The organism is Actinomycetospora termitidis (assembly GCF_030286555.1).
In the GTDB taxonomy this organism is placed as follows: Bacteria; Actinomycetota; Actinomycetes; order Mycobacteriales; family Pseudonocardiaceae; genus Actinomycetospora; species Actinomycetospora termitidis.
Map to the genome: position 1 here is coordinate 170,323 of NZ_JASVWF010000006.1, position 114,525 is coordinate 284,847.

Sequence of the window (114,525 nt, forward strand, 5' to 3'; positions counted from 1 at the left end):
TCCGCCAGACCGTCCCCGATGTCGGTCGCCGCCCGCTCGAGCGCCTCGGTGTCCAACGCTCCGTCCTCCGCCGACGGCGTCCCGACGCACACCAGCGTGAGGTCGCTGGCGGCGACCGCAGCGACGGTGTCGACGGTCAGCCGTAGGCGCCCGGAGCCGAGCGCCTGCGCGGCGAGCGCTGCGAAGCCCGGCTCGGCGACCTTGGGGATTCCGGCGGCGAAAGCAGCGAGCGTCGCCACGTCGGCGTCGGCGCCGACGACCGTGTGGCCCAGCTCGGCCAGGCACACGGCGGTGGTGCTGCCGACGTATCCGAGACCGAGGACACACACCTTCATGTGAGGGGTCTCGAATCGCGGTTACCAGACGTTAGTGGTGAGCCCTTCGGTGGTGCACTGTTCACTCGATCGGCCCAACGCACTTCGGCCTGGAGCACCCAGCTCTCGTCGTCGCGGGCCTCGGGTAGCGGATCGGGACGACGCAGACCGGTCCGTCGCGCGACGGTGCGGACCAGTTCTGCGAGCAGCGGGCCGGCAGCGGCCCGCCTGCGCAGGCTCCGTGCCGCAAGCGGCACGAAGACCGACCACCGTCGGAGCCGCAGGGCCATGATCGCGAGGGTGGCGGACCACGTCGGGTCGACGACGACCGGCGGCACCTCCGGGTGGTGCGCGGTCTTGGCCTCGAGCAGGTGCAGTTCGCGCAGGGTGCGGGCCGGATCGTGGATGAGGCTGTCGGAGTGCACCAGGTATGCCACGAGGTGGCGGGGGACGGAGACGACCGGCGAGCGGGCCGCGAGGCGCAGCCAGAGGTCCCAGTCCGAGAGGGACTGGAACCGCTCGTCGAATCCGCCGACGGCGCGGACGAGATCGGTGGCGGCGAGAACGCCGGACCCACCTCCGGGAATGACGTTGCGCCGCGCGAGATCGGTCAGGACGTCGCCGGTCGCCGGCGGATCCACCCGCCGCAGGATCGTGCCGGTCGGGTTCACGTGGGCGGCACCCACGCACGCCCACCGTGCGGTCTCCTCCGCAGCCAGCGCGTCGAGCTGCGCGGCGAGCTTGTCCGGGGCCCAGACGTCGTCGTCGTCGCAGAACGCGACCCACGGGGTCGTCACGATCGCGACGCCGGTGTTCCGGGCCGCGTTGACCCTCCGGGCCTGCTCGTGGCGCAGGACCGTGACGCGCGGATCGTCGAGGGTCCGCAGCGCCTCGGAGGTACCGTCGCGCGAACCGTCGTCGACCACGACGACACCGACGTCGCAGTCGCGCTGGGCGAGCACGCTCGCCACCGTCCTGAGGACCAGGTCCCGCCGCGCGTGCGTCGGGATCACCACTGTCACCGCGCGGGACGCCGACACGTTCATCGTCGCGGACGCTAACGTTCGGTCCAGCAAGGGCGTGGCGAGCGGAGTACTGCATCGCCTGCTGTCGGTACGGCATCACCCCTGCGTGATCGGAGGTCCGGTGCGCGAGCTGCTGACCGACGTGCAGTACCGGGTGCGGGGGGCCCATCCGCTCCGCCCCGGCATGCGGTCCGCGCTGCGGAGGGCCGAGCGCGCGGACCCCCGCGAGCTCCGGCGGATGCAGGAACGGCGGCTGCGCCTGCTCGTGCGCTGGGCCGCGGCGCGGACGCCGTACTACCGGCGGTGGTTCGCCGACGCCGGCCTCGACCCGCGCGACGTCCGGACCCTCGACGACCTCGCGGCACTGCCGACGATCGGACGGGACAACGTCGCCGCGGACCCGACCGCGTTCCTGGCCTACCCGCGGCGCCTCGCCTGGCCGGCGCGCTCGAGCGGGACCTCGGGCACCGTCGTGACCGTCTACCGCAGCCCCGGGTCCGCGGTCTACGAACGCTGCGCGCTGGAGCGGCAGTGGAGTTGGTTCGGCGTCCCGCCCCGCGCGCCTCGGGTGGTGCTGCGCGGCTCGACGGTCGCCGGTCCCCACGGCATCACGCGGATCCGACCGGCCACCGGCGAGCTGCTGGTCTCCAGCTTCCACCTGACCGCAGAGCACCTCCCGGAGATCCTCGCGGCGGTGCGGGCCCACGCGCCGGTCGCGGTGGAGGGGTGGCCGTCGAGCCTGACGCTGTTCGCCACGCTGCTGCGCGACGCCGGGGAGCCGCTGCGGGTGCGCGCGGTGATCACGTCCTCCGAGGTGATCGGAGCGGCGGCCGCCCGCACGCTGGAGGAGGTGTTCGGCGGCCCGGTCGTCGACCACTACGGCCAGACCGAGCGCGTGGCCCTCGCCGGCAACTGCCCGTGCGGGGGCCTGCACGCCTTCGGTGACTACGGCATCGTCGAGACCCTCCCGGTGCCCGACGCACCGCAGCGACGCGAGATCGTCGGGACCCCGCTGCACAACTGGGCGTTCCCGCTGCTGCGCTACCGCACCGGCGACGAGGTCGTCGGCGAGCCGGATCCCGCGCCCTGCCCCTGCGGACGGTCCTTCCCCCTGCTCGGTGCCGTCGACGGACGGGTCGAGGACGCCTTCACCGCTGCCGACGGACGTCCGATCCCGCTGCCGCACACATTGGTGAAGAACCTGACGGGGCTGCGCGAGGTGCAGGTCGCCCAGCACGCACCGGGACGATTCGAGGTCCGCGTGGTGCCCGGGCACGGCTACGACCGGGAGGCCGTCGCCGCGGCGGTCCGCGCGACCGTGCACCGGGTGGTCGGGCCGGGTCAGACGGTGGAGGTCCGGGAGACGGAGCGGATCCCGCGGTCGGCGAGCGGCAAGCTCAGACCCGCGATCGTGCTCGGGGAATGAGCCGGTCCGTGCGTGGCGCGACGATCTCCCGGTAGAGCGCGGCGAGGCGGTGCGCGACGGACTCCGGATCGTGGCGCTCCGCCACGCGCGCCCGCCCGGCGGCGCCCATCGTCGCCCTCCTCGTCGGGTCGGCGAGCAGGGCCGTGAGCGCGTCGCGCAGAGCCTCCGTGTCCCCCGGGGGCACGAGCAGCCCGGTCCGCCCGTCCTCCACGAGTTCCGCGAGACCTCCGGCCGTGGAGGCCACGACGGGGAGACCCGCGGCCATCGCCTCCAGGACCGCCATCGGCTGGCCCTCGGCCCACGACGGCAGGACCAGGACCGCCGATCGTGCGAGCAACTCGGGGACCCGCTCGGGGGGCTGCCAGTCCAGGACCTCGACGGTGTCCTCGATCCCGGCCGCGACCACGGCCCGGCGCACCGCCTCGACGTCCCCGTCACCGGCCAGGAGCAGACGGGCCCCGGCCCTCCGGGCCCCCAATCCGGCCCACGCCTCGACCAGGTCGAACGTGCCCTTCGCGGCGCTCAACCGGCCGAGGTGCAGGACCTGGGGCGGGTCGGGGGGGTCGTGTGGCGCGGTGGCGAGGATCGGGACCGGGTTCCGGACGACGACGATGCGTGCGAGCGGGGCGATCCGGACGAGCCGACTCCGCCAGGTGTCGTTGAGCGCGATCACGGCGTCGGCGCGCTGAAGGGTCGCCCGGATCCACCCCCGCACCGCGGCGCTCCGGGCGTCGTGCCACTCCGTGAACGCGCCGCCGTGCATGTGCACCACGGTGGCGGCTCCCGCCCGCGAGGCCAGGTGCACCAGGAGTGCCTTGCGGAGGAAGCTGCCCCGGGAGGCGGTGTGGACGTGCAGCACCGGGAGACGCCGACGGACGAGGAGGCCGACGACGGTCGTCGTCGCGCCCGCGAAGGCCCGGAGGCGGCGCGCGAGGGACCCGTCGACGTGGCTCTCCACGTGCCGGACGCCGCCGTCGGCGAACAGCGACGTCCCGACCATCGTCGAGACGTAGCTGGCGATGCCGCCGCGGGTCCGACGGCTCGTCGACACCCAGACGACCGGTGCGGTCTCGGCGGAGCCGGGCCGGTGGTCCCGGCCCAGGGCGGTGCGGAGTTCTGCGACCGTCGTGGGTGCGAGGAGCCGCAGGAGCAGCATGTAGAGCAGCGTGAAGCCGATCGCCTCGGCGAGGAGGACCGCGATGGCCGGCGCGGTCGCCCACGACGCGCTGTGCACCAGGCCGTGCTCGACCCCGGCGAGGACGGCCGTTGCCGGCACGGCGGCGAGCAGCGGCGGGCCGATGGCCCGCCCCAGGTCCGCGCGGGAGAGCCCGACGAGGCGCCGGGCCGCGTCCAGCGCGAGGCCCCCGGTGACCAGCCGCTCGACCGAGACCGCCAGACCGACCCCCGCGAGGCCGAGCCAGGACACCCCGGCGATCACGAGGCCGATCCCGAGGACGAGGCCACTCGCGGTGAGCAGGTGGACGGGGCGGGTGTGCCCGGCGCCCTTGAGGGCGCCGGTGGCCAGGGCGGTCAGCGCCATCCCCGGGCCCCAGCCGGCCATGGACTCCAGGACCACGCCCGCCCCCTGCCACTGCGGACCGAGGAGCACGACGACCGTCGGAGCGCCGAGTGCGAGGACGAGTCCCGCCGTCGGGACCACCGCGCACCAGAGCAGGCGCAACGCCCGGGCGAACGCGACGCGGAAGCGGTCGGCGTCGGCGGCGATCCGGGCGAACGCCGGGAAGAGCACGTAGTCGCCGACCTCGAGCACCGCGCGGCTCGGCAGCTCGGCCACCCGGCGGCCGTAGCGGTAGAGCGCGAGAGGTCCTGTCCCGAGCCAGCGGCCCACGACGGCGGCCTCGACCAGCGTCCGGGCGCGTTCGCCCACCGAGGAGAGCACGAGCGGCGCGGAGAACGTGGCCATCTCCCGCCACACCCGCCACGACGGACGCGCGGTCGGTCGCCAGCCGGCCAGAGCCCACGTCGAGACGAGGAGCGCCAGATTCGAGCAGTACAGCCCGACGACCATGCTCCAGGGCCCGAACCCGAGCATCGCCAGGACGACGGCGGGCACGACGAAGCCGAGCGCCATCGCCGGATCGCAGACCAGGCGGCGGCGGAAGGCGAACCGTCGTTGCAGCAGGGCGTCGGGCACCGTCGACAGCGCCTGGAGCAGCGGAGCGCCGGCCGACGCGGCGCAGATCGCCCCGGCGAGCGGGTCGTCGAAGAACGCGGCGAGCAGGGGCGCCGCCGCGAGGGTCGCCAGTCCGGTCGCGAGTCCGCCGGTCATGGAGGCCCAGAAGGCGGTCGCGGCGGTGGTCTCCAGGCCGTCCTCGTCGCGCTGGATCACCGCGCCCCGCATGCCACCCTCGGCGACCCCGAACAGGAACACCGTCAGCGCCGTCCCGGCGGCGTACACGCCGATGGCTGCGGGCCCGAGCAGGCGGGCGAGGATCAGGGTCTGGGCCAGCGACAGCAGCTGGACCCCGAGCAGTGCAGCCCCGGAGATGGCCGCGCCCCGGCGCAGGGTGCCGGACAGGCCCGGGGCGGTCATGCCGGGTCGAGGTCGACGGACTCCCGGCGCGGCCCCGCGGTGCCCTGCCACGTCACCTCGACGTGGTTGCCGCGGACCTCGAGGGTCGGAAGCCCCGGGTCGGGGGCGTCGCCCGGGGCGAGCAGCGTCGCGATGGCGGTCGTCGCGCCGTCGAGACCCCGAGTCGTGCCGACTCCGCCGACGAGCCACGAGGGCTCCCGGGACTCCAGCCGCGTCGACCACCACCCCGTGCCGCTCGCCTCGTCCCCGCGGACGGTGGTGGTGCTCCAGGGGATCGTGGCGGCGTGTCGGATGCGCAGGGCGTCCGTGTCGATGTCGATGCCGTCCTCGCGCGGTGTGGCGGGGAGGTCCGGCGGGAGCGGCCAGGCGGTGCGGTACTCGTGGGGGCCTTCCCCGACGAGGAGGTCGACGATCAGGACGACGGCGTCGTCGGGCCGGGCGACCACCCGGCGGCGATGGGTGACCGGCCGGTCCAGGCGCCGGTAGCCGTCGTGCTGGGCATCGACGACGCCGGCGGCGAGGTCGACCTCGCGGACCATGACCCGTGCGTGTCGGGTCCACAGGAACGGACCGCCCATCACCGACTGGTCGGTGCCGTCCACGGTCACCGTCGCGTGCGAGGCGGTCCCGCGCGCGGCGGTACGCCACGCGGGATGGCCGTAGTAGCTCGCCGTCCCGGGATCGCCGATGAACTCCCGCCCGCCGCGGGCGAGGGTGATCCCCAGTGCGTCGGCGTGCCCGTGCGCGGCGAGTGTCCCGTGACCGAGGGGGCCGACGTCGATCGTCAGTCGGCGGTCCCCGGCCCGCAGGACGACGAGGCCGCCGTGGGGTGCGTGGTGGTTGCCGGGAGGTCCGCTGCTCGGTGGTGCGGTGGGGCCTGCGGCGCGCAGCGCGTACCAGCGAGCGGTCGTGTCGGGGCGCCCGGACCTCGCCGCCCCTGCATGGCCGGTCAGCGCGGCGACCCCGGCCAGGTGGGCCCGGACGGTCCGCAGCGGACCCGCATCGAGGCGCAGGGCGTGGCCCTCGTCGTCGTCCCCGATGCGGGGCACGGGGTCGTCGTCGCCGACGAGCGCGACGAGGTGGTCCGCGCTCCGGCGCAGGGCGGCCGCGAGGACGTCGGTGGCCGGGTCGTCGTCACGCGCGACCCGGAGCGCGACGAGCACCACGGCCAGGAGGTCCGCGGTGAACACCTGGTAGGCGACGGCCTGCTCGCACCCGGCACCGTCGGGAAGGATCTGCCGGTCGGCCTCGCGGGCGAGTTCGTCGAGGGCCCGGCGACGTCGGCGTCCGGGCTCGGCGAGCTCGGGGAACGCCGTGCCGACGACCACGAGTCCCGCGAGCTCGCCGACGAGGTGGTTGTTGGCCGAGCTGTGCAGGGAGCGGTCGCGCCAGCAGCGCCGCGCGGCCGCGTCGAGCATCCGCACCGCCCGGCCGAATCGCTCCGGGGTCAGTGCCGGGCTGGTCCGCAGCCCCTGCAGGGCCGTCACGACCGACACGGCGCGGACCCCGCACTCGAACGCTCCGCGCCAGCCGATGCCGACGTCGGGCGGGTTGTCGACGACCCACGAGTCCAGCTGGGCGAGGGCCTCCTCGGCGTAGCGGTGCTCACCGGTGTGCAGCCAGGCCTGGGCGAGCCACGGGAGGTGCTGCAGCCGGTGCAGCTCCCAGATCCACTTGGGATCGCCCGGAGCCGTGCGGTGGTCGATCGAGCGGGCCGGGCGCCGCGGCCACCGCATGTCCCCGACCGGATCGAGAGCCCAGTCGATCGGGCCGTCGTAGACGGCCTCGTCGTGGGCGAAGAAGGTGAAGCGGTGATCTACGGCGCGGTCGGCGGCGTCGCGGACGGCCTCGATCCCGGCGGGATCGGCGGTGGCGACGAGAGCGGCACCGGCGGCGTCGAGTAGTCCCGGACGTTCGCGGAACGCGTCGAGCCGGGCCGTCCAGCTCATGGCCGGGCCCGTGAACAGGTCGGCATCGGATGGTTCGCGGGGAGCCGGACGTGCGGCTCGCGCCGTGCGGCTCAGGACCTCCCGCAGTCCCATCGCACGCGCCCGGTCGACGTACCACCCGATGCGGCCTGCCCGCGATGCCGTCGCCACGAGCTTCACCACCTCGATCGGGTTCCGAGCATGACAGCCGCCACGCTGTCCCTCCCGCTACGAATCCCTCTTCCGAGTGCCGGTGTTACGGATCGGGCCCTCTCGGCCGGAATCCTCGTCGCGACATGGCTCGGACGAACAGCGGCGTCAGGCACCGTCGTTGAGCTCGGCGGGGTTCACCGCGCCGCGTTGCAAGGCCTGGTTGGCGAGCTCCACGCGGCGGCGGGTGTTGCCGGGGTCGAGCTCGAACTTGTCGTAGAGGCGCAGCAGGTGTTGCTTCACGGCTGCTTCCGTGACGACGAGTGCCGCGGCGATGTCGCGTGCGGTGGCGGGCTCGCGGAAGACCGCCTCGGAGAACAGCGGCCGGCAGAGCGCCCGGAGCACGTCCCGCTCACGTCGGGTGAGCTCCGGGGCGCGCTGAGGTGCGGTCGTGCGGTCGGCGGCCCGGGCGGTGTTTGCGCCGCGGTAGGTCAGTCGGGTGGCCCCGACGATGATGATGTCGCCGTGCCGCAGCGCTCGCTCCGCGTGCAGGCGCTCTCCGGCGACGACCGTGCCGTTGGTGCTGCCCAGATCGCGGATGGCCCAGCTGCTGCCGTAGGCCTGCATCACCGCGTGGAGCGAGGACACATGGCCGTCGTGGGCGAGCACGACGGCGTTGCCCTCGGCGCGGCCGATGGTCATGGTCGCTCCGACGAGGAGGACGACGTCGGTGCCGCCCGGCCGCGCCACCTCGAGGAAGCTCGTCGATCCGACGTCGGCTCCGGAATGCTCGGTCACTGATCCCCCCTGCTGCGGACGATCCAGACCTGCTTACTCAAGGTGACGACAGCCCGCGTTTCCGGCCAATGTTGTATCACTCGGACGTAAGGGTCCGACATAGTTGCTGCGAAGCGTGACGATGCACCGGTGGCGACGTGGGGGAGCGATGATCCGGTTCAACGACGGCGTGCGCTGGCGCGTCAGCAAGCGAGGTCTGGTCCTCGTCCCACCCGATGCGGACGCGATGTTGCTCGAGCATCCCGGAGCGGCGCCGCTCGCCGACCTGCTCGTCGCCGGTGACACGCGGGACCGCCTCATCGGGGCCCTGGACGGCGCCGCGCGGACCGGCACGGAGACCCCGGTCCCCGGGACCGAGCTCATCGATCAGATGCTGGACGCCGGCGTCATCGCCGACGACGCCGTCGACGAGCAGCCCGACCTCGACGGGAGCGAGGAGCCCGTCGCCCCGGCACGCCGCTGGACGCTCAACCGCTCCGGGCTCGAGTTCGCCGGGATCGAGGTGCCGGCGCGCTTCCTCGACCGGTATCTCGTTCCTGTCCTGATCAGTCGCGTCGGGTTGGGTGTGCTGGGCGCGGTCGTGCTCGCCGGGGTCGTCGCGCTCGTCGCCGGGCGTCCGGCCGGGCCGACCGTGAGCTCGCACCCGGCCGTGGACGGGCTCCTCGGGTTCCTCGTGGTCCTGGTGCTCGCGGCCGCCCACGAGCTGGCCCACGCGGTGGCGCTCGTGCACTACGGGGGAACGCCGCGACGCGCCGGCATCGGGTTCTACTGGGGGTCGGTCTGCTACTACGTCGACTCCACCGACGCGGTCACCCTGCCCCGCCGCGCACGGGTGATCCAGGCCCTCGCCGGGCTGGCCGTCGACGTCGTGGCGATCAGCATCCTCGCGATCACCGCGCACCTCTCCGGCAGCGTGCTGATCACCGCGGTGTTCTGGCGGCTCGCTGTGGTCGGTCTGGTCGACCTGCTCACCAACGCCGCTCCCATCCTCGAGCTCGACGGTCACTGGGCCCTCGCCGACTACCTCGACGAGCCCGATCTCGCCCCGCGGGCCCGCGCCGCGTTCGCCGACCGCCTCCGCCGGCGCCCGAGCCCTCGCTGGCTCGCCCTCTACGGGGGGCTCTCCCTGGCAGGCGGCGTGGTGCTGCTCGTCGGGGGCGCGTTCGTCTGGTGGTACGCGGCGGGTGACCTCGTGGTCGCCCTGTTCGCCGGCAACGTCGTCGACATCCTGGTCGGGCTCTACGTCGTCGTCCCGTTCGCGCTCGGGCTGCTCGCCAGCCTGGTGGGCCTCGCCGTCGAGACCCTGCGTCGTGGCGACCCCCCTGCGAGTGCAGCCCGAGGCGCCGTCACCGCCGCGTAGTGCCGCTCTTGACGGAGCAGAGGCGTCACTCGAACCGGTGAGATGACTGCCTGCGGTGGAACGCTCCGTCGATCGACTCCGAGGTGCATGACGACAGCACCGGCTCGGGGGGACGAGATGCAGCCACAGCCGCCGTACGGGTACCGGCACCAGCCGTTCCACCCGCCGTCGTACCCGGAGCCCGAGCACGGGTCCGGCGCCTTCCGCTACGTGGCGCTGGCGTGCGCGACGGTGGTGGCGATCGGCGCGCTGGTGCTCGCGGGGATGGTCCTGATCCCGCGGGACGCGGCGCCGGTGGTGGTGGCGGGCAGCTCGCCGGTGATCGCTCCCGTCTCGTCCGGGAGCACCATGACCGTCCCCGCCGGTGGCTACGCGTGCGGATTGACGGGCTCGGGGCACGCCGTGGTCGTGGAGAACGGGACGGTGCCCTGCGACCACGCGGTCGAGGTGGCGGCGATGTGGCTCTCGACCGGCACGACCCCGGGCGGCGGCCTCGGGTCCGCTGGAACCATGTACTCCTGGACCTGCTCTCCGAGGGGCGACGGCGGCGGCCGTTGCACCTCGAAGATGGGCAGCCACCTCGCGATCGGCGCGTGAGATGGCCGCGTGCGAGGACGCTCCGACCGTCCGGCTGACGATCCCGTCCCGACGGCGGGGTGTGGTCGCGTGGCGCGTGTCGGTGGCGGTGTGCGTTTCGCTGGTCGTACTGACGGCGGCTGGAGTGGGCGGGTTGTGGTGGTCCCGGGTGCAACCGGCTCCCATTGTGGCGTCCGCGCCGACGAGCACACCGGTCGCGCCCGTTGCTGCGGCTGCGGCACCGACGACGACCTCCACCACTCGGACGCGGACGTCGACGAGCGCGCCGGCATCGTCGTCGCCGGCCGCCTACGCGGGGGAGTGGCAGTCGCACGGCTTCTCGGTCACCTTCGACGCCTCCGGTCGCGGGAAGGCCGACTTCCGCACCTACGTGTGGTGCAGCCAGCCTGAGCCGGGCGTGCCGTGTGAGGACCCGGACAACCTGACCGACGCCGGTCACGCGGTGGTGCAGCTGCAGCCGGGCTCGTCGGGAGCCCTGCGGATGCGGATCGTCTCGAGCAACGACCAGCCCGACTGGCCGACCGGAAAGACCTTCACCCTCACCCCGTTGAAGCGCGGGGTGCTGCAGGTCGAAGGCTCGGACGGACCGTGGGGCCTGTGCAAGCCGCCGGCGAGCGACGCGATCTGCGGGGCCTGAGCCACGGGGCGTCGGGCGCGTCGACCAGGTCCAAAGCGCAGTCGGTGTGCAGACGTTGCCTAGATCATGCAGGCATGAGTACCTCCATCACCGTCCGAGACGTTCCCGACGAGGTCCGGGACGAGGAGGCTGCTCGGGCCGCTTCCTGGGCAGCTCTGCCGTGGTCGATGAGCCGGCGTGGTCGACGAATCGCCGATCGTCGGGTTGCGTTGCGCTAGAACAGCAGGCCCTCGCTGGGATCGCTGGCGGCGCGCACTGCGCTCACGAAGATGGTGCACTCGGGGAGCCACAGGAAGATGATCCCGCCGACCGTCGCCACTGCTGCGGCAATGTTCACGAGGTTTCGGATGCTCAGACCGGCTGCGAACGCCAGCCACACCGAGAACGTGACCATGAGTGCTGCCGCCCACGTCACGTAGATGCGGGTGGCCGGGCGTCCGCGCATGGCGCGATGAGCCAGGAACGCCACGAAGAAGGGGTAGAGGCCGACGATCCCGAAGTTGCCGTACAGCACGACGAGTAGGCAGCCGAGGGCGAGGCCGCCGGACATCAGCAGTAGTCCTGCGGACGTGTACGACGCAGGGCGGGTGCAGCCGCGCGGTGGCTCCCGGAAGACGCGATCTGCGGCGGTGACGATGTCAGGCACGGTGGTGACTCCTTCGAATCGTCAGGACGACACGAACTTCTCGGAGGCCGATGCGATCGCGTCGGCCTGACGGCAGAGCTCGTCGTAGGGGGCGCTCCCCTCGACCTGGACCGAGATGTACTCCGTCGGCCGATTGGCTCCGCCGCTGTAGGAGGGGCGGTGCTCGAGGCTGACCCGGCAGGCGGTCGGGTTGTAGTAGCCGGCGATGGACCGGGTGAAGGCGGCCTTCCCGCCGATCGTGCTGGGCGTGCCGTAGTTGCTGATGCCGCCGTTCGGCTCGACCCCGAGGGTCACCGCCACGTAGGGAACTCCCTTCTGGCGGAGCCCGATGAAGCACGCCGAGCCGTTGAGGTAGCTCGATCGCTGGGTGGCGAGCATGCCCGGGATCTGCGCCGGGGAGTCGCCGGGGACATCGCAGGCCTGCTGGCGGGCGAGGGAGATGTCGTCCATCCACCCCGGCCGGTAGCTGATCCCGTTCTCGTTCAGTCGATCGACCACCACCGCCAGGACGGCCTCGTTGGTCGGACACGGATCGGACCCGGCGCGGGAGTTGGCGTACCGGGTGTTGACCGCGATCAGATTGTTGTCGGCGAGGACGACGTCGCTGCTGCAGCCCCGGGGGTTGTGCCCCTCACGGGCGAGGGTCACCTCCCCGAGCTGCTGCACCGGCCCTCGTGCCCCCTCGGCGACCGTGTTCCCGAAGTGCACGTCGTTGTAGATGCGCTGCCCGTCCGGCAGGTCGATGGTCAGACGGCACTCGTAGATCGAGCCGCCCGGCCCGATCCGTGCGCGGCCGAGGCCGGCCACGGCCTCGGTGTCGAGCAGAGCGCACGGGTCGGCGGCCCGGACGTCTCCGGTCAACCGCACGGCTCCGACGCTCTCGGGGAGAGCCGGGATGCCGGAGGCGGAACCGGAGGGCAGGAACACGACGACGCCCACCACGAGTGCGGCCACGACGAGGAGAGACGCGGCGGCGAGTAACGCGCGCCGTCCGAAGCGGCTCTTCTTCTCCGGCGGTGGTGGTACCTCGTCCTTCGGGGGCTTCGTGGGCTCGCTGAGGCGGCGCACGAAGTCGTCGAGCAGCCGGTGGGCGTCCGCGGCCGTCGGTCGGGTGCGCGGGTCGAGTTCGAGGAAGTGCATGAGCAGGCCGCTGAACGGACCGGCCTGGCGCGGCGGCGTCGGCGACTCGTGCGCCACCCTCATCAGCGTCTGCAGCGTGTTCTCGCCCTCGTCGAAAGGGGTCCTCCCCTCGACGAGCCTGTAGAGGGTCGCTCCGAGGGAGAACACGTCCGAGGCGGGCGTCGCGGCGTGTCCTCGGGCGACCTCGGGAGCCATGTAGGCGGGGGTCCCGGAGATGACGTTCGCCTGGGTCACGGGGTGCTCGCCCTCGGCGTGGGCGATGCCGAAGTCGGTCAGCTTGACCTCGCCGTCGGCGCTCCCGAGCAGCACGTTGCCGGGCTTGACGTCGCGGTGCACGATGCCCCGCTCGTGGGCGGCGTCGAGGGCCAGGGCGACCTCCGCCCCGATCCGAGCGGCCTCGGTGACCTCGAGGAGCCGGCCCTCGCTCGTGCGCTGCGCGAGGCTCTCGGACGGGAGGTACTCGAGCACGAGCCAGATGTCGCCCGCGACCTCCTGGACGTCGTAGATCGTGATGATGTGCGGGTGGTCGCTGAGCTTGGCGGCGGTGCGCGCCTCCCGCAGCGTCCGCCGGCGGTCCTCGTCGGCGGCCTCGTCGTCGTCCCGGAATCGCACGTGCTTGAGGGCGACGACCCGGTCGAGGGTGAGGTCCGAGGCTTCCCAGACGATCCCCATCCCGCCATGGCTGATGTAGCGCACGAGCTCATAGCGACCGAGCAGCTGGTCGCCGATGCTGTAACCACCCTTGGTGGTGATCATGCCTGGGGCTCCGGGGTCGTGAGGGGTCATCGGTCGAGCAGACGCAGGTCGGGTGGGACGAGACTCGTCGAGACGAGCAGCTCGAGGAGCAGGTTGTGGTTGATCGCGTTGCCTGCCGGCTCACCGACCTCGTCGCGGGTCAGCCCCACGACGCCGGCCCTCGTGAGGCGTTCCCGGACGCGGGCGACGTCGTGCTCGGCCTTCTTGGTCGTCCAGCCGTAGTCCGGGTCGAGGTCCTCGAGCAGCAGGTACGTGTCCTTCCAGGTGTTCGGCTGCGGGTGGGGCTCGTGGCGCAGGTACCGCTCCCCGAGCGCCGTCAGGAGGAGCCGTTCGTGCTCCGAGAGCTCCCAGGTGGTGGGCCGACGCGTGGGGTCGTCGACCTTCGCCTTCTCCCCGCGGGGTGGCCGGGTGGCGACCCGGAGCTCCAGCAGGTGCTCGCGCTTCGCCTCGGTGCGGATGAACAGCGGGGTGTAGCTCGAGCCCAGCGGCTCCTCGTGGCCGGAGAGCAGCAACCGCGAGCCCGGGAAGCGGATGGGGACGACGCCCGTGTTGCGCAGCGACCATCCCTGCGGGCTCCACGACAGCAGGCCGTGCCGTCGGCTGATCCCCGGGTCGTCGGCGCCGAGGCAGACGTGGACCTCCGGCTCGTTGCGGCCGAAGAGCACCTCGAAGCGCGTCTCGGGATCGACCCGGATGCCCCCGCGATCCCCGAGGACGAACAACGTGCCCTCAGGTGACTCGGGGATGCCCCGGGCGAGGCTGTGGGTCTCCGGCGGCAGCAGCTCGACACCGCTGCGACGTGGGGCGGGTGGTCGGGTGGAGCGGGCCATGGTTCTTGCTCCTCTCAGGCCGGCGCCGGGAGACGGGCCTCGGTCGCCGCAGCGACCGGTGTCGCGGTGCTGCACGGGTCGCCGGACGCGCCGAACACCGTGAGCTGGGCGATCTCGGCTCTGGCCCGCCCGGAACTCCCGATGTAGCTGCGTTGGATGAAGGTCACTCGGCAGGAGGCCGAGCGGCCGTCGGATGCGGGGGTCGGCGTCACGACGGCCGAGTGTCGGCCGATCCGGGTCGGTGTCCCGGGCAACGGGGACGTCCGATCGAAGCTGAGGTTCGCGTACGGCGCGTTGGTGAGCGCGAAGTTGTACCCGACCGAACAGCCCCAACCCTCGAACCACGGGACGCGCCGGGTCGGGTCGAGGCCCGGGACCTGAGCCAGCGCGGCCGACTCGAGCAGCCCGCAGGCGTCCAGCGAGCCGAGCTGCAGTGCCGGGTCGAGCGGGCGCCGGGCGGTGCTGCGCCCGACGAGGACCGGGATCGCCGTGGAGGTGCCCGCGTCGGCGAGCGCGCAGGGATCGACGCCGGACGCCGCGGTGACGGCCCGCGTCTCCACCTCGACGATCAGGCCGTCGGGCAGGGCGAGCAGGCGGCGGCAGCGATCCGCGGTGGAGGCCGGGAGGCGGGTGACGGCGACGTCCCCGACCTGCTCGGTCGGCGTGGTCCTGACGAATTCCCCGGCCGTGTAGAACCCGACGCTGGTCAGGTAGGACCCGCCCTGTGCCGTGGCCGTGAGCACCGCGCAGGAGCCGAACGGTCCGAAGTCCTCGAACAGGGTCGGCGTGCCGAAGCCGGCGAAGGAGCCGGTGGAGAGCAGGCTGCACGGGTTGGCGGTCCGCCGGTCGCCGACCGCCGAGGGCGGCGCGACGGACGCGGGAGCGGGTGGGTTCGTGGGCGTGCCGGCGCCCGGCGCGGCGATCGCGTCGGCCCGGCGCGGCCCCGTGCCACCGATCCCGGCGACGAGCAGTCCGCCGACGAGCAGAAGGGCCACGACGATCGCTGCGGCAGCGACGAGACCGCGGTGTCCGGCGACCCAGTCGCGGCCGCGGGTCCGGGGCGTCCGGGTGGTCCTCTCCCCGCCCGTTCGCTCGTCGGTCGACCGCTCCTCGGTCGGTGCGACCGGCCCGCCCGGAAGCGACGCGACCGGCAGGTGGTCGGGGGAGGGTCCGGGCCACCGGGGCGGCTGCCCCATCCCAGGAGGTGGACCCTGCTGAGCAGGGCGGCCTGCGGACCACGGAGGCCCGACGTACGCCGCGGGAGGAGCCGGCGCGGTCCGCTTCGTCGTCTCGTCCTCGCCCTCCGGCAGGGATTCGTGCGGGTCGACGCGGACCGTCCTGGCCTCCGTCGCGGAGGGCGGGTTCGCGACCGGCAACGAGGTCGGCTGGCTCTCGAGGACGTCGCTGAGGCGCCTGCGGAGCTCTCCGGCGCTGATCTCCCCGTCCGCGGCGAGATTCATTACCGCGGTCAGGGCTTCGAGGTGCCGGACGTCGTGCTCGTCGGAGGGAGCAGCGTCGGGCCCCGTGGGTGCGACAGCCTCGCGGAGCAGGGCACCGATCGCGCGCACGTCGTCGGTCCCGAGGGCGTCCTCGTCGCCGAAGTCGTCGTCGCCGGGGTCGGCGGGATCGCCGGTCGTGGCCGACGACAGGTCCCCGGTGGCCGCAACGCCCAGGAGGGAGGCGGACCCGTCGTCGTCGATCGCGATGAGCGCCGATCGGATGTTGCGGTGCTCGAGCCCCGCCTCGTGCAGATCGGCCAGACCGGCGGCGGCATCGCGGCCCCACCGGGCGAGACGTGTCGGGGTCGGCGTCCCCGGCTCGGCCAGGATCTCGTGCAGTGTCCGGCTGCCGGGCCGTGTCCGAGCGGCCACCCAGAGTCCGGAGTCGTCCGCGATGACGTCGAGGACCCGGCGCAGGTGCGGACTGCGCAGACCGATCGCGGTGCGGACCTCGCGTCCCACCACCCGACGCGTGGCGGCCGCCTCGGCGCCCGGGCCCGCCGAGTCCGGCACCAGGGCGAGCAGGACGTCCTCGTCCTCGTCCGACCACTCGTCCCGCGCGAGCCAGACCGGGCGATCGGCCGTACCGGCGAGTTTCCGGTCCAATCGGTACCGATTGCCGAGGACCCGCCCCGCGTCGATGCTCATCATCGTCCCCCCGGACCCGGGTCGAATTCCGGATCTCCTGCCGCGAGTGTTCGCGGACACGGATGGGCGCGTTACACGATAGGTGGATTTCTGGGTGGTCATGACCGCTCGCAGCTGTTTCGTCACCTGGAGTCAGTTCGTCGGACCGTGATCAGTTCGGCACGGAGGAATCGGACACGGGCGACTCCTTGGTGTTGCCGTGCGCCACCTCGTGGAGCGTGAGCGTGATCTTCGTGTACGTCGTTCCCTTCGACGTCCGCTTGGACGTGAAGCCTGCCTTGCGGTCGAAGTGACCGGCCGAGCTCGTCCCGTCGAATCGTCCGGTGACGGAATTCCAGTTTCGGCCGCGCTCGCTGAAGACGTCGAAGTCGCCATTCGGCACCTTCGTCGCGGTGGCCTTCTCCCCGGCCCGCACGTACATGACGAGGACCGCCCGGGCGCCGTCGGACAGGGTGATCACGGCGTCGGAGCCGTTACCGGAGTTGTCTACCGTGAACTGACCGCTGCCGGAGCCTCGCTTGGTGAACACGGCGCCGTTGCGCGGGCGCCCCGGCTCGGCGGCCGCCGTCGGCGCCGAGGTGGCGACGAGGACGGTCGCGGCGGAAGGCTGCGGGAGGGACGGCGGCGCGGCGTGTGCGGTGGCGGGGAGGCCGAAGCCGGCGAGGAGCGCGGCGGCGAGCACGCCGGTGGCGACGGAGGTGCGCCCGCCCGCTCGGCGGGGAGGGGCGGTGGTCGGAGCGGAGGTGCTGACGGTGGTGGCGTCCATGGAGGAATTCCTACCGAGGTGACGCCGGGAGCCCTCCCGGATGATCTTGGTCATGGTTGTGGAGGCGGCACGCGCCGTCCTCGCGGGCACTGGGGGCTCTCTGATGGGTGATCACATCGGCGGACGACGACACGACGCCGTGGCGGCGGCACTGGGCAACGCCACGCTTCTCGGCGTCGGATATCTGCTCGTGGGGAGGCCGAGGCTGGCGGCCGGTACGACGGCGATCACCGCTGTGCTCCTGGGCGTGCTCGGAGCGAGCGGATGGGTCGCCGTTCTCGTCCTGCTGGTCCTCTGGTGGGCCGTGCTCGTCGTGCACGGCTTCGTCATCGCCGGCGGACGCGACTCGGCCAGGATTCGGCGACACCGCGTGATCGCCGTCATCGTCGCCGTCCTCGTCGTGGCCGTGTTCGCCGCACTGACGATCCGGGCCGGATCGGTGACGAGCACGGTCGAGGAGGCCCGGGCACGCGGCGACTGTCCCGCTGCCACGGCCGCTCAGGGCGGACTCTGGTTCGGCCCCCGGGTGGTCGCCGCGCCGGCGGCCACCCGGGGTGACGAGACCGTGCACGTGTGCGAGGAGTTGGCCTCTGCCCGTAGGGAGCTGGACCGGGCGGCGGGTGGAGACCTCGCGGCGCTCGCGTCGCCCAGTCACGGTGGGACAAGGTGCTCCGCGTTCACGCAGGTCACGAGCGCATGGTCGAGGTGATGCTCCGGGAGTTCATCGCAGCGTCGACCCGGTCGCCGTCGTGCCGCACCGCGGACGTGGCGCGGTGGTTCGATCCGGCCCGGCTCCTCCACCCCGCGACGCGCCCCGCCGTCGCCGCGGCTACCGCGTTCCTGCCGACGGCGGTGGTGTCCTGCGGCGACGAGTTCCGGAGCCGCGCGGACTGGGGCGGTGCGACGGCTCGCTATGTGCAGGCGCTGGCCCTCCGCCCGGAGGCCGCCGTGGTGCAGCGTGCCCAGCTGGGGCTCGCAGCGGCCGCCGCGGGTCAGGCGGAGTCGGACACCCGGGCACGGCTCGCGGCGTACTGCACGAGCCCGTTCGCCTATCCGGCAGCGCCGGCACCAGGCCCCTCGGGCCGCGTGTTCGTGGACGAAGCGACGTACGGCCGCTTCGCCTATGCGCTGCCACTGACTCAGGAGCAGCGCGCCACGGAGGCGGCGAGCGCCTCGGTGGTGGTCTGCATCGGCGGGACCGAGCGGGGCGGAGCCGACCAGACGTGCACCTACGTCGGGTCGGGCGGCCGGAACCAGGTGTCGTTCTTCCGCACCGCCATACCGGTACGTGCCTATGAGACTCGCACCGGGCGGGTCCTGCTCGACCGGCGTGTCGAGGTCGGCGATGCCGTGTGCCCGCCGAGCATCACCTACACCTCGTACGGGCCGTTCGGCGGGCCGCCGGACCAGGACATCCCCGTGTCGGAAGCCGATCTCGGGTCTGCGCTGCGTGATGTGGTGTCGCAGGTGCTGCGCGGCTGACGGAACACCGGTACCCACGCCTCCAGGCACGAAGCGCGCTCTCTCGCGGCCAGATGTCGAGGCAGGAACGCTCTCAGGACGGGATGACGTCGAGGAAACGATCGAGACCGTGGAAGTCAGCAGGGTTGCGGGTGAGGAGCGGCATGGCGTGGGCCCCGGCGGTGGCAGCGATCTGGAGGTCCATCCGTCGCGGGCGAGGATTCCGGCCCGACCGGCGCACGGTGGCAGCGAGCGTGCCGTAGAGCCGGGCGGCCGACAGATCGAAGGGCAGGACCGGGATGTCACGCAGGATTGCGTAGAAGCGGTCGGTGCGGGCCTGGCGCTCCACGAGGTCGTCGATGTCGAGCCCGAAGGCGAGTTCTGCGACGGTCACGGCACTGATCGAGGGAAGGGCGTCCGCCAGCTCTCCGAGGTCGAAGGTCTCGAGGTCGATCACGACCGAGGTGTCGAGCAGGGCCCGCTGGTCGCCGGTCACCCCGTGACCGGATCGTCGTTCCCGAAGGTCTCGTCGGCGGTGGCGCGCTCCGAGCGCCACCCCTCGACGTCGACCGGGGCCAGCTGCCTGAAGATCGCCTGGAGCTCACCGATGTTCGGGCGGCTGGTCTCCTGGGATCGGGCGTGCGGGACGAGATCGGCGACGGGACGGCCGTTGCGAGTCACGACGAAGCTCTCGCCCTGCTCGACGCGTCGCATGATCCTCCCGCTGTCGTTCCGTAGCTCTCTCTGGCCGATAGCGTCGCTCACGCGGCCAACGTAGCACCGCGTCGCTGATGTGCTACGGGCCCGAGGACCCCGTCGTCGGGACCATCCCGACGACGGGTCCGACCGGTCGTCAGCTCACGGCTGCGCCGGGGTCTGCGTACCGCCGGAGCCGTCGGAGCCGCGTGTCCCGCCCGAGCCGGCGTTGCCGCCCGAACCGCCACTGCCGGTCGAGACCGCTCCACCGCTGGTCGCGTCGCCTCCACGGCCACCGTCGCCGCCGTCGTTCGCACCGGACGAGCTCGTACCGCCGTCTCCGCCGCGACCGCCGTCGCCGGCGGTGACGGGTCCGGTCGAGCTGTCGGAACGGCCGCCCGCGCCGCCTGACCCACCGTTGTTGCCGCCCGATCCGCCGGTTCCACCGGCCCCACCCGAACCGCCGTCGCCCGCGGTCGCCGACCCGTCGACGGTGTTGGCGGGCCCGCCCGGCCCGCCCTGACCGCCGACGGCGACGCCGTCCGAGCTCAGTCCGCCCGCGCCCCCGCTCCCGCCGTTGCCCGCGAGCGCGGTGCCGCCGGAACCGATGGCGTAGGCCGTGCCACCCGGACCGCCCCGGCCACCGGTCTGCGCACCGCTCCCGGCACCTCCGCTGCCGCCGTCGCCACCGGCCCCGCCGACGGCGACGCCGGACTCGGTCACGGCGAATCCGCCACCTCCGCCGCCACCGGCCGTACCACCGGCACCGCCCACGGCGCCCGAGGCGCCGTCACCGCCGCGTCCACCGGTAGCGCGTCCGTCGACGGTCTGGACGAAGCCACCCTCGCCGCCGAAGCCGCCCCGGCTCTCCAGGGTTCCGCCGCTCCCGGCCAGACCGCCCCGGCCGCCGTCACCTCCGGTCGCGGTCCCACCGGACGCGGTCGCTCGCGCGTCGCCGCCGGAGCCGGCGTCTCCGCCGAAGTTGTTCCCACCCGACCCGGTGCCACCGTTCCCGCCGTCGCCACCGCGCCCGCCGATCGCGACACCGGACTGCGTGACGGCGGCGCCGCCGAAGCCGCCGGACGCAACGTAGTTGTTCCCGGCCGCTCCCGTGCCGGCGTCGCCGCTCCGGCCACCCGCGCCGCCGGTGGCGGTCCCCGACGTCGAGGACGCCGCTCCGCCCTGCCCTCCGAAGCCGGCGATCTGGAAACCGCCCGCGCCGGTGCCGCCGTCGCCGCCGCGTCCGGCGGCGCCCCCCAGTGCCGAGCCGCCCTCGGTCACGGCGGCGCCGCCGAGTCCGCCGGTCCCGCCGCTGTTGCCCAGGGAGCCGTCCGCGTCGCCGCCGGCGCCCGCGGCGCCACCCGCTCCACCGACGGCCCGCCCGTCGTCGCTGCTCGCCGCACCGCCGGTACCGCCCTCACCGCCGCTGTTGCCGTCGCCGGCCGTCCCGCCACGGCCTCCGGCGCCACCGAGGCCGCCGGTGGCGGTCCCCAGATCGGCGATGGCCTCTCCGCCGGTCCCGCCGACTCCGCCCCAGTTCGTCCCGAGCGGATCGCTTCCGCCTGCAGCCCCGGTACCACCGGCGCCGCCGGTCGCGACCGCGCCGGTCCCGTAGGCCGTCGCGGCGCCACCCGTGCCGCCACTGGCCCCCCGTGCGATGCCGGCCAGGTCCCGGTCGAACGCGCCGAACCCGTCGCCCCCGCGGCCTCCGGTCGCCGTCGCGAGGCCGTCCGCGCCGCGCGTACTCCCGGCGCCCCCGGTCCCCGGGATCGCTGTCGCCGAGCCGCCGTTCGCCCCGTTCGCGGGGCCGGACACCGGGATGCCGGGGATCAGGCCGCCGGAGCCCTGTCCACCGGTCGCCGTGGCGCTGCCTCCCGCACCGCCCACGCCCTGGCGCGCCGGGCCGCCGTTGACCCGCGCCGAGCCACCGGCGCCGCCGTTGCCGCCGACGGCCACGGCGTTTCCGCCGGTCGTCTCGATGATCCAGCCACCGCCGATGGGGGCGGGCACCACGCGACCGCCCGGCTCGCCGGTCGCGACGGCGTTTCCTCCGCGACCTCCGGCGGCGACGCCGGTGCACGTGCCGTAGCAGATGGCCGTTCCACCGTTGCCGCCGTTGCCGGCCCGAGCGGTCGACCCACTCGCGTCGCCGCCGCGACCCCCGGTCGCGATGTTGGTGCACTGGCCGAGGCAGTAGGCGGTGCCGCCGTTGCCTCCGGCCTCGCCCGCGCGGCCGTCGGCGCCGGTCGCCACGTTGGTGCACCGGCCGATGCAGTAGCCGGTGCCGGCCCGACCGCCGTTCACGCCGGGCCGACCGACGGCCACGTCGGTGCAGACGCCGGCGCAGAACTCCGTGTTGGTCCCGGCGTTGTAGGCACGGATGTAGCCCGGGCCGTAGGTGATCTTGTAGTTCTTCGGGTTGAAGGACGCCGCCCAGCCGGCGGCCCGGACCTGCTGGGTGAACCCGGCGAGGCGTGCGGCATTGGTTGTCGTGGGGCCGCTCGTCGGAGCGCTCGTGGCGTGCACGGTGCCGGTCCGGTCGACCGCGACCGTGGAGGGCGCGATGAGGAGCGGCGTGGTCCTGGTCGCGGTCCAGGCGCCGGAGCGGCCCGCGACGATCGTCGTGATCGAGCGGCCGGTCTGGTTCGCGGTGTAGACGGTGCTCGTCGCGGGGTCGACCGTGACCGACACCGGTCCCGCCCCCGTCGGGACGCTGCCCCGGGCGGCGTATCCACCCGGAACCGGGGCGAAGACCAGGAGTCGGTTGCCCGTCGGGTCGGCCTGGAACACCGTGCCGGTCCGCGGGTCCACGGCCACGGCGGTCTGGGGGCTGACGACGCTTGCGCCGGTCGACGGTGTGCTCGCCGACGGAGCGGACTTCGGAGCCGGAATGCTGCGGGCCGGCGTGGCCTGCGCGGTCGGGGCCATACCGGCCACGAGGACCGCGGCGGCAAGGGCCCCCAGCGTCCCGGTCCCCACGGTGCGGGTGGTCCTGCTCGTTCTCACGTGTCCTCCGGCGGCGTCGACAGACCCTTTCCGGACGGATGATCGATCACTCTTCGTGAGAGTGTGACGCGGTAAACGGGTGAATCGACGCAACTCGGACGAGACAACTACAAGGAGTGAGAAACCTTGTCGGTGCGACGACGAACCGCATCGTCATGAACGATGAGGTCGCTGGTTCCCGCGGCCGCTTCGTGTGGTGGCCTGGAGCCGAGGCCGTCCGCCCGATCCGCTACCTGGACGCCGAGCTCCACCCCGAGTGTCACGCCGACGTCGCCCCGTGTGTGCCTCGCTCCGGCGTCGCTCAGGTCTCCTGTCAGGCGTCGTCTATCGGAAGCCAGGTGCGACGGAATCCGAAGTACGGCCCGCTCGAACCGTACCGTCGCGTACTCGGGACGAGGACGGCTCGGCCCCTCCGCTGCTCCTCTCGCGCGTGCGCTCGGAGCTCTTCCATGACGGCGGACTCCTGCACATCCAATGCTTCGAACTCGGCGTCGATGGCCTCCGGAGGTAGGTGCACGCCGGCGCCGTGCGTCGCGTCGTACTCGTCGCCGAGCGCCACGGTGAACCGTCGATCGATGTCGGCGAGTTCGTCGAGCAGCTGCTGACGTCGGTCCACGGGCTCGGTCATCGGAGTCGGTCGTGCCAGTCCGGCCGCGGATGCCGCCGGGGGTGGATCGGGTCGTTCTCGTGGAGGGTTCGAGCCACATCCGTGCCCGTGAGCCCCTCGTCCTCGAGACTTCTCGCCAGTCCACGCAGGATGAGGTTCAGCTCGTGTCGAGAGTGGCCGAGCATGTGGTTCAGGAGCCGTCGGAGCTCGGCCTCCGGCTCGAGATGGGTCTTGCGCAGGATACGGAGGCAGCGTCGGACGTCCCAGGTCATGGAGGCGATCAGGGCGTCGACCCCGGGTCGACGCTCGGGAGTCCGAAGGGCGACCCGTCGGCGTTCGTTCCGAGCGCGCTCTCGACGGTCTCGTTCCTCCTGCTCGGCGCGCGACCGCAGTCTCTCCTCGTGCCGTCTGCGCATGTCGTCGACCGTCCGGGTCCAGCCGGCGTCCTGCTCGAGCTTCCGCGTCAGGGACGTGAACACGTCGCCGGCAGGTACCCCCGCGAGGTGTCGGGCGTGGGCCACGAGCAACTCGCGCAACTCCTGCTGCGGCTGCGAGTGATTCCGGCGCAACACCGTGATGCACCGGCGGGCCAACTCAGGGTGGTCGGCGATGATGGCGCCGGCGGTGGTCGACGTGATCGACGGAGAGGGGGACGGGCGATGCGGCGGCTGGGCCCCGAGCAGCCGGGCACCGTCCAGTCCGTCGCTCCAGCTCACGGCGCTGTGCATGGGCATCGGGCGCTCCTATTCTTTGATCGGTTGATCATAAATCTATGAGGGCGTTGATCGCAATGGGCGAGTGGCCGTCCATCACCTCGACCAAGCGGCTGGCGGCGTTCAACGCCGCCCGGGTACTCGAGGCGCTGTACGCAACGGGTCCGTCGAGCGCCCTGGACGTGGCCGCCCGGACCGGACTGTCGCGCCCTGCCACGGACAAGGCACTGCACGGGCTGGTGAAGAGCGAGCTCGTGCAGCAGTACAACGCCCCCCGTGACACTCCCGGACGTCCGACCGCCATCTACGAGTTCGATCGCGGGCGCGGAGCCGTCGTCGCGGTGGACATCGGCCCCCACACCGCTCGCGCCCGGGTCGATCCCCTCACCGGCCCCGCCCTCGGGCAGCGACACGAGGTGGTTCACGTCCGACTCGGCATGACCCGGTCGACGCCGACCCCCGAACGCCTCGGACTGGTGGACGAGGTCGTCACGGAAGCGCTGGCAGCAGCGGACACTCGTCGTGAGCAGGTCTGGGCGATCGTCGCGGCGACCCCGGGCATCATCGACGACACCGGTTCGATCACCCGGTGCGAGGTGATCGACAGCTGGCACGCCGACGTTCTCCGGACCCATCTCACGACACGGTTCCCGCAGGCGACGATCGTGGTGGAGAACGACGTGAACGCCGCCGCCGTCGCCGAGTACGTGCACGGCGGCGCGGCGGGCCGCGACGAGGTCGCCGTCGTGCACGCGGGGGCCCGCGTCGGGATGGGGCTCCTCCGAGGCGGTGAGCTCTACCGCGGTGCCCATGGGCAGGCCGGGGAGTTCGCCCACGTGCAGGGGACGCCGTGGCGGAAGGCGAACGACGCGCTGCTCACAGCGGGCACGCCGGTCGGCCCGGAACGGCTCGACCACGTCGCCGGGGCGCTCGCCGTAGCGCTGCGCGAACTCGTCTTCGCTGTCGATCCCGAGCTGGTGGTGCTCGCAGGGCCGCTCGCCCGGACGGGCGAGGGCCTGCTCGAGGCCGTTCGCCGGCACGTACCCGAAGGCTTCCCGACGCTGCCGGACCTGGCTCTCTCTCCGGTCGGCCCCGCCGACGTCCTGCTCGGAACTGCTGAGTTGGCCCGTCGGCGTGCGATGGAACGGATCCTCCGCGAGGTCGCGGAGCGTCTGTGACATGCCGACGCGAGGGGACTGCAGCGCAGATCGTCGCTCACGCGCTGGTCCCCGGACGGCTCAGTGGCATCACTCTTACGGTCGGTGCCGGTCAACGTCCTGTCACGCGATCCTGAGAGTCGCTCCCGGTAGGAAAGATGCGCGGGGGCAGTGGCATGGCAACGACGGCAGGGTCGACGTGCTCGAGGTGCGGGCAGCAGAACGTCGCGCGTGCCGGCCCGTGCGGGACCTGCGGGAACCCGCTCGACCTGGGTGCGCAGTCCGGTCCGTTCGCCGCACCCGGAACCATCCCGCACCCGCGCACCGGCGACTGGTCCGAACGTCCCGGTGAGACGACCCGGCTGCTCGGGGCCACCGTCCACCTCGACGCCGATCTCGCCGAGTCCCTCATCGACGAGTTCCTCGTCGAGCCGCGACGGTGCATCCCGCGTTCGCCCGGCGTGGACGCCGCGTCGGTCCTCGGTGACGCGGCCGCGTCGCACCGACGTCGTCAGTGGCGCGACGGGGTCCTCGCGATCCTGGCTCTGGTCGTCCTCGTCGCCGAACCCCTGTTCGCGCTCGCCTGGCTGCTCGTGGGCGCGGTGGTGCGGGCCGGGAGTGGGCCGGGAGACGGTCGTCGGTCGAGGGCCTGGACCGCCGTCGTCATGCTGGTCGTGCTCGCGCTGCTCCTGCTCGGCATTCTCCTCGTCGGGCCGGTCCGGATCTACAACCGGCTGCTCCGGACCGCCGATGCACCGTCCACCGTGTTCGCGCTGGTGCCGTCCATCAACGTCACGATCGTGCTCGCGGTCCTCGTCGTGGCGGCGGTGATCGTCGGTGACCGGCTGCTCGTCGCGGCGCTCGTCCGCAACCTCTTCGCCCCGCACCGGTTCCACCACGAGCCCCTGTCCGACGACGGGTCGCTCGCCGTCCTGCGCACCATGGGCCGGAACCGCTTCCGGACGCCGCTGCAGCGCACCCGGGCGGCGGAGGCTCACGGCGCGTCGGGCGGATTGGCGGACGTCGTCGTGTTCCGTGGGCCGGACCCCTTCGTCGGGGCGGGCCCGGTCGTGGAGCGGCACGCGTTCGTGGTCCCGCTCGAACCCGAGGACGGGGCACGCCCGTCGGCGGTCCGGGAGAAGGAGTTGCACGACGCCATCTCCGAGGGGATGTCGACGCTCCGCCGCCCGTCGTCGCTGTCCCCGCACCGACGGCTGCGCGACCTGCGCTCCCACGAACAGGTCCTCGTGTCCGCGGGCTACCTCGTCGCGAACCCCGGCTCCGACGACGGCCGGATGTACCTGCCGGGCGGCACCGGGTCACCGCCGTTGGCCCGGATCGCCGTCGAGGCCGCCCGCCACGGAGCCGAGGACCCGCGCGAGTGGGCCCGCTACTACCGGTGCCACTACGTCGAGAGCTGGGAACGGGACCTGACGGTCTCCTGCTACGTCACCCTCGGAACCGACGGGCACCTGCTCTACCTGGAGTGGGTCACCTGTGCGTTGAACCCGCTCGAGGCGGCGTACCGGACGGTCGACGACCCACACGCCCTCCGGTCGTCCGCGTGGCGGGAGGGCCTGCTCGACGTCGTTCGTTTCCCGACGAGCCTGCCGTCGCGGCTCCGGCGCGTCTTCCGGTCGTTCCGCCCGATCAGGACGGCCGGCAACCGGCTGGTGCCGGCACAGTTCGGTGCCCGGGTGAGTCTGCGGGAACTCGCGGCGAGCGGCTCGAGCGGCGACTACTTCCACCGCTCCGACGTACAGCGCTACGCGAGCCTGTTCGACCGCACCGTGCTGGAGGCCGTCCGCACCTATCTGTCGGCGCACGGCCTGAAGATCGCGAACTTCGACGCGGTGGCCAATTCCGTCATCAACATCGAGTCGGTCAACAACTCGGTGTTCGCGGCCGGAGCGGGAGCCCGCGCGGAAGGCAGTACGTCCAGTAGTTCCGCGTCGTCGGGGAGGGGCAAGGCGTGACCGGGGACCAGATCAACATCGGTGGCGTGAGCGGGAGCGTGTTCGCGGCGGGCCGGGGAAGCCGTGCCCAGGGCACCGTCTCGAACGGACCGCCACCCGACCTGGAGGTCGTCCGAGCCGAGCTGATCCGGCTCGTCGAGGAGCTCCGAGGTGCGGGACGACCCGAGGCGCTGCGCCACGCGGAGAACCTCCAGGAGGCCGTCGCGGACGAGGCACCGCAGGCGGTGGAGCGCAGCTGGACGAAGCTGCGGGCCGCCCTGGGGAGCCTGGCCGTGTCGGCGAACCTCGCGCAGATCGGCCAGTTCGTGCAGGCCTTCGTGGCGTGAGAGGCCCCTCGGATGCTGACCGCATGTCGGAGCAGATGACCCTGCGCCTCGACGATCGACTCGCTGCAGAGGCGCGGGAGGCAGCCGCCGAGGACGGGACGTCGGTGTCGGACTGGGTGCGGGCTGCCATTCGGTACCAACTCGCGCTGAAGACCGCCCTGCGGGCGCGAGCCGAGGAGGACCGGCGCGGGACGCTGTAATCCGCGGAGCAGGAGGACGCCCTGCTCGACGCGCGGGCTCGCGACGCCGCATCTGCGTTCGACCGGGACCGCTGAACGTGGCGCTTCCCGCGGTCCGATTCGGCCAGGTCTGGGAGTCCCGGCGCGAAGCGATCGAACCGATGAGGTATCTGGTGGTGTCCTCGGACGCCTACAACACGGCCTTCGCAGACCGCCGGGTGATCGCGGTCGAGGTGGACGCGGCCGGCGTCTGCGAGGGCGTCTACCGGGAATCGATCGTCGACGCCGGGATGGCGCACCTGGACCGACTGACGTGGGTGTCGACGCGCCGACTCGAGGAACTCGTCGCGGAGCTGCACCCGACGCGTCACGCTGACGTCGCGCAGCGGGTGCGTGATCTCATCGGAGTCCTCTGACCTGCCCCCCGGTCGGTACGTGATGGGAGGCGTGCGCTGCTGCGGCGTCGGGGCGTGATCCGCTGGCGGGACTGCGCTCGACTCAGTCGAGGAGAGCGAGGAACTGCGCGGTGCTGAGACCCGCCTGACGGAGGACCGACGCCAGTGTGCCGCGGGCGATCTCCCGATGGAGCGGCACGATGACGACACGACCGTCGGGGTGGCGGAGCTTCAGGTGGCTGCCGCGCGTGGAGCGCTCCTCGAAGCCCGCAGCCGTCAACGCTCGCACGACCTCCTTGCCGGAGACCTGGGGGAGCGTGGGACTCACGCCGGGATGCGGATCTCGATGGGGGTGACCAGCGGGTGCTCGAAGGGGACGGGAGCGGCGTCGTCCTCGAAGTACAGCTCCAGGGCTTCCCGGAGGTTCGCGAGGGCCTCCTCGACGGACGTCCCCTGGCTGGTGACCTCGACCTCCAGGCAGCGCGCCACGTACCAGTCTCCGTCCCGGCTGACGGCCGCAGTCATCGTTCGCGCGGTGTCCATGACCCGAGTCTGACAGGTCCGGCGGTACTGAACTCAGTTGTCCTCGCGACGCGAGAGCCCGCCGCTCTCGGGCCAGCGCGCCGGGCAGACAGACGATCTCCGGGTCCGGCAGCCCGTCGACGAGGCGACGCAGCCACGGCGCTCCCAGCCGCTTCTCGGGGTCGCTCGGCGTCCTCCCGCGGATCGGGAAGGGCACGGCGTTCCAGTGCGTGTGCTGCGTGCCATGCGGGACGCCACCAGGGGCCGAGTCGAAGAAGCCGGTGGCGGATCCGAGTCGTGATGACTCGGATCCGATCGCGCTCGGCCGGTCGACGACTCGTGCCGAAGGCGGGTTACGGAGCCGCGGGGACGTCGCGATGGCTGCGGCGTGGGGCGAGGGGACGACCCAGCCGCACTACCGCTGAGGTCCGGGCCCGAGCTCGGCCGCGGCGCGGTCGGCCATCGCCGCCTCGCCCAGGGCGTTGGGGTGCACGACGACCGGGTTGGTGCCGAGCAGGCCCGGCTCCACCCAGCGTGTCCCGATCGGCCGGCAGGCGTCGTGTCCTTGCGAGGCCTCGGTGACGTCGATGTAGGTGACGTCGGTGGCCTCGGCCGCGCGGCGGACCGCGTCGTTGAGGGTGGCCTGGATGCCGTTGATGTAGGGCACGTCGCCGACCGCGACCGGCATGATCGGGTAGCAGCCCCGCTCCTCGGGAAGGATCTGCAGGTAGCCCGCGATCCCGATACGCGCGTTCGGGGCAGCAGCCTTGACCGTCTCGAGCGTCCTGACGAGGTCGGGATAGGTGACGTTCTCGATGGTGTCGGTGAACCGGTCGCCGTTCTGCTGTTCGCAGGGGTTGCCGGTGCCGGCGGTCACCGCCGCGGCGGTGGCGCAGGCGACGATCGTGCCGATGAAGACGCCGCTGTCGTTGCCGCCGATGGTGAGGGTGACGACGTCGGTCTCGTCGGACAGGGCCTGCACCTGCGGCGCGACCCCGGGGTACTGCGGCTCGGTGAAGTGCCGGGTCTCCGCGGCGCCGCAGGAGACGTCGGTCAGCGCGTAGTCCCACCGGTCCGCGAGCAGGTGGCCCCAGTTGCGCAGGGACTGCAGGCACTGCGGCGGGGCGCCGGGCGCCGGGGGTAGGACACCGCTGGCCGCGCTGTAGCTGTCGCCCATGTTCACGTACTGGACGACGCCGTCCCCGTCGCCAGGGGTGCCGGTGCCCGGTACGTGGTGGCCGTCGTTGGCCAGCGCGGCGGGCGTGCCGAGCGCCAGGAGCCCCACGACCGCGATCGCGGCGACGAGCAGCCGCCGTCCGGTACCGACCGAATTCATACTTCTCCCCACGACGCCGAGCTGTGACCCGGACAACGACGAGGTCGTGGCGAGGTCACGCGAACGGGTGAGGAGGTCGAGCGAAGATGAGCACGACGCGAGGGCTGCGGGCGTGGCGGGTGCTGAGCGCGGTGGCGCTGCTCGCGGTCGGGGCGATCCACCTCTACCTCGTCGCGACCAGCACCGGCGGGCTGATGGGCGTGCTGTTCACGCTGCAGGGGATCGGAGCGCTGGTGCTCGCGGGCGCGATGCTGGCGCTGCGTGGCCGACTGTTCCCACTCGTGACGGTGCTGAGCCTGCTGTTCATGGCCGGGTCGTGGCTGGCGCTGGTGCTGGCGCTGACGGTCGGCCTCTTCGGGCTCCGCTCGAGCCTGTCCTACGACCTGGCCCCGACCTCGCTGGTGGTGGAGACGCTGGGCACGGTGGTGCTCGCGGTGACGACGGCGAAGGTCGCACGAAGCCGCCGCATGTGATCCGTCATCCGGCGGGTCGGTCCAGCGCGTCTGCGAGGCGCACGACCGCGCCGACGACGGCCGGCCCGTGGCCGAGGACGGCGTCGTTGTGGTCGGCGCCGGGGACGGCGACGACGTCGGCGCCGGCGGCGTCGGCGACCGCCCGGCTCAGTGCGGGCGGGATGATCCGGTCGCCCTCGCCGAGCACCACCGTCGTCGGGACGTCGGCGCGGGCAACGAGGTCGGCGACCGGGAATCGGTCGGCCAGCAGCAGCCGCACCGGCACGACGGGGTAGAGCCGCTCGGCGACGGCGGCCAGGTCGGTGAAGGGCGAGCGCAGCACCATCCCACCGACCGGGACCTCGGTGGCGAGGCGCGCGGTGACCCCGGCTCCGAGGCTCTCCCCGAGCAGGATGGTGCGCTGCGGCAGGACGGCGCGCTTCGTGACGAGGTGCTGGTGGGCCGCCCGGGCGTCCGCGGCCAGACCCTCTTCGCTCGGCGAGCCCGTGCTGTCGCCGTAGCCGCGGTAGTCGAACAGGAGGACGTCCAGCCCCTCGGCGCGCAGTGCGGCGGCGAGCGGTGCACGCAGGGACCGGTCGCCGGCGTTGCCGTTGGCGACCAGCACCGTCACCTCCCGCCGCGGTCCCTCGGCGGGCACGAACCACGCCCCGAGCGCCGTCCCGTCAGCGGTCTCGAGCACGACGTCGCGGGCCCCGGGCAGCACGGTCGCGGCGGCGGGGACGGGGCCGATTTCGGGCAGGTAGATGAGGCGCCGCTGACCGAGCCAGAGCCCGGCGTTGAGCAGCAGGACGACGGCGCCCATCGTCCCGGCGATGACGAACACGCGACGCAGTACGCCGCGCCGGGCCTGCAGTTCAGGCGCCCTTCTGCATCCACGAGGACGCCTCGATCGTCAGGGCCTCGAGGTCGTCGCGGACCGAGCGCATGAGGCGCAGTACCCAGGTCTCATCGACCACGGAGGACGCTCTCGAGGAACTCCCGGTGGGCGCGCTCGAATCGCGGCCGTTCGTCGAACCAGATCTTGCGGGTGGTGGCCACCCACTCGACCCGCGCCGGCGGGTCGTCGTCGAAGAGCAGCAGACCTCGGTGCGCGACGCGCCCGCGCAGTTCGAGAGGTGCCGTGTCGAGTACCAGGAGGTCCACCGACGGCGGGAGGGCGACCTCGAACGACGCCGGCGCCGACTCGCCCCACCACGCCGCCACGTCGACGTCGGAGTCGACCCGATGCGTGCCCAGCGCGCGACTCCCGTGCAGGAACCCGAACCGGGCTCCCGCGTCCCGCAGGGTCGCGATCACCCGTTCTCCCAGCTCGTCCGGCACGTCTCCGATCACGACGACGAGTCTGGCATGGCCTTCGGGATGGCTCGACCGTCGCGGCCACCCGCACTGAACCGAGTCCGCCGGACACGGATGCGCAGTGGTCCTTCGCTCGTCAGCCGACTGGCGTGGTGTCGGGATCGGGTGCCGACGTCTGTTGCGGCACGCGGGTCGAGTCCGACGAGTCCGGCCTCGGCGTCATGGTGGCCTGTCCCGTGCCGTTCCCGATCGTGGCCGGCGGCACCGCAACGGCCGGAGCCTGCGCCGACGGCGCGACGGCGCTTCCCGGCGCCACGGGAGCCGCACCGGCCGGCACCGGGGCGGCGACGGCTCCCGGTGCGGTGGTGGTCCGCGGGCGCGCAGGGATGCTCGGCGACCCCGCGGCCTTCGTGTCGGTCGAGCCGCCGAGGGACGTCCCGGGAGGGGGTGGCAGGTCGGGGTTCGTCGGGTCGGACAGCGCCAGGAGCGGGGCATCGACGGTCGAGTCGGCACAGCTCGGGATGGACTGCCGGTCGGGGACGCGGACGTAGAGCATCGAGACGAACAGGCCGTCGGTGGTCTTGAGCCAGGTCGCGGTGTGCACCGTGCCCTTGGCGACCTCGTCGCCGGTCTGCCCGCATGACACGGCCAGGCGCGAGCCGCGGGCGGCCGTGTCCCGGGCGTTGGCGGGGTCGACCTGGGTGGCCGACCGCAGGTAGACGCCGGCAGCTCCGACGTCGTAGACGATCCCGGTCCAGGTCATCGGGGCGACGCTCGCCGTCGCGGTCGCGCGGGACCCGGAGGCCCACCACATCACCGTGCTGAACAGCAGGAACACCTGGACCAGCGCGAGGACGCCGATGAGCGACCAGCGTCCGGCGGGCGTCGCGACGGCCTTCCGGGCGCGTCGCAAGCCGGTGGCCAGATGCACCTTCATCGCCACGGACTCGCCGTCGAAGGGCGGCTGTTCGCCGGAGGGGTGCTGCTGGGCCGGCCGGCCCTGGGAGTTCAGCAGCGGGGAGCGGCGCGCGGGCCCGCTCGGCGGGCCGATCATCGGGCCCATCGGCGGTGGCCCGGACCGGGGCGGGGGCAGGAACGGTGCGCCCTGCGGTGCCCGGGCCTGCAGGTCCGCGAACCCCAGCAGGTCGGTGGCGGGCTCTGCCTGCTCCTCGCCGGCCCTGGTCATGCTCGTCCCCCTCACGACGACCTCGCTCGAGAGACCGTCGGAGGGAGATCGGGGCGGAGCTCGCAACAGTTACGTGCTCTCGCCGTGTTCTGTCCGAGACCGGCTACTGCGCGATGATGTCGAAGGTGACTCGGTCGTCGTCGACCGTGGTCACCGACGCGCGGAGCTGCTGGGTCCGCCCACCGTTGGTCGCGGTGCAGACGACCGAGGCGCCGACCTCCGCGGGGAGCGGGTCGGGACACGACACCTGGCTCGCGGCCAGACCCGACTGCGCGACGATCTGCGCCTCGACGGTCGAGGCCGGCACGGCCGGCGTGCGCAGGAGCAGGATCGCGACGACGACGCCCAGGGCCACCAACGTCGCTCCGACCGCGATCGCGATCCGGCGGGGACGCCACGACGCGCGGGGCCGGGCCACGCTGCCGGTGGCGTCCGCACCGGACTCGAGCGGCTCGCCGTCGGGAGCGGGTCGGGAGGCCGGGGTGACCGGACGCAGCGGGACCGGACGTGGCGGTGGAGGCGTCCGCGGCGGCTGCGGTCGTGGGGGAGCGGGCGCGTAGGTGCGGGCCTCGGTCAGCGACTCGGCCGCCTTCGCGTCCTGCCGCACGACCTCCGCGGCGGCCGCGGCGAGAGCGCCCGTCGTCGGGAAGCGCGCGGCCGGGTCCTTCGCGAGCGCGGTGAGGACGACGTCGTCGAGACCGGTCGGCAGCGGGGCGAGCGACGACGGCCGGGGCGGGGCGTCGTGCACGTGGCCGATCATCACGGCGGTGCGCTCGCCGACGAACGGCGGACGACCGGTCAGGGCCTCGAACAGCACGCAACCGAGGGCGTAGACGTCGAGGCGCTCGTCGAACGGTTCGCCACGCAACTGCTCCGGAGCCATGTAGGCAGGCGTGCCGAGAGCGGTGCCGCTGGCCGTCAGTCGGGGCTGCTCGACGGCCTCCCGGACGTGGACGATGCCGAAGTCGGTGAGGTAGACGAAGTCGCGCGCGGTGAGCAGGACGTTCGAGGGTTTGACGTCGCGGTGCACGATCCCGGCCTGGTGGGCGGCGTCGAGGGCGTCGGCGACCTGCTCGACCACGTGCACGGCACGCGCGGCGCCGAGGGCGCCCTCGGCGTGGATGAGCGCGCCGAGATCCCGGCCGCGGACCAGGCGCATGTCGATGTACATGCGGTCGTCGATGACGCCGAAGTCGTGGATCGGGACGACGTGCGGGGAATCGAGCCGGGCGGCGATCCGCGACTCGCGACGGAAGCGTTCGCGGACGTCGGGGTCGTCCTGGTCGTCGGAGTGCAGTCGCTTGAGGGCGACGGTGCGCTCACGTCGGGTGTCGTAGGCCTCGTGGACCTCGCTCATGCCGCCCTTGCCGAGTCGGGAGCCGACCCGGTACGGCCCGAACAGATCCCCCGCCATCCACGCCCCATGTCGATCCACGCCCCCGCGCCGGGTCGAGCATAGATCGGCGTCCCGGTGGAGCCGTGTCCTCCTCGTCGGCGCCGCCGAACGGTGGGATCGCTCGGATACGGCGGTACGTTTGCTCGATGGGTGGGACGTACGCGGTGTCGATGGGCGACCGTGGTCGCCTCGTCGTACCCGCGGAACTGCGCGAGCACCTGGGGCTGGTCTCCGGCTCGCCACTCCTGCTCGTCGAGACCGACGCCGGCATCGTGCTGACGACCCGCGAGCACGCGCGTGATCTGGTGCGTCGGCAGTTGCAGGGCGGCGACCTCGTCGACGAGTTGGTGGGCGAACGGCGGGCAGCGGCAGCCGACGACGAGCGGTGAGCCGGTGACGGCGGAGGACGCCGAGTCCGCCGCTCTGCTCTGGCGGACCGGCCTCGGGTTGTCCCTGGCCGACCGCTTGTGCCTGGCGACCGCGGAACGGCTGGACGCGACCGTCTGGACCGCCGACGCGGCATGGGGGAGCGAGGGTCGAGTGCGGCAGGTGCGCTTAGCGTCGACACACTGGCCCCGTGCGGACGGTGAGGCTGAAGGTCCGGTTGCGCGACGTCGAGCCGCCGGTCGAGCGCGTCGTGGACGTCCCGGCGGCTCTGACGCTGCCGGAACTGCACCAGGTGCTGCAGGCGGCGATGGGCTGGGTGAACGTCCATCTGCACGCGTTCGAGGGCGCGGGTGGTCGCTACTCGACGCCCGACGAGGACAAGCCGGACGACGAGCTCTACGAGACCAGCGTGCCGATGCGAGTCCTCGGCGAGCGGTTCTCGTACGAGTACGACTTCGGCGATGGATGGGTCCACGACGTCGAGCTCCTCGGCTCCGGAGGTGACGAGCCGGGCTGCGTGGACGGCAGTGGGAGCTGCCCGCTCGAGGACTGCGGTGGACCCCATGGCTACGAGCGGCTCCGCGCGGCGCTCGCCGATCCGGGCCATCCCGACCACGACGACATGCTCCGCTGGACGGCTGGGGGCGTGCCGGAGTTCGACCTCGCCGCTACCGACCGGTTGGTCCGCCACGTGGTCGGCTCGGTCCCGCCGGGCGTGCGTCTGCTGCTGGAGGTTCTCGACGACGGGGTCGAGCTCACCCCGGGCGGGCGACTGCCCCGCAAGGTCGTCCGCGCGATCCAGGAGCACCGTCCGGAGTGGGCGTTCTCCGAGAAGCCGGCGAGCATCGAGGAGGACCTCATGCCGCTCGCCGCGCTGCACGACGTGCTGCGGCAGGCGAAGGTCCTCCGCGTCCGTCGCGGTGTGGTGGCGCCGATCAAGGCGGCCTCGGACGACCTCGAGGTGCTGCGACGGCTGCGGTCGTGGTTCGGGCCGGACGGCGGGTTCCTGGACCGGCTGGCGGTGATGGTGGTGGCGGTCGTCCTCAGCGGGAGTCCGGTCGAGGAGGACGAGCTTGCGCGTCGGGTCGCGGACATGCTGGGAGACCGGTGGATGATCGGCGGACACCCACTGACCGTCGCGGACGTCGACCACGAGATCGGCCGCCTCGTCCCGGTCCTGGAGGGTCTCGACCAGGTCGTCGTCGACCGCCGCCGGTGGAGTGCGGGCGCGGCGGCTGCCGATCTGCTGCCGACGGCCGCGGTGATGGCGGCCGCGATGGGCGAAGGGTCGACCCAGCCGCACTACCGGTGAGCCAGAGCATGAGCTCACCAAGAGGTCGGCACAGCTGCCACCCTGGAGCCGTGGAATCGGTGGGACTGCCTGAACTTCGGCAGAACGCCTCGGAGATCGTGCGGCGCGTGGAGGCGGGGGAGCGGATCGAGGTGACGGTGTCGGGGCGTATACGTGCGGTGCTGGTGCCGGCCGAGTCACGACGGTGGCGCTCCTGGGACGACGTCGCGGCCGCCCTCGACGGGCCGGCCGATCCCGACCGGAGCGCCGAGCGCGACCTCATCGACCATGAACTCTGCGACCCCTGGGCCGCCGGGTGACTGCTGTCCTGGACCAGCTCGATGTCCCTCCACGGTCGTGCGTGGCGCACGCGTTCGTTGCGTGGCGAACCGCTGGTCCGCGACCGAGTCGGCGGGACTCGGACATTCCCATCCCGGGTCGTGGCGTAGACGTCGCAGGGACGCCGGTACCCGCCTCGGCGGACGGGCACCGGCGTCGGTGCCTCTAGGCGGGCGGCGCCTCCGCGTCCTGCGGGGCATTGCCGCCCGTCGCGCCGTCCGTGCCCTGGATGTTGGTGCTCCCGCCGGAGGCGGAACCGCCTTCCCCGCCCCGGCCGGGCGAGCCATTCCCGGCGCCGTCCCCGCCGTTGCCCCCGTCGCCACCGTCACCGGCGTTGGCGATGACATCGTCCGTCGAGGTGGCGTCACCGCCGTTCCCACCGCGACCACCGGTGCCGACGGCCCCGTCGTTCACGGCGCTGTCGCCGCCGTCCCCGCCGTCGCCGGAGATGGCCACGCCGCCCGTCGCGGAGCCCGCCGACCCGCCCCGACCGCCCTGAGCTTTCGAAGAGCCCCCGATGGCGGTGGCGTCACCGCCTGAACCACCGTTGCCGGTCTCTGCGTAGGCCGTCGTGGTCGCGTTGCGGGAGGACCCACCGGCACCGCCGATCGCGGACGCCCCGCTGCCTTCGACCAGGGCGCTCCCGCCGTCGCCCCCGTTTCCAGTTCCGGCGGCATCCGGTGCGCCACGCACGGCCCCACTCGCGCCGCCGGCGCCACCGAGGGCGACGCCTCCCGAACCAGCCGTGCGCGCGCTCCCGCCGTCGCCGCCGTCTCCTGTGCGCACGAGGAGGTCCGCGGCGCCGGCACTCCCGTCCGCCCCGCGGCCGCCGGCGCCGCCCACGGCGACCGGGTTCCGACCGGCGGCGTAGGCCTGCCCGCCCTCACCGCCGGCCTGGGGATCGAGGGTGTCCGGCACCAGAACCCCGTCAGCCCCTCGTCCCCCGAGCGCGAACGCCGTGCCGTCCCACCCGGCCGCCGGGGTGCACGTCAACGGCACGCAACGCGCCGTGCCCGCGCTCCCACCGGAGCCGCCGCCCGCCTGCCCGGCGCCGCCGCCCCCCGGCACGGCGAGCTCGCCCGGGAGCGCCGTCGGCACGGCGCCGTCGCCGCCGAAGGCCTTCGCGGAGCCACCGTCGCCACCGTCGGCGACCCCGGCGCATCGGCCGTAGCACGTGCCGGTCCCGCCGCTCCCGCCGTTGCCGCCGGACGCGCTCGCGAGTTGGCCGTCCCCGAACACTGCGTCGCCGTCCGCTCCGAGGGCGACCGCCCGGCCGCCGGCACCGCCGTTCGCAACGTTCGTGCAGAGGCCGAGGCAGTAGCCGGTGCCGCCGTTCCCGCCGTCCGAGCCCGTGGAGAAGGGGCCGGTCGTACCGTCCGCGCCGCGGCCACCCGACGCGACGTTCGTGCAGTGGCCGATGCAGTACCCGGTTCCGCCGTTCCCGCCCGGCTGCCCGTTGACCCCTGCCGTACCGACCGCGACGTTCTTGCACTCCCCGGCGCAGAACTCGGTGTTCGTCGCCGCGTTCGTGGCGCGGACGTAGCCGGGTCCGTAGGTGACCGTGTAGTCCTTCGGGCTGAAGCTCGCCGACCAGCCCGCGGCCCGGGCGATCGCGGTGAACCCCGCGAGGACCACCTTGGAGGCGGCCGGGCTCGCGGTGCGCGGGCCGGGGGAGGGCTTCGTGCTCTTCGGGGCCGGACCCGTCGTCATGATCGAGCTCGTGGCGGCCTGCGGGGCGACCGGCCCGGCTTCGGGGGCGCTGGTCGCGTGGACGGTGCCAGTGCGGTCGACGACCACCGTCGACGGGGCGATCATCAGCGGGGTCGTGCGCGTGGCGGCGAAGCCGGTGGCCGTGCGGGTGATCGTGGTGACCGAGCGGCCGGCCTGGTTCGCGGTGTAGACGTTCCCGGAGCCCGGGTCGACGACGACCGAGATCGGGCCGGCGCCGGTGGGGATGCTCCCGGTCGGGACGTAGCCGCGGGGACCGGGCGCGAAGGTCAGGACCCGGTTGCCGCGCGGGTCGGCCTGGAAGACGGTGCCGGTGCGGGCGTCGACCGCGACGGCGGTGCTCGGGACGAGGACCGGCGCGGCGCCGACACTCGGGCCCGCGGGCACCGTTGCCGGTGACGGCGTGGGTGCGGCCTGCGCGGTGGGCGTCATGCCCGCGACGAGGACGGCGGCGGCGGCAACGCCGAGCGCTCCGCCGCCGAACCGGCGACGGCGAGCACGGTTGAAAACGGTCACGGTTCCCCCAGGGGTCTCGGGTGCGAGGCCTCGGTGTCGTCCGGAGCTCCACCCCGATGGCGCCTTGAGGACGCGAGACAGCATTACCGTGACGTGGATCACCTGACGGCGAGAAGAACGTTCCGTACTCGAACTGTGCAGCATTCAGGTGAACAAAGCACGAGTAGGCGAACGATGTCGCTCTGCGTGTTACGTGCCGCGCGATCCGTTGATCCGTCGGAGCGACCAGGCGAGGTTCAGGAGGTCGAGAACCGCCGCCGACGCACCGAGAGGATCACGCCGTCGCGCTCCTCGACCACCTCGTGGGTGGTTCCCGGCGGCATCGGGTCGGCGCCGCGCGGGGCGACCTCGCCGCGGGCGACGAGGTCGTCGATGAAGCGACGGCGAGCGGCCTCGTCGTCGGGCTGGTCCGGGGTGCTCGGCGGCATCCCGTGGACGCTACCGAGCACCCCGTCGTCGTCAACGGGCGTCGAAGCCGCAGTGGAAGGCGGTCCGGCGCAGTTCGAGCCCCGCGGGCGTGCTGACGAGCTCGTGCGAGGTGAACGCCCGGGCCGCGATCGGGGCCGACCCGACGTCGGCACCGTCGGGTGCGATCCGCCCCTGTCGCAGCAGGTCCTCGACGAAGGACGCCGCGTGGTCCTCCGCGGGGGGCGCCGTCGCGTCCCCGATGTCGGCCATCCCGCTGGCCACGCCGAGACGGCGCGGCTGCGAGGCGGCACGGACGACGAGGTCCTCGGGCAGCCCGTAGGAGGATCCGCGCAGGGACACCCGCGCGGGCGGCGTCTCGTCCTCCGGCGTCGCGACCTCGGCGGTCGCGAGCGCCCGGCCGGTCCCGACCTCGGCCGCGGAGTGCACCGACAGCACGCCGGTCCCGACGAAGGCCCGCACGATGACCTTCTGATAGCGGCCGCCGAAGAGGTCGGCGTCCGCGGCGACCATGCTCGCGGCGACCTGCGCGAAGAAGCCGGGCACCACCCGCGCCCGGATCGCTCCCTCGACGAGCAGCTTCCCGGCGTCCTGCGAGGCCTGGAGCAGCCCGTCGGAGTCCTGGGTCTGCTTCGCGAACACCCCCGCGAGGACCTTGAAGAAGCCCGCCGTGAAGACCCGCGAGAAGCTGTGCGGCTCCGAGGACAGCGAGCAGGCCGGCGCGCGCGGAGGCAGCTCGGCCGGCGGCGTGTAGTAGAACGAGTTGACCGCCTGCCGCAGGCAGTCGTCGGCGACGCCGTCCGGGCTCAGCTGTCGGATCGCCCATCCCAGGCTCTCGGCGAGTCGCGAGAGTCGGGACGCGGTCGAGAGCCGTCCGCCGGTCTCGGCGAGCACGGCGTCGCGCAGGGACTCCATCTGCAGGTTCGCGAGGATCGCGCTGCAGTCGCCGAAGGACTCGTGGAAGGCCGACGTCTCCGCGCTCGCCACCTCGAACAGCTCCGGCTTCACCGCGTCGAGGACGGCGTGCCCGAGCTCGTGGCAGACGACGTCCGGGCTCTCGCCCGAGAACACCGAGGTGCCGCGGACTTGGCCGTGGAAGAAGTGCAGGCCGTTGCGGTCGTAGAACGCGTTGAGGTCGTCACCCTCGTCGGCGACCGCGACGAGCTTCGGGCCGTTGTCGGGCTGCCACGTCGTCCCGCGCGGCACCAGCCCGCTCCAGAACCGCGCACCGCGGGCGAGCGCGTCGGCCAGGGTCCAGTACCGGAACTCCGCGCTGCCCGGTTCGTACGTGTCCGGTGCGGGCGAGTCACCGGCGACGCGGACCGGGAGCCCGGGCGGGTCCAGATCGGGCAGGTCGTGGGTGACCGGCTCGTGAGCGGGCGGGAGGGGCTCGTGGACGGCATCGATGGGGTCGTCCTCCCAGACGGCCACCGTGGTCGAGGACATGCTGTTCTCCGTTCGTGGTGGATGAGCGGGTGGCGCGCCGACTCAGGCCGGGAACCATTCCTTGACGATGCGGTCGCCCTTGGTGCCGGTGATCCGGCAGCCGGTGTTGGGCACGCCGTTCGGACCGGCGACGTGGTCGGCGCACACGTGCTCGCCGGAGATGCCGGACCACAGGCCGAACACGCCGGCTCCGCTGTCGCCGCCCTTGGTGTAGGCGTTGTAGCGGAGCTGGTCGGCGGTCACGGTGACGACGGGTGCGGTGGCCGCCCACAACTGCTGGCCACCCTTGTCGCCGGGGTAGCCGGCCACGGTGATCTGGTGGTTCTGCAGATTGCCGTCGCCGGTCCAGATCAGGCCCATCCAGCCGGTGCGGTTCCCCAGGTCCTGGTTGAGCACGAGCATGCCCATGTCCCAGTCCCGGTTCCCGTTCGTGGTCCAGCCGGTGAACGAGAACATCCGCGTCGCCCAGGCGACGCCGTAGGGCGTGGTGCCGTCGTTCTGCGCGGCGTTGACCTGGATCGAGGTCGCCCAGCCGCCATTGGCCTTCGAGTAGACGACGTGGCCGGCGGTGATGGCGTGGTGCCGGTTCACCATCGTCGCGCTACCGATGTACCGGTTCCCGTCCGGGTAGGTGATGATCAGGTGCGCGTGCACCGACCACGGCCACGACGTGGTGTTCGTGATCCGCACGCGGTTGTCCACCCCGGCGGCGACCTCGAACGGCGAGGCCTCGACGACGCGGGTCTCGCTGCCGACGTCGGTGATCCGGTACCGCGTGGGATGACCCGGCTCCTCCACCAGGTGGTAGGAGAGGCCCGGGTCGATGTAGGTCGACGGTGTGCGGGCGTCGGGCCCGGTCGGTGGGCGCATCGGTTCCGTGGGCAGGCTGCCCTCGGACGCCCAGGTGTCCTCACCGACGGAGTCGGTGGCCAGGACGGGACTGCTGAGTTCGCTGATGACGGGCGCCGATTCCTCGGTCGCCATGGAGATGGTCTCGGACACGGTGGTGCTCGCTTCCTCGAGATGGTCAGTGACGCCCCTCGTCCTCGGACGGGGGCGGGGTGTCGACGACCCGGTAGCGGCCGTCGGGCTCGCGCTCGAGGACCGGGCCGTCGCCCGTCCCCGTGGCGGGAGGTCCGGGCGGCGGGTCCGGACGGGACGTGGTTGTGGTGCTCTCGTCGTCGGGGGCGGTCGCCGTGAACCCCCGGGCGCGCTCGACTGCGACCACGCCCTGCACGGCCTCGAGCCCGGGCAGCTCCTCCTCGGAGCAGGCGCCCGTGATCACTCCGACGATCGGCCGGACGCCGTCGACGTGCATCCCACGGTCGGTCAGCGCGGCCGCGACCGCACGGATGCTCGGCAGGTGGGCGTCGTCGACGGTGACGGTCACGTCGATCATGGGGGAGCCGGATCAGGCCGGAGCCTGGACGAGGCCCGCCCCGACGTCGGACGACGGCAGCGGGAGTCGCGTGGCGTGCTGGGTCAGGTCGGACCACAGCGCCCGACCGGTGTGACCGGTGGCCTCGCTCCACAGCGCGGCGACGCCGGAGACGTGGGGTGTGGCCATGCTGGTGCCGGAGATCGTGTTGTAGCGCTTCGGCATCGGCCAGGACGAGTAGACGTTGCGGCCCGGGCCGGCGATGTCGATCTGCCCGCCTGCCACGGGATTGCTTCCGGACGAGTAGAAAGAGATGCCGAGGTCGGCATCGAGCGACGCGACCGCCATGATCGACGGGCTGTTCGCGGGAATGCCTACGAACGCAGGATCCCCCGGGCGGTTCGCGGCGTTGCCCGCCGCCGCGATGATCAGCGAACCGGCGGCCAGCGCACGGCGCCCCACGTTCTCGTAGGCCTGCGACACCTCACGGACGTCGGCGCCCAACGACATCGAGATGATCGTCGCGCCCTGGGTGATCGCCCATTCGATACCCGCCAGGATGCCCTGGTCGTTGCCGCTGCCAGCGTTGTTCAGGACCTTCCCGGCCAGGATTCGCACGCCCGGGGCGACGCCGTAGCGCCGGGAACCCGCGGGCGCACTCGGCCCGCTGGACGTCCCGATGCAGTGGGTGCCGTGTCCGTTCCCGTCCTGCACGGCCTGTCCGGTCACGAACGATTTCGTGATCGGTGCACGCCCGGCGAAGTCGGGGTGGTCGAGATCGAATCCGGTGTCGAGGACGGCGATCGTGATGCCCTGACCGGTGCGCTTCGTCCGGGTCACGCAGACGGCCTGGAGGCCCCACGTGTATTGATTGTTGTCCTGGAATACCGCGGTCGCCGCCGGAAGCGCCGGCGCGCTCGCCGCACCGACGGCGGACAGCCGTGCCGCGAGATCGGCTGCGCCGTGCGCATAGCCCGCCGTGTAGGACTCCGTGAGGGTGTCGGTGAGCGCATGCAGGACGCGTTCCGGCTCGACCGCCAGCACGCGGGGTTCGGACGCCGACTGCAGCGTCTCCACCTGTCCGGGCTCGGCGGAGACCACGGCGATCCCGAGCTGCGAGAACAGGACCGCCTGCGCGTCCTCGACCTGCGACGGCTCGACGGCGGACGCGGCGAAGTCGGTCGACCGGGCCACGTTCGAGAGCCCCACCTCCCGCAGCGCGCTCACGTGCTGGCCGGGCTCGACGTCGTCGGCGAAGGTCACCACGAATCGTCCCGTGGTCTGCACATCGCCCGTTCTGCTCGTCGTTCCTGTGTCGATCATGATCTCTCCCCGTCGTGGAAGTGGTGGCGCCGAAAGGTGCTCGCCGCGACGTGAATCCGCCAGATCGGTCCACTCATTCGGAAGACACGCGGCGCCGACTTCTCACTCGGACGACGGCGCACACGCTCGACGGGATGCGCCCGATGTCCGTTCCCGCCCCCGAGCCCTTTCCGGGGCGATGTCGATGAAAGCAGCGCGTAAGAGCGGAGCGATGTTCTCGGCGGCATCGGGACGAGTCGAGGAGGTTCGGTGCGGGAGCCGGGAGTCGGATGTCGACCGCGACGCTCACACTCCGGGTGGCGTCGTGAGCGGACTGTGTCCGCTGGGACCTCTCGCCACCGGTCGTCACGAATCGTGACTGCGGTCTGGCCTCCCGCGGGTTCCAGTACTCCGATCGACCTATTAGCGTCCGAGGTCCGGGAACACGTTCCGCGACCGGGGGTGCCGATGGTCGAGTGCGGGCCCATCCGGCTGCTCGGCGGCCTCGGGGTCGAGGACGGGGTCGCCCTGCGCACCCCGCCGGGCACCGGGCTGCAGGTGCTCCTCGCCCTGCTCGCCACCTCGCCCGGCACACCGGTCGAACGGGACCTGCTGTGTACGGAGCTGTGGTCCGACGCCGCGATGCCCCGCAACCCCGCGGCCAGCCTGCACACCCGGATGACTCGCCTGCGGGACTGGCTCGGCATCCCGCGCGACGGCCTGGTCTCGGCGACCGGCGCATACACGCTGCAGATCGACCCGGCGACGGTCGACCTGACGAGGTTCCACCGCGCCGCGGACGCCGCCCTCGGCGCCGTCGGGCCGCACACCGTCGACGTGGCCGACGAGGCCCTCGCCGTCTGGGGTGGGTGCCCGTGGCCGGGTCTGTCCAGCCCGCGGCTGGACCTCGCCCGCCGTCATGCCCAGGCCCGGCACCGCCTCGTCGTCGAGACCCGCATCCGTGGCCTGCTCGAGGTCGGACGGCCGCTCGAGGCGGTCGACGCGGTGACGCCGCTGGTGGCCGAGGAGCCCGAGGTCGAGGTGTGGCACGCGCTGCTGGTCCGCGCACTGCACGAGACCGGTCGGCCCCGCGAGGCGACCGAGGCCTACCTCGCCGCACGCCGCCACCTGCGGGCCGAGCTCGCCGTCGACCCCGGCGAGGAGCTGCGCGAGGCCTACCGGCGCCTGCTCGCCGACCGGGCGCGGACCTGGACCGACGCGGGCGCCCGGACGGGCACCCGCCTCGTCGGCCGGGAGGCGCCGCTCGCCCGGATCGCCGCCGGTCTGGACTCCGACGCGCCCGACGGCCTGATCGTGGTGGTCGAGGGCGAGGCCGGCATCGGGAAGTCGACCCTGCTCGCCGCCGCTCGTGACGCGGCCCGGCGCTCCGCGACGACGGCACCGGGTGCCTGGGACGAGAGCCGGACCCCGATGGCGGCGTGGTTCGAGGCGCTCGGACCGCCGCCGGAGGGCCCGGCCGGTGCCCCGGTGCCGTGGGTGCGGCAACGTCTCGCCGAGCTCGCCGTCGACGCTCCCGTGCTGGTCACGCTGGACGACGCCCACCACGCCGACTCGGCCTCGCTCGCCGCTCTCGGCGGGCTCGCCCAGCACGGGGTGCCGCCGCACGTCGTCGTCCTCGTGGCCGCCCGCGTCCCCGACGTGGTGCCCCACCCGGACTGGAGCGCCTGCCGTGCCGAGCTGGCGCGTGCCGCGGGCACCGTCGTGCTGACCCTGCCCGACCTGCCCCCGGCCGCCGTCGCCGAACTGGTCGACGCGCACCTCGGGCGGCTCGGGCGGGACGCCGTTCGGCGGCTGTCCGTCCTCGTGCACCGCCGGGCGGGCGGTCACCCGCTGCACACCGTCGCCCTGCTGGACCAGCTCACCGGGCAGCCGGACGAGGCGGCGGCGGTCGCGGCTGCGGCCCAGGTGCCCGACCGGCTGCGAGCGGTGCTGGAGCACCAGGTCGGGCGCCTCGACCGCGCGGCCCGTCGCACCCTCGAGGCCTTCGCCGTCCTGCGCCCCGTCCCGATCACCGCGCTCGCCGCCGTCCTGGACCGCTCGGCCGTCGCGGTGGCCGACGACCTGCGGGCGGCAGCCGAGTTCCGGCTCGTGGTCACCGACGGGGACGCCTTCGACGTGCGCCACGACCTCGTCGCGGCGACGGTGAGCGACCTGGTCCCGGCGCCGGTCCGCGTCACGCTGCACCGGACACGGCTGGAGAAGCTCCCGCCCGAGGCCGATCCCTTCGCGCGCCTGCGCCACACGCTGGGCGCGGCGCCGGAGCTCGACGACCGCACCGTCGCCCTCGCGCGCCGCGACGCCGGCGTGGCCGCCTACGAACGCCGGGCCCTCACCGAGGCGCTCGACCTGCTCGACGACGCCGGCGAGGTCCTGCGCCACGACCTCGTGGTGCTCGTCCACCGCGGACTGGTCCTCGGCGCGCTCGGTCGGCTCGACGAGGCCGACGTCGTCCTCGACGACGCCGTGTCCCGGGCGCTCGCGTCCCGCGACCCCGACCCGGTCCTGCTCGTCCGGGCCGCCGTCGGTGACGAGCCGCTCGGCCGGTCGGTCCGCGGCGACCCCCGCCGCCTCGCCCGGCTGCACCGGACGCGGCACCTCGCGCTCCCGCCCGACTCGCGCTTCGAGCTGCTCGTGGCCCTGCTCCGCGAGGAGTCGCTGATCGGCACCCCGCGCCCGGCGCTGCTCGCGGAGATGCGCCGGCTCGCCGAGACCCCGGGGACCTCGGTACGGATGCGAGCCCGGGCCCGGGCGCTGGAGGTCCGTCAGCTCGTCGAGGGACCGGAACCCGCGGCCCGCCGTCTCGAACTCGCCACCGACGGTCTGGAGCTCGCCCGTGAGGCCGGCGACCCCACCGTCGTCCTCGACGCCACCGAGCTGCTCATGACCGCGGCCCTCGGCGCGGGTGACGTCGAACGCGCCCTGGAACTGCGCGGGACCCTGGCGACCCAGGCGACCCGGTGGCACCGGCCGCGGCTGATCTGGGCAGCGCGGGTGCTCGAGTCCGCACTCGCCCTGGCCCGGGGCGAGGTCGAGTCCGCCGACGCCGGGGCGACCGCGTCGCTGCAGCTCGGACAGGAACTCGGGGTGGGGGATGCGCTGCCCGCGTTCGGCGTCCACCTGATGATCCGGAACTGGATGGCGGGCACCGCGGACGACCTGGGCGATCTCGCCCACCAGGCCGCGACCGACAACCCCGCGATGGCCGCCTGGGCGGCGGCCGCGGCCGTGGCGCGGGCCCGCGGCGGACGGCGGGACGAGGCGGCGTCGTGGCTCGCGGCGTTCCGGGCGCGTCGGGCGGCGACGTCGAGCCGTCTGTTCGACCGGCCCGCCCTGTGCCTGGCCGCGTGCGTGGCCTGGACGCTGGGCGATGTCGAGACCGCACGCCTGGTGCGCCGCGAGCTGCCCGCGGACCCGGACGCCGTCGTCATCCTGGGGTTCGGGGCCGTGATCACCGGCCCGGCGGCCCTGTTCGCGGGGATCGCCGCGATGACGTTGGGCGACCTGGCCACGGCCCGGGCGGACGTCGCCGCTGCGGAGAAGCTCGCGACGTCTCTGGGGTGGACCCCGTGGGCGGACGCGGCCGCGCGGCTGGGGACCGCACTGGACGGGGGAGTGGTGGACCTGCCGTTGGGAATGGGGGGCCGGGGGGATGGACGGTGACGTCGAGCGGCGTCAGGTGGTCGTGGTCGGGAGCGGGTTCGGCGGCGCGGTGACCGCGTGCCGGCTCGCGCAGGCCGGGTGCGACGTGCTGGTGCTCGAGCGCGGCCGGTGGTTCTGCGGGGACTTCCCGCGCAAGGTCACGGACCCGTGGCTGTGGCAGCAGGACGCGAACGGTCCGTTCGACGTCCGCCTCACGGGCGGCGTCACGGTGGTGCTCGCGGCGGGGGTCGGCGGCGGCTCGCTGCTGTACTCCAACGTCCACCTGCGGGTTCCTGACGACGGGTTCGGCCGGTGGCCGCGGGGATGGTCGCGTCGGGACCTGGATCCCTACTACGACCTCGTCGCCGCCATGCTCGACCTCCGCCGCGCCGACGAGCCGGAGGCGCAGCGGTACTGGCCGCTGCCGGGGCGGGCGGACGTGTTGCGCGAGGCGGCGACGACGCTGGGCGCCGGCGCGGACGTGTTCCACCCGCCGCTCGCGCTGAACTTCGGCGACCCCTCGACGCCGGCCGTGAACCGGTTCGGCGCAACGCAGTCCGGGTGCCGGCACTGCGGCAAGTGCAGCGTCGGGTGCAACGTCGGGGCGAAGAACAGCCTGGACAAGAACTACTTGCCGCTGGCGATCTCCGCGGGCGCCGAGGTGCGGGCGCGGTGCGAGGTGACGGGATTGGCGCGCTCCGGCGGGGGCTATCGCGTCGAGTACCGGGACCACGGGACGGACACCGACCACGTCGTCGTCACCGAGATCCTCGTCCTGGCGGCCGGGTCGCTCGGGACCACCGGGCTGCTGCTCGAGCACGGGCGTCGGCTGGGGCGGCTCTCGTCGCGGCTCGGCGAGCACTACTCGCCCAACGGGGACTACCTGGTGACCGCGCTCGGCCGGATCGACGACGAGTGGCAGCCGGGGGTGGGCCCGGCGATCTCGACGGCGGTGCTCTCGGACGACGGCGAGACCTGGTTCCTGGTGCAGGACGGCGGCATCCCGCCGCTGGACGTGTTCCGGTCCGACGTCGGGGTGCGTCCGGACCGCGACGACCCGGCGCTCCCGACGGCGGACGTCGGGGAGGGCTACCTCGGGGTGCTGCTGGCGATGGGGCGGGACAGCGGGACCGGGACGGTAAGGCGGGGATGGTGCGGGTCGGTGGGCGTGCGCTGGCCGTGGCTCGCGAACCGGCCCTTCTACGACGCGGAGCGCGACTACCTGGGAGACATCAACCACGTCCTGGACGAGGTCCAGTTCGACCTCGCGTACCTCACCCGCCGTCCGGTGTCGGTGCACAGCCTCGGCGGGGCGGTGATGGCGAACTCGCCGCGGTACGGCGTCGTCGACGGGTGTGGCGAGGTGTTCGGCGCGCCCGGCGTGTTCGTCGTGGACGGCGCGGCGATCCCGGCCGCGACCGGCGTCAACCCGTCGCACACCATCGCGGCGGTCGCCGAGCGCAACGCGGAGCGGCTCGCGCGCCGGTTGAGCGGGCGCGCGACCTGGGAGGCGCCGGAGAAGGCGGGGGCTCCCCGCTACGACGACCCCCTCCCGGTCCCATGAGGTCGCTGCTGCTCGCCGGGGGCGGCCTCAAGGTGGCGTTCCAGGCCGGGGTGCTGCAGGTGTGGCTCTCCGAGGCAGGGCTGCAGTTCGACCACGTCGACGCGTGCAGCGGCGGCGCCTTCAACCTCGCCCTGCTCTGCGACGGGCGCAGCGGCATCGAGATCGCCGATCTGTGGCGCCAACTGCGTCCGTTGGACGGGGTCTCGATCAGCCTCGGGGGGCTCCTGCGCGGGGAGTCCCTGGTGACGATGAAGGGCTACCGGGACAAGGTCTTCCCGTCGTGGGACATGTCGTGGCCGCGGATCAACGCGTCGGCGATCGACGCGACGTTCACCGTGCACGACCGGACCACCGGCAAGCGACAGGTGTTCACCGCGGCGCAGATGGACGAGGAGAAGCTCGTCGCCACGCTCTCGCAGGCGGTGTGGTTCCCGCCGGTGACGATCGACGCGAACCTCTACACCGACGCCGTGTTCGACACGGACGCGAACATCGACGTCGCGGTGCAGAAGGACGCCGACGAGATCTGGGTCGTGTGGACCGTCAGCACCCGCCCCGAGTGGATGCCCGGCATCCTGGCGCAGTTCTTCCACGCGCTCGAGGTGTCGGCCAACGGCACCCTGCAGTCCGACCTCGACCGAATCCGGTTCAACAACGGCAAGGAGCAGGTCCTCTTCGAGAAGGAGGTGAAGGCCGAGGTCCTGCGCGCGGAGGTCGGGACGCACTACCTCGCGCTGCTCAACGGCGACCGGCTGCACCGGGCCGTCGAGGCGGGGGTACGGGCCGCGCGGTCGTGGTGCGACGAGCGCGGGATCGCCTACACCCCGATCGACCGCGGCGACTTCTACGACTCCGGGGTCGAACTGCGCTTCTCGGACCGCCTCTCCGGTCGCATCCGCGGTCGCCGGGCCGATGCCGAGCTCTTCCTGACGGTTCCCGACAGCGGCGAGTTCGTGAACGCGGGCCGGCAGCGGGTGCAGGTCTCCGGGAGCGTCACCTGCTCCGTGCTGGAGGGCCGTGCCACCGTCGAGAAGGGGTGGGCCGACATCCTGCTCGACGCGGACGGGCACTGGCGGACCACCGATGTGGGCGGCGTCTGCGAGTCCGACTACGGCGTGGATCCGACCCGCAAGCACATGCTCTACGTGCTGCACCTGCTCACGCCCGACACCCGGCGCCGTGTGACCTTCATCGGCACGAAGACCCTCACCACGCCCACGGTCCGCGGGGTCGCGCGGGAGGCGATGACGATGTCGGTCCGGATCCTCGACGGCTGGGTGGAGTCCGACGACGGGAGTGAACCGCTCTGCGCCGGGCTGCTCTGGATGGGCTTCCTGGACGTGGCGCGCCAACTGGTCGGCGCCCGGGCCTCCGGCCCGGACCTCGCGTCGGAACTCGGCGGGCTGGCCCGCTACGGGGCGCTGTTCGCGGGGTCGCTGTGGGACGTGGCCGCTCGGAGGGTTCTGACCTACGCACCCTTCTGACCTTCGCCGTCGTGGACATCTCGGGCCTGCCGGGTCCGGCTCGAGATCGGGCCACTCAGCGACACGACAGGTCGTCCGGTGGATCCGTGCCCGTCACGCTCGTCCACTCGGTCGGGGTGAGGTCCCGTCCCGCGACCCGACAGGCAAGGGCGACGAGAGCGTCGTCCGAGAGGTCGCGCACGAGCATCGCCGTGGGCTCCTCGTCGGCGGACTCCGTGACCGAGAGCAGGGTGCGGGCATCCCGGGTGAAGGCGTGGCCGGTCTTGAGGCCCCCATCGGCAGGAGCGGGCAACGACGCCAGGGGGACGCCGCTCGCGAGGTCCACGACGTCGAGCGATCCGTCCAGTCGCGGACGTCCGATCAGCTCCTCCGAGTCGCCGGTCACCGGCGCGGCGCCCTCGTAGCCGGGATCGGGCGGCAGGGTACGGAGCAGGGCGCGACCGTCCTCCGTCCATGTCTCGAGCGAGCCGTCGGCCCGCTGCACGAGCAGCACCCGTCCCGCGTACGTGGCGGACGTGACGTCTCCCGGCAGGCGCGCCACGACCTGCCTCGTCGCGGGCTCGACGACCGCGGCCCCGGCGTCCCCCACGACCGCGGCGTGAGCGCCGTCCGGCGAGACGCTCCCGACGGCCTCGTCGTACTGCCCCAGGGCGACCGGACCCGGGACGTCCGCCACGACCTGCCCGGACCGGACGTCCCTCGTCACGACCGTCCCGTCGTCCACGACGGAGATCGCTCTGCCGTCGGTGGTGATCCGGGTGGAGACGGCGTCGTCGTCGTAGGTCGATGGCAGGGTGCCGGCCACGAGCGGCGTCGGAGGGATCGGACGGACCGCGTGAACGGTCAGCCCGCCTCCGGGGTCCCAGGCGAGTCCCCCCGCCATCTGCTCGCTCCGTAGGATGGCCGGCGGGCCACCGGCAAGGGACTGGACGGCCAGGACGGACTCCCGACCGTCCAGGACCGCGACACGAGCTCCGTCGGGGGAGACCGCGATCTCGGGCGGAGGACAGGCGGTACATGCCCAGTCCGCTTTGGTGGGGAGGGCACGGGTGAGGCGGTCGACCTGCCGGAGATCCCACGTCGCGATCGAGGTGCCCGACGCCGAGACCAGACGCGACCCATCGCCGAGGAACTCCAGTCCGCCCTCCGTGACGTCAGGGATCCCCGTCAGGGCCACGGGCGCCGCGGCTGCGGCTCCGGATGCGGTCACGTCCGAGACGTAGATCGTCCCCGCGCCTGCGGCCGCGGTCCTGCGGCCGTCAGGAGAGAGCGCGAGGGCGTCGGCCTTCGTGACCGGTGCTGTCGCCTCCGAGACGGGGACCTCCCCCGCGCCCGACAGCGTCGAACCGACGTCGAAGACCCCCGAATCGTTGGTGTGGGTGAAGGCAGCCCCGTCACGGGAGATCGCGGTCGCGTAGAGCCGCGCCCCGAAGCCGGACAGCGGCACACTCGACACCACGGAACCGTCGACGGTCCGGCGACGTTCCCACCCCTCGAGGCCCATGACGACCACCTCGTCGTCGTTCGGCAGCGTGACCTCGGCGGCGGACATGGAGGGAACGACGAGCCGCGCGGCGCCGGAGGCCACGTCTACCACGGCCGTGCGAGATTGCGGCGTGGCGGGCACATCGAGCGTCAGGACGGCGGTCCGCCCGCTCGGTGCCATGGCGACGTGGGTGACGTTCGACCCCGGGACGGTCAGGGGCATCGTCCGACCGTTCCGTGCGAGGAACGTGCTGCCGCCTCCCGTGGCGACGACCACCTGACCGGAGGAATCGGTCGCGATCTCGTCGACCCGCGTCGGTAGCGTGAGGACGTCCGACATCGGTCCGCCGTCGAACGGCAGACGGACGACCCGTCCGTCGACGAGCCCCACCAGCACTGTCGAGCCGTCATCACTGCCGTCCACCGAGCTGACCGGGACGGGCAGGTGCCGGACGCCGGTCAGGTGCGGGCTGGCGAGGTCGGTCTGCATCAGCGCCGCGCGGGTCTGCGGGTTCGGGGTGTTGCGGAACGCGGCGACGGCCAGGAGCGCCGCAGCCGGCAGGTCCGTGCCCGTGCGGGACACGGCGGTCGACGCGAGCTGACGCGCGACGGCGAGGTTCGTCTGCTCCACGGCGCGCCCTCGCTGGTACCACGCGATGCCCCCGGCGACCAGTGCGAGGACGACGAGCACCGACAGCGCCACCACCGCACCACGGGCACGTCGGACGGCCCGGCGTTGGATCGCAAGATGTTCTCCGCGGATCGTGTCCTTCTCGACCCCGCGGACCGTGGCGGTGACGTCGGCCAGCACGGACTGGAACGCGTCGTCCCGGGCGCGACGGGAGGCCCCAGCGCGCATCTCGCGTGCGTCCACGGTGCGCGGTTCCGCGCCGAAGACCCCACGGAGACGGGGGTGCAGCGCGGTGCTCGAGGTCGGGTCGAAGTCGTCGCCCGACCACGTCAGCGTGCCGTCGGTCAGCACGACCAGGATGCGGTGGACCGAGCGGTGCGTCCGCCACCAGTCCAGTTCGCGACCCACCCAGTCCGATCGGGCTGCGAGCGGGGACGCGAGGACCACCAACCACTCCGAGCGCGCCAGTGCGTCCTCGATCGTGGCCCAGAGATCCGGAGAGGCTCCGAGATTGGCGTCGTCGCGGAAGACCCGCACCGTCCGGGCTGCGCGGGCCTCCGTCGCGAACCGTTCGATCCCGACCTGGAGTTGTGCAGCGAGGGCCCCGTCGGCCCGGTGGCTGTAGGAGACGAAGGCGGCGTAGGTGGCACCATGGTCGGCGGGCGCCCGGGTGGCTGACGTCGACACGGGTCAGCGGCTGACGCGCAGGACGTGCAGCCCGACCTGGCGGAGCTGATCGGGCATGGCGCGCACCGAGTCGCGGTCCTTCTGCTTGGACTCCGGCGAGAGCTCGGTCCACGGAACGAGGTCGGGGTGGGTCATGGCCTCGTCGTCGCGCGGGCCCTTCTGCCATCCGGCCTTCTTCTTGTCCGCGCACCAGCGGTCGTGCTCCTGGACTGCGAGCCGTTCCAGCTCGGCGCCCTCGAAAGTGAACTCGGTGTCGGTCTCGGAGGCAGGGACGACGGCGAGGTGCTCGGCGCGGAGCTTCGCGCCGATGCCGCGCGCCTGGTCGATGTTGGCGCGCTGGAGATCGTCGGTGAGCTGGGCCCAGGGGACCGTCGACGCGTTGTCGTGCGCCGACTCGCCACGCTTGCGGGCGGCAGTGACGTACGCGGTGTGGGCGACGCGGGCCATGTCCCGGTAGACGCCGTCGCGCAGGGAGGACAGGTCGTAGACGTGGTCGGTGGTGTTGAAGAGGTTCAGACGGGCGCGGCCGAAGCTCGACCCCGCCACGTGCTGCCCGGTGATGGTGGACCCGAGGGCAGTGCTGGACCGGGTCGCGACGACCACGTCCACCGGCACGTCCCGCAGCCGCTGGAGCAGACGCAGGCCGAGCTGCACCGCCTGGACGTCGTCGTCCACGGCGACGACCACCCGGACCATGTTCTCCGGTATCTCGAACTCGACGAGCCCCGAGGGTGAGGTCGAGGTCCACGCCACGGCGGGTTCGGAGGTGCGGTCCCGACGACGGAGGTCCTCTCGGATCGCTTCGAAGGTCTCGCCGGCGCCCACGAGCACCAGGGACCCGTCCTCGGGCGCGGGAAGGTGCGCGTCGAGGAGCCGGCGGGCGGCCCGCGTGACCGGGTCGAAGAACTCCACGTGGACCGGGGACCCGGAGTTCAGCTCGTACGCGGCGAGTGCGGAGGCGAGCTCCGGGGACGCCATCTCGAGGAAGCATGGCGGTGGCGTGTCCACCCCGTCGAGCGCCGTCCGGACCGCCGCCGCGACGTCGGTGTTCCGGGCGCTGTCCCCGGTCACCACGATGACCTCCCGGGCTCGGTCGATGCGCGCCTCGCGCAGCACGTCGACGTCGCGCGGGTCGCCACCGACGCGCAGGACGGTCTCGTCGCGGAGGTCGGGCGCGGGGTCGCTGCTCGCGGTGCCCGGACTGATGACGACGCAGGTCCGGCCCTCCCGTGCGACGCCGCGCGCCACGAGCAGGGCGGGGGCACCGTCGCCGCAGACGATCGTGTGGGCGTCGAGCCGGCGGGCGCGCACCGCGTCATAGGTGGAGTCGTAGACCGCCTTCACCGAGTACCCGAGCGTCAGCAGCGTCGTCGCGGGCGCGAGGAACCGGGCGATGTCGAGGACGACCGGGAGGTCGCCCATCGTCTGCAGCGGTGCCGCGTCGAGGAGGAAGAGCTGCAGCGTGTAGTAGGCGATGTCGGTCCAGCCCTCGCCGGCCTCGAGCCCGGGCCGTGGGATGAGGTCCTCGAAGCCGATGAACCCGAGCACCGCGGCGACGATCGCCGCGCCTCCGAGGCCGATGCGGAGATACGAATCGGCGCGCGCTCGTCCGGTCGTCGTCATCGTGGCGACTGCCCACACACCGAGGCCTCCTCGCGGCCGTTGGTGAACAGCGACCACTCGGCCCTGGTCAGGTCCCGGCCGCGCGACGCGCACAACCTGGTGCGCATCGCGTCGGGCGTGAGGTCGTACGTGTGTTGCCCCGTGGAGTCGACGATCAGCAGCGAGTCGGCGGAGAGGAAGAACGGCTGGGACGAGAGTTCGGTGTTCGTGCGCAGCACCGCATCGCGGGCCCCCAGCGCCACGTCCCAGATGCTGACGCCGCCTCCGGACGCCGAGCCCGCAGCCAGTCGGTTGTCCGACCCGAACGACAAGCCCGTGACGGCATACTGCTGACCGGAGAGCACGGCGGTCGGGTCCGTCGGGCGGGCGACGTCCCAGATCACGATCTTGCCGTCCATGCCGCCCTGCGCGAGACGACCGTCCGGGGCGAAGGCCAGGCTCGTCGTGCCGATCGAGCTCGGGCCCTTCAGCTCGGCGACGGCGCTGCGACTCGGGACGTCCCACACCTTCAGGCCGTGGTTGAGCGAGCTGTGGGCGAGCATGCGGCCGTCGGCGCTGAAGGCGAGGTGGGTGTACAGCTCGAACGTCTCCGGTCCGACCGAGGGCGGCGGGATGCTCGCGTACTCGGTACCGTCGGTGCTCGAGTAGAGTACGACGCCGCCGGCGGGGTCCCCGACGGCGAGGAGCCTCCCGTCGGGGGAGTGCTGGAGCGCGACGACGGAGCCGGTCGACAGGCCTCGGAGCAGCCTCAGGGGAGTGCCGTCCCGGACGTCGAACACACCGACCGCACCGTTGGTGTACCCGACGGCCAGTTGACCTCCGCCGACGGACACCGAGGCGGCCTGGACGGGGAGTGCGACCCGCATCGAGCGGTCACCCTCGACGACCTCGGCCGTCAGGCCGTCCGCGGAGAGGATCGCGGACCGTCCGGCGGCGGGCTCGGCCGCCCCGGCCGTCCCGGCCGTGACCGTGCCACGCGCCCGTGACCAGTCGTCCCCCATCCTCCAGACGACCGCGTTGCCCGTGAAGTCACCGGTGAGGATCGTTCGGCCGTCGGGACCGACGGCGACGTCGGAGGTCGTGCCGACGGGACCCTGCACGATCTGCTCCCACCGGCTGGAGGTCGGGATCGACCAGCGCCCCACCCAACCGTCGCGCGACGCCGTCACCAGCGTGTCGGCGTCGAGGTAGGTCAGCCCAGTGATCGTCTCCTGGTGAGCCGGCACCCGTTGCCAGGCGCGGGACGCGAGGTCGAGCACGAGCACGTCCCCACCGTTGCGCGACGCCGCGAGGGTTCGACCGTCCGGCGCGAACGCCGCCTTGCCCTTGGTCATCGAGGCGTACTCGGTGGTCCGCGCGACCTCGGCGCCGGTGGCCAGGTCCCAGACCAGGAAGGTGCCGGACCAGTCCCCGGCAGCGACGAACCGACCGTCGGGTGACAGCCCGACCCCGGACGTCGGGCGGGTCAGACCCGGCAGCCGGCGCATCTCGGCTCCCGTGGCGGCGTCGACGACGATCACCTCGCCTCGATAGCCGCCCACCACGAGCCGAGTGCCGTCGGCGCTGAAGGCGAGGTCGTAGGCGGGACGATCGATGCGAGTTCGCGCGCTGCGGGTGCCCGGGTCCCACACGGTGGTGCCGAAGCCGTCGCCGACCGCGACCGAGCGGCCGTCGGGGCCGAACTCGGCCACGGACACCGTGTTCGAGGGCAGCTCTGCCCGGACCGTCCGGGTCGTCGCGTCCCAGAGCCGGACCGGGTCGCCCGGACCCGCCGTCAGGAAGGTGTTGCCGTCGGGGCTGACAGCCGCGGTCTCGATCACTCCCCGATGCCCGCCGAGGTACCCCACGACCGACCGGTCGTGTTCGACCATGCGCATCATCGCTCCGGTGGCCTCGGGAGTCGGGCTGACCTCGGAGGCGGCCAGGGCGAGCAGCGTGGACAGCTGCGGGTCCCGGTCGGTCCGGGTCGCGGACTGGGTGGCGAGCAGCCGGGAGGTGGCGACGTCCCGCTGTCGGGTCGCCTCGCCTGCGTTGACGGTCGCCAGGAGAGCCGCGACCAGCGCGCACACCAACAGGATGGCGAGCGTGGCCGCCGCACCCCATGCCGTCCGGACCGTCTTGCGGTGCTCCCGGAGGTCGTCGCCCTCGAGCTCGGCCTTGGACCGACCGCTGATGGGGGCGGCGAGCGCGGCCACACCGTCACGGAAGGTGCCGTTGCGCAGGGTCATGTCCGGGCTGGTCCGGGCCCAGGTCAGGTCGAGGTAGCGCGGTGGCTCGACGAAGGCCTCCGCCAGCGCGGGTGGTGCGGCCGAGCTGTTCTCGACGTCGAGCCGGCCCTGCTGCTCGTCCCAGACCCATGTCCCGGACGTCACGACGACGAGGATCGACTCGGGGCCGTGGTGCTCGAGCCAGAAGCGGATCTCGCGGTCGACCCACTCGGACGCGGCGGCCTCGGGCGAACACAGCAGCACGAGATAGCGGGCCTCGAGCAGGACGCCCTGGATTGTCGTCCACAGCTTCGGGGTGACCTCGAGGCCGGCGGCGTCGAGATACACGGTCCGCGCCCGCCGCCGGTACCAGGGCTTCCCGAGACGCTCCAGGGCCTGGTGGATCGCCGGCGCCAGGTCGCGGTCGGCGGCGTGGCTGTAGGAGATGAACGCGTCCACGGAGGATGCGCTCGCCGGCGTCGGACGAGGTCGTGCCGGGTCGGGAGCCGGCGAATCCAACAGCACCACGGCGCGGTCCCCCCACGGTGTCCCGGTGACGTTCCGTGGTCACTTTATGGAGTCGATCACGAGACGACATGGGCTGATGGGGTGAACCATGCCGTCCGGCCGGTTCTGCGTGGTTGCTCCGAGCTTCGAGCGTGCTCATCGGGAGATCGTCGAGAGCGCCGCGCTCAGCATCGGCGCGGGGTCGTGGACGCCACGCTCGGTCGGTGACGGTCGTGTGTGATGCGTAGGATTCCTGTGCACCGAACACGCCCCTGACCGCCCTACCGCTCCGGGAGTTCTGGGAGCCACGTGCGGCAGGACCCGTCGTCGGGAGGCTGGGGGTGCGACCGGGTCGCTGACATGCACACGGTCGGCCGGTCCCGCACCGCGCACGCCGTCCCTACGGCGCACACTCGAGGGCGATGACCGCCGAGGCGCCTCCCACGCGCGACCGCTACACCCCGGTCCCCGACGAGATCGACGCCGTCGACCTGCCGGTCGAGGGGGCGATCCCGCCGGAGCTGGACGGGCGCTACATCCGCAACGGCCCGAACCCGCTGCCCGGCGACGACCCCGGCCACTGGTTCCGCGGCCACGGGATGCTGCACGGCATCCGGCTCCGCGGCGGTCGTGCGGAGTGGTATCGCAACCGTTGGGTGCGCACCCGGGCCCTGGAGGGCAAGCCGTTCCTCGGCCTTCGGGGTCCCGACCTCACCGCCGTCCCCGCCAACACCCACCTCGTCCCGCAGGCGGGGCGGCTGCTCGCGCTGGTCGAGCAGGGACTGCCGTACGAGGTCGACGAGGAGCTGGCGACCGTCGGCCCGCAGGACTTCGACGGTCGGCTCACGACCGCCATGTGCGCCCACCCCAAGACCGACCCGGTCACCGGCGAGATGCACTTCCACGGCTACTCGCCGTTCCCGCCGTACCTGACCTACCACCGGCTCTCCGCCGACGGCGTCCTCGTCGAGAGCCGGCCCGTCGCGGTCGACCGGCCGACGATGATGCACGACCTCGCCGTCACCGACCGCCACGCGATCTTCCTCGACCTGCCGATGACCTTCGCCTGGCGCCGCATGGTCGTCTCCGGCATGCCGTTCGGGTGGGAGGAGCGCTACGGCGCCCGGCTCGGCGTCATGCCCCTCGACGACCCGACCGCGCCGGTCCGCTGGTTCGAGATCGACCCCTGCTACGTCTTCCACGTCGGGACGGCGAGCTTCCTTCCCGACGCCGGGTCGGGGCGGATCGTTCTCGACGGTGCCCGCTACTCCGCGGCGGACGCCGCCGCGCTGTTCCCGTCGAGGCGTCGTCGCCGACCGCAGCGGGACCCGGCGTCCGAGGCCGTCGCGCTGGGCGTCGCGCGGTTCCACCGCTGGACGCTCGACCTCACCACCGGCGCCGTCACCGAGACCCCGCTCGACGACCGCGCTCTCGAGATGCCCACGCTCGACGACGACCGCGTCGGCCGCTCCGCGCGCTACCGCTACGCCGTCGCGTCGGGTCGACACAGCGACGCCGTGGTGAAGCTCGACCTGGACACCGGCGTCACGACGACCCACGACCCAGGCGCCGACGTCTCCGCCGGCGAGGCCGTGTTCGTCCCCTCCGTCGCCCCTGATCGCGCCGAGGACGACGGCTGGCTGCTCACGATCACCACTCGCCGCGACGGGTCGGCGTCCCGCCTGCTCGTGCTCGACGCCTCCGACATCACCCGCACCGTCGCGGCGGTCACGCTGCCCCGCGGCGTCCCGGCCGGGTTCCACGGGAGCTGGATCCCGGCCTGAGCGGCGCCGGGTCTCCACCCGTGGGTGGAGACCGCGGACCTGCCCGTGGCTCGTCGTCGTGACGTCGGATTTTCGTGACGCTTCTCGGTGTCGGCGTCGACCGGATGCCGCGGACGAGGAGCTGACGATGGACGAGGTCATGGGTGGGCGCGGACGTCGGGGCGTACTGGCCACGCTCGTGCTGGCGGCGATCCTGCTGCTGTCCCTGCTGGGGTCGGCGCCGGCGCGGGCGAGCGACGGCGTCTACGGGTGCGGCGGGACCGACAAGCCGGGCGAGGAGTGCATCGAGGTGCACGGCGACCCGGGCGGCGGCTGGGCGCCGTCCAACCCGGACTCGACCGGTGATCCCGGCAAGGGAGGCGGTGCCGACGGCGGGTACGGCGGCGGTGGCGGCGGGGGAGGGCAGCAGTCGGCCGAGGTCCGGCAGGAGTCCGCGGCCCTGAGCAACGCGGTCGCCCGGATCCAGAAGAACCCGTTCCCGGAGGGCTGCACGACCCTGCGCGACGTCCACGCCGCGTCGATCGAGCGGTACTCGCGGGCAGCGGTGGAACTCGGGTTCGCGGATCGGGCGAACACGCTCGACGGGAAGTCCGCGATCATGGGGATCATCCGGACCTGGATGGACGTCGCGAAGAACGCGGGCGACCTCGGCAAGCAGGCCCTGGACGCCCTGATGAACAACCTGAACAACGACATCAACAACCAGAAGACCCAGCTCAGCACCGATCGGGTCAAGGACTCCTGGCACCGGTTCGAGGTCGCCAGGACCGCGATGGACACCGCGGGCGAGCAGTACCTGTCCTGCACCCGCGCGAGGGCCCTCGGGTTCTGACGACGAGCGGACGGGGCCCGGCCGCCCATCTGCGGCCGGGTCACGTCGGCAGGTCGACGACCGCCATCGACGTCTTCGTCACGAGGACCGCGCGCCGCCCGTCCGGGGTCGGCTCCGCGAGCACGAGCCCGGCGAGCGGGACGCGGAACACGTTGTCGCCCGAGGCGACGTCGAGCACGGCCAGCTCGCCCACCGGCGGCGTGGCCGAGCTGTCCGCCTGCGCGACGACGAGGCGACGGCCCGCCCCCGTGGTCGTCAGACGAACTGGGGCGGTCACCGATGCCTCTGCGCGACGGGTCACCGACCGGGTCAGGGGGTCGACGAGATCGACCGCGCCCCCGTTGGGGTACGAGACCGAGACCGCGAACCTGCCGTCGGGAAGGGGAGCGATGTAGCGCGGTGCTCGCGCCGAGCGGATGGAGCTGACGGGGCCGCCCGCGACGGGCACGAGATCGACCGACCCACCGACGTCCCGTGGCCCCCCGGTGCACGCGACCGCGACCGTGCGTCCGTCCGCCGACACCGCCAGCCCGCGCGGTTCGAGCGAGACCGACACCGTCCGGAGCACGCGACGGGCCGGCACGTCGATCTCGACCACCGTGTCCCCGAGTGCGTCGGAGGTCCCCGTCGAGGACACGAAGAGCGACCCGGCCGGCGTGAACACGAGGTCCCCCGGCTTCGTCGGCAGTCGGACGACGGAGACGACGCCGCTGATGGTGTCGACCAGCGCGACCCCGCTCCCGGAGGCGTCGGACGCGGACCCGTTGAGCTGGACGGCGAGGACCCGCCCGTCCGGGCTCAGCTGCATGCGGCCCTGGCCGATACCGATGACGTAGTAGACCTTCGTGACCGCACCGGTGGCGAGATCGATGCGCCTGACGTCGTCGCTGTCGGCCTCCGAGAGGTACGCCTCCCTCCCGTCCGGGGTCGGGAGCACCCCGTTGCCGCTGCGCAGGGTCACCGGGAGCACCCGCGCCGTGCCGACGGGGACGGTACCGGGCGCCGCGGGGGCCGACCGGGAGGTCGGAGGCACCTCCTGGACCACGGCGAGCCCACCCGCGAGACCGACGACGACGATCGTCAGGAGCGCCAGGACGAGCCGCCATCGCCGCGGGCTCCGTGCGGCCGGTTCCCGGGGAGCCTCGCGGACGGACACAGCGGGGTCGCCGGACACGAGGGTGCTCGGCCCCGCCCCGGAGCCCGCCGGCACGGGCTCGCCCTCCCACGCGGCGGCTGCGGCCCGGGCGAGTTCCCCGGCGCTCGCGGGACGCCGGTCCGGGTCCTTCGCGAGTGCGCGCGCGAGGACGGGATCGAGGCGTGCGAGGTCGGGGCGGCGGGCGCCCAATTCGGGGACCGGCCCGAAGACGTGGGCGTGCATGGCGGCCGGGACGGACCCGGCGGCGACGGCGCGTCGGCCGCTCAGCACCTCGTAGAGCAGGCAGCCGAGGGCGTAGACGTCGGAGGCGCGGGTCGCGGTGCCCTCGGTGAACAGCTCCGGGGCCATGTAGGCCAGCGTGCCCAGGACCTGGCCGGACTCGGTGAGCCGGGCACCGGAGGTCTCGTCGACCAGCCGGGCGATGCCGAAGTCGGTGAGGTAGCTGAACGGCTGCGTCGCCCGGCCCGCGACGAGCACGTTGGCGGGCTTGACGTCGCGATGGACCATCGACCGGTCGTGGGCGGCGTCGAGGGCCTCGGCGACCTGGGCGAGGACCCGGAGCGCCCAGTCGGGCTCCACACCGTCGGGGTGCGCGGCGACGACGTCGGCGAGGCTCCCGCCGTCCACGAGGCGCATGTCGAGGAACAGCCGTCCGTCGATCTCGCCCCAGTCGTGGATCGGGACGACGTGGGGGGAGTTCAGGACGGCGGTCAGCTGCGCCTCTCGACGGAAGCGTTCCTGGAAGTCGGGTCGTGACGTGAGGTCGGCGGCGAGCAGCTTGAGAGCGACCGAGCGGTCGCGACGCGTGTCGCGGGCCCGCCACACCTCGCCCATGCCGCCACGGCCCAGGAGGTCCAGGAGCTCGTAGTCGCCGAACCGACCGCCCTGGCCGCTCACCGCGTCACCCCCCCGGGGACGGGCACAGTAGAACATGGCCGGTCGATCAGCAGGGGCGGATGCTCTCCGCCGGTCCCGGCCGGTCGGACGCCCGGGTCTCGACGTCGACCAGGGGCACGTGGACCGGGCCGGAGGGCAGGGAGTCCACGCGGACCCAGGTCGTGCTGACCTGGCCGGACCCGCCCTGCGTGACCTGTCCGGTCTCGGCGCAGACCAGCGGGTGGACCCCGTCCGGGATCGAGGTGACCGCTGCGCCCAGACTGGGTGCGGTCCGCGCCCGCGCCGGCCCGTCGACCTCGATGCTCGAGGCGAACCCCGGCCTGGTCTCCGGCTCCGACCCGCCCCGTGACGCCGTCGTACCGCTCGAGGAGGCAATCGCGGTGGCCACCGATGCGGCCAGGACGACGACGCCGAGTCCGGCGGCGACGACACCCGGTCGGCGCCAGAAGGCCCGCGCGGGCAGGAGCGCCGTCGCCGCGGGGCGGGACTCGCCGTCGGGGGGACGCGGGGGCGGAGGGGTACGCCGCGGCGGCCGACCGAGAGCGCGACGCGCGTCCTCGGCGAGGTCGCGCACCGAGTCGTAGCGGTCCTCGGGCCGTTTCGCCATGGCTCGGGCGACGACGTCGTCGAACCCGCGCACCCCGCGTTCCGAGAGCTGCGGCGGGGCCACGTTCACATGGTGGTACATCAGCGCCGACGTCGCGGTCAGGTCGAACGGCGGGCGCCCGGTCAGCGTTTCGACGAGGGTGCATCCGAGGGCGTAGACGTCGGCGCGGTGGTCGGGCGCGCGGTCCGCGAGCAGGAGCTCCGGCGCCATGTAGAGCATCGTCCCGATCGTGACGCCGGTGGCCGTCAGCGTGGGCCCCGCGCTGCCGTCGACGGCGCGGACGATGCCGAAGTCGACCAGGTAGGAGAAGTCCGACGAGCCCGCGAGTAGGACGTTGGACGGCTTGACGTCCCGGTGCACGAGCCCCTCGTCGTGGGCCTCGGCCAGGGCCTCCGCGACCTGGTCGATCACGGCGACCGCGCGGTCGGGCGGGAACCGACCCCGAGCGAGGTGGGCCGAGAGGTCCTGTCCCTCCACGTACCGCATGTCGAGGAACAACCGGCCTTCGATCTCGCCGAAGTCGTGGATCGGGATGACGTGCGGCGACCGCAGCCGCGCGGCGAGACGCGCCTCGCGGCGGAACCGCTCCTGGTACTCGGTCGCATCGGCGAGCTCGGCGTGCAGGCGTTTGACGGCCACGGTGCGACGGCGGTCGAGATCGAACGCCCGCCACACCTCGCCCATACCTCCGCGGCCGAGCAGGTCGTCGAGGCGGTACCGGCCGAAGCGGGGACGGTCCTGCTGTGCCTCGTCGACCACGGGGGCACCTTACGGAGCCGGGCCCACCCGTCGTCGGGAAGATCCTTCCTGACGACGGGTCGAGCTCGCCGTGCGTCGGTCAGAGCTGCACGGGCACGAGCGGGTGGATCGCCGGCGGTGCGGCGAGGTGGCCGTCGGTCACGGAGAGGGCCTGGGCGATGTGCGGCGTCTGCAGGTGCGCGTCGAGGTCCGACTGCTCGCGCCACTGTTCGACCGTGACGAAGACGGTGCCGTCCGCACCGGAACGGTTGAGTTCGTAGGACAGACAGCCCTCCTCGGCCCGGGTCGCCGTCACGAGCTCCTCGAGTGCCTTCCCGACGAGCTCCTCCGAGCCCGGCTTGGCGGTGATCAGGGCGACGACCTGCAGCGACATCGAAGGACTCCCGGGTTCGGAGGTAGGCGATCCGGCGGGGCGCAACCGTAACCCGTGCGACGTCGCTGCGGCAGGCGCCGTCGTCGGGAAGGGTGGGGTCATGGACCGGGTCGTGTCAGTCGAGGTCGTCACCGACGTGTCGCCGGACGCACTGTTCGCCCTGGTCGCGGATCCGGCTCGCCAGCCGGAGTGGGACGGCAACGACAACCTCGCCCACGCGGCCGAGGGGCAGCGCGTCCACGGCGTCGGGGACCTCTTCACCACGACCCTGACCATGGGTGCCGACCGCGAGAACCACGTCGTCGAGTTCGTCGAGGGCCGGCTGATCGCGTGGCGGCCGAGCGAGCCGGGCCGGCCGGAGCCCGGTCACCTGTGGCGCTGGGAGTTCGAGGTCCTCGACGACGGCCGCACGCGCATCCGGCACACCTACGACTGGAGCGCGCTCACCGACGAGTCCCGCCACGAGCGGGCCCGGAACACGACGTCCGAGAAGCTGCGCGCCTCGGTCGAGCGGCTCGTCGCCTTGGCCTCGTGACGGGACGACGCGCCACAGAGTTACCCGTCGGCGGGTCCGGAGCCGATCGGGCCGCGCGACCTGCGCTCAGGGGACCCTCGCGAGGACTCGCTCCGCCGCGGTCCGGAGCGCGGCGACGTGGTCGCGCTCGATCGCCGCACTCCACCGTGCCTCGGGCGCGGCGACGCTCAGTCCGCCGAGCAGGCCGTGGGCGGGATGTCCGATCGCCACCCCGACGGACGAGACACCGGACTCCACCTCGCCCCGGTTGCGCCCGGACCCCCGGGAACGGACCCGCCGCAGTTCGGCGAGGAGCGCGTCGACGTCGGTGACGGCTCGCGAGGTGCCGGCGGCCGGGATCCCGTCGGGATAGAGCGCGCGGACGGCCTCGTCGTCGTGGGTCGCGAGCATGGCCTTGCCGATGCTGGTCGCGTGGGCGGGGCGGGTCTGGCCGGCGCGGCTGGCCACGCGCAGCGTCGACGCGCTCTCGATCACGTCGAGGTAGCGGACGTCGGTGCCGACCAGTTCGCCGAGGTGCACGGTCTCCCCGGTCTCCGCGGCCAGCGCGACGAGGACGGGACGCACGACCTCGACGAGGTCGAACGACGGCTCGGCCGCCCGGCCCAGGTCGGCGAACGCCGGGCCGGGCCGGTACTTCCGCGACACCGGGTCCTGCACCGCGAACCCGCGGTACACGAGCATCGCGAGCAGGCGGTGGGCCGTCGACTGACCGACCCCGAGGTGGGCGCGGACCTCGGCGAGGGCGACCTCGCGGCGGTCGGCCAGCTGGCGCAGCAGCGTCAGCGTGCGATCCACCGACTCCAGCGGGTACCGCGGGGCCGCCCCGTCGTCGGGCCCGGTCTGCACGGCCTCATCAACCCCCGTCGCTGCGCTCGCCCTCGCCGAGGCTATCCGACCTGGTCGGAGCGCCTGAGGTCCGCGGCGATCCGCTCGGCCGTGACGGTGAGCTGACGGACCCACTCGCCGAGCCGTCGCCGGTCGTGGCGGACGGTGGGCATCGCGAGGGAGATCGCCGTGGCCGGCGAGCCGGGCGGACGGTCGACCACGCAGCCGATCGCGGTCACGCCGGTCTCGGTGCGCTGGTTGTTCACCGCGAACCCCTGCCGGCGGATCCGTGCCAGATCGCGCAGCAGGGCCTCGACGTCCACCTCGCTCTCCTCGTACAGCGCGCGGACCTCGTCGGGGTCCCGCGCGGCGAGGGCCGCCCGTCCACCCGACGCGAGGTGGGCGGGCAGGGTGCGGCCCTCCCGGTCGCCGACCCGCAGCGTCTGGTCGCACTCCACGGTCGCGGCGAAGCGGGCCTCGTCCGCCACGACCACCACCAGGTTGCTGGTCTCACCGGTGCGGGCGGTCAGCCCCTCGAGGTGCGGCAGGGCGACCCCGCGGAGGACGGCGGCCGGCTCGGACGGCGTGGACCGCCGCAGGACCGGCCCGGCGACGTACCGGCGGTCCGGCTGCTGCTCGGCGAAGTCCCGGTACACGAGCATCGCGAGCAACCGGTGCGCCGTGGACCGCGCGACCTCGAGCCGCTCGGCCGCGTCGGTGACCCGCAACGGCCCCTCCTGCTGCAGCAGGAGCGCGAGGCGCAGCGCATGGTCCACGGACTCGATCCCGTAGCCCGGCTTGTTCTTCACATCAGAACTGTAGCTGTCGGTGAGAGGAACGGTCGTACCGTCGATCCGGCTTCCCTCCCGATGACGCAGGAGACCCCGATGACGAGTCAGCCGGCCGTCCGCCCCCCGTCCACTCTCGATGCCGCCGCCGGCCGGACGCGGTCGACCGTCCTCGGCACGCTCGGCAACGTCATGGAGTGGTACGACTTCACCGTCTACGGCTTCCTCGCCGCCGCGATCGGGGCCGCCTTCTTCCCGGGCGACGACCCGGTCGCCGCGCTGCTGGCCTCGTTCGCGGTCTTCGCGGTCGGCTTCGTCGCCCGCCCGATCGGGGCTCTCGTCCTCGGCCCGGTCTCGGACCGGCGCGGACGGCGTTTCGTCATGCTGCTCTCGATGCTGCTGATGGCGGCGGGATCGCTGGTGATCGGGCTCGCCCCGACCTACGCGAGCATCGGGGCGCTCGCCCCCGCCCTGATCCTCGTCGGGCGGCTGCTGCAGGGCTTCTCCGCCGGCGGCGAGTTCGGCAGCGCCGCGGTCTTCCTCACCGAGTGGGCGAGCCGCGGGCGCCGCGGCTTCTTCGGCAGCTTCCACCAGGTCGGCACCTACGGCGGGCTGCTGCTGGGCATCCTCGTGGTGTCCGTGCTGACCTCGGCCGTCGGCACCGCCGCCGTCCAGGCGTGGGCATGGCGGATCCCGTTCCTGCTCGGCGCGCTGCTCGCGGTCGTCGTGCTGGTGCTCCGGCGCACGGTGGGGGAGACGCCGGAGTTCGTCGACCTGGAGCGGTCCCGCGAGACCGAGACCGGGAACGACGTGCCGACCGGCCCGCCGGTCGGCGCCGGCCGCGGCTTCGTCCTGGCGCTCGGCGTCGTGGCGCTCTGGGCGGTCACCTCCTTCGTCACGATCAACTACATGCCGACCTTCGCGACGACGTTCGCGAAGGTCCCCGCGACCCCTGCCCTGTGGGCCACCGCGATCGGATGCCTGCTCGCCGTGGCGCTCATCCCGGTCTTCGGGCACCAGTCCGACCGCATCGGGCGGCGCCCGCTGATCGTCGGAGCGGCCGTGGCCTTCATCGTGGTCCCGGTCCCGCTGTTCGCGTTCCTGGTCGCCGTCCCGTCGTTCGGCACGCTCGTGCTCGTCCAGGTCGTCTTCGCGATCCCGACGAGCATGATCGCGGGCGCGGGCACCGCGACGATCAGCGAGCTGTTCGACACCCGCCGCCGCGGTGCCCTCGTCTCGATCGCCTCGGCGATCTCGGTCGCCGCGTTCGGCGGCGCGGGCGGCTACGTCGCGACGCTGCTGGTGCGCTCCACCGGACTGCCGATCTCGCCGGCGTTCTACGTCATGGCCGCCGCGGTGATCACGCTGGTCGCGGGCCTCGCCCTGCCGCGGGCGGCGCACCGGTGAGCGTCGGCTCCGTGCTGGTCACGGGCGGTACCGGGTCCCTCGGTGCCGCCCTGTGCGTGCGCTTCCGCCGGGACGGACATGTCGTCGTCGCGGCCGATCGCTCCGGTGGGAAGGCCGCGCCCGAGGGCGTGCACCACGCGCCCCTCGACGTGACGGACTCCGCGAGCGTCGAGGCGTGCCTGGACGCGGTCGCGGCGCTGGGCCGCCTGACGACGGTGGTCCTCGCCCACGGGGTGATGGTGCCGGTGCCCGGTCGCGAGGCCGCCGGGGAGGCGATGGAGCGCACGCTCGAGGTGAACCTGGCGGGCGCCGCGCGCGTCGCCGCGCTGGCCGCCGACCGGATGACCTCGGGCAGCATCGTGCTGCTGAGCAGTCACGCGTCGCGCTTCGGGCGCATGCCCGGCGCCGCGGTGTACTCGGCGAGCAAGGCCGGGGTGGAGGCGCTGGCCCGGGGTCTGGCGTGCGAGTACGCCCCGCGGCTGCGGGTCAACGCGGTCGGTGTCGGGTTCGTGGAGACGCCGATGCGCGGGGCGGGGCGCGACGCTCGCCGGGCCGCCGGGAACCTCCTCGAGCAGGTACCGCTGGGCCGGCTCGCGACCCACGACGACGTCGTGGAGGCCGTGTCCTTCCTGGCCTCGGACCGGGCGGCCTACATCACGGGGACCACGCTGATGGTCGACGGCGGGGTCACGGCCCGCTGACCCCGGACACGCGGGAGCGGGGCCACCGGGATCGGTGGCCCCGCTCCGTCGTGCCGTCACCAGGGGCGGTCGCCGGGCTCGGGGTGCGCCCGCACCCCGGCGTCGTCGAGCAGGTCGAGCACCCGGCGGAACCCGCGGAGCTCCTCGGGGCTCCACAGCGGGAAGTTGACCAGGATGTTCCGGACGTCCTGCCCGGTCAGCCGGACGAGTCGCTCCGCGACCTGCTCCGGGGTGCCGACCAGCTGCAGCATCGCCTCACCGCTGCCGAGGGCGTGGACGGCCTTGTCCTCGCCGAGCTTGTCGAACATCGTGCGCGCGGACTCGATCGAGCCGAGGATGTCGCCCGCGATCTCCCAGGCCGCCTCGTGGTTGAGCGACTCGAGGAGGCGCGCGTACTCCTCCTCGGCCTCGCCCTCGTGCTCGCGCACCAGGGCGATCGCGAACGGGGTCACCGAGACGTCCCGGCCGGTGTCGGCCGTCAGCCCGGCCAGCCGCTCCCCGACGCCGCGCAGGGCGTCGTCGTCCTTGGCGAGGGTGACCAGCTCGTCGCACCACCGGGCCGCGAAGGCCGTGCCCGCGGCCGAGGCACCCGCGCTGACCAGGTGCGGGCGCGGGTCGCTCGCCGGCCGTGGGGCCTTGATCCGGCCCTTGGCCCGGTAGTACCGGCCGTCGTGGTCGATCGGCTCGTGCTCGGTCCACAGCCGCTGGACGACGTCGACGAACTCGGCCGCCATGGCGTAGCGCTCGTCGTGCTCGACGAACTCCTCGCCGAACAGGGCGGCCTCGGCGTCGGAGAACCCGGTGACGACGTTCCAGCCCCAGCGGCCCGAGCTGAACGCGTCCAGCGTCGCGCCCATCCGCGCCACGTGCGCGGGCTTGTGGTGGGTGGTGTGGAAGGTGGAGGTCACGCCGATCCGCTCGGTCACCGCGAAGATGCCCATCGCGAGCAGCGGGGCGTGGTAGGCGGGCGACTGGTGGCCCGCGAGCTCGGCGGCGCGCTGGTGGCCCGACCAGTTGTCGGCGATGAACAACGAGTCGAACCCCACCTCCTCGGCGGTCCGGGCGAGCTCGAGGAGGTTCTCCCGGTTGAGCCGGGGCGTGCGCCGGGCGGCCTCGTCGGACCAGACGTGGTTCGTCTGCCCGGCGGGGAAGAAGTAGCCGACCGAGAGCCGGTCGGCGTCGGTACGTGCCATGGGCGGTGGTTCCTCTCGGGGATGCGGCGGCTCAGCCGTCGGCCTGGGTGAAGACGCGGGAGAACTCGTGGGCGTCCTCGGGGGAGTTCAGGACCTCGATCAACGTGGCGCGGCGGTCGGCGAACGCCTTGTCCAGCGCGGCCCGCAGCTCGCCGGGCGTGGCCACGCGGCGGCTGTCCAGCCCGAGGCTCGCGGCGTACGCGGCGTGGTCGATGGGCGGGTCACCGAACGTCCAGCCCATGACGTCCTCGGCGTCCACCAGCGGGCTCCGCGCGACCGCGGCCAGGGCCCCGATGTCCCGCCAGCCGCCGTTGTTCAGGATCACGAACACGACGGGCAGGTCCTGCTGGGCGGCGGCGTAGATCGCCGACGAGGAGAACATGAACCCGCCGTCGCCGAGCAGCGCGACGACGCGCCGGTCCGGGCGGGCGAGCTGGATGCCGATCGACGCTGGCCCGCCCCAGCCCTGCGCGCTGGCCTTGCTGGAGATGCCGAAGAACGCGTCGGTGTCCGGGTGGGGGAGGAGGTCCTCGACGAACGGCTCCCCGGACGCGCAGTGGTTGACCACGATCGTCCCCGCGGGCATCGCGGCCTCGAGCTCGGTGAGGATCCGGCCGATCGCCAGCTCCTCGGCGTCGAACCGGATCGCCCGGATCCGCTCGTTGCGCGCGTCCCGCGCGTCGTGGAGCTCCCGGGCCGCGGCGGCCCGGGCGTCCCGGACCTCGTCGGGAAGGGTCCCGACGGCGGCCGCCACCGCCTCCAGGGTGGGTCGCGGCGCTCCGAGGACGGCGAGGTCCGGCCGGAGCTGCCGCGTCAGCAGCAGCGGGTCGGGGCTGAGGACGATCGTCGTCGCCGACCCGAACTCGACCGGCCGGGTCAACCCCGACTCGGTGAGCTCGACGCCGAGCAGCAGCACCACGTCCGACTGGCCGACGACGGGGCGGTGCGCGCCGAGGCGCCCGGCGAACTGCGGGTGGGTGGTGGGGAAGCCGAGGTCGGCGACCTTGTCCTCGTGCAGCACGGTCGCCCCGAGCTGCTCGGCGAGCGCGACGGTGGCGTCCACGGCGCCGTAGCGGGCGACCTCGGCGCCGGTGACGATCACCGGCCGCTCGCTCGTGCGCAGCAGCTCCGCCACCCGCTCGACGGCGGTGGGAGCGGCCGCGAAGTCCGTGAGGACCTCGGTGGGCCGGCGGTGCCCGACCTCCTCGGTCCGCTCCAGCCACACGTCCATCGGGAACGCCAGGTGGACCGGTCCGTACGGCGGGGTGTTCGCGATCTGGAACGCCCGCTCCACCAGCTCCGGGATCCGGTCCGCGGACGGGATCTCGGCGCTCCACTTGGTGTACTGGCCGCTCATCTCGGTGACCGCCCGCGGCACGGCGGCGTACTGGTCGCGCCCGGCCAGGGCACGGCTCGACGTCGTCGTGGTGAAGACCATCGGGACGCCGTCCGCCCAGGCCGTCGTCAGCGCCATCATCCCGAGCCCGGTGCCGGAGGCGTGGTAGACGTTGACGAAGGCGGCCGACCGGTTCGCGCGGGCGTAGCCCGCGGCCATGAGGCCGAGGTTGGTCTCGTTGAGCGCGGAGACGTAGCGGACCTCGTCGCGGTGCGCGTAGAACGCCTCGGCCAGCGGGAAGAGCCCGAGCCCGACGATGTTGAACGCGTCGTGCACGCCGAGCCGTACGAGTGTGCGGACCAGCGACTCCGCGCCGGTGATCGGTGCCATGTCCGGTTCCCTCCCGTTCATCGGCCGAGGACGTCGGCCACGCCGTGGTAGCGGTCCCAGAAGGCCATGCGCGCCGGGTCCGGCGGCTCGCCCGGACCGGGCTCGAGATCGAGTGCGAGCACGCCGTCGCCGACCGTCGGCCATGTCAGCGCACCGGAGGCGGTCGGATCGCCCGTGCGGGCGAAGTCGACCCAGGCCCGTTGCACGCGGGCCGACAGGGCCCGGTCGGCGTCGGTCCAGTCCCACGGCCAGGCGTCGAGCGTCCCGAAGACGTACGGGACGTCGACGCCGTGGAACGCGCCCGCGTAGTCCCGCTCGACGAGGTCGGCGTCCGCCGGGATCGGGGGGCGGCGCAGGAAGCGGTAGTAGTGGACCGGCGAGGTGAGGCGGCGCCGGTGGAGCCGGGCCGCGGTCCAGGTCGACCAGACGAAGACCTGGTCGCCGAGCAGCGCCCAGCTGGCCTGCTGCGCCTCCTGGTCGGTGGTGGCCGGGTAGAGCTCGAGGACCTCGGCCGCGTGCTCCCCGAAGGCCTCCTCGACGTCGGCGCGGTAGGCCTCGAGGGTCCCGAGGTAGGGCAGGCCCGAGGCCTCGTTGCCCGCGTTCCCCGCGAGCATCGGCACGTCGGCGACCTGCCCGGCGAGGAGGGCCGCGAGTGGGTCCTGCGGCAGGACGTGTCCGTCGATGACCGGGTAGCCGGTGTCGAACAGCGCCAGCCCGACCTCTGCCCCGGGGACCAGGTCGAACGACCACCGGCCTGCGGCCCGGGGGAGCTGGGCAGCCATGAGCTGCTCGACCGGGAGCGCCCGCAGCTCGGCCAGGGTCGGCGCGCCGAGGGCCTCCGCGAGCTCGACGCCCGCCTGCTCGCCGGCCGCGAGCGTGGACGGGTTCGCGGGGTGGCCTGGTCCGTCGAGAGCAGGAGCCACGCCGGGCGCGCTCTGGGCGACGACCTGGTGGAACAGGCCGACCGCGAGCGGTGAGCTACGGAGGTTGTGGACACTGTTGCCACCCGCCGAGACGCCGAACAGCGTCACGTTGCCCGGGTCGCCGCCGAACGCCGCGATGTTGTCGCGCACCCACGCGAGAGCCGCGATCTGGTCCATCAGGCCGTAGTTGCCCGAGCCGCCGTAGCCCGACTCGGCGGTGAGCTCGGGGTGCGCGAGGAAGCCGAGCCGGCCGAGGCGGTGGTTCACCGAGACGACCGTGACCCCGGCCGCGGCGAGCGAGGCACCGTCGTACATCGGGTTCTCCGCCGACCCGAACTGGTAGGCGCCGAAGTGCAGCCACACCATGACGGGGCGGCCGGCGTCGCCGTCGGGGCCGGTCCAGACGTTGAGGTGCAGGCAGTCCTCCGAGAACCGCTGCTCCCCGCCGGAGTACAGCGAGTTCGGCGGTGGCGGGAACTGCGGCGCCGCCGGTCCGTGCTCCGTCGCCGCCCGGGTGCCGGTCCAGCGGGCGACGGGCTGCGGCGGGCGCCACCGCAGGTCGCCGACCGGAGGGGCCGCGTAGGGGACGCCGAGGAAGGCGCGGACGCCGTCGGCGAGGGTCCGTCCGGACAGCTCCCCGCCGTCGACGGTGACCGTCGGGGTGGTCGAGGTGGGGGTCACCACGAGTGGCTCCGCTCGCTCGGCGGGAGCCAGATCCCGGCGTCCCGGCAGTGGTCGAGGACGCTCCGGAAGGCCCGGACCTCGCCGGGGCTCCACAGCGGGAAGTTGACGAGCAGGTTCTGGGTCGAGGTCTCCTTCTTCAGCTCGACGAGCTGCTCGGTGACCTGCTCCGGGGTGCCGAGGAACTTCAGGATCCCGCGGCCGCTGCCCCACGCCCGGGCGGCCTCCTGCGGATCCTGCCCGTCGAACGCCGACCTGATCGACTCGATGCCCCCGAGGATGTCCGCCGCCAGCTCCTTCGTGGCCTCGACGTTGAGGGTCCCGGCCAGGCGCTCGTACTCCTCCTCGGCCTCCCCGTCCCCGTCGCGGACGATCACGATCGAGAAGGGCGCGGTGCTCACGGTGCGGGCCGGCGTGCGGGCCTCGAGCAGGTCCTCGAGCCGCCGGTCGACGGCCTGGACCTTCTCGACCGTGTTGCCCGCGACCACCAACTGGTCGCAGTGCTCGGCCGCGAAGGCCATCCCCGCGGGCGAGGCGCCGGCGCTGACCAGGAGCGGGGTCGGGTGCTGGACGGGTCGCGGTGCCTTCATCCGACCCTGGGCCGTGTGGAAGCGGCCCCGGTGGTCGATCGGCTCGTCCTCGGTCCAGAACCGCTTCACGACCTCGACGAACTCGGCGGCCGCCGCGTACCGGTCGTCGTGACCGGCCATCCCGCTCTCGCCGAACAGCCGGGCCTCGGCGTCCCCGAACCCGGTGACGACGTTCCAGCCCCACCGGCCGCCGCTGAAGGCGTCGAGCGTCGCGCCGGCCCGGGCGACGTGGGCGGGACGGTGGTGGCTGGTGTGCATCGTCGTGATGACCCCGAGGTGCTCCGTCACGGCGAACAGCGCCATGGCGAGCATCGGGGCCTGGTACTTCGGGGACTGGTGGCCCGCGCGCTCGGCCTCCCGTTGGTGCCCGGACCAGGTGTCGGCGATGAACAGCGAGTCGAAGCCGGTCTCCTCGGCGGCCCGGGCCATCTCCAGGAAGACGTCGCGGCCCAGCGGCGGGGTCGCGGCGGCCGCCTCGTCGGACCAGACGTGGTCGGTCTGCCCGGTCGGGAAGAAGTAGGAGAAGCTGAGCAGGTCGGGGTCGTGTGCGCGGGGCTTGGCCATGGGCGTCGTCCTCGTCCGTCGGTCAGCCGCCGAGCCTGCGGACCAGGTGGTCCCAGGCGGAGTGCACGGCGGCGGGGTGGTAGATGTGCTCGCGCTTGACCAGCGACTCCTCGTCGTCGGTCCAGGTGGGGTGGCCGCCGAACGAGAGCGTGCGGAGCATCTGCTCGGCGGCGGTCTCGAGCAGCAGCGCCGCGAAGGTCGCGGTCTGCAGGTCCGGTCCGACGGTGACGATGCCGTGGTTGACCAGGAAGGCCCCGGAGGAGTCGCCGAGGGTCTTGGCCAACGAGCGGCCCAGGTCGCGGGTCAGGACGAGGTCGGTGGTCTCGGTGAAGCGAGGCACGGACGGCGGGACGAAGAACGTCGCGGCGTGGCTGACCGGGCGCAGCTCCACCCCGGCCGCGGCGAGCGCGACGGCGTGCGGCGAGTGCGCGTGGACGACGCCGCCGACGTCGGGCCGGGCCAGCAGGATCTCGGTGTGGATCGGGAACTCGAGGTGCCGGGGGCCGTCGCCGGAGAGGACCTCGCCGTCGGGCGAGACCAGGTGCACCTGCTCCGGCCCGACCTCGGACAGCCCGATGCCGCTGCGCTTGATCCAGGCGCCGCGTCCGTCCGGGTCGCGGGCCGAGGCGTGGCCCCAGATGAAGTCGCCCTGGTCGGCCGCGCCGAGGACGCGGGAGGCGAGCGAGACGAGCTCGCGGATGTCGTCGGTCATGGCGTCCTTCAGTAGGAGATGTTGATCGACTTGAGCTCGGTATAGCCCAGGAGTTCCTCGAGGCTCTCCTCGCGCCCGAGCCCGGAGACCTTGACACCGCCGTAGGGCACGTTCGGGAAGTGCTTCGCGGAGTCGTTGACCCAGGTGAAGCCGGCCTCGAGCTCATGGGCCATCCGCAGGGCGCGGCCGATGTCGCGGGTCCAGACGGCCGCGGTCAGGCCGTAGGGGGAGTCGTTCGCGATCCGGACGGCGTCGTCCTCGTCGTCGAACCCGAGGACCGACAGCACCGGCCCGAAGATCTCCTCGCGGGCGACCGTGTGGTCCTCCCGCACCCCGGTGAGCACGGTCGGGGCGATGAACAGCCCGTGCTCCAGGCCGTCCGGACGGCCGCCGCCCGTGACGACCGTGGCGCCCTCGCGACGCGCGGTGTCGAGGTAGCCGAGGACCTTGTCGTACTGGCGCTGGTCGATCATCGTGCCCTGCACCGACGCCGGGTCGAGCGGGTCGCCGATGCGGTGGTCGCGCAGCTTCGCGGCGATCCGGTCCACCAGGTCGTCGTGCACGGGGCGCTGGACCAGGAGCCGCGAGTTCGAGCCGCAGGACTGGCCGGACCAGGTGAAGTTCATCCCGCGGATCGCGGCGTCGGCGGCGGCGTCGAGGTCCGCGTCGGCGAAGACCACCATGGCGTTCTTGCCGCCGAGCTCGAGGCTGACCTCCTTGATCCCGGAGGCGGCCGCGGCCTGCTGGATCGCGCGCCCCGTGCGCTCGGACCCGATGAAGCCGATCCGCCGGACGTCGGGGTGCCGGACCAGCCGGTCGGGGACCGTCGGCCCGTTCCCGACGACGATGTTGAGCACACCGGGCGGGAAGACGTCGCGGAGCAGCTCGCCGAGGCGCAGCGCCGACAGCGGCGCGGTCTCCGGCGGCTTGAGGATCGTGGGGTTGCCGGCCACGAGCGGCGCGAAGACCTTGCCGGCGAACATCAGCGGGTGGTTGAACGGCACGATCCGTACGACGACGCCCACCGGCTGGCGCACCGTGAGGTGCAGGCCGGCGCTGGCCGGGATGGTGTCGCCCTTCATCTCCAGCGCGAGCCCGGCGAACAGCCGGGCCTGGGCGAGGGTGATCTGGACGTCGACCCGCGAGTTGGCCAGGGGCGAGCCCGCATCGATGGTGTCCAGCAGGGCGAGCTCCTCGCCGTGCTCGGCGATGATGCGCGCGGCCTCGGTGACCATGGCCGCCCGTTGCGGGGCGGGGGTCAGCCGCCAGCTGCGGCGCGCCGACGCGGCCGCCGCCACGGCCGCGTCGGCGTCCTCGGTGGTCGCGTCGGGCACCGTGGCGATCGGCTCCCCGAGGAACGGGCTGATCCGCCGGTAGGTGCGCCCGCCGGTGGCCGGGCGGAGCTCGCCGCCGATCAGGAGGCGCCAGTCCCGGTCGCGGACCGCGAGGTGCCCCTCGTCCGGCTCCACCCGTGCCGGCGTGTCCACCGCTGTCATCCGGATCGCTCCTCGCCTCGTCGCTGCGGCGAGACTCGCCCGCCGACCCCACGGGGCCAAGAAGATTCCTCAGAACAGAACGCCGTGTCCGCTGGAAGGACATCCCTCAGGACAGAAAAGTCCACCGCCCCGGTCTCGGCGACCTCAGGGTGTGGGCAGGCCCGAGACGAGGAGTCGCCCGCATGCAGTTCCACCTCGTGGGCGGGACGGGTCTCCCGATCGTCGACGCCCACCACCACCTGTTCGACGACGCGGACGACCGTCTCGCCGAGCTGTGGGGCCGGCGCAGCCTCCTCGCCACCGACTACGCCGACCTTCTCGGTGGGCACCCCGACGTCGTCGCGACGGTGGTGGTGGAGGGACACACGAGATACCGGACCTCCGGGCCCGAGCACCTGCGGCCGGTCGGCGAGACCGAGTTCCTCGCCGGCCAGGCCGACGGGCGGATCGCCGCCGCGATCGTCGGGGCAGCCGACCTGCGACGGGGGACCGCGGTCCGCGAGGTGCTCGAGGCCCACCTCACGGCGGCTCCCGGACGCTTCCGCGGCATCCGTCAGGCGGCGCTGTGGGACGAGGACCCGGCCGTGCTCGGCGGCTTGTTCCGGTTCCCGCCGCACCTGTACGCAGACTCGGCGTTCCGGGCCGGGTTCGCGGAGCTGGAACCGCTCGGCCTGAGCTTCGACGCGTTCGTCCTCGCGCCCCAGCTCGACGACGTGGTCGACCTCGCGCGGGCCTTCCCAGGCACCCGGATCGTGCTCGACCACCTCGGCAACCCCGTCGGGATCGGCCGGCACGCAGGTCGGACGGCCGCGGAGTTCCCCGCCTGGCGCGCGTCCATGGCCGAGCTCGCGCGGTGCCCGTCCGTCGCGGTGAAGATGAGCGGGCTGGGCACCTTCCTGTCCGGCTCGCCGTCGTACCGGGCCGATCCGCCGGTGCGCGCCGAGGTCCTCGCCTCGGAGTGGCGGCCCTGGGTCGAGGAGACGATCGAGCTCTTCGGGGCGGACCGGGTGCTGTTCGGGAGCAACCTCCCGACGGACGCCGTCGGCTCCTTCACGACGATCTGCACCGCCTACCAGCGGATCACCGCGGGCTGTTCGGACCCGGAGCGCCGCGCGCTGTTCTCCGGCACCGCGGCCGCCGTCTACGGGCTCGACCTCGACCTGGTCGAGCCCGCTGAGCCGGCGTGCGGGCCGCACCCGGGTCGGGCGAAGGGTTCGTGGCGATCATGCAGCTGATCTAGCTGCTGAGCATGCATAATGCAGGCATGAGTACGTCCATCACGGTCAGGGATGTTCCCGACGAGGTCCGGGACGAGCTGGCAGCGCGAGCGGCTCGGGCCGGCCGCTCGCTGCAGGAGCACTTGCGGCGTGAGCTCATCGCCTGGGCCGAGCGCCCGGACCCGGAGACGTTCTGGGGACGGGTTCGCGCCCGCACCGAGGCGACCGGCACACGCCTCGCTGCCGAGACGATCCTGGCTCACCGCGACGCGGACCGAGCATGACCCTCGTCGTCGACGCGTCGGTGGTCGTCGCGAGCCTCGTCGACGACGGAACCGTCGGGCGCTGGGCGCGGGCCGAGATGGTCGGCGAGGACCTCGCGGCACCGCATCTCATGCCGTTCGAGGCAGCCAACGTCCTCCGGCGGTCCGTTCTCCGGGGCGACATCAGCGACGACGTCGGGCGGCTCGCGCATGCGGACCTGCTCGACCTTCCGGTCACCCTCGTCGACTTCGCCACCGTCGCTCCGCGGGTGTGGGAGCTGCGAGGTGCGGTCTCCAGCTGTGACGGGGCGTACGTGGCGCTCGCGGAGGTGTCGAGCGCCCCCGTGCTCACCCTGGACCTGCGGCTCGCGCGCTCTCCCGGCCCGCGGTGCAGCTTCCGGACGCCGGGCGACCTGCGGGGTTAGTCGTTCGAACCGATTCCTGAGGAATCGGTTCTCGGGCACGTTTGCGGGCCGGCCGAAGATCAGCGCAGCTCGTGGTCGTCCAGTCCCGACGCCTCCAGGCGGGCGCGGTAGTCGACGATCCGCCAGGGGAGGGTGTTGACGACCCGGCCGGCGGCGTTGCGGTACCAGTTCGTCATGCCCGGGTGGGTCCAGATCATGCCGGCGTGGGCCTCGTCGACCTCCGCGTCGTAGGCCTCCGCGACCTCGCGTCGCACCTCGATCGCCGACGACCCGTGCTCGAGCATCCCCGCGACCAGCCGGGCCACGGCCCGCATCTGCAGCTCGATGATCGTGATCTGCGAGCCGCCGTGGCCGAGTGCGGTGTTCGGCCCGGAGAGCAGGAAGAGGTTGGGGAAGCCGGGGACGGTCATGCCCAGGTGCGCCCGCGCGTCGTCGTCCCCCCACTCCTCGGTCAGCCGACGCCCCGAGCGCCCTCGCACGTCGACCCCGGCGAGGAACTCGTGGGCCGCGAACCCGGTCGCCATGACGACCACGTTCGCCGCGTGCTCCGCCCCGGACGCCGTCCGCACCGACGAGGGCCCCACCGACGCGACGGCCTCCGTCACCAGCTCGACGTCGTCCCGGCGCAGCGCGGCGAACCAGCCGTTGTCGAGCAGCATCCGCTTCCCGAACGGCGGGTAGTGCGGGAGGGCCTTCGCGACGAGGTCGGGGCGGCCCTCGAGCTCGGCCTCCAGATAGCGCGTGAAGTGCCGGCGGTGCCCGTCGTTGGCGGCGTTGACCGAGCGCTCCGGGTGCTCCCAGTCCGGGTCGACGACGAGCGCGGGGTGCACCTTGTCGTTGAACGTCCAGGCCAGCCGCGTGCGGTACCAGCCGGCGTAGAACGGCACCTCGGCCAGAACCTGCTGGCGGTCCGCCCCGATCTCGTCGAAGTAGCCGGCGTGCGGGGCGATCCACTGCGGGGAGCGCTGGAAGATCGTCACGGACCCGGCCCGCCCGGCGATCCGCGGCACGATCTGCATCGCGCTCGCGCCGGTCCCGACGACCGCGACCCGGCGTCCGGCGAGGTCGAGATCGGGCCAGCGGGCGGAGTGGAACAGCGGGCCCTCGAAGGAATCCAGGCCGGGGAGGTCGGGCACCGTCGGGCGGTTCAACTGCCCGACCGCCGAGATCAGCACGGAGGCTCCCCGCGTCTCCCGCGACCCGTCGGCCCGGCGCACCGTGACCGCCCACCGGCGCGCGTCGTCGTCCCACGCCGCTGCCTCCACCTCGGCGCCGAACTCGATCGAACGGCGGAGGTCGGCGTCGTCGGCGTAGTCGCGGAGGTAGTCGAACACCTCGTCCCGCCGCCCGAACGCCGTCGACCACGGGTGCGGGCGGAACGAGTAGGAGTACAGGTGGCTCGGGGTGTCGACGCCCGCGCCCGGGTAGTGGTTCTCCCACCACGTCCCGGCGACCTCGGTGTTCCGCTCCACCGCCGTGACCGGGACGCCCATCGCGCGCAGGGTCGCGACGGCGAGCAGGCCCCCGACCCCGGCCCCGATCACCAGCGCGTCGAACCCGTCCGGGACGACGGGGTGCGGCACCGGTTCCGGCTCCGCCGAGCCGAGCGTCTCGGCCATCATCGGCTCGAACTCGTCGCCGACCGGCTCGCCGGTGGACGTCCGCAGCATCCGCAGCAGGAGCTCGCCCCGCGGGGCCTCGATCGCGACGGGCGCCCCGGCCAGGTACGCCTCGACGGCCGCCGCGGCCGCGTCCCGGATCTCGTCCTGGACGTCGTCGGGGAGGCCGCCGGTGTCGTGGTCGTCCAGCCCGCGGGCGCGGGTCGGGGCGTACGGCTCGTCCAGCCACCGGAGGTCGCCGGTCAGCTGGACGAGGCACATCGTCAGGCAGGGGATGTTCGCCGCGTCGAGGGCGCGGCGGAGCCCGGTCCGGCCGGCGGTGGTCGTCACGATCGCGACCTTACGGCGGGTAGGGCGCGATCGCGCAAGCCTCGGTCGGAGCTGCGGGAGAGTGCTTGACGTGTGGTCGGGCCCACAGCACAGTGAGCCGAACCTGGCCTACCCGCTGATAGGAGAACCGGCGATGGAGCTGGACGAGGCGATGCGGACCACCGGAACCTGCCGGTACTTCCGGGACGACCCGGTGCCCGACGAGGTGCTCCACGCGGCCGTCGACGCCGCGCGCTTCGGGCCGCAGGGCGGGAACCGGCAGCCGGTCAAGTGGATCGTCGTGCGCGACGCCGCGCGCAAGCAGGCCCTCGCCGACCTCTACCTGCCGATGTGGGAGGCCTACTTCGCCGGGATCGGCGAGGGCACCGTGCAGGCCAACGCCCTGCCGAAGACCGTGCTCGACGCCGACCACTTCGCCCGCCACCTCGCGTCCGTCCCCGCGATCCTCGTGCTCTGCGCCGAGACCTCCGGCCTGCACCCGACCGACACCGAGCTCGGCCGGCTCTCCGTGGTCGGCGGCGCCTCGATCTACCCGACGATGCAGAACCTCTGCCTCGCGCTGCGCGACCGCGGCGTCGCGACGGCGGTGACGACGCTGCTGTGCGCGGTCGAGCCGCAGGTCCGCGAACTCCTCGGCGTGCCCGATGACCACATCACCGCCGCGCACGTCGCCGTCGGCTACCCCGCGAAGGCCTTCCCGACGAAGCTGTCCCGGACCCCCGTCGAGCAGATCGTCTTCGACGAGACCTTCGGTCGCCCGCTGTTCGCCGGGACGCCCGCGTGAGCGCCTCGCTCGACGTGCGCGCCCTCCCCGAGGTGCACCGCCGCCCCGTCGGCCGGGCCACGATCGGCGACCAGCTCCGCCGGCACGCCCAGACCCGGGCCGAGCGGGTCGCGGTCGTCTCGTACGCCGACGGCGTGCGCCGCGAGACCACGTACGGCGAGCTGGACCGGCAGGCCAACGCGGTCGCCGGGCACCTCCTCGCGGCCGGGTTGCGCCGCGGCGACCGGGTCGCGGTGATGGCGCGGAACTCGGTCGAGGTCATCGCGGTCTACTACGGCGCCCTCAAGGCCGGCGCCGCGTTCACCGGGATCAACGTGTTGCACGGGCGGGACGAGGTCGCCGCGCAGGTCGACCACGCCGAGCCGGCCGTCGTCGTCGCGGACCCGGCGTACGTCGAGCTCCTGGACCGGGTCCCGACGACGGGTGTCGTCGCCCGGATCGTCCTCGGCGCCCCCGCCGAGGGCTGGACCGCGCTCGCGTCGGTGCTCGCCGGCCCGGACGACGAGCCCGAGGTGGACGTCGACGAGCACGACCTCGCGATGCTGATCTACACCAGCGGCACCGAGTCCACGCCCAAGGGCGTGATGATCCCGCACCGCAACTACCTCATCTCGACGGCGCCCGCGTGGAGCTGGGGCCTGCGGACCGGGCCGGACGACACGTGGTTCTTCGCGATGCCGTTCTTCACGATCGCCGGGCTCGGGTCCATGACCACGCTGACGATGATGGGCGCCACCCTCGTCCTGCCCGACTCCCTGGACCCGGCCCGCGCGCTCGACCTGATCGACGCCGAGCGGGTCACCGTCGTCGCGCAGACCCCCACCTTCTACCTCGCTCTCGCCCGCGCCGACGGCTTCGGCCCCGAGACGGTCGGCACCGTCCGGCGCGCGATGACCTACGGCGGGCAGGTGTCGCCGGCCGCCGTCGACGCCTGGTCCGACGCCGCCGACGGCATCGTCTGGGGCACCTACTGGGGGCAGTCGGAGCTCTCGCAGCTCGGCTCCGTCGGCTGGTTCTCGCGGCTGGAGGACATCCCGGACGCCGACCCGTCGTGGATCGGCGTCCCCGTCACGCACCTGGAGACCCGCATCGTCACCCCCGACGGCGTCGACGCGGCGCCGGGGGAGCCGGGCGAGCTCTGGTGCCGGTCGCCCTCGGTGATGCTGGGCTACTTCAAGGAGCCCGAGCGCACGGCTGCCGTGTTCACCGACGACGGCTGGCTGCGCACCGGCGACATCGTGCGTTCCGACCCCGCCGGCAACCTGTTCTTCGCCGACCGCGCCAAGGACATGATCAAGTCGGGCGGCTTCAACGTGTCGTCGCAGGAGGTCGAGCGGGTGCTGCACACCCACCCCGACGTGCTCCGCGCCGCCGTCGTCGGCCGCCCCGACGAGTACTGGTCGGAGGCGGTGACGGCGTTCGTCATCCTGCAGCCCGGGACCTCGCCCGACCTCGTCGCGTACTGCCGTGAACGCCTGGCCTCGTACAAGACGCCGAAGGCGGTGCACGTCGTCGACGCGTTCCCCGTGGACGGGCAGGGCAAGGTGCTCAAGCGCGAGCTGCGGCGGGTCGATGTCTGAACCCGTTCCGCTCTCCGGGCGGCGCCGGGTCACCCCCGAGCAGATCGTCGACGCGGCGGCGGCGCTGTTCGCCCGCGAGGGCTACCACGCGGTGGGCACCCGGGACATCGCCGACGAGCTCGGCATCCGCGGCGCCAGCCTCTACCACCACTACCGGTCCAAGGAGGAGATCCTCGCGGCGATCTGCCGGCGGGTCACCGCGGAGCCGGTCGAGGAGACCCTGCCGCTGCTCGACGACGCCGGCACCCCCGGCTCGCGGCTCGCGGCCCTCGTCCGTGCGCACCTGCACCACCTCGTCCGACGGCGGGTCGAGTTCCTCGTCGGCCTCCAGGAACTCGCGGCGTTGTCCCCGGAGCACCGCGCCGAGGTCGAGGAGCACCGCCGGCACTACCAGCGGCGGGTCCGGGACACGGTGGCGGCGGGCGTGCGGTCGGGGGAGTTCGCCGTCGACGATCCAGGACTGGCGGCGCTGGCGCTGCTCGACGCGGTGAACGGGACCGCCCGGTGGCTGCGCCCGGAGGGGCCTCGCTCGCCGGACGCGGTCGCCGACGTGTACGTGCGCCTCCTCGTCGACGGTCTGCTCGGGCGAGACGTTCCCGACGGCGGGTGAGGCCGGGCTGCCTCCCCGCGGCGCCGGCGCGAACGTGGAGATCGGCGACATCCCCGGCGACATGCCCTGGCTCCTCGCCGAGGGGCTGACCGCACAGGGCCTCGTCGTGGTCAACGAGGACATGGCCGGACACGTCCACCACGACCGCCACCTCATCACCGGGGACAGCCCGCTCGCGGCGCACGCGCTCGGGAAGCTGGCGGCCGACGTCCTCGTGGAGCGGGTCGCGCTGAGCTCCTGGCGGGCATCCGTCGAGCGGGCGCTCACCCGGCTCGCGGGAGTCGCTCAGACTGATGGACGCCCACTCGACGGTTCGCGGGCGCGTCGGGCGACCGTCGCACGTGGCCAGAAAGCGGTTCCGGGGGAAGCGGTTATGGGGCGGATGCGCGAGGTCCGGCGGCTGGGCGCGGCAGGTGGTGAGAAACCGAGTCCGATGGAATCGCTTTTCGGGCGGGTGTGCGGGCGTGGGCAGTCGGGCGGGGCAGGTGGTCGGAAACCGAGTCCGATGGAATCGCTTCTCGCGCCATGTTCAGGACGACGCGACGAGGCCCCGGGAGATCGTCGGCCAGAAGGCGTCCGCACCACCGGCGGCGAGGGAACGCCCCAGCTCCGCGGCCCACGCGGCACCCCCGCCCCACTCGTCCCGCCACGACCAGAGGCGACGGGTGAGGACGCCGAGGCCGAACTCGCGGGTCATGCCCATGGCGCCGGTGGCCTGGTGGGCGGCGGTCGCCACGGCGCCGGCCGCGTCGGACGCGACGGAGAAGGCCGCCGCCACGTCGAGGGCCGCCGGCTCGCCCTCCTCACCCGCGCCCTCGGCGGCGGATCGGGCCGCCATCGCCGCGATCTCGGCCTGCTCGGCGATCTGGACGAGGTGCGCGGCCACGGCCGGGAACTTCGCGACCGGCCGGCCGAACTGCTCCCGCTCGCCGGTGTAGCGCACGGTCAGGTCCAGCACGGCCCGCGCCGCCCCGGCGATCAGCGCCGCGCGGGACAGCGCCCCGCGGCGCCGCAGGTCCTCCACGGCGTCGGGGCCGACGGGTGCCGACTCCAGAGGACGCACCCCCGTCAGGTCCACGTGGTCGCGCGGCTCGCCCGCGATGTTCCGGCCGGGGGTCACCACACCACTCCCGGGCGCGACCACGACGACCGACGACCCCGCGACCAGCGCGAGCGACGCCGACCGTCCCCACGGCACCCGGTCGACGGCCCCGGCGAGCACACCGTCGGAGAACGACACCCCCGGCGAGGCCACCGTCGTGACCGGACCCTCCGGCACCGACAGCCCCGCCGACGCCAGCAGACGACCCGCGAGCAGGCCCGTCTCCGCGACCGGCACCGGCGCGGACGCCGCACCACAAGCCTCCAGCACCGCACACGCCTGCGCCACGGACCCGCCGGAGCCACCCGCGGACTCGGGCACGGCCACCGTCGCGAACCCACCCTCGGCCAGGGCCGACCAGACGTCCGGCGCCCATCCGTCGCGCTCGGCCGCCTCCAACGCCTCCGCCGTGGACCGCGCGCGCAGCACGTCGGCGACCGCGTCGCGCAGTTCGTCGATCTCGCTCATCGGGCGCCTCCTCGCGTCAGGGCCTTGGCGGCGATGCCCCGCAGGATCTCGGTCGTGCCGCCGCGCAGGGTCCAGCTCGGCGCGTTCATGACGCACTCGGCGAGCAGCTGCTGGAGCATCGAGCCCTCGGGGTCGATCTCGAGCGCGGCGATCTCGCGGATCGTCTCCACGGTCTGCTGCTCGAAGATGGTGCCGACGTCCTTGACCAGAGCGGCCTCCGTCGCCGGAGCCTCGCCTTCGTCGAGCGACCGGGCGACCGCGAGCGAGAGCTGCCGGATCGACCAGAGTCGGGCCGCGATGCGCCCGAAGGCGGCGGCGGACCGGTCGTCGGGAACACCGATCTCCGCGAGGTAGGAGTGGAGCAGGCCGATCACCGAGCAGTACCGGTCGGGCCCGGAACGCTCGTGCGCGAGCTCGGCGGTGACCTGCGTCCAGCCCTGGCCGATGTCGCCGAGGACGCGGTCGTCGGGGACGTACACGTCGTCGAGGACGACCTCGTTGACGTGCAGCTCGCCGTCGATCAGCGGGATCGGGGACACCGAGACCCCGGGCGACGACAGGTCGACGATGAGCTGGGAGAGGCCGGCGTGGCGGTCGTCGGCGGTGGAGGTCCGGCACAGCACGACGAAGAAGTGGTTCAGGTGGGCGTTCGTCGTCCAGACCTTGGTGCCGCTGACCCGCCAGCCGTCGTCCTCGCGGACGGCGGTGGTCTTGACCGAGGCGAGGTCGGACCCGGCGTCGGGCTCGCTCATGCCCAGGGAGAAGAAGCACTCGCCGGCCGCGATGCGGGGGAGGAACCAGCGGCGCTGCTCCTCGGTGCCGAAGCGCAGCAGGGCCGGGGCGGTCTGGCGCTCGGCGATCCAGTGCGCGGTGATCGGCGCGCCCGCGGCGAGCAGTTCCTCGACGACGACGAACCGCTCCACCGTGGTCGCGCCCGCCCCGCCGTACTCCTCGGGGATCGACATCCCGACCCAGCCCTGTGCGGCGAGGGCTCGACTGAACTCGGGGTCGTGACGACCGCCGAGGCCCAGTCCGGGCCGGAAGTCGGTCGGCAGGGTCTTCGCGAGCCAGGCGCGGACCTCGTGGCGCAGCGCGTCCTCGGCGGCGGACAGCGAAGTGGGGGAGAAGATCACGGGCGGTCCTCCGGGTGCGCGAGCAGGACGTCGACGGCCACGGCGCCAGTCTTCCCGACGACGAGCGGATTCACCTCGAGCTCCCGGCCGGCGGCCGCGCGGCTGATCCGCACGATCGCGTCGACGGCGGCCTCGACGTCGGCCGGTGGGGCGCCGCGGTGGCCGTCGAGCAGGGGACGGCAGCGGAGGGAGTCGAGCAGGGTGCGCGCGGTGGTGGGGGAGGCGGGAGCGAGGGCGTGCGCGACGTCGTGGTGGAGCTCGGTCTCGGTGCCGCCGCGGCCGACGGTGAGCACCGGCGGCCACCCGCCTCGCCCGCCGTCGACCGACACCAGCAGCTCGACACCCGGCGGCACCATCTCCTGGACGAGGACGGCCTCGGCGCCGGGCACCGAGTCGAGCAGGTCCGCCGCTTCGCGTTCCGCGTCCTTCCCGACGACGGCGAGGCGCACGGCTCCCGCGTCCGTCTTGTGCTCCAGCCCCGAGGCGACGGCCTTGAGCACGGCGGTGCCTCCGACGTCGTGCACGGCGTCCTGCGCCTCGGCGGCCCGCCGGACCAGCACGGAGCGGGGCCGGGGGACTCCCAGCGCCCCGAGCGCCGCCCACCCGTCGTCGGGAAGGTCGACCCGGTCGCCGGAGGCCGGGTCCGCCGGGCGCGGCGCCACCGCCGCGAGCACCCGCGTCGCGACCGCGAGCGACGAGAACACCGGGATCCCCGCCTCGCGCAGGACCGCCCGGGCCTCGACGGTCGCGTCCTCGCCCGCCATCCACACGACGGCGAGCGGCGGCGAGCCGGGCGGGGCCTCGGCGACGGTGCCGGCGAGGTCGACCGCGAGCGCGTGCGCGGTGTCGCCCACCAGCATCGTCAGGATGACCAGGACGGCGTCGACCGACGGGTCGCCGCGCACCAGCGCGCACACCTCCCCGAACGCACCACCGCCCTCGTTGAACAGCTGCGCGGTGACGTCGACCGGGTTCGCGACCGCCCCGAACGCCGGGATCCGCAACGACAACTTCTCGCGGGTCTCCTCGGCGAGCTCGGGGACGTCGAGGCCGAGGTCGGCGCAGCGGTCGGCGGCCAGGCTGCCGGCGCCGCCGGAACTGGTCACCGCCGCGACCCGCCGGCCCGCCGGCCGCGCCTGAGTTCGCAGCAGGGTCGCCGCGGCGAGCAGATCCTCGACGTCGTCCACCAGGACGACGCCGTGCTCGCGGGAGACCAGGTCGAAGGCCGCGGTGTCCGGCAGCATCGCGCCGGTGTGCGAGAGCGCGGCGCGCCGGCCGCTCTCGGACCGCCCGCTGTGCAGGACGACGAGTGCGACCCCGGCCGCGCAGGCCTCGGCGGCGAGCCGGACGTAGTCGTCGGGACGGGGGAGAGCCTCGGCGTACATCGCGAGCACGCGCACGTCGGGGTCGGTGACGAGCACGCGGGCGACCTCGGTGACGTCGACGTCGGCCTGGTTGCCGGTGCTGACCCAGGCGGTGAGGTCCAACCCGCGGGAGGCCGCGACGTCGAGGACGGCACCGCCGATGGCGCCGCTCTGCCCGACGTACGCGATCCCGCTGGTGCCCTCGAGCGGGCGCTCGCCCGCGGCGGTGAAGGTGGCGAACAGCCGGGACCGCGCGACGTAGAGCCCCTGGCAGTTCGGTCCGAGGACGCGGACGCCGGCTCGTGCGGCCGCGGCGGTCAGCGCGTGCTGCAGTGCCAGGCCCTCGTCGCCCACCTCCGCGAACCCGGACGCGAACACCACGACCGCGGCCGCCCCGACCCGGCCCGCGTCCTCGACCGTGGCCACGGCGCGGTCGGCGGGGACGAGGGCGAGCACGAGGTCGACGGGACCGGGGACGTCGGCGAGGGCGGCGTAGCAGGGCAGCCCGCCGAGCTCGTCGTAGCGCGGGTTGACCGGCAGCACGCGGCCGGTGAAGCCGCGGTCGCGCAGCCACGCCTGGGGCCGGGCCATCGGGTTGCCCTCGCGGCCGGAGGCGCCGACCAGGGCGACCGACCGCGGGCGCAGGATCCGCGGCCAGTCGGTCGGCGCTCGCTCCATGCCGGGCACCGTAGGCAGACGGCGGGTCGCTGGACAACGTTTCGCATCCAATCCTTCCCGACGACGGGTGTCGTTACGCTGGGCGCATGGCGGAGGTCGCGACGGAGCCCGCGCGGCGGGTCACGAGCGTGGCGCGCGTGGTCGACGAGATCCGGACGATGCTGCGCACGCGCGAGCTGGTGCCCGGCCAGCAGGTCCGCCAGGAGTCGCTCGCCGCCCGCCTCGGCGTGAGCCGCATCCCCGTCCGCGAGGCGCTGAAGTCCCTCGAGGCCGAGGGCGTGATGCGCCACGAGCCGCACGTCGGCTACACCGTGGCGCGGCTGTCCGCGGACGAGCTCGCGCAGGTCTACCTGATGCGCCGGGCGCTGGAGACCGAGGTGCTGCGGGCCCTGCCTCGGCTGTCATCGGCGCAGCTCAGCGAGCTCGTCGGCCTGAACGAGGCGATCGTCGCGGACGTCGAGGCCACCGACGTCGCGGCCATCGTCGCCGGGAACCGCGCGTTCCACTTCGCGATGTTCGGCTACTCCGGGCTGGACCTCGTCGTCGGCGAGATCGACCGCCTCTGGACCCGCAGCGAGCCCTACCGGACGGTGCACCTCTACGACGCGCAGGGACGGAAACGGGTGGTCCGCGAGCACCGCCGGATGATCACTGCATTGCGCCGGGGCGACAACGAGGCGGTCGTCGAGCTGATGAACGCCCACCGCGACGTCACCGTGAGCGACCTGCACGCCGCCCTGGGGTTGCCGACCCTCCCGCGCTGACCGGCATCCGGGATTGCATCCAATCCGCTCTGGACGTGGACGGTGTGACCCACCTAACCTCCGGCGCGGGGCGAGGTCGTCGCACCGACGCGGCGACCCGCCCTCCCCGGCGGGAGGCGGAGCATGACCACGGAGCAGCCACTGGGGACGGCCGACCCCACCGCCGCCCCGCCCGAGTACACGCCCGGCGAACGGCGTCGCATCCTCGGCGCGGCCTGCCTGGGCTGGGGCATGGAGTACTTCGACTTCATGCTCCCGACGCTGCTGGCGCCGCTGATCATGGCGCACTTCGGCGTCTCGGCCGGCGTGTTCAGCGTGGCGATCGTCGGGCAGCTGATCGGGTCCGCGGTGGGCGGGCTGGTCTTCGGCTGGCTCGGCGACCGCTACGGGCGCCGCCGCACGCTGATCTGGTCGATCCTCATCTACTCGATCGCCACCGGCCTGGTGTTCTTCGCGCCGAACTTCGCCGTCTTCGTCGTCCTGCGGATCCTCACCGGCGTCGGGACCGGCGGCGAGTGGGCCGTCGGGTTCGCCTGGCTGAACGAGGCGTGGTCGCCGAAGCGCCGCGGGCTCGGCGGCGGGCTCGTCCAGTCGTCGCTGTGGCCGGCCTACGCACTGGCGATCCTCGTCGCGCAACTCGTCCCCGACTGGCGCTACGCCTTCCTCATCGGCGTCCTCCCTGCGCTCGGGTGCGTGTGGATCCGCTACGCGTGCCGGGAGTCGCGCCAGTGGGAGGAGCTGCAGCGCCGCAAGGCGACCGGACAGCTCTCCGCCGACCTCGCCCGCACCGCCGCACGCTCACCCTGGCGCCAGCTGGTCGCCCGCGACGCCCTGCCGTTCGTCGGGCTCGGCCTGCTGGTCGCGTTCGGCGGTCAGTGGGTGCCCTACACGGCGACGACGTGGATGCCGTCGATGCTCAAGAGCGACCTCGGGTTCTCGACGAACGCCGCGAGCACCGTCCTCTACGTCGCCTCCGCGATCTCCTTCGTCGGCTTCATCCTCGCGGGCTGGCTCTCCGACCGGCTCGGACGACGCCGGGTGTTCGTCGCCTTCGCGGGGCTGCAGACCGTGGTGTTCGCCGTGATGCTGTTCCTGGCCGTCGAGGGGAGCGGCCTGTCGAACTTCGTATGGCTCTACCTGCTGTCCAGCCTGTTCCTCGGCTACTTCGGCATCTTCGGGGTGTGGTTCGGCGAGCTGTTCCCGACCCGCATCCGCTCCCTCGGCTCGGCCGCCGCCTACAACATCGGCCGCGGTCTCTCCGGCATCGGCACCCTGATCGGTGGCATCGTCGCCACCACGTCCGGTTACGGCATCGCGGTCGGGATCGCGGTGGTCGGCGCCGCGATCGTCACGGTCGCGGCCGTCTTCCTGCGCGACCGGTCCGGTCGCGTCATCACGGCGGAGGAGTAGGCGTGGAACCCACCTACGAGGCGATGTGGCCGCTCGGACCGAAGGTGGCCGACGACGTCGCCGAGCACGAGCGGCCGGACCGGCTCACCGGGGTGCGGGTCGGCTACCTGTGGGACGAGCTCTTCCGCGGGCCGGAGATGTTCGAGGTCATCTCCGACGTGGCCCGCGAGCGCCACGGCGACGTCGAGTTCGTCGGATGGGAGGAGTTCGGCAACTTCCACGCCTCCGCCGCCGAGGAACGCAAGGTCCTTGACGCCCTGCCGGAGCTGCTGCGCGCGCACCGCGTCGACCTCGTCGTCGCCGCGGTGGGTGCTTGAGGCTCCTGCATGCCTGCCGTGATGCGGGCAGCGGCCACCGCCGAGCGCGCCGGGGTCCCGGCCGTGGCGATCGGGGGAGCGGGGTTCGAGGGCATGGGGCGCGCGATCGGGCGGTCCCTGGGCGTGCCGCACGTCCCGATCGTCAGCTACCCCGGAGTGATCCTCGCCGACGACACCCCCACGTTCCGGACGAAGATGCGCGACCAGGTCGCACCCGCCGTCGTGGACGCGCTGGTGGCGGGGTCGGCGGCCACCACCGACGCTCTTCCCGACGCCGAGCCGTCCCCGACCGACGTCGTCGTCTCGGGCGACCTCGACGCGGTCACCGAGCACTTCGAGGCGCGCGGCTGGACCGACGGCCTCCCGATCGTCCCGCCGACCCCCGAGCGCGTCGCGGCCTTCCTCGCCCGCACCCGGCGCGACCCCGACGAGGTGCTCGGCGTCCTCGCGCCCGACCAGCGGCAGGCGACGGTGCGCAGCGTCGCGGTCAACGGCGTCGTGGCGGGCTGCCGACCGGAGTACATGCCGGTGCTGCTCGCGGTCGTGGAGTGCCTCGCTGATCCGGTCTTCCGGGTCCAGGACGCGGGGTCCACGCCGGGGTGGGAGCCGCTGGTGGTGCTGTCCGGACCCGTCGTCGGGACCCTGGACTTCAACAGCGGGACCGGCGCGCTGCGGGCCGGGCGACGCGCCAACACGGCGGTCGGGCGGTTCGTGCGGCTCTACCTGCGCAACGTCGCCGGCCTGCGCATCCCGCCGGAGCACACCGACCAGGGCGCGATCGCGGGGACCTTCCACGTCGCGCTGGCCGAGAACGACGACGCCGTCGCCGGGCTGGGCTGGCCGTCGTTCCGGGAGGACCGGGGGTTCGACGCCGCCGACTCCGTCGTCACCGTCCAGAGCGTCGTCACCGTGAGCGCACCGATCTATTCCGGCGGCGAGACCGCCCGCGACCACCTCGACGCGCTGACCCGCGGCATGGCCGACGCGATCGGACCGTGGGCCTACACCGGGCTGGAGTTCGGAGCGTTCCACCCGCTGCTCGTCGTCGGGCCCGCCGTCGCCGCGGCGCTGGCCCGGGGCGGCGTCGACAAGGACGCGATCCGCGCGCACCTCGGCGAGCACCTGCTGGTGGCGGCGTCCGCGCTGCAGACCTGCGCGTGGAACGTCGGGTCGACCAGCTTCGACCTGGACGCGAAGGTGGCGGCCGGGGAGGTCGACGACCGGTACGCCGGCACCGACCCCGACCGCCTCGTCCCGATGCTGCAGCGGCCCGACGACCTCGGGATCGTGCTGGCCGGAAACGAGAGCCGCAATCAGTCGCGCGGCTTCGTCCAGAACCACGTCCAGGGCGTGCCCGTGAGCCGCCGGATCGAGGAGGGCCCATGAGCGAACCGGACTGGGACGTCGTCGTGGTCGGCGCCGGGATCGCCGGGCTGACCGCGGCGCGAGTCTGCGCCGAGCAGGGCCTGCGGGTCGTCGCGCACGACATGCTCGCGCCGGGCGGACGGCTGATCAACCTCGGCGCGGTCCAGGGCTGGCCGGGCAGCGCCCCGCAGGGGCCGGAGTTCGCGGGCGCCCTGCTCGAGGAGGTCATGACGGCGGGCGTGGAGATCGCGTACGGCGAGGTCACGGGCCTGACGCCGGGTCGGCCGGTGGGCGTCGAGACGGCGGAGGGGCCGGTGAGCACGCGGGCGGTCGTCGTCGCGACCGGACGCGCGCCGGACGAGGGCGGGCTGCCGGACGCGCCGGACTGGGCCGGTCGCGGGCTCTCGGAGTGCGCCGCGTGCGACGGACCGCTGTACGCCGGGAAGAAGGTCGTCGTGCTCGGCGGCGACGAGTGGTCCGCCGCCGAGGCGCTCGAGCTGGCGGAGGTGGCGGCGCACGTGACGGTCGTGGCGCCGTCGGTCTCCTGGTCCGCGGCGGCCGAGCGGCGGGTGGCCGGCTCCCCGACGATCGAGGTCCGCCGCGGCGCGACCGCGACCAGGCTCGAGGGGCCGTCCACCCTCGCCGCAGTCCACCTCGACGACGGCAGCACCGTCGAGGCCGCGGGCGTGTTCCTCGCGGGCGCCACCCGCCCCCGCCGGGCGCTGCTCGACGCGGCCGGCGGGGAGCCGCACGTCATCGCGGCCGGCGACGTGGCCAGCTCCGACGACCCGCCCACCCTGCTCGCCGCCGCCGCGGACGGCCACCGGGCCGGGCTCGCCGTCGTGACCCTGCTGCTCTCGGAGGACTGACCGATGCGCATCGTCGACCCCACGTACGGACTCGCGCCCGCCGACCAGGAGTCGGCCGCCGTCACCGCGACCCCCACCGACGACCTGTGCGGCCTGTCGAACTCCAAGCCCGGCGCGACGGTGCTGCTGGAGACGGTCGGGCGCCGCCTGTTCGACGACCATGGGCTCGGCCCCATGTCCGTCGCCTCGAAGCCCAGCGCGGCCGCCGGTGCCACCCCGGAACTGCTCGACCACCTCGCCGCGCAGTACCGGTTGGCGGTCGTCGCCATCGGCGATTGAGGCTCGTGCTCGTCGTGGAGTCTCCACGACTCGCTGGAGCTGGAGCGCCGCGGCGTCCGCTCCGTCCTCGTCGTCACCCGCTCGTTCCTGCCGCTGGTCCAGGCGCAGGCGAAGGCCCGGAAGGCCGAGCCGCGCCTCGTCGTCGTGGACCATCCGATCGGCGGGCTCTCCGACGCCGAGCTCGCAGGCCGGATCGACGCGGCGTTCGACGGGGTGCTGGAGACCTTCCGGGGCATGGAGGTGCTGCCGTGACCGAGACGCTGGACGTTCCCGCGGACGCCGACTGGGAGGACTGGGTCGACGACCGCGGCTGGGGCGACGGCCTGCCCACCGTCGCCCCGACCGAGGACCGCGTCGACGCGATGCTGCAGGGCCTTCCCGACGGTGCCGCGGCCGGGTTGGCGGCGCTGCCCCCGAGCGGGCTCACGCCGACGCTGCGCTCGGTGGCGGCGAACGCGGTGATGGCGGGCTGCGTGCCCGGGATGCTGCCGGTGCTGCTCGCGGCGCTGGAGGCGGTGTCGACCCCGGCGTACAACCTGCACGGCACGCTCGCCACGACCCACCCGTGCGCGCCGATGGTGCTCGTCTCCGGGTCCGCGCGCGCCGGGTTCCACGGCGGCGGGAACTGCTTCGGGCCCGGGAACCGCCGCAACGCCACCCTGGGCCGGGCGCTCTCGCTCGTGCTGCTGCACGTCGGCGGGGCGCGGCCGGGGACGCTCGACCGTTCCACCCAGGGCTCGCCCGCGAAGTACACGTTCAGCTTCGCGGAGTCCGACGAGAGCCCCTGGGCGGGTCTGCCGTCGCGGCGGGGCTTCGACGACGGCGAGCCGGTCGTCTCCGTGATGGCCGCGGAGCCGCCGCACAACGTCAACGACCACGGCAGCACCACCGGCGACGGCATCCTCACGACGATCGCCGGGACCATGGCCGAGACCGGTTCCAACAACGTCTACGTCCGCGGGCCGCACCTGCTCGTCCTCGGCCCCGAGCACGCCGCGACGCTGCACCGCGACGGGTGGGACCCGGTCTCGATCCGCGAGCACCTGTGGAAGACCGCGCGGATCCCGGTCGAGAAGGTGTCGCCGGGGAACCGGGAGCAGTTCGTCGAGTGGGGCGTGAAACCCGACGGCGACGCGTACACGGTCAGCACCGGCCCGGAGCAGCTGCACGTCGCGGTGGCCGGGGGAGCGGGGAAGCACTCGGCGTGGATCCCGTCGTTCGGCGGGACGGAGCTGGTGTCGGTGCGGGTGCGGCGGTGACCTTCTCGCCGGTGCCCATCGGGTGCACGGTCGAGGACGCGACGACGTCGTTGCTGGCCGACGGCGTGGGCGACGGCCTGCCGGTCGTCCCGCCGACGGTCGAGCGGTGGGAGCGGATGCTGGACGGGGTCGCGGACCCGGACGCCGTGCTCGCCGTCGTGCCGCCGCTGTTCGGGGAGCTCACGGCGCGGACCGTGGCGGGGTGCTGCGTGCTCGCGGGGTGCCGACCCGGGGTGGTGCCGCTGGTGCTGGCCGCGGCGCGGGCGGCGTGCGAGCCGGAGTTCAACCTGCTCGGGGTGCAGACCACGACCGGGACGGCCGCCGTCGGGATGATCGTGCACGGGCCGGTCGTCTCGCGGCTCGGGTTGTCGTCGTCGACCGGCATGCTCGGCCCGGGCCCGCACGCGAATGGGGTGCTGGGGCGGGCACTGGCGTTGACGTTGTCAGCGGTGGGCGGCGTGACCGCAGGCGTCACCAGCATGGCCACGACGGCGCAGCCCGCGCGGTACGGGTTCTGCCTGGCCGAGTCCGGCGGGGCGTCCGCCGTGACCGTCCTGGCGATCGGCGGGACCGCGGAGGTGCTGCCGCGCGACGACCTGCCTGCCCCCGACGACGTCCTCGACCCGCTCGCCGACGCCCTCGCCGCTCCGGGCCGCGCCGCCGGCGGGCTGGACCGCATGGCCGAGTGCGAGCAGACGCTGGTCCTCCCGCCGGAGATCGCCGGTCGGGTCCGCGACACCGACGACCTCCTCGCCCGGGCGCACGCCCGTCTCGGGGCACCGGTGGGTGCGCTGCGCGTCGTGGAGGCGGGCGGGCCCGGGGTGAAGATGCTGCACCTACCGGGATGGATGGGCGGTTCGCGCGGGGTGACGCGGACACTGGGGTAGCTCCCGACGACGGAGGTGGCGGGTCGTGCTGTCCCCGGTCTCCGTCGTGGCCCTGGTCGGCGGGGTGGCGCTGCTCGCGGTCGGCGGGCTCGCGTGGAGCGGACTGTGGCGACGGTGGGCGCGGCCGGAGCCCGCCCGGTCGGCGCCGATCACGGTGGTGCCGGGCGTCGGCGTCTTCCTCGTGACCCTCGGCGTGCTGCCGCTGCTCGTGCACCTGCTGGGCAACGTCCTGGTGCTGCTCGGGTTCCTGGCCGCGATCGGGTCCTGGCTGGTGCTGCTCTCGGAGCCGCCGTGGTGGGGTCCGCGCTGGTGGCGGGAGCGGGGCGCCGTCCGGGAGTCGTCCGACGTCGAGGAGGTGCTGTGGGCCCGCCGGGTGCCGCCCGAGCGCGACAGCGAGTACCTCGTGTCCATCGAGCGGGCGCCGTCGTCCCCGCGCGTGCGGCGGTCGGTGCTGCTCCTCGATCCCGCCCTCGGCCGCCCGACGCTGCACCACCAGGATGGCGCCGCCCCCGGCTCGCTGCTGCTCTTCGACGACGAGGTGGTCTTCGCGGCCGACCGTCGCGACGACGCCACCCGCCCCGGCCCGACGATCCGTGTCCTCCCGGCGGCCGGCGGCCTCGACGTGCGGCGCGAGCCAAGCCCGCGTGACGTGCGGCTGTCGTCGGTGGTGATCGTGGGTGCCGACGGGTCCCGGTGCCGCTTCGAGGTCGTGCGCCCCCGCTCGCTGATCGCCGTCCTCCGCCGGACGTACCCCTCGGCGTAGTGCGTGCGCACACGGCCAGGGCGGTTCACCCTCCGTCGCGTGAGCGTTGCGTGGCGCACACGGCGGGCGCGGGTCGCGTCCCGCCACACGGGCGTTGCGGGACGCACACGGCGAGGGCAGTTCGCCTTCCGCCACGTGGGCGTTGCGTCGCGCACACGGTCGGCGGCGTTGGTGTTCTGCGACGCAGGCGTTGCGGTAGGCAGTACGTGGACGCGGGTCACCCGCCGCGATCACGGGAGACCGCGCTGCAGGATTGACGTCAGTGGCAGCGCGCAGCGCGGAGTGCGCGCCGTGCCACTGACGTCGTTCGTGACCGTCGGCGATCCGGTCGTACGGGGCACCGGGTACCGGGCCCGAGGGCCGCTCCCCGACACCGCCAACCGCGACGCCCGCCTCTTGCGTCGCGCAACGCGACCGTCGCCTCGTGTGACCATCCGAGCCGTGTGCGTCGCGCACACGGCGGGCGCGGGTCGCGTCCCACCACACGGGCGTTGCGGGACGCACACGGCCAGGGCAGTTCGCCCTCCACGACGTCGGCGTTGCGTCGCGCAACGGGGCTGTCGCCACGTGCCGTCCGTCCGGGCCGTGTGCGTCGCGCAACGGGGCTGTCGCCACGTGCCGACTGTCCCGGCCGTGTGCGTCGCGCAACGGGGCTGTCGCCACGTGCCGACTGTCCCGGCCGTGTGCGTCGCGCAACGGGGCTCTCGGAACGTGCCGACCGTCCCGGCCGTGTGCGTCGCGCAACGGCCCCCGCGATCACACGACCAGCACCAGGCGTCCCCGGACGTGCCCGCCGTCGCTGACGCGGTGGGCGTCGGCGATCCGCTCGAAGGGGAAGGTGTGGTCGACGGGCAGCCAGAAGCGGCCGGCGTCGACCAGGGCACCGACGTCGTGCATCGCGTGGAACCCGTGCCCGTCGGTGAACCCGTTGCTGAAGTGCACGCCGTACTGTGCCGCGTCCATGTCGGCGACCGTGATGACGCGGCTCGGGTCGCCGGTGAGGTCGATCAACTCGGGGAGCACACCGCTGCCGGCGACGTCGAGCGCGACGTCCACGCCGTCCGGGACCAGGGCACGGACCCGGGTCGCCATGCCGTCGCCGTAGGTCACGGGCTCGGCGCCGAGGAGCCGCAGGTACTCCTGGTTCCGCGGCCCCGCCGACCCGATCACGCGCGCGCCTCGCGCGACGGCGAGCTGGACGACCGTGCTCCCGATCCCGCCGGACGCGCCGTTGACGAACAGCAGCGTGCCGTCCTTCACGCCGAGCTGGTCGAGACCTCGGGTCGCCGTCTCCAGGGCGACCGGCAGGGCGGCCGCGTCGACGAAGCCCAATGACGCGGGGATCGGCGCGCGGATCGTCAGCAGCGCGAGGTCGGCGGCCGCCGCGTGGTCGTCGCTCACCCCGAAGACCCGGTCGCCGACCGCCACGTCCGTCACGCCCTCCCCGACCTCGTCGACGATCCCGGCCACGTCGGTGCCGGTCGTCTGCGGCAGGTCGGCGCCGAAGCTCAGCGATCCGGACCGGAGCTTGGTGTCCGTGGCGCTGATCCCCGCCGCGTGGACGACGACCCGGACCTGACCCGGCCCCGGATGCGGATCCGGCCGCTCCACGATCTCCAGGACCTCGGGCCCGCCGTACCGGCTGAACTGGACTGCTCGCATCGCGCACCCTTGATTTACCGTCGGTAAGTTCCTGTCCACAGGTAAGCTACGGCCTATGACGATGGGTGACCAGGTCTTCTGGCTCCGGGACGAGCCGGCGCGCGCCACCCGCCGTGCCACCCCGCTCACCCGCGAGCGCATCGTCGAGTCGGCCGTCGCCGAGCTGGACGAGCACGGGGCGGAACGCCTGACGATGCGGCGGCTCGCCCAGCGGCTCGAGGTCACGTCGACCGCGCTGTACTGGCACGTCGCGACGAAGGAGGATCTGCTCGACCTCGCGCTCGACCGTGCCGTCGGCGAGGTCGCCCTGCCCGATGCCGACGACGAGCCCCGCGCCGCGATCCGTGCGCTCATGCACGGCTGGCGCGTCGCTCTGCTGGCGCACCCCTGGGCGCCGGTGCTGCTCGGCCGCCCGACGCTCGGACCGAACGTCCTCGCCCGGACCGAGTTCCTCCAGGCGATGCTGACCCGCGCGGGACTGTCCGGCGTCGAGCTCGCCTCGGCCGCCCGGCTGCTCTCCACCCACGTCCTCGGGTCGGCGATGCAGGAGGTCTCGTGGCGGCGCGTGGACGACCCGGCACTCCTCGAGAAGGCCCGCGAGCACATCACGCGCCGCGCGGACCTCTACCCGACGTTGAACTCCTCCGGCTTCCTCGACGCCGGGCGCCACTCGCCGGACGACCTCTTCTCCCTCGGCCTCGACCGCCTCCTCACCGCGGTGCTCGGACCGGCCTCACCGCCCCGTCGGTCGTAGGAGCGCGTCGAGAGCGCGGACCAGCTCGCCGACCCGAGTGACCCGTCGGCCGGCCCCTGATGCACCACACACGGCACTCGTCGACCTACTGTTCCCGGCGTGCCCACGGTCCTGCTCCTCTCCGGCAGCACCCGCGTCGGCTCGACGAACACGGCCCTGCTCCGCACGGCGGCTGCCCTCCGCCCCGAGGGCACGCGCCTCTATGACGGGCTGAAGGCCCTGCCGGCGTTCGACCCGGACGACGACGTCGACCCCCTCCCACCCGCCGTCGCGACCCTGCGGGCGGCGCTGGCCGCGGCCGACGCACTCCTGATCTGCACCCCCGAGTACGCGGGCGCCCTGCCGGGGGCGTTCAAGAACCTGCTCGACTGGACCGTCGGCGGCGCGGAGATGCCCGGGATGCGGGTCGGCTGGATCAACGCGGCCGGGGTGGCGGCGCCGACCGGCGGGCAGGGCGCCCACGGCGAGCTCGCGACCGTGCTCGGGTACGTCCAGGCGCGCATCGTCGAGACCGCGTGCCGACGCGTGCCGCTCCAGCGGTCGCAGGTCGGCGACGACGGGCTGATCGCCGATCCCGAGGTGCGTCGGGAGGTCCGGGCGGCCCTCGACGCGCTGACTTGACCATGACGTCGCGGCACGGTGTCTGCTCGCGTCCATGGACAACCGGTTCCAGTACAAGGTGCTCACCTACAAGCTCGGCTGGAAGGGCTTCAAGTACGAGCAGATGGAGCAGGACCTCAACGAGCTCGGCGCCCAGGGGTGGGACACCGTCAGCACCCTCGCGCCGTCGTACGGGCAGGGACAGACGCTCGACGTCGCCGTCATCCTCAAGCGGACGGTGGGCTGAGCGCCGACGATGGGCCGATGAGCCGCTACGGGCTGGAGCTGGACGACACCGAGCACGAGCGGTTGCGGCGCCAGGCCGCCGGCGTCCACCTGCTCGACGACGACCTGTGGGAGACCGCGGCATCGGGCCCGGCGCGCGGGTCGCCGACCTCGGCTGCGGGCCCGCGGCGGTCCTGCTCGAGCTGCGCGAACGGGTGGGCGTGCACGGCGTGCTGCGCGGCGTCGACGCCGACCCGGACATGGTCGAGCGGGCCCGGGCCGACGCGGCCGCGGCGGGGGCGGACAACGTCGGCGTCTCGCGGGGCGACGCCGACGACTCCGGCCTGCCGGCGGGCGAGTTCGACTGCGTACTCGTCCGGCTGGTCCTGCTGCACAACGGCGGCCGCGAGCAGGCGATCGTCGACCACGCCGCCTCGCTCGTGCGCCCGGGCGGCGTGGTGTTCCTGTACGACCTGGACACGACGATGGTCCGGGTCGTCCCGCCGACGGCGCCGGTCTCGGAGATGGGGGAGCGGTTCCACGACTACCAGCGCCGGGTCGGCAACGACCCCGGCGTCGGCACCCGCCTGCCGGAGCTGCTGGAGTCGGCGGGCCTGACCGTCGAGGCGTTCCGGGGGCAGTGCCGCACCGGGCGGCGCAACCCGGGGCAGCGCGGTCCGATCTGGGCGGCGCGGCGGGCGATGCTGGCGCAGGGCGTCGTCACCGAGGAGGACCTCGATCGCTGGGACCGCGAGTTCGCGGTGCTCGAGGCGGCGCCGGTGCAGCCGTGGATGGTCGTGTCGGTCTTCACCGCACTCGGGAGGCGGTGAAGAATTCCGGCGGTCGTCGTCGATTCCGCGGGGTGCCGTTCGTGGAGACCACGACGACCCCGAGGAGGACACGATGACCGAGCACACGACGACCGAGTACCTGCCGACCCCGACGACGGCGCTGACGGACCTGGCGATGGTCGAGTCCGGACGCTGGCACGACGGGCGCCTGTGGTTCGCGCACTGGGTCGCGGGCGAGGTGATCGCGGCCGACCCGTCGTCGGGAACGACCGAGGTGATCGCTCCCGGACCGGAGCGCATGGGCTGGGCGATCGACTGGCTCCCCGACGGCCGACTGCTGGTCACGGGCGACGACACGACCGTCCACGGTCCCGACGGCGGGTCGGCGCGGTTCAGCGCGCAGGGCGGCAACGAGATCGCGATCGACCCGCGCGGGCACGTCTACGTGAACGGGGCCGACTTCGACTTCCTCGGCGGCGGCGCCCCGGAGCCCGGATGGATCCGGCTCCTCGGGCCCGACGGGTCGGTGCGCGACGTCGCGGGGGACATCGAGTTCCCCAACGGCATGCTGGTGACCCCGGACGGCCGGACGTTGGTGGTCGCCGAATCGTTCGCCGGGCGGCTGAGCGCGTTCGACATCGCGGACGACGGGTCGCTGACGAACCGGCGGGTGTGGGCCGAGGGCCTGGGGCCGGACGGCATCTGCATCGACGGCCAGGGTGGCATCTGGGCGCAGACCGCGGACACGTTCGCGCACGGCGGCAGCGGACCGGCCGGCGCGATCGTGCGGGTGCTCGAGGGCGGCGAGATCACGCACCGCGTGGAGACCGACCAGCCGTGCTTCGCGTGCGCCCTGGGCGGGCCGGACGGTCGCGACCTGTTCCTGCTCTGCAACGACTGGGAGGGCATCGAGACCGCGTACGCCGTCACGGAGCGGCGATCGGCCCGCGTGCTCACCACTCGCGCGCCGTTCGCCGCTCCAGGATTGGGCTGAACGGTGGATTGAGCGGTCTCCGACGGGTGACGGGGCGCCTCCTCGCCTAACGAGGTCCGGCCGGGAACAGACGGATCAGGCATGGATCACGAGAAGATCACGGCCCGGGAGCTGGACGAGGCCCTCGCCGAGCATTCCCGGGTCGTGGTGACCGGTCCGTCGCTGGTCGCTGTGCGAGCGGCCGTCGAGGCGGTGTTCGACCGCGTCGAGGGGGCCACGCGCGACGGGGCCGCCGGCCTGCTCGTCGTCCCCGACGCCCCGCCCGCCGTGCTCGAGCGGCTGCTCGGGACCGATCGGCGCATGGTGCTCGGGGTGCGGCCCGCCGTCCTCGACGCGGTCGCCAGTGCGGACCTCGACGCCGGGATCGTCTCCGTCGAGATCCTTCCCGACACCGGGTCGGGCCCGGTCGGGGAGGTCGTGCGGGCCGTCGTCGACCGGGACCGACTCGCCGTCGAGGGCCCGCTCGACGAGACCGAACTGGCCGCGCTCGTCGGCCGGGAGGACGTCGCGGAGGAGCTCGAGGCGGCGATCGGGGCCGGGCTGGTCGTCCGCGACGGCGCCCACCTCGCGCCCGCACCCGCCGTCGTCGACCTCGCGGAGAGCGCGGCCGGGTGGCCGGTCACCCCGGAGTTCGCCCGCCGCCTGCGGGACGCGGGCGATCCCGCGCGGCTCGTCGTCCCCGGCCGGATCGCGGTCGCGCGGGGCGACGTCGGCGTGGGGCCGGTGCTGCTCGGGCGGCTCGACCCGGACGACGTGCCGGTCGAGGCGGCCTGGGCGGTCGCGACCGCGGCCGAGGAGCGGGGCTACGACGACGCCGCCGCGCGCTGGCACCGTTCGGTCGCCACCCGCGGCGACGCCGACGACGCGCGTGCCTCCCGGCGGGCTGCCGGCCTGGCCGAGCTCCGGTGCGGCCGTCGCCGTGCCGCCCGTGACCTGCTCACCGGCATCGACGGCGCCGACCGCGCCACCCAGGACGTCCTCGCCCGCCTCGTGCTGGCCGACGCGACCACCGAGGAAGCCCGCCGCGAGGCCCGCCGCCGCTTCGAGCTCGCGGCCGACGGCGACGACGAGCTCGCCGCCTCCGCCGCGCTCGCCCTGGTCAGCATGTCCCGCGAGGATCACGACGACGAGGCGACCGTGCGCTGGCTCCGGGCGGCGGCACGCTGCACGACCGACCGCGAACGCGGGGTCCGCGCGCGCATCGTCGTCATCCCGGTGCTGGCCCGCCTCGGCCGGCTCGCGGAGGCCGACGAGGCCGCGGACGCACTGGGCGCCTTCCTCACCGACACCGACCCGCGCGCCTGGCGGGAGGCCCTCGGCCTCGCCCGCGCCGCGATCGCCCGGCAGCGTGGCGACCTCGACCGGGCCCGCGTGGAGCTGGCCGCGATCACGGCCGACGTCCGCGGACCGGCCTGGGCCGCGGCGTCCGTCGAGCTCGACGTCGAGCAGGGGCGGTGGACCGCGCTGCTCGACGACCGCCCGGAGTGGGTCTTCCTGCGCGACGTCCGGCGGGACCGTCCGGAGCTGTCGTCCTCGACCGACCCGCAGCAGCGCCTCCGGGCCGCCCGCGACCTCACCCTCCTGCGCGAGGACTGGTCGGTGCCGGTCCCGGCGCCGCGGGAGGCGCCCCGGGATCTCTCACGCCGGCGCTGAGGCCCCGTTCGTCTGCTGGCGGGCCAGCTCGTCCACCAGCACGTCCGCCGTCGCCTGCAGCTTCGGGACGGCGGAGCGCAGCAGCTCGTCGGTCATGCGCGTCGTCGGACCGGAGATCGACACCGCGGCGGGCAACGAGCCGTCCAACGCGACCGCGACGCACCGCACGCCCAGCTCCTGCTCGCCCTCGTCGACCGCGTAGCCCGCCTCGCGCACACGGTCCAGCTCGCGCTCGAACGCGCCGAGGTCGGTGATCGTGTTGTCGGTGTGCGCGACCAGGTCGGTGTGCCGGAGGATCTCCCGGGTGCGCTCCGCGGGCATCTGCGCGAGCAGCGCCTTCCCGACCGCCGTGCAGTGCGGAGAGACCCGCCGTCCGACCTCGGTGAACATCCGCATCGAGTGCCGGCCCGGCGCCTGCGCGACGTAGACGACCTGCGCGCCCTCCATGAGCGCCAGGTTCGCGGTCTCGCCGATCGCGTCCACCAGCTCCGTCAGCCGCGGCATCGCCCACACCCCGACGAGCCGCCCGGCGGTGTCGCCGAGCCGCACCAGCCGCGGGCCGAGCGCGTACTCCCGCGACGACTCCTGCCGCACGTACCCACGCCCGACCAGCGTCCGCATCAGGCGGTAGATCGTCGGCAGCGGCAGGCCGGAGGTGGCCGCGAGCTGGGACAGGCCGACGGTGCCGCCGGCGTCCGTCATCGCCTCGAGCAGGTCGATGGCCCGCTCGACCGACTGCACGGTGCCCGACCGCGCCGGAGCCGCCTCGCCGCCGTCACCGATATCGGCCTTTCGCATGGTGGAAGGTTACCGGGCGGCGCCGACCTCGACCGCTCCGCGCCGCAGCAGCCGCCCGCGCGGGGTCGACCCGTCGACCTCGGCGCCCGCGAGGAACGTCCGCCGCACCGCCCCGGACAGCGCGCGACCGGCGTAGGCAGTCACCGGGTTGCGGTGGTATAGCCGCGCCGCGTCCACGACGAAGGCCTCGTCCGGGGCGAAGACCGCGAAGTCGGCGTCGTAGCCCAGCGCGATGCGTCCCTTGCCGGTGAGGCGCACTAGCTCCGCGGGCCGGGTCGCCATCCAGTCCACGACCCGCTCCAGGGCGATCCCGCGGTGCCGCGCCTCGGTCCACACCAGCGACAGCCCCAGCTGCAGCGAGGAGATGCCGCCCCAGGCCTGGCCGAAGTCGCCCGAGTCGAGGAGCTTGAGCTCGACGGTGCTGGGGGAGTGGTCGGAGACGATGCAGTCGATCGTGCCGTCGACCAGGCCCTGCCAGAGCAGCTCGCGGTTGCCGGCCTCGCGGATCGGCGGGCAGCACTTGTGCGTGGTCGCGCCGTCGGGGATCTCCTCGGCGATCAGCGTCAGGTAGTGCGGGCAGGTCTCCGCGGTGATCCGGACGCCGTCGCGCCGGGCGCTGGCGAGCATCGGCAGCACGTCCGACGACGACACGTGCAGCACGTGCGCCCGTGCCCCGGTCCAGCGGGCCCGCTCGATCACCTCGGCGACGGCGAGGTTCTCCGCGCCGCGCGGCCGGGACGCCAGGAAGGACGCGTACCGCGCGCCGGACGGGGTGGGAGCGTGGTCGATCGCCCGGGAGTCCTCGGCGTGAACGATCATGACGGCGTCGAAGGTCGCCAGCTCGGCCATGTCGCGTTCCATCTCGTCCGCGTCCAGCGGCGGGAACTCGTCGACCCCCGAATGCAGCAGGAAGCACTTGAAGCCGAACACGCCCTCGTCGTGCAGCGGGCGCAGGTCGTCGTGGTGACCCGGGACCGCGCCGCCCCAGAACCCGACGTCGACGAAGGCCTGGTCGGCGGCGACCGCACGTTTGGTGTGCAGCGCCTCGACGTCGACCGTCGGGGGAATGCTGTTGAGCGGCATGTCGACGATGGTCGTGACGCCGCCGGCGGCAGCGGCCCGCGTCGCGGAGGCGAACCCTTCCCACTCGGTGCGGCCGGGTTCGTTGACGTGCACGTGGGTGTCGACGAGGCCGGGCAGCAGCACCTCGTCGTCGGCGAGCTCCACGACGCGCTCGGCCGCCAGGCCGTTCCCGAGCGGCTCGATGGCGACGACGCGGCCGTCGGTCACGCCGACCTCGCGGGCCGCCTCACCCGCCGTCGTGAGGACGCGTCGTCCGCGGACGACCAGATCGAAGGTCATGACCGATTCCCTCCCAGGGGCCAGCCGGTGATGTGCTTGCGACGGGGCGGCGCGTACGTCCGCACCTTGGACGTGCGCAGCCCGAGGCGCACGAGCGACTCCGCGACCGTGACCGCCGCGGCGACGCCGTCGACCACGGGCACCCCGGTGCGCTCGCGGACGGCGTCGTCGAGCCCGGCCATCCCGCCGCACCCGAGGCAGATGACCTCGGCGTGGTCCTCGAGCACGGCCGCCTCGGCCTGTTCGACGACGGCCGCGACGGCCCTGGCGGGGTCCTGTTCCAGCTCCAGGACCGCGAGCCCGCTGGCGCGCACGGAGGCACAGCGGCGGTCGAGGCCGGCGAGCAGCAGACGGTCGGCGATCAGCGGGACGGTGCGGTCGAGGGTGGTGACGACGGAGTAGCGGTGGCCCAGGTACATCGCGGTGGCCGCCGCGGCCTCGGTGATGTCGACGACGGGGACCTCGAGCAGTTCCTGCAGGCCCTCCCGGCCGTGCTCGCCGTAGCCCGCCTGGATCACCGCGTCGTACGGCTCGCGGTAGGCGAGCACGCGGTCCATGACGCCGACCGCGGCCAGGTAGCTCTCGACGTTGCCCTCCACGGACTCGGCGCCGAAGGTCGGCGTGAGCCCCACGATCTCGGTGCCGGGGGCGGCGACCGCGCGGGCGGACGCCTCGATGGCCGCGGTGACCGACTCCGTGGTGTTGACGTTGACGACGAGGATCCGCACGGCTCAATGCTCCCCGGGCGCGACCGCGATCGCCTCGCCGGACACGTCGTCGAACGCGCCCCGCCGCCCGGAGACCACGACGTAGATGGCGGCGGCGATCAGCGCGCCGACGAACCAGGAGAACGGGGCGACGGCGTCCAGCGCGGGCACGAACCCGACGGCGACCGCCAGCACGGCGGCCGGCACGAAGGCGCCCACGGCGCGCGGGTTGATGCCGCGCCGGTAGTGGTACGGCCCGACGGGGTCCTCGGAGTAGAGCGCCGGCACGTCGATCCGCGCGCGCCGGACCAGCCAGTAGTCCGCGGCGATGACACCGAACAGCGGTCCGAGCAGCGCGCCCAGCACACCGAGGAAGTAGACGATGACTCCGGGATTGTCGTAGAGGTTCCACGGCAGGATCACGAGGCCGATGACGGCGCTGACGACGCCCGCGCTGCGGAAGGTCAGGACGCGCGGCAGCAGGTTGGCCAGCGCGTACGACGGCGCGACGAAGTTCGCCATCAGGTTCACCGCGATCGTCAGGACCAGCAGGGCGGCGGAGGCGAGCACCAGCAGGAACGTGTCCGGGATGGTGTGCACGACGTCGACCGGGCTGGAGATGACGCGGCCGTCGATGCGGAACTGTCCGCCGGCGAGCACGACCGCGATGATCCCGAAGAACACGACGTTGAGGGGGATGCCCCAGAAGTTCCCGCGCACGATCGCCGAGCGGGTCGGGGCGGAGCGGGTGAAGTCGCAGAAGTTGAGCAGGAAGGTCCCGTAGACGGCGACCCACAGCGAGGCGCCACCGAGCATCTGCACCCACATCCGTCCGCCGGTCAGCGGCTCCGGGACCGACCACGCGATGTCCCCGCCGACCCGGACGAGCATCCAGATCGCGAGCACGAGCAGCGTGACGAGCACGATCGGACCGGCGACGGCCTCGTAGCGCCGGATGCCGTCCATCCCGTACAGCAGAATGCCGACCTGCACGAGCCACAGCGCGACGAAGCAGATCCATCCCAGCGCGGAGAGCCCCAGGAACGACACGGCGTCCAGCCCGGCCGCGGACGGCACCAGCGCGATGACCATGACCGACAGGACCTTCGTGGCCAGGTAGGTCTGGATGCCGAACCACGCGATCGCGACCACCCCGCGGACGAGAGCGGGAATCTGCGCGCCGCGGATGCCGAAGCTGATGCGGCTCATGACGGGGAAGGGCACGCCGGTACGGCGACCCATCTCCCCGGACACCGTGAGCATCCCGAACAGCAGGGCCGCCCCGATCGCGAGGGCGACCACGATCTGCCAGGCGCCGAGGCCGAGCGCGAACAGGCCCAGGACGAACCCGTAGTTCCCGAGGCTGTGCACGTCGCTCGCCCACAGCGTGAAGATGTTGTACCCACCCCAGCGGCGACCTTCCGCGCTGGTCGGGGCGAGGTCGGCGTTGTACAGGCGGTCGCTCGGAGCGGCCGCGGGCGGGGCGTGCGTCGTCTCGTCCGGCGGGGAGTGGAGCGTCATCGGTCCCTCGATCCACGATGCGGAAAAGCTTTGTTGCTTCGTGGAAGGACCGTATGAGCGCGCTCACAGCCCGTCAAGACTCGTGTCGGGCCGTCACCGTCCGCGTCGCCGCGACACGGACACGCCCGCGCTGGGCGGGCCTCGGCACACCTTGTCGCGGGTTTCCGCCGTCGTCGGCCCGCCCTGTCGCTGTGATTCCCCGCGACAGGTGGCCATGGGGCCGGCAACTCCCCGCGACAAGGCGGGCGACTGGATCAAGATCACCGGAACGACGAGGATTCGGACGCTCGGGCTTCGGATCCGCTACATCTGCGCGCAGCCCCGACCCGGCCCCTTGACACCGGGCGCGCTGGACTCTCAGTATCTCTCGCCAAGCGAAACAAACTTTTCGCATCGTGGATCACGGAGGTGTTCGTGCCCGCTCTCTTCTGCTCCGGCGACGCGATGCGCGGGGGTCGACTGCACCACAACGTCGAGAAGCACCCGTTCCTCGGGGCCGTCCGCACGGCGCCGAGCTACCGGCTGTTCTCGGTACGCGACGCGTTCCCCGCGCTGCTGCTGACCGACGACGACGGCGGGTCGGTGGCCGGCGAGCTCTACGACGTCTCGCTGGAGAGCGTGCGCACCGAGTTCCTGCCCGACGAGCCGCCCGAGCTCGAGCTCACCGTCATCGAGCTCGACGACGGGCGCTCGGTCCTCGCGGTGGGCCTGCGCCCCGGCGTGCTCGAGAGTGCGCCGGCCGGCGAGCTCACCGACATCACCACCCACGGCGGGTGGCGCGCCTACCGCGGCCTGCCCGACCCCGACGACGCCTGACCCCCGACAGCCCGAAGGAGACGGACATGGACCTCACGACACCGGTGTCGTGGACCGTCAACTGCTCGATCGTGTTCCCCGACGTGCCGCTGCTCGACCGCCCCCGCGCCGCGGCCGACGCCGGGTTCGACGCGGTCGAGTTCTGGTGGCCGTTCCCGACCGCCGTCCCCGCCGACCGCGACGTCGACGCCTTCGTCACCGCGGTCCGCGACGCCGGCGTGACGTTGTCCGGGCTGAACTTCTTCGCCGGCGACATGCCCGCCGGGGAGCGCGGCGTGCTCTCCGACCCGAAGCGGTCCACCGAGTTCGTCGACAACGTCGACGTCACGGTCGGCATCGGCGCCCAGCTCGGCGCCACCGGCTTCACCGCGCTCTACGGCAACCGGATCGAGGGCATCGACCCCGCCGAGCAGGACGCGCTCGCCGTCGAGAACCTCGCGATCGCCGGGCGGGCCGCAGCGGCGGAGAACGCGGTCGTCCTCGTCGAGCCGGTCAGCGGCACCCCGACCTACCCGCTGCTCACCGCCGCCGACGCGGTCGCCGTCCTGGACCGCGTGCGCGACGAGGCCGGGGTGGACGCGCTGCGCCTGCTCCTCGACGTCTACCACCTCGCGGTCAACGGCGACGACGTCGAGACGGCGATCGACACCCACGCCGACCGCATCGGCCACGTCCAGATCGCCGACGCCCCCGGTCGCGGCGAGCCCGGCACCGGCGACCTGCCGATCGGGCCCTGGCTCGACCGCATCCACGCCACCGGCTACCGCGGGCGCGTCGGCCTCGAGTACAAGCCCACGGCCGCCGACCCGTTCGCGTGGCTGCGCACCTCGGAGAGGACCCCCGCATGAGCACGATCGCGTTCATCGGCCTCGGGATCATGGGGAGCCCGATGGCCCAGCACCTCGCGCGGGCCGGCCACGAGGTCGTCGGGTTCAATCGCACGCCGGAGAAGGCGAAGCCCCTGATCGACGCGGGCGGGCGCGCGGCCGACTCGGTCGCCGAGGCGGTGCGGGGCGCCGACGTCGTCGCCCTGATGCTGCCGGACTCGCCGGACGTCACGGAGGTCCTCACCGGCGACGACGGCGTCCTCGCCCACGCCGCGCCCGGCACGCTGGTCATCGACTTCTCGACGATCCGCCCGGACACCGCCGCCGAGTTGGCGACGAACGCCGCCGAGCAGGGTCTGCGCATGATCGACGCCCCCGTCTCGGGCGGTCAGGCCGGTGCCGAGAACGCCGCGCTGTCGATCATGGTGGGCGGCGCCGACGAGGACGTCGACCAGGCCCGGCCGCTGCTCGACATCGTCGGGAAGACCGTCGTCCACGTCGGCCCGAGCGGCGCCGGCCAGACCGTGAAGGCCGCGAACCAGCTGATCGTCGCCGGCAACATCGCCCTGCTCGCCGAGGCGCTGGTGTTCCTCGACGCGCACGGCGCCGACCTGCCGGCCGCGGTCGAGGTGCTCGGCGGCGGCCTCGCCGGCTCGGCGGTGCTGAACCAGAAGGCGCCGAAGATGCTCGACGGCGAGTTCGCGCCCGGCTTCCGGATCGACCTGCACCACAAGGACCTCGGCATCGTCACCGCCGCCGCCCGCGAGGCCGGCGTGACCACGCCGGTCGGCGCGCTCGTCGCCCAGCTCGTGGCCGCCACCCGGGCCGCCGGCGACGGCGGGCTCGACCACTCCGCCCTGTACCGCACGATCGCGCGCCTGTCGGGCCGTGAGGAGACGTCATGACCAGGATGCGCGCCGTCGAGGCGGCGGTGAAGATCCTCGAGCTCGAGGGCGCGACCCAGCTCTTCGGCGTGCCCGGCGCCGCGATCAACCCGTTCTACGCCGCGCTGCGCGCCCACGGCGGCCTGTCACACGTGCTCGCCCGCCACGTCGAGGGCGCCGCGCACATGGCCGAGGGCTACACCCGCGCCACGCCCGGCGGCATCGGCGTCTGCGTCGGCACCTCCGGGCCGGCCGGCACCGACATGATCACCGGCCTCTACTCCGCGACCGCGGACTCCGTGCCGATCCTCGCGATCACCGGCCAGGCCCCGGTCGCGCGGCTGCACAAGGAGGACTTCCAGGCGGTCGACATCGCCGCCATCGCGCGACCCGTCGTCAAGATGGCGATGACGGTCCTGGAGCCGGCGCAGGTGCCGGGCGCGTTCGCGCAGGCCTTCCACCTGATGCGCTCCGGTCGGCCGGGGCCGGTGTTGATCGACCTGCCCGTCGACGTGCAGCTCGCGGAGATCGACTTCGACCCGGACACCTACCAGTCGCTGCCGGTGCACCGTCCCGCCGCGAGCGCCGCCCAGGCCGCGAAGATCCTGGACATGCTGACCGCCGCCGAGCGGCCGCTGATCGTCGCGGGCGGCGGGATCGTCAACGCCGACGCCTCCGCGGACCTGGTCGAGCTCGCGGAGCTGCTGGACGTGCCGGTCGTCCCGACCCTGATGGGCTGGGGCACGATCCCGGACGACCACCGGCTCACCGCCGGCATGGTCGGGCTGCAGACCGCGCACCGCTACGGCAACGCCACGTTCCTGGCCTCGGACTTCGTGCTCGGGATCGGCAACCGCTGGGCCAACCGCCACACCGGCGGCCTGGACACCTACCGGCGCGGGCGCACCTTCGTCCACGTCGACATCGAGCCGACCCAGATCGGCCGGGTGTTCGCGCCGGACTACGGCGTGGTCTCCGACGCCGGGGCCGCGCTGCGCGCGCTGGTGGCCGAGGCCCGCCGTCGTCGGGACGCCGGCACGCTGCCGAGCCGGGCCGGATGGGTCGCGGAGTGCGCCGAGCGCCGCGCGACCATGCTGCGCCGCACCCACTTCACCGAGACCCCGATCAAGCCGCAGCGGGTCTACGAGGAGATGAACCGGGTGTTCGGCCCGGAGACCCGCTACGTCACCACGATCGGCCTCTCCCAGATCGCCGCCGGCCAGTTCCTGCACGTCTACCGGCCGCGGCACTGGGTCAACGCCGGCCAGGCGGGCCCGCTGGGCTGGACGATCCCGGCCGCGCTCGGCGCCGCCGTCGCCGACCCGGCCACGCCCGTCGTCGCCCTCTCCGGGGACTACGACTTCCAGTTCATGCTCGAGGAGCTCGCGGTCGGGGCGCAGTTCAACATCGGCTACGTCCACGTCGTCGTGAACAACTCCTACCTCGGCCTGATCCGCCAGGCGCAGCGCGCGTTCGACATGGACTACTCGGTGCAGCTCGGCTTCGACAACATCAACGCCGACCACTTCGACGAGGCCACGCCGAAGGGCTTCGGGGTCGACCACGTCGTCGTCGCCGAGGGCCTGGGCTGCGTCGGGCTGCGAGTGACGGACCCGGAGGAGATCGCCTCCACCCTGCGGCGCGCGACGACCCTCGCGGGCGAGCACAAGGTGCCCGTCGTCGTCGAGGTCGTGCTCGAGCGCGTCACGAACATCGCGATGAGCGGCGGCGACATCGACGCCGTCACCGAGTTCGAGGACCTCGCGACCGTCGAGGCGGACGCCCCCACCGCCGTGGCCCTGCAGCACGCATGACCCGCGTCGTCCTCGCGCCCGACAAGTTCAAGGGCTCCCTCGACGCGCCGGGGGTCGCGGAGGCGCTGGCCGCCGGGATCGCGGAGGTCGCCCCGGGCTGGGACGTCGTCCGCGCGCCGGTCGCCGACGGCGGGGAGGGCACGGTGGACGCGGTGCTGGCCGCGGGCTGGGAGCCGGTCCGGGTCCCGACGACGGGTCCGCTCGGCGACCCGCTCGAGGTCACCTACGCCCGCCGCGGCGCCTCGGCCGTGATCGAGCTCGCGACGACGGCGGGTCTCGGGGTCCTGCCGGGCGGGGTCCTCGCCCCGCTCGACGCCGGCACGACCGGCCTCGGCACCGTCCTGGCGCACGCGCTCGATGCCGGAGCGCGCGAGGTCGTCGTCGGGCTCGGCGGCAGCGCGAGCACCGACGGCGGGGCCGGGCTGCTGGTGGGACTGGGCGCCCAGGTGCTGGACGCAGACGATCGACCGGTCGCCCCCGGCGGGCGTGGGCTGTCGACGGCGGCGCACCTCGACCTCACGCGTCTCCACCCGCTGCTGGAGCAGGCCCGCGTGACCCTGGCCTGCGACGTCGACAACCCGCTGCTCGGTCCGCACGGCGCCGCGGCGGTCTACGGCCCGCAGAAGGGCGCGGACCCCGACGACGTGGCGCGGCTCGAGGCCGGGCTCACCCGCTGGGCCGACGTGCTGCGGCAGGCCACCGGACGCGACGTCGCCGACATCCCAGGTGCCGGCGCGGCCGGTGGCACGGCCGCCGCCGCGCTGGCCGTCCTCGGCGCCGAGCAGGCCAGCGGCGTCCGCACCGTCCTGGACCTGGTCGGCTTCGATGCGGTCGTCGCCGGCGCGGACCTCGTCGTCACGGGCGAGGGCCGGCTGGACGAGCAGTCGCTCCACGGGAAGGCTCCGACCGGCGTGGCCGAGGCCGCCCTCGCCGCGGGCGCCACCGTGGTCGCCGTCGCCGGGGACAGCGACCTGGACCCGGAGCGGTGGCGGGGCGCAGGCTTCTCCGGGCTGCACACGCTCGTCGCGCTCGCGCCGGACCGGGCGAGCGCGATCGCCGATCCCACCCCGCTGCTGCGGCGGATCGGCCGCACCCTCGCCTATTCGAGAGAGGACCCCATGGACGGCCCCGACGGCACCACCCCCGACCTCCCCGACCTGGCGTCGCGCGCCCTCGGCGGCAGCGTCGTGGTCGCGAACGACGAGCTCTTCGCCGAGCGCGAGAACCTCATCCGTCCGGAGGCCCCGCGCTTCGATTCGACCGAGTTCGGCCACAAGGGCAAGGTCTACGACGGCTGGGAGACCCGCCGTCGTCGCGAACCCGGCCACGACTGGGCCATCGTGCGTCTCGGCGCGGCCGGCGTGCTCGACCACGTCGTCGTCGACACTGCCTTCTTCAAGGGCAACTACCCGCCGGAGATCTCGGTCGAGGCGGCGTCCGTGGAGGGCTATCCGGCGGACCTCACGCGGGCGACGTGGTACCCGGTCGTCGAGCGGTCGGCCGCGCAGGGCGACACCGCGAACGTCTACAAGGTCGACGACGACCGCCGCTTCACCCACGTCCGCCTCTCCATCTTCCCGGACGGCGGGGTCGCGCGGCTGCGGGTGCACGGCACCGTCGTCGCGGACCCGCGGTTCCTCGCCGGCACGATCGACCTGCTCGCCGCCGAGCACGGCGGGCGCCTCGTCGAGTGCTCGGACGCCTTCTACGCCTCGCCCGCGAACCTGACGCTGCCCGGCCTGGCCCGACACATGGGCGAGGGCTGGGAGAACGCCCGGCGGCGCGGCGGCGGCAACGACTACGCCGTCTTCGCGCTCGCGGCGGGCGGGGTCCCGCGGCACGTCGAGGTCGACACCACGTGGTTCGTCGGGAACGCGCCCGGCTGGGTGTCGGTGTCCACCCGCGACTCCCGCGCGGGCACCGACTGGACGACGCTGCTCGACCGCGTCGAGGTCCGCCCGGACACCCGCCACCGCTTCCTGCTGCCCGACGCCCCGGCCGCCGACCACCTGCGCCTCGACGTCTTCCCCGACGGCGGGTTGTCCCGGCTCCGGCTGTGGGGCGACCTGGACCCGGACGCCGCCCGCGCCGCTCGCGAGCGGTGGTGGGGCCTGCTGCCCGAGGACCACCGCGCGCTCGTCGCCGACCAGGCCCCGGTGTGATCACGGTGGACGAGCTCGCGGCCTGCAATGCCTCGCCCGCGTGGCTGGAGGCCGTGCGCTCGGTCCCGGCGCAGGACCTGCCGGAGGCGGGGGAGCGGGCGGTGCTCGACCTGCCGTGGTCGGAGGTGCTGCTCGCGCTCGAGGCGCACCCGCGCATCGGCGACCGCGTCGAGGGCGCGTCGGCGGAGTCGGAGGCGTCCCGGCGGGAGCAGTCGGGCGTCGGCGGGGCCTCTGACGACACCCGAGCCGCCCTGGTGGAGGCCAACGCCGCCTACGAGCAGCGGTTCGGCCACGTGTTCCTGATCCGCGCCGCGGGCCGGTCCGGCGAGGAGATGCTCGCCGAGGCCCGCCGGCGGCTGGACTCCGACCCGGCGGCCGAGCAGGACGAGGTCCGCGCCCAGCTCGCCGCGATCACCCGACTGCGCCTGGAACGGCTGGTGTCCCCGTGAGCCTCTCGACCCACGTCCTCGACGCCGTGACCGGCCGTCCCGCCCCGGACCTGGCGCTGACCGTCGAGCAGTGTGACGGGTCCGGCGCCTGGCAGCTGGTCGGCCACGCCCGGACCGACGCCGACGGGCGCGCCCGCGACCTGCTCGACGACACCCGCCCGGCCGGCGTGTACCGCCTGACCTTCGACACCGGCGCGTACTTCGCCGCCGCCGGCCGCGACACCTTCTACCCCGAGGTGTCGATCGTCTTCGCCGTCAGCTCCCCGGGCGACCACCACCACGTCCCGCTCCTGCTGTCCCCCTTCGCCTACTCCACCTACCGAGGGAGCTGATCATGAACATCGTCCTGGGCCACACCCAGTACGGGAAGGCCGAGACGCACGTGGTCCGCGTCTTCCGTGACCACGAGCCGCACGAGATCGTCGACTACGTCGTCAGCGTCGCCGTGACCGGCGACTTCACCGACGTCCACCTCACCGGCGACAACGCGCGCTGCCTCACCACCGACGCCATGAAGAACACGGTGAACGCCTACGCGAAGGAGGCGGGCGACGCCGTCCGGCAGCCGGAGTCGTTCGCGGCGGCGCTGGCGCGGCACTTCGTCGCGGACGTGCCGCAGGTCGAGCGGGCCCGCATCCAGATCGACGCCACTCCGTGGGACCGGCTGCCGTCCGGCGGCCAGCCGCACCCGCACGCGTTCTCGAAGCGCGGCTCGTACGTCCGCACGGTCACCGTCACCGATGACGGGACCACGGCCCACGTCGTCTCCGGCGTCCGCGACCTCGTCGTCCTGAAGACCACCGACTCGGAGTTCCACGGGTTCTACGAGGAGCGCTACACCACCCTGGCGCCGACGACGGACCGCATCATGGCCACGTCGGTGACGGCGCAGTGGCTGCACACGGACACCGACGTCGACTGGGGCAAGTCCCACGACCGCGTGCTCGCCACCCTGTCCGGCACGTTCGCCGGGCACCACAGCTTCGCGCTCCAGCAGACCCTGCACGCCATGGGCGACGCGATCATCACCGAGCAGCCCGAGATCGCCGAGGTGCGGTTCTCGCTGCCGAACAAGCACCACTTCCTGGTCGACCTCTCGCCGTTCGGCGTCGAGAACCACCAGGAGGTCTTCCACGCCGACGACCGCCCCTACGGCTACATCGAGGGCACCGTCCGCCGCGACGACGCCCCGGACCCCGGCCCGGACGCGTTCGACCCCGGCCAGGGGTGGTGAGCCGTGAAGCTGTCCCGGAAACGGGAGGCGCCCGACGAGCGCCACCCGATCGACCAGATGCTGCCCACCGGCTCGCTGCTGGTGTACGGACTGCAGCACGTCATGAGCATGTACGCGGGCGTCGTCGCCGTCCCGCTGGTCGTCGGTGAGGCGCTGGGCCTCTCCTTCACCGACCTCGCCACCCTCCTGACGGCGGCCCTGCTCGTCTCCGGGCTCGCCACCCTGCTGCAGACGCTGGGCGTGTGGAAGATCGGGGCGCGGCTGCCGCTGGTGCAGGGCGCGTCGTTCGCGGCGGTCGCGTCGATGCTCGCGATCGGCAAGGGCGCCGGCGGCGGGACCTACGCCCTGCAGGTGATCTTCGGTGCGGTGCTCGTGGCCGGCGTCGTCGGCTTCCTGCTCTCCGGGGTGTTCCACCGGCTGCTGGACCTGTTCCCGCCCGTCGTCACCGGCTCGATCATCACCGTCATCGGCATCTCGCTGCTGCCGGTCGCGGTGAAGTGGGCCGGCGGCGGGTCGGACGTCGAGGCGCCCGGTTTCGCGTCGCCGTCGTCGGTCGGGCTGGCCGCCTTCACGCTCGTCGTCATCATCGCGATCTACCGCTTCCTGCCCACGTTCTTCAGCCGGATCGCGATCCTGCTCGGCCTCGTCGTCGGGACCGCCGCGGCCGCGGTCTTCGGCATGACCGACTTCTCGCGGATCGGCGAGGCGCGCTGGTTCGCGATCTCCACGCCGTTCCAGTTCGGGCCGCCGGTGTTCGACGTGGCCGCGATCGTCTCG

Annotated in this window: 103 protein-coding genes and 3 pseudogenes (2 of these 106 cut by a window edge); 56 read left to right on the forward strand and 50 right to left on the reverse strand. The window is 73.6% G+C overall.

Annotation, left to right across the window (positions count from 1 at the left end; genetic code table 11):
• Both QRT03_RS23750 and QRT03_RS23755 read right to left on the reverse strand, forming a co-directional pair.
• On the reverse strand, positions 1-335 hold the 5' portion of the coding sequence (locus QRT03_RS23750) for a nucleotide sugar dehydrogenase (RefSeq protein WP_286055567.1). 967 nt of this gene lie to the left of the window's left edge; the window shows 335 of its 1,302 coding nt (coding positions 1-335); its start codon is at positions 333-335; its stop codon lies beyond the left edge, outside the window.
• On the reverse strand, positions 332-1,360 hold the full coding sequence (locus QRT03_RS23755) for a glycosyltransferase family 2 protein (protein ID WP_286055569.1): 1,029 nt from the start codon (positions 1,358-1,360) through the stop codon (positions 332-334). The genes QRT03_RS23750 and QRT03_RS23755 overlap by 4 nt, the downstream gene beginning before the upstream one ends.
• An 85-nt stretch (positions 1,361-1,445) precedes the next feature.
• Between QRT03_RS23755 and QRT03_RS23760 the strand changes: the two genes are divergently transcribed.
• A complete protein-coding gene (locus QRT03_RS23760) occupies positions 1,446-2,765 on the forward strand; it encodes a phenylacetate--CoA ligase family protein (RefSeq protein WP_286055570.1) in 1,320 nt (439 codons plus the stop codon).
• Here QRT03_RS23760 and QRT03_RS23765 read toward each other — a convergent pair.
• The 3 genes from QRT03_RS23765 to QRT03_RS23775 all read right to left on the reverse strand — a co-directional run bounded on the left by QRT03_RS23765 (position 2,737) and on the right by QRT03_RS23775 (position 8,195).
• Positions 2,737-5,319, reverse strand: coding sequence for an oligosaccharide flippase family protein (locus tag QRT03_RS23765; RefSeq protein ID WP_286055572.1), 2,583 nt, complete (start codon positions 5,317-5,319; stop codon positions 2,737-2,739). The two genes, QRT03_RS23760 and QRT03_RS23765, sit on opposite strands and share 29 nt — an antisense overlap.
• Positions 5,316-7,268 (reverse strand): heparinase II/III family protein, encoded by a 1,953-nt coding sequence (locus QRT03_RS23770; protein WP_286055573.1) that lies wholly within the window; start codon positions 7,266-7,268, stop codon positions 5,316-5,318. Before QRT03_RS23770 ends, QRT03_RS23765 begins: the two co-directional genes overlap by 4 nt.
• A 297-nt stretch (positions 7,269-7,565) precedes the next feature.
• On the reverse strand, positions 7,566-8,195 hold the full coding sequence (locus QRT03_RS23775) for an FHA domain-containing protein (RefSeq protein WP_286055574.1): 630 nt from the start codon (positions 8,193-8,195) through the stop codon (positions 7,566-7,568).
• A 148-nt stretch (positions 8,196-8,343) separates the two neighbouring features.
• Here QRT03_RS23775 and QRT03_RS23780 point away from each other — a divergent pair, with 148 nt between their 5' ends.
• From QRT03_RS23780 to QRT03_RS23790, 3 genes are all read left to right on the forward strand, one after another.
• Entirely contained in the window at positions 8,344-9,555 is a 1,212-nt protein-coding gene (locus tag QRT03_RS23780; protein WP_286055575.1) for a hypothetical protein, read from the forward strand.
• Positions 9,556-9,672: 117 nt separating this feature from the next.
• Positions 9,673-10,152: a hypothetical protein gene (locus QRT03_RS23785; RefSeq protein WP_286055576.1), complete on the forward strand. Its 480-nt coding sequence runs from the start codon at positions 9,673-9,675 to the stop codon at positions 10,150-10,152.
• A gap of 148 nt (positions 10,153-10,300) precedes the next feature.
• Positions 10,301-10,789 carry a hypothetical protein gene (locus QRT03_RS23790; RefSeq protein WP_286055577.1) on the forward strand — a complete coding sequence of 163 codons (489 nt, stop codon included), beginning with the start codon at positions 10,301-10,303 and terminating at the stop codon, positions 10,787-10,789.
• A 214-nt stretch (positions 10,790-11,003) separates the two neighbouring features.
• Here the strand turns inward: QRT03_RS23790 and QRT03_RS23795 are convergent, their stop codons facing one another.
• The 5 genes from QRT03_RS23795 to QRT03_RS23815 form a co-directional block, all read right to left on the reverse strand.
• Positions 11,004-11,435 (reverse strand): hypothetical protein, encoded by a 432-nt coding sequence (locus tag QRT03_RS23795; RefSeq protein ID WP_286055578.1) that lies wholly within the window; start codon positions 11,433-11,435, stop codon positions 11,004-11,006.
• Positions 11,436-11,456: 21 nt separating this feature from the next.
• Positions 11,457-13,331, reverse strand: coding sequence for a serine/threonine-protein kinase (locus QRT03_RS23800; RefSeq protein WP_286055579.1), 1,875 nt, complete (start codon positions 13,329-13,331; stop codon positions 11,457-11,459).
• Between the two features lie 26 nt (positions 13,332-13,357).
• Positions 13,358-14,161, reverse strand: coding sequence for an FHA domain-containing protein (locus QRT03_RS23805; RefSeq protein WP_286055580.1), 804 nt, complete (start codon positions 14,159-14,161; stop codon positions 13,358-13,360).
• A 14-nt stretch (positions 14,162-14,175) separates the two neighbouring features.
• Positions 14,176-16,308 (reverse strand): hypothetical protein, encoded by a 2,133-nt coding sequence (locus tag QRT03_RS23810; protein WP_286055581.1) that lies wholly within the window; start codon positions 16,306-16,308, stop codon positions 14,176-14,178.
• A 151-nt stretch (positions 16,309-16,459) separates the two neighbouring features.
• Positions 16,460-16,990, reverse strand: a complete 531-nt coding sequence (locus QRT03_RS23815) for a hypothetical protein (RefSeq protein WP_286055582.1) — start codon at positions 16,988-16,990, stop codon at positions 16,460-16,462.
• Positions 16,991-17,177: 187 nt separating this feature from the next.
• Here QRT03_RS23815 and QRT03_RS23820 point away from each other — a divergent pair, with 187 nt between their 5' ends.
• Together QRT03_RS23820 and QRT03_RS23825 are read left to right on the forward strand one after the other, a co-directional pair.
• Positions 17,178-17,783 (forward strand): hypothetical protein, encoded by a 606-nt coding sequence (locus QRT03_RS23820; RefSeq protein ID WP_286055583.1) that lies wholly within the window; start codon positions 17,178-17,180, stop codon positions 17,781-17,783.
• The gene (locus tag QRT03_RS23825) at positions 17,771-18,556 is read left to right on the forward strand and encodes a hypothetical protein (RefSeq protein WP_286055584.1); all 786 of its coding nucleotides are present in this window, start codon (positions 17,771-17,773) and stop codon (positions 18,554-18,556) included. Before QRT03_RS23820 ends, QRT03_RS23825 begins: the two co-directional genes overlap by 13 nt.
• A gap of 73 nt (positions 18,557-18,629) precedes the next feature.
• Here QRT03_RS23825 and QRT03_RS23830 read toward each other — a convergent pair whose 3' ends face one another.
• The 4 genes from QRT03_RS23830 to QRT03_RS23845 all read right to left on the reverse strand — a co-directional run bounded on the left by QRT03_RS23830 (position 18,630) and on the right by QRT03_RS23845 (position 22,865).
• Positions 18,630-19,031, reverse strand: coding sequence for a type II toxin-antitoxin system VapC family toxin (locus QRT03_RS23830; protein ID WP_286055585.1), 402 nt, complete (start codon positions 19,029-19,031; stop codon positions 18,630-18,632).
• Positions 19,028-19,300: a type II toxin-antitoxin system Phd/YefM family antitoxin gene (locus QRT03_RS23835; RefSeq protein ID WP_286055586.1), complete on the reverse strand. Its 273-nt coding sequence runs from the start codon at positions 19,298-19,300 to the stop codon at positions 19,028-19,030. Before QRT03_RS23835 ends, QRT03_RS23830 begins: the two co-directional genes overlap by 4 nt.
• 93 nt (positions 19,301-19,393) lie before the next feature.
• Positions 19,394-22,237: a YncE family protein gene (locus QRT03_RS23840; protein ID WP_286055587.1), complete on the reverse strand. Its 2,844-nt coding sequence runs from the start codon at positions 22,235-22,237 to the stop codon at positions 19,394-19,396.
• Between the two features lie 313 nt (positions 22,238-22,550).
• Complete coding sequence (locus tag QRT03_RS23845) at positions 22,551-22,865, reverse strand: hypothetical protein (protein WP_286055588.1); 315 nt, start codon at positions 22,863-22,865, stop codon at positions 22,551-22,553.
• Positions 22,866-23,616: 751 nt separating this feature from the next.
• Between QRT03_RS23845 and QRT03_RS23850 the strand changes: the two genes are divergently transcribed.
• The 5 genes from QRT03_RS23850 (at position 23,617) to QRT03_RS23870 (ending at position 27,611) form a co-directional block, all read left to right on the forward strand.
• Positions 23,617-24,735 (forward strand): ROK family transcriptional regulator, encoded by a 1,119-nt coding sequence (locus tag QRT03_RS23850; RefSeq protein WP_286055589.1) that lies wholly within the window; start codon positions 23,617-23,619, stop codon positions 24,733-24,735.
• A gap of 155 nt (positions 24,736-24,890) precedes the next feature.
• On the forward strand, positions 24,891-26,690 hold the full coding sequence (locus tag QRT03_RS23855; protein WP_286055590.1) for a hypothetical protein: 1,800 nt from the start codon (positions 24,891-24,893) through the stop codon (positions 26,688-26,690).
• A complete protein-coding gene (locus QRT03_RS23860; RefSeq protein WP_286055591.1) occupies positions 26,687-27,016 on the forward strand; it encodes a hypothetical protein in 330 nt (109 codons plus the stop codon). The genes QRT03_RS23855 and QRT03_RS23860 overlap by 4 nt, the downstream gene beginning before the upstream one ends.
• 23 nt (positions 27,017-27,039) lie before the next feature.
• On the forward strand, positions 27,040-27,216 hold the full coding sequence (locus tag QRT03_RS23865; RefSeq protein WP_286055592.1) for a YlcI/YnfO family protein: 177 nt from the start codon (positions 27,040-27,042) through the stop codon (positions 27,214-27,216).
• Positions 27,217-27,356: 140 nt separating this feature from the next.
• Positions 27,357-27,611 (forward strand): hypothetical protein, encoded by a 255-nt coding sequence (locus QRT03_RS23870; RefSeq protein WP_286055593.1) that lies wholly within the window; start codon positions 27,357-27,359, stop codon positions 27,609-27,611.
• A gap of 82 nt (positions 27,612-27,693) precedes the next feature.
• Here the strand turns inward: QRT03_RS23870 and QRT03_RS23875 are convergent, their stop codons facing one another.
• From QRT03_RS23875 to QRT03_RS23885, 3 genes are all read right to left on the reverse strand, one after another.
• Positions 27,694-27,918, reverse strand: a complete 225-nt coding sequence (locus QRT03_RS23875; RefSeq protein ID WP_286055594.1) for a type II toxin-antitoxin system HicA family toxin — start codon at positions 27,916-27,918, stop codon at positions 27,694-27,696.
• Positions 27,915-28,133, reverse strand: coding sequence for a type II toxin-antitoxin system HicB family antitoxin (locus QRT03_RS23880; protein WP_286055595.1), 219 nt, complete (start codon positions 28,131-28,133; stop codon positions 27,915-27,917). The genes QRT03_RS23875 and QRT03_RS23880 overlap by 4 nt, the downstream gene beginning before the upstream one ends.
• 394 nt (positions 28,134-28,527) lie before the next feature.
• Entirely contained in the window at positions 28,528-29,448 is a 921-nt protein-coding gene (locus QRT03_RS23885; RefSeq protein WP_286055596.1) for an SGNH/GDSL hydrolase family protein, read from the reverse strand.
• Positions 29,449-29,534: 86 nt separating this feature from the next.
• On the opposite strand from QRT03_RS23885, the gene QRT03_RS23890 reads away from it, so the two are divergent.
• On the forward strand, positions 29,535-29,921 hold the full coding sequence (locus QRT03_RS23890; RefSeq protein WP_286055597.1) for a hypothetical protein: 387 nt from the start codon (positions 29,535-29,537) through the stop codon (positions 29,919-29,921).
• A 4-nt stretch (positions 29,922-29,925) separates the two neighbouring features.
• Here QRT03_RS23890 and QRT03_RS23895 read toward each other — a convergent pair whose 3' ends face one another.
• The 4 genes from QRT03_RS23895 to QRT03_RS23910 form a co-directional block, all read right to left on the reverse strand.
• A complete protein-coding gene (locus QRT03_RS23895) occupies positions 29,926-30,744 on the reverse strand; it encodes an alpha/beta hydrolase (protein WP_286055598.1) in 819 nt (272 codons plus the stop codon).
• Positions 30,745-30,866: 122 nt separating this feature from the next.
• Positions 30,867-31,253: a nucleotidyltransferase domain-containing protein gene (locus QRT03_RS23900; RefSeq protein WP_286055599.1), complete on the reverse strand. Its 387-nt coding sequence runs from the start codon at positions 31,251-31,253 to the stop codon at positions 30,867-30,869.
• A 100-nt stretch (positions 31,254-31,353) separates the two neighbouring features.
• Positions 31,354-32,403, reverse strand: coding sequence for a hypothetical protein (locus tag QRT03_RS23905; RefSeq protein WP_286055600.1), 1,050 nt, complete (start codon positions 32,401-32,403; stop codon positions 31,354-31,356).
• Positions 32,404-32,506: 103 nt separating this feature from the next.
• Positions 32,507-33,817, reverse strand: a complete 1,311-nt coding sequence (locus QRT03_RS23910) for a protein kinase domain-containing protein (protein ID WP_286055602.1) — start codon at positions 33,815-33,817, stop codon at positions 32,507-32,509.
• 128 nt (positions 33,818-33,945) lie between these two features.
• Between QRT03_RS23910 and QRT03_RS23915 the strand changes: the two genes are divergently transcribed.
• From QRT03_RS23915 to QRT03_RS23925, 3 genes are all read left to right on the forward strand, one after another.
• Positions 33,946-34,188, forward strand: coding sequence for an AbrB/MazE/SpoVT family DNA-binding domain-containing protein (locus QRT03_RS23915; RefSeq protein WP_286055603.1), 243 nt, complete (start codon positions 33,946-33,948; stop codon positions 34,186-34,188).
• A 188-nt stretch (positions 34,189-34,376) separates the two neighbouring features.
• On the forward strand, positions 34,377-35,498 hold the full coding sequence (locus QRT03_RS23920; protein ID WP_286055605.1) for a plasmid pRiA4b ORF-3 family protein: 1,122 nt from the start codon (positions 34,377-34,379) through the stop codon (positions 35,496-35,498).
• A gap of 8 nt (positions 35,499-35,506) precedes the next feature.
• Entirely contained in the window at positions 35,507-35,797 is a 291-nt protein-coding gene (locus QRT03_RS23925) for a type II toxin-antitoxin system Phd/YefM family antitoxin (protein ID WP_286055606.1), read from the forward strand.
• A 184-nt stretch (positions 35,798-35,981) separates the two neighbouring features.
• Here the strand turns inward: QRT03_RS23925 and QRT03_RS23930 are convergent, their stop codons facing one another.
• The 6 genes from QRT03_RS23930 to QRT03_RS23955 form a co-directional block, all read right to left on the reverse strand.
• On the reverse strand, positions 35,982-38,060 hold the full coding sequence (locus QRT03_RS23930) for a hypothetical protein (RefSeq protein ID WP_286055608.1): 2,079 nt from the start codon (positions 38,058-38,060) through the stop codon (positions 35,982-35,984).
• A gap of 236 nt (positions 38,061-38,296) precedes the next feature.
• The gene (locus QRT03_RS23935; protein WP_286055609.1) at positions 38,297-38,488 is read right to left on the reverse strand and encodes a hypothetical protein; all 192 of its coding nucleotides are present in this window, start codon (positions 38,486-38,488) and stop codon (positions 38,297-38,299) included.
• A gap of 31 nt (positions 38,489-38,519) precedes the next feature.
• On the reverse strand, positions 38,520-39,932 hold the full coding sequence (locus QRT03_RS23940) for a gluzincin family metallopeptidase (RefSeq protein WP_286055610.1): 1,413 nt from the start codon (positions 39,930-39,932) through the stop codon (positions 38,520-38,522).
• A 42-nt stretch (positions 39,933-39,974) separates the two neighbouring features.
• Positions 39,975-40,934 carry a trypsin-like serine peptidase gene (locus QRT03_RS23945; protein WP_286055611.1) on the reverse strand — a complete coding sequence of 320 codons (960 nt, stop codon included), beginning with the start codon at positions 40,932-40,934 and terminating at the stop codon, positions 39,975-39,977.
• Positions 40,935-40,959: 25 nt separating this feature from the next.
• Complete coding sequence (locus tag QRT03_RS23950) at positions 40,960-41,322, reverse strand: hypothetical protein (protein ID WP_286055612.1); 363 nt, start codon at positions 41,320-41,322, stop codon at positions 40,960-40,962.
• A 21-nt stretch (positions 41,323-41,343) separates the two neighbouring features.
• Positions 41,344-42,354, reverse strand: a complete 1,011-nt coding sequence (locus tag QRT03_RS23955) for a S8 family serine peptidase (protein ID WP_286055613.1) — start codon at positions 42,352-42,354, stop codon at positions 41,344-41,346.
• Here QRT03_RS23955 and QRT03_RS23960 point away from each other — a divergent pair.
• From QRT03_RS23960 to QRT03_RS23975, 6 genes and pseudogenes are all read left to right on the forward strand, one after another.
• Positions 42,322-42,687, forward strand: a complete 366-nt coding sequence (locus tag QRT03_RS23960; RefSeq protein ID WP_286055614.1) for a hypothetical protein — start codon at positions 42,322-42,324, stop codon at positions 42,685-42,687. The genes QRT03_RS23955 and QRT03_RS23960 overlap by 33 nt on opposite strands.
• 393 nt (positions 42,688-43,080) lie before the next feature.
• Positions 43,081-46,293 (forward strand): ATP-binding protein, encoded by a 3,213-nt coding sequence (locus tag QRT03_RS23965; RefSeq protein ID WP_286055846.1) that lies wholly within the window; start codon positions 43,081-43,083, stop codon positions 46,291-46,293.
• Positions 46,283-46,420: pseudogene (locus QRT03_RS32230) on the forward strand (FAD-dependent oxidoreductase); the annotation flags it as partial. The gene QRT03_RS23965 and the pseudogene QRT03_RS32230, both read left to right, overlap by 11 nt.
• 84 nt (positions 46,421-46,504) lie before the next feature.
• Positions 46,505-47,083: pseudogene (locus QRT03_RS32235) on the forward strand (GMC family oxidoreductase N-terminal domain-containing protein); the annotation flags it as partial.
• A gap of 489 nt (positions 47,084-47,572) precedes the next feature.
• Positions 47,573-47,836: pseudogene (locus QRT03_RS32240) on the forward strand (GMC oxidoreductase); the annotation flags it as partial.
• A complete protein-coding gene (locus QRT03_RS23975) occupies positions 47,833-49,320 on the forward strand; it encodes a patatin-like phospholipase family protein (RefSeq protein ID WP_286055616.1) in 1,488 nt (495 codons plus the stop codon). The pseudogene QRT03_RS32240 and the gene QRT03_RS23975, both read left to right, overlap by 4 nt.
• A gap of 55 nt (positions 49,321-49,375) precedes the next feature.
• Here the strand turns inward: QRT03_RS23975 and QRT03_RS23980 are convergent, their stop codons facing one another.
• From QRT03_RS23980 to QRT03_RS23990, 3 genes are read right to left on the reverse strand one after another with little or no spacing between them, the layout of a single operon-like run.
• Complete coding sequence (locus tag QRT03_RS23980; protein WP_286055617.1) at positions 49,376-52,123, reverse strand: toll/interleukin-1 receptor domain-containing protein; 2,748 nt, start codon at positions 52,121-52,123, stop codon at positions 49,376-49,378.
• Positions 52,124-52,126: 3 nt separating this feature from the next.
• On the reverse strand, positions 52,127-53,764 hold the full coding sequence (locus tag QRT03_RS23985; protein WP_286055618.1) for a RyR domain-containing protein: 1,638 nt from the start codon (positions 53,762-53,764) through the stop codon (positions 52,127-52,129).
• Positions 53,743-56,412, reverse strand: coding sequence for a toll/interleukin-1 receptor domain-containing protein (locus tag QRT03_RS23990; RefSeq protein WP_286055619.1), 2,670 nt, complete (start codon positions 56,410-56,412; stop codon positions 53,743-53,745). Before QRT03_RS23990 ends, QRT03_RS23985 begins: the two co-directional genes overlap by 22 nt.
• A 470-nt stretch (positions 56,413-56,882) precedes the next feature.
• Here QRT03_RS23990 and QRT03_RS23995 point away from each other — a divergent pair, with 470 nt between their 5' ends.
• Positions 56,883-58,244, forward strand: coding sequence for a carotenoid oxygenase family protein (locus tag QRT03_RS23995; protein ID WP_286055620.1), 1,362 nt, complete (start codon positions 56,883-56,885; stop codon positions 58,242-58,244).
• A 127-nt stretch (positions 58,245-58,371) separates the two neighbouring features.
• A complete protein-coding gene (locus tag QRT03_RS24000; protein ID WP_286055621.1) occupies positions 58,372-59,076 on the forward strand; it encodes a hypothetical protein in 705 nt (234 codons plus the stop codon).
• Between the two features lie 40 nt (positions 59,077-59,116).
• Here QRT03_RS24000 and QRT03_RS24005 read toward each other — a convergent pair whose 3' ends face one another.
• From QRT03_RS24005 to QRT03_RS24015, 3 genes are all read right to left on the reverse strand, one after another.
• Positions 59,117-61,129 (reverse strand): serine/threonine-protein kinase, encoded by a 2,013-nt coding sequence (locus QRT03_RS24005; RefSeq protein WP_286055622.1) that lies wholly within the window; start codon positions 61,127-61,129, stop codon positions 59,117-59,119.
• Between the two features lie 46 nt (positions 61,130-61,175).
• Positions 61,176-62,495, reverse strand: coding sequence for a serine/threonine-protein kinase (locus QRT03_RS24010; RefSeq protein WP_286055623.1), 1,320 nt, complete (start codon positions 62,493-62,495; stop codon positions 61,176-61,178).
• Between the two features lie 79 nt (positions 62,496-62,574).
• Positions 62,575-62,868: a putative quinol monooxygenase gene (locus tag QRT03_RS24015; RefSeq protein ID WP_286055624.1), complete on the reverse strand. Its 294-nt coding sequence runs from the start codon at positions 62,866-62,868 to the stop codon at positions 62,575-62,577.
• A gap of 100 nt (positions 62,869-62,968) precedes the next feature.
• On the opposite strand from QRT03_RS24015, the gene QRT03_RS24020 reads away from it, so the two are divergent.
• Entirely contained in the window at positions 62,969-63,403 is a 435-nt protein-coding gene (locus tag QRT03_RS24020) for an SRPBCC family protein (RefSeq protein ID WP_286055625.1), read from the forward strand.
• Positions 63,404-63,469: 66 nt separating this feature from the next.
• On the opposite strand, the gene QRT03_RS24025 is transcribed toward QRT03_RS24020, so the two are convergent.
• Complete coding sequence (locus tag QRT03_RS24025; RefSeq protein WP_286055626.1) at positions 63,470-64,249, reverse strand: IclR family transcriptional regulator; 780 nt, start codon at positions 64,247-64,249, stop codon at positions 63,470-63,472.
• A 41-nt stretch (positions 64,250-64,290) separates the two neighbouring features.
• Entirely contained in the window at positions 64,291-65,037 is a 747-nt protein-coding gene (locus tag QRT03_RS24030) for an IclR family transcriptional regulator (RefSeq protein WP_286055627.1), read from the reverse strand.
• Positions 65,038-65,115: 78 nt separating this feature from the next.
• Between QRT03_RS24030 and QRT03_RS24035 the strand changes: the two genes are divergently transcribed.
• Both QRT03_RS24035 and QRT03_RS24040 read left to right on the forward strand, forming a co-directional pair.
• The gene (locus QRT03_RS24035; protein ID WP_286055628.1) at positions 65,116-66,423 is read left to right on the forward strand and encodes an MFS transporter; all 1,308 of its coding nucleotides are present in this window, start codon (positions 65,116-65,118) and stop codon (positions 66,421-66,423) included.
• Between the two features lie 11 nt (positions 66,424-66,434).
• Positions 66,435-67,124: an SDR family NAD(P)-dependent oxidoreductase gene (locus tag QRT03_RS24040; protein WP_286055629.1), complete on the forward strand. Its 690-nt coding sequence runs from the start codon at positions 66,435-66,437 to the stop codon at positions 67,122-67,124.
• Positions 67,125-67,180: 56 nt separating this feature from the next.
• Here the strand turns inward: QRT03_RS24040 and QRT03_RS24045 are convergent, their stop codons facing one another.
• From QRT03_RS24045 to QRT03_RS24070, 6 genes are read right to left on the reverse strand one after another with little or no spacing between them, the layout of a single operon-like run.
• Positions 67,181-68,317 (reverse strand): LLM class flavin-dependent oxidoreductase, encoded by a 1,137-nt coding sequence (locus QRT03_RS24045; protein WP_286055630.1) that lies wholly within the window; start codon positions 68,315-68,317, stop codon positions 67,181-67,183.
• A gap of 31 nt (positions 68,318-68,348) precedes the next feature.
• Complete coding sequence (locus QRT03_RS24050; RefSeq protein ID WP_286055631.1) at positions 68,349-70,043, reverse strand: thiamine pyrophosphate-binding protein; 1,695 nt, start codon at positions 70,041-70,043, stop codon at positions 68,349-68,351.
• Between the two features lie 17 nt (positions 70,044-70,060).
• Entirely contained in the window at positions 70,061-71,650 is a 1,590-nt protein-coding gene (locus tag QRT03_RS24055) for a carboxylesterase/lipase family protein (protein ID WP_286055632.1), read from the reverse strand.
• Positions 71,644-72,801, reverse strand: coding sequence for an LLM class flavin-dependent oxidoreductase (locus tag QRT03_RS24060; RefSeq protein ID WP_286055633.1), 1,158 nt, complete (start codon positions 72,799-72,801; stop codon positions 71,644-71,646). The genes QRT03_RS24055 and QRT03_RS24060 overlap by 7 nt, the downstream gene beginning before the upstream one ends.
• 22 nt (positions 72,802-72,823) lie before the next feature.
• Positions 72,824-73,513 carry a class II aldolase/adducin family protein gene (locus tag QRT03_RS24065; protein ID WP_286055634.1) on the reverse strand — a complete coding sequence of 230 codons (690 nt, stop codon included), beginning with the start codon at positions 73,511-73,513 and terminating at the stop codon, positions 72,824-72,826.
• An 8-nt stretch (positions 73,514-73,521) separates the two neighbouring features.
• On the reverse strand, positions 73,522-75,009 hold the full coding sequence (locus tag QRT03_RS24070; RefSeq protein WP_286055635.1) for an aldehyde dehydrogenase family protein: 1,488 nt from the start codon (positions 75,007-75,009) through the stop codon (positions 73,522-73,524).
• 182 nt (positions 75,010-75,191) lie between these two features.
• Between QRT03_RS24070 and QRT03_RS24075 the strand changes: the two genes are divergently transcribed.
• From QRT03_RS24075 to QRT03_RS24085, 3 genes are read left to right on the forward strand one after another with little or no spacing between them, the layout of a single operon-like run.
• Complete coding sequence (locus QRT03_RS24075) at positions 75,192-76,244, forward strand: amidohydrolase family protein (protein WP_286055636.1); 1,053 nt, start codon at positions 75,192-75,194, stop codon at positions 76,242-76,244.
• A gap of 29 nt (positions 76,245-76,273) precedes the next feature.
• Complete coding sequence (locus tag QRT03_RS24080) at positions 76,274-76,510, forward strand: FitA-like ribbon-helix-helix domain-containing protein (RefSeq protein ID WP_286055638.1); 237 nt, start codon at positions 76,274-76,276, stop codon at positions 76,508-76,510.
• Positions 76,507-76,914 (forward strand): type II toxin-antitoxin system VapC family toxin, encoded by a 408-nt coding sequence (locus QRT03_RS24085; RefSeq protein ID WP_286055639.1) that lies wholly within the window; start codon positions 76,507-76,509, stop codon positions 76,912-76,914. Before QRT03_RS24080 ends, QRT03_RS24085 begins: the two co-directional genes overlap by 4 nt.
• Positions 76,915-76,973: 59 nt before the next feature.
• On the opposite strand, the gene QRT03_RS24090 is transcribed toward QRT03_RS24085, so the two are convergent.
• Complete coding sequence (locus QRT03_RS24090) at positions 76,974-78,863, reverse strand: flavin-containing monooxygenase (RefSeq protein ID WP_286055640.1); 1,890 nt, start codon at positions 78,861-78,863, stop codon at positions 76,974-76,976.
• A gap of 133 nt (positions 78,864-78,996) precedes the next feature.
• On the opposite strand from QRT03_RS24090, the gene QRT03_RS24095 reads away from it, so the two are divergent.
• Genes QRT03_RS24095 through QRT03_RS24105 form a run of 3 tightly spaced genes read left to right on the forward strand, consistent with a single transcriptional unit; the run spans position 78,997 to position 81,837 of the window.
• Positions 78,997-79,647, forward strand: a complete 651-nt coding sequence (locus QRT03_RS24095; RefSeq protein WP_286055643.1) for a nitroreductase family protein — start codon at positions 78,997-78,999, stop codon at positions 79,645-79,647.
• The gene (locus QRT03_RS24100) at positions 79,644-81,227 is read left to right on the forward strand and encodes a class I adenylate-forming enzyme family protein (RefSeq protein WP_286055644.1); all 1,584 of its coding nucleotides are present in this window, start codon (positions 79,644-79,646) and stop codon (positions 81,225-81,227) included. Before QRT03_RS24095 ends, QRT03_RS24100 begins: the two co-directional genes overlap by 4 nt.
• Complete coding sequence (locus QRT03_RS24105) at positions 81,220-81,837, forward strand: TetR/AcrR family transcriptional regulator (protein ID WP_286055645.1); 618 nt, start codon at positions 81,220-81,222, stop codon at positions 81,835-81,837. The genes QRT03_RS24100 and QRT03_RS24105 overlap by 8 nt, the downstream gene beginning before the upstream one ends.
• A 529-nt stretch (positions 81,838-82,366) precedes the next feature.
• Here QRT03_RS24105 and QRT03_RS24110 read toward each other — a convergent pair.
• The 3 genes from QRT03_RS24110 to QRT03_RS24120 are packed head-to-tail and all read right to left on the reverse strand — an operon-like array spanning position 82,367 to position 86,582.
• On the reverse strand, positions 82,367-83,407 hold the full coding sequence (locus QRT03_RS24110) for an acyl-CoA dehydrogenase family protein (RefSeq protein ID WP_286055646.1): 1,041 nt from the start codon (positions 83,405-83,407) through the stop codon (positions 82,367-82,369).
• On the reverse strand, positions 83,404-84,540 hold the full coding sequence (locus tag QRT03_RS24115) for an acyl-CoA dehydrogenase family protein (RefSeq protein WP_286055647.1): 1,137 nt from the start codon (positions 84,538-84,540) through the stop codon (positions 83,404-83,406). Before QRT03_RS24115 ends, QRT03_RS24110 begins: the two co-directional genes overlap by 4 nt.
• Entirely contained in the window at positions 84,537-86,582 is a 2,046-nt protein-coding gene (locus QRT03_RS24120) for an acetate--CoA ligase family protein (protein ID WP_286055648.1), read from the reverse strand. The genes QRT03_RS24115 and QRT03_RS24120 overlap by 4 nt, the downstream gene beginning before the upstream one ends.
• An 86-nt stretch (positions 86,583-86,668) precedes the next feature.
• Here QRT03_RS24120 and QRT03_RS24125 point away from each other — a divergent pair, with 86 nt between their 5' ends.
• The 9 genes from QRT03_RS24125 to QRT03_RS24165 all read left to right on the forward strand — a co-directional run bounded on the left by QRT03_RS24125 (position 86,669) and on the right by QRT03_RS24165 (position 94,495).
• A complete protein-coding gene (locus QRT03_RS24125) occupies positions 86,669-87,346 on the forward strand; it encodes a GntR family transcriptional regulator (RefSeq protein WP_286055649.1) in 678 nt (225 codons plus the stop codon).
• 123 nt (positions 87,347-87,469) lie between these two features.
• On the forward strand, positions 87,470-88,756 hold the full coding sequence (locus tag QRT03_RS24130; RefSeq protein WP_286055650.1) for an MFS transporter: 1,287 nt from the start codon (positions 87,470-87,472) through the stop codon (positions 88,754-88,756).
• A 2-nt stretch (positions 88,757-88,758) separates the two neighbouring features.
• Complete coding sequence (locus tag QRT03_RS24135) at positions 88,759-89,073, forward strand: UGSC family (seleno)protein (protein WP_286055651.1); 315 nt, start codon at positions 88,759-88,761, stop codon at positions 89,071-89,073.
• 9 nt (positions 89,074-89,082) lie between these two features.
• Positions 89,083-90,459, forward strand: a complete 1,377-nt coding sequence (locus QRT03_RS24140) for a hypothetical protein (protein WP_286055652.1) — start codon at positions 89,083-89,085, stop codon at positions 90,457-90,459.
• The gene (locus tag QRT03_RS24145; protein ID WP_286055653.1) at positions 90,456-91,307 is read left to right on the forward strand and encodes an NAD(P)/FAD-dependent oxidoreductase; all 852 of its coding nucleotides are present in this window, start codon (positions 90,456-90,458) and stop codon (positions 91,305-91,307) included. The genes QRT03_RS24140 and QRT03_RS24145 overlap by 4 nt, the downstream gene beginning before the upstream one ends.
• Positions 91,308-91,310: 3 nt before the next feature.
• The gene (locus QRT03_RS32245) at positions 91,311-91,838 is read left to right on the forward strand and encodes a UGSC family (seleno)protein (protein ID WP_425604892.1); all 528 of its coding nucleotides are present in this window, start codon (positions 91,311-91,313) and stop codon (positions 91,836-91,838) included.
• Positions 91,835-92,845, forward strand: a complete 1,011-nt coding sequence (locus QRT03_RS24155; protein WP_286055655.1) for a hypothetical protein — start codon at positions 91,835-91,837, stop codon at positions 92,843-92,845. Before QRT03_RS32245 ends, QRT03_RS24155 begins: the two co-directional genes overlap by 4 nt.
• The gene (locus QRT03_RS24160) at positions 92,842-93,732 is read left to right on the forward strand and encodes a hypothetical protein (RefSeq protein ID WP_286055656.1); all 891 of its coding nucleotides are present in this window, start codon (positions 92,842-92,844) and stop codon (positions 93,730-93,732) included. Before QRT03_RS24155 ends, QRT03_RS24160 begins: the two co-directional genes overlap by 4 nt.
• Positions 93,733-93,757: 25 nt before the next feature.
• Complete coding sequence (locus QRT03_RS24165) at positions 93,758-94,495, forward strand: hypothetical protein (protein WP_286055657.1); 738 nt, start codon at positions 93,758-93,760, stop codon at positions 94,493-94,495.
• Positions 94,496-95,251: 756 nt separating this feature from the next.
• Here QRT03_RS24165 and QRT03_RS24170 read toward each other — a convergent pair.
• A complete protein-coding gene (locus QRT03_RS24170; RefSeq protein WP_286055658.1) occupies positions 95,252-96,157 on the reverse strand; it encodes an NADP-dependent oxidoreductase in 906 nt (301 codons plus the stop codon).
• 55 nt (positions 96,158-96,212) lie between these two features.
• On the opposite strand from QRT03_RS24170, the gene QRT03_RS24175 reads away from it, so the two are divergent.
• The 6 genes from QRT03_RS24175 (at position 96,213) to QRT03_RS24200 (ending at position 101,174) form a co-directional block, all read left to right on the forward strand.
• A complete protein-coding gene (locus QRT03_RS24175) occupies positions 96,213-96,911 on the forward strand; it encodes a TetR/AcrR family transcriptional regulator (RefSeq protein ID WP_286055660.1) in 699 nt (232 codons plus the stop codon).
• Positions 96,912-97,010: 99 nt separating this feature from the next.
• Entirely contained in the window at positions 97,011-97,532 is a 522-nt protein-coding gene (locus tag QRT03_RS24180) for an NADPH-dependent FMN reductase (protein WP_286055661.1), read from the forward strand.
• 34 nt (positions 97,533-97,566) lie between these two features.
• A complete protein-coding gene (locus QRT03_RS24185; RefSeq protein ID WP_286055662.1) occupies positions 97,567-97,758 on the forward strand; it encodes a DUF4177 domain-containing protein in 192 nt (63 codons plus the stop codon).
• A gap of 106 nt (positions 97,759-97,864) precedes the next feature.
• Positions 97,865-98,566 carry a methyltransferase domain-containing protein gene (locus QRT03_RS24190; protein ID WP_345783280.1) on the forward strand — a complete coding sequence of 234 codons (702 nt, stop codon included), beginning with the start codon at positions 97,865-97,867 and terminating at the stop codon, positions 98,564-98,566.
• 73 nt (positions 98,567-98,639) lie between these two features.
• Positions 98,640-99,521: an SMP-30/gluconolactonase/LRE family protein gene (locus tag QRT03_RS24195; RefSeq protein ID WP_286055663.1), complete on the forward strand. Its 882-nt coding sequence runs from the start codon at positions 98,640-98,642 to the stop codon at positions 99,519-99,521.
• 81 nt (positions 99,522-99,602) lie between these two features.
• Positions 99,603-101,174 carry a hypothetical protein gene (locus QRT03_RS24200; protein WP_286055664.1) on the forward strand — a complete coding sequence of 524 codons (1,572 nt, stop codon included), beginning with the start codon at positions 99,603-99,605 and terminating at the stop codon, positions 101,172-101,174.
• On the opposite strand, the gene QRT03_RS24205 is transcribed toward QRT03_RS24200, so the two are convergent.
• From QRT03_RS24205 to QRT03_RS24220, 4 genes are read right to left on the reverse strand one after another with little or no spacing between them, the layout of a single operon-like run.
• Complete coding sequence (locus tag QRT03_RS24205; protein ID WP_286055665.1) at positions 101,160-101,972, reverse strand: IclR family transcriptional regulator; 813 nt, start codon at positions 101,970-101,972, stop codon at positions 101,160-101,162. The genes QRT03_RS24200 and QRT03_RS24205 overlap by 15 nt on opposite strands.
• Positions 101,973-101,981: 9 nt before the next feature.
• Positions 101,982-103,334 carry an allantoinase AllB gene (allB, locus tag QRT03_RS24210; RefSeq protein WP_286055666.1) on the reverse strand — a complete coding sequence of 451 codons (1,353 nt, stop codon included), beginning with the start codon at positions 103,332-103,334 and terminating at the stop codon, positions 101,982-101,984.
• Complete coding sequence (locus QRT03_RS24215) at positions 103,331-104,062, reverse strand: aspartate/glutamate racemase family protein (protein ID WP_286055667.1); 732 nt, start codon at positions 104,060-104,062, stop codon at positions 103,331-103,333. The genes allB and QRT03_RS24215 overlap by 4 nt, the downstream gene beginning before the upstream one ends.
• A 3-nt stretch (positions 104,063-104,065) precedes the next feature.
• Entirely contained in the window at positions 104,066-105,562 is a 1,497-nt protein-coding gene (locus QRT03_RS24220; protein ID WP_286055669.1) for an NCS1 family nucleobase:cation symporter-1, read from the reverse strand.
• Between the two features lie 414 nt (positions 105,563-105,976).
• Here QRT03_RS24220 and QRT03_RS24225 point away from each other — a divergent pair, with 414 nt between their 5' ends.
• The 9 genes in view from QRT03_RS24225 to QRT03_RS24270 are tightly spaced (at most 26 nt apart) and all read left to right on the forward strand, a layout consistent with a single transcriptional unit that may run on beyond the window.
• Entirely contained in the window at positions 105,977-106,378 is a 402-nt protein-coding gene (locus QRT03_RS24225) for an allophanate hydrolase-related protein (RefSeq protein WP_286055670.1), read from the forward strand.
• A gap of 26 nt (positions 106,379-106,404) precedes the next feature.
• A complete protein-coding gene (locus QRT03_RS24230) occupies positions 106,405-107,226 on the forward strand; it encodes a hydroxypyruvate isomerase family protein (RefSeq protein WP_286055671.1) in 822 nt (273 codons plus the stop codon).
• Positions 107,223-108,110 (forward strand): 2-hydroxy-3-oxopropionate reductase, encoded by an 888-nt coding sequence (locus QRT03_RS24235; RefSeq protein WP_286055672.1) that lies wholly within the window; start codon positions 107,223-107,225, stop codon positions 108,108-108,110. The genes QRT03_RS24230 and QRT03_RS24235 overlap by 4 nt, the downstream gene beginning before the upstream one ends.
• Positions 108,107-109,903 (forward strand): glyoxylate carboligase, encoded by a 1,797-nt coding sequence (gene gcl / locus QRT03_RS24240; protein WP_286055673.1) that lies wholly within the window; start codon positions 108,107-108,109, stop codon positions 109,901-109,903. Before QRT03_RS24235 ends, gcl begins: the two co-directional genes overlap by 4 nt.
• Positions 109,900-112,065, forward strand: coding sequence for an allantoicase (alc, locus tag QRT03_RS32110; protein WP_345783281.1), 2,166 nt, complete (start codon positions 109,900-109,902; stop codon positions 112,063-112,065). Before gcl ends, alc begins: the two co-directional genes overlap by 4 nt.
• Positions 112,062-112,514, forward strand: coding sequence for a 2-oxo-4-hydroxy-4-carboxy-5-ureidoimidazoline decarboxylase (uraD, locus tag QRT03_RS24255; protein ID WP_286055674.1), 453 nt, complete (start codon positions 112,062-112,064; stop codon positions 112,512-112,514). The genes alc and uraD overlap by 4 nt, the downstream gene beginning before the upstream one ends.
• Positions 112,511-112,846, forward strand: a complete 336-nt coding sequence (gene uraH / locus QRT03_RS24260; RefSeq protein WP_286055675.1) for a hydroxyisourate hydrolase — start codon at positions 112,511-112,513, stop codon at positions 112,844-112,846. The genes uraD and uraH overlap by 4 nt, the downstream gene beginning before the upstream one ends.
• A gap of 2 nt (positions 112,847-112,848) precedes the next feature.
• Complete coding sequence (gene pucL / locus QRT03_RS24265) at positions 112,849-113,748, forward strand: factor-independent urate hydroxylase (RefSeq protein ID WP_286055676.1); 900 nt, start codon at positions 112,849-112,851, stop codon at positions 113,746-113,748.
• Positions 113,749-113,751: 3 nt separating this feature from the next.
• Positions 113,752-114,525 carry the 5' portion of a nucleobase:cation symporter-2 family protein gene (locus tag QRT03_RS24270; protein ID WP_286055677.1) on the forward strand. It continues 660 nt past the right edge of the window, so the window shows 774 of its 1,434 coding nt (coding positions 1-774); its start codon is at positions 113,752-113,754; its stop codon lies off the right edge, out of view.

Excerpts from the sequence above, each read along its gene's own strand:
- QRT03_RS23755 (WP_286055569.1), bottom strand. The coding sequence starts at position 1,360 with ATGAACGTGTCGGCGTCCCGCGCGGTGACAGTGGTGATCCCGACGCAC.
- QRT03_RS23765 (WP_286055572.1), bottom strand. The coding sequence starts at position 5,319 with ATGACCGCCCCGGGCCTGTCCGGCACCCTGCGCCGGGGCGCGGCCATC.
- QRT03_RS23770 (WP_286055573.1), bottom strand. The coding sequence starts at position 7,268 with ATGAGCTGGACGGCCCGGCTCGACGCGTTCCGCGAACGTCCGGGACTA.
- QRT03_RS23780 (WP_286055575.1), top strand. The coding sequence starts at position 8,344 with ATGATCCGGTTCAACGACGGCGTGCGCTGGCGCGTCAGCAAGCGAGGT.
- QRT03_RS23785 (WP_286055576.1), top strand. The coding sequence starts at position 9,673 with ATGCAGCCACAGCCGCCGTACGGGTACCGGCACCAGCCGTTCCACCCG.
- QRT03_RS23800 (WP_286055579.1), bottom strand. The coding sequence starts at position 13,331 with ATGATCACCACCAAGGGTGGTTACAGCATCGGCGACCAGCTGCTCGGT.
- QRT03_RS23805 (WP_286055580.1), bottom strand. The coding sequence starts at position 14,161 with ATGGCCCGCTCCACCCGACCACCCGCCCCACGTCGCAGCGGTGTCGAG.
- QRT03_RS23810 (WP_286055581.1), bottom strand. The coding sequence starts at position 16,308 with ATGAGCATCGACGCGGGGCGGGTCCTCGGCAATCGGTACCGATTGGAC.
- QRT03_RS23820 (WP_286055583.1), top strand. The coding sequence starts at position 17,178 with ATGGGTGATCACATCGGCGGACGACGACACGACGCCGTGGCGGCGGCA.
- QRT03_RS23825 (WP_286055584.1), top strand. The coding sequence starts at position 17,771 with ATGGTCGAGGTGATGCTCCGGGAGTTCATCGCAGCGTCGACCCGGTCG.
- QRT03_RS23845 (WP_286055588.1), bottom strand. The coding sequence starts at position 22,865 with ATGACCGAGCCCGTGGACCGACGTCAGCAGCTGCTCGACGAACTCGCC.
- QRT03_RS23850 (WP_286055589.1), top strand. The coding sequence starts at position 23,617 with ATGAGGGCGTTGATCGCAATGGGCGAGTGGCCGTCCATCACCTCGACC.
- QRT03_RS23855 (WP_286055590.1), top strand. The coding sequence starts at position 24,891 with ATGGCAACGACGGCAGGGTCGACGTGCTCGAGGTGCGGGCAGCAGAAC.
- QRT03_RS23865 (WP_286055592.1), top strand. The coding sequence starts at position 27,040 with ATGTCGGAGCAGATGACCCTGCGCCTCGACGATCGACTCGCTGCAGAG.
- QRT03_RS23870 (WP_286055593.1), top strand. The coding sequence starts at position 27,357 with ATGAGGTATCTGGTGGTGTCCTCGGACGCCTACAACACGGCCTTCGCA.
- QRT03_RS23880 (WP_286055595.1), bottom strand. The coding sequence starts at position 28,133 with ATGGACACCGCGCGAACGATGACTGCGGCCGTCAGCCGGGACGGAGAC.
- QRT03_RS23885 (WP_286055596.1), bottom strand. The coding sequence starts at position 29,448 with ATGAATTCGGTCGGTACCGGACGGCGGCTGCTCGTCGCCGCGATCGCG.
- QRT03_RS23890 (WP_286055597.1), top strand. The coding sequence starts at position 29,535 with ATGAGCACGACGCGAGGGCTGCGGGCGTGGCGGGTGCTGAGCGCGGTG.
- QRT03_RS23905 (WP_286055600.1), bottom strand. The coding sequence starts at position 32,403 with ATGACCAGGGCCGGCGAGGAGCAGGCAGAGCCCGCCACCGACCTGCTG.
- QRT03_RS23910 (WP_286055602.1), bottom strand. The coding sequence starts at position 33,817 with ATGGCGGGGGATCTGTTCGGGCCGTACCGGGTCGGCTCCCGACTCGGC.
- QRT03_RS23915 (WP_286055603.1), top strand. The coding sequence starts at position 33,946 with ATGGGTGGGACGTACGCGGTGTCGATGGGCGACCGTGGTCGCCTCGTC.
- QRT03_RS23925 (WP_286055606.1), top strand. The coding sequence starts at position 35,507 with ATGAGCTCACCAAGAGGTCGGCACAGCTGCCACCCTGGAGCCGTGGAA.
- QRT03_RS23935 (WP_286055609.1), bottom strand. The coding sequence starts at position 38,488 with ATGCCGCCGAGCACCCCGGACCAGCCCGACGACGAGGCCGCTCGCCGT.
- QRT03_RS23940 (WP_286055610.1), bottom strand. The coding sequence starts at position 39,932 with ATGTCCTCGACCACGGTGGCCGTCTGGGAGGACGACCCCATCGATGCC.
- QRT03_RS23960 (WP_286055614.1), top strand. The coding sequence starts at position 42,322 with ATGCAGGACGCGTTCCGGCTCGACCGCCAGCACGCGGGGTTCGGACGC.
- QRT03_RS23965 (WP_286055846.1), top strand. The coding sequence starts at position 43,081 with ATGGTCGAGTGCGGGCCCATCCGGCTGCTCGGCGGCCTCGGGGTCGAG.
- QRT03_RS23975 (WP_286055616.1), top strand. The coding sequence starts at position 47,833 with ATGAGGTCGCTGCTGCTCGCCGGGGGCGGCCTCAAGGTGGCGTTCCAG.
- QRT03_RS23995 (WP_286055620.1), top strand. The coding sequence starts at position 56,883 with ATGACCGCCGAGGCGCCTCCCACGCGCGACCGCTACACCCCGGTCCCC.
- QRT03_RS24000 (WP_286055621.1), top strand. The coding sequence starts at position 58,372 with ATGGACGAGGTCATGGGTGGGCGCGGACGTCGGGGCGTACTGGCCACG.
- QRT03_RS24015 (WP_286055624.1), bottom strand. The coding sequence starts at position 62,868 with ATGTCGCTGCAGGTCGTCGCCCTGATCACCGCCAAGCCGGGCTCGGAG.
- QRT03_RS24020 (WP_286055625.1), top strand. The coding sequence starts at position 62,969 with ATGGACCGGGTCGTGTCAGTCGAGGTCGTCACCGACGTGTCGCCGGAC.
- QRT03_RS24035 (WP_286055628.1), top strand. The coding sequence starts at position 65,116 with ATGACGAGTCAGCCGGCCGTCCGCCCCCCGTCCACTCTCGATGCCGCC.
- QRT03_RS24045 (WP_286055630.1), bottom strand. The coding sequence starts at position 68,317 with ATGGCACGTACCGACGCCGACCGGCTCTCGGTCGGCTACTTCTTCCCC.
- QRT03_RS24050 (WP_286055631.1), bottom strand. The coding sequence starts at position 70,043 with ATGGCACCGATCACCGGCGCGGAGTCGCTGGTCCGCACACTCGTACGG.
- QRT03_RS24060 (WP_286055633.1), bottom strand. The coding sequence starts at position 72,801 with ATGGCCAAGCCCCGCGCACACGACCCCGACCTGCTCAGCTTCTCCTAC.
- QRT03_RS24065 (WP_286055634.1), bottom strand. The coding sequence starts at position 73,513 with ATGACCGACGACATCCGCGAGCTCGTCTCGCTCGCCTCCCGCGTCCTC.
- QRT03_RS24070 (WP_286055635.1), bottom strand. The coding sequence starts at position 75,009 with ATGACAGCGGTGGACACGCCGGCACGGGTGGAGCCGGACGAGGGGCAC.
- QRT03_RS24075 (WP_286055636.1), top strand. The coding sequence starts at position 75,192 with ATGCAGTTCCACCTCGTGGGCGGGACGGGTCTCCCGATCGTCGACGCC.
- QRT03_RS24080 (WP_286055638.1), top strand. The coding sequence starts at position 76,274 with ATGAGTACGTCCATCACGGTCAGGGATGTTCCCGACGAGGTCCGGGAC.
- QRT03_RS24085 (WP_286055639.1), top strand. The coding sequence starts at position 76,507 with ATGACCCTCGTCGTCGACGCGTCGGTGGTCGTCGCGAGCCTCGTCGAC.
- QRT03_RS24095 (WP_286055643.1), top strand. The coding sequence starts at position 78,997 with ATGGAGCTGGACGAGGCGATGCGGACCACCGGAACCTGCCGGTACTTC.
- QRT03_RS24105 (WP_286055645.1), top strand. The coding sequence starts at position 81,220 with ATGTCTGAACCCGTTCCGCTCTCCGGGCGGCGCCGGGTCACCCCCGAG.
- QRT03_RS24110 (WP_286055646.1), bottom strand. The coding sequence starts at position 83,407 with ATGAGCGAGATCGACGAACTGCGCGACGCGGTCGCCGACGTGCTGCGC.
- QRT03_RS24120 (WP_286055648.1), bottom strand. The coding sequence starts at position 86,582 with ATGGAGCGAGCGCCGACCGACTGGCCGCGGATCCTGCGCCCGCGGTCG.
- QRT03_RS24125 (WP_286055649.1), top strand. The coding sequence starts at position 86,669 with ATGGCGGAGGTCGCGACGGAGCCCGCGCGGCGGGTCACGAGCGTGGCG.
- QRT03_RS24130 (WP_286055650.1), top strand. The coding sequence starts at position 87,470 with ATGACCACGGAGCAGCCACTGGGGACGGCCGACCCCACCGCCGCCCCG.
- QRT03_RS24140 (WP_286055652.1), top strand. The coding sequence starts at position 89,083 with ATGCCTGCCGTGATGCGGGCAGCGGCCACCGCCGAGCGCGCCGGGGTC.
- QRT03_RS24145 (WP_286055653.1), top strand. The coding sequence starts at position 90,456 with ATGAGCGAACCGGACTGGGACGTCGTCGTGGTCGGCGCCGGGATCGCC.
- QRT03_RS24170 (WP_286055658.1), bottom strand. The coding sequence starts at position 96,157 with ATGCGAGCAGTCCAGTTCAGCCGGTACGGCGGGCCCGAGGTCCTGGAG.
- QRT03_RS24175 (WP_286055660.1), top strand. The coding sequence starts at position 96,213 with ATGACGATGGGTGACCAGGTCTTCTGGCTCCGGGACGAGCCGGCGCGC.
- QRT03_RS24185 (WP_286055662.1), top strand. The coding sequence starts at position 97,567 with ATGGACAACCGGTTCCAGTACAAGGTGCTCACCTACAAGCTCGGCTGG.
- QRT03_RS24195 (WP_286055663.1), top strand. The coding sequence starts at position 98,640 with ATGACCGAGCACACGACGACCGAGTACCTGCCGACCCCGACGACGGCG.
- QRT03_RS24200 (WP_286055664.1), top strand. The coding sequence starts at position 99,603 with ATGGATCACGAGAAGATCACGGCCCGGGAGCTGGACGAGGCCCTCGCC.
- QRT03_RS24205 (WP_286055665.1), bottom strand. The coding sequence starts at position 101,972 with ATGCGAAAGGCCGATATCGGTGACGGCGGCGAGGCGGCTCCGGCGCGG.
- allB (WP_286055666.1), bottom strand. The coding sequence starts at position 103,334 with ATGACCTTCGATCTGGTCGTCCGCGGACGACGCGTCCTCACGACGGCG.
- QRT03_RS24220 (WP_286055669.1), bottom strand. The coding sequence starts at position 105,562 with ATGACGCTCCACTCCCCGCCGGACGAGACGACGCACGCCCCGCCCGCG.
- QRT03_RS24230 (WP_286055671.1), top strand. The coding sequence starts at position 106,405 with ATGGACCTCACGACACCGGTGTCGTGGACCGTCAACTGCTCGATCGTG.
- QRT03_RS24235 (WP_286055672.1), top strand. The coding sequence starts at position 107,223 with ATGAGCACGATCGCGTTCATCGGCCTCGGGATCATGGGGAGCCCGATG.
- gcl (WP_286055673.1), top strand. The coding sequence starts at position 108,107 with ATGACCAGGATGCGCGCCGTCGAGGCGGCGGTGAAGATCCTCGAGCTC.
- alc (WP_345783281.1), top strand. The coding sequence starts at position 109,900 with ATGACCCGCGTCGTCCTCGCGCCCGACAAGTTCAAGGGCTCCCTCGAC.
- pucL (WP_286055676.1), top strand. The coding sequence starts at position 112,849 with ATGAACATCGTCCTGGGCCACACCCAGTACGGGAAGGCCGAGACGCAC.